This is a genomic window from Rhodoferax sp. ZS1R8 (assembly GCF_056521325.1).
In genome coordinates this window covers 1137162-1252504 of the sequence record NZ_JBWMBA010000001.1, presented here as the reverse complement: position 1 = coordinate 1252504, position 115343 = coordinate 1137162, and the positions used below count along the sequence as shown (strand labels likewise).

Sequence of the window (115343 nt, the reverse complement as noted above, 5' to 3'; positions counted from 1 at the left end):
GGCCACGCCCTTGCCACCCACCGCAAGGTTACCCCGTACTTCGCTGCCTTGGGGGATGCGCGCCAGACAAAACGGCACGGGCTTGCCGCCTATGACCAGCACGCGCTTGTCACCCTCGGTGATGGCGGGCAGAAATTTTTGCACCATGACGGTCTCGGCACCGTCCTTGTTCAGCGTCTCGATAATGCCGCCCAGGTTCAGCCCGTCTTCCTTGACGCGGAAGATCCCCATGCCGCCCATGCCGTCCAGGGGCTTGAGGATGATGTCCTTGTGCTCGGCGTGGAAGCGCTTGATGGCATCGGCCTCGCGCGTCACCAGCGTGGGGCCAATGAACTGCGGGAATTCCAGAATCGCCAGCTTCTCGGGGTGGTCGCGCAGCGCACGGGGCTTGTTGAAAACCTTGGCGCCCTCGCGCTCGGCCTGCTCCAGCAGGTGGGTTGCGTAGAAAAATTCACTGTCGAAGGGCGGATCCTTGCGCATGATGACGGCGCCAAAGTCCTTGATGGCGCGCACCGAGGATGCTGTCTCGGTGAACCAGTCCTTGGCATCACCGGTCAGCGTGATGGCGCGCACCTGGCCCTGCACCACACCACCGCGCTCCCACAGCAGTTGCTGTGGTTCGCAGGCATTGACTCGGTGGCCGCGGCGCTGGGCCTCGCGCATCATCGAAAACGTGGTGTCTTTGTAGATCTTGAAGGATTCAAGCGGGTCACTGACGAAGAGGATTTCCATGGGGTGCTACCTGCAAGGTGGATAAACGGTACGTACGCCACTCTACCGTGGCCGCGCTGACCCGTGCTGGGTGGGGGCAAGAAGCGGGTCCGTTAAACCCCGGACGGCGCCACAGGCCGGGCACGCCCCACATGCTGCACCAACAGCGCCAGCGCCCCTGCTACAACGCCCCAGAATGCCGAGCCCACGCCCGCCACGACGACACCGCTAAGTGTCACCAGAAAGGTGATGAGAGCGGCCTCGCGGTGCGCTTCTTCCCGCACAGCGGCGGCCAACGCCCCGCCAATCGTGCCGAGCAGGGCCAAGCCAGCAATGGCGGCTACCAGTTCCTTTGGAAATGCCGTCAGCACACCGGTGATGGCCGCACCAAACAAGCCAATAACGATGTAGATGGCGCCGCACGACACAGCCGCGGTGTAGCGCCTCTGGGGCTGCGCATGCGCCTCGGGCCCCATGCAGATGGCAGCCGTGATGGCACTCAGGTTCAGCGCAAAGGCGCCAAACGGCGCTAGCACCAGCGTGGCCAGGCCGGTCAGCGTGATGATTTTGGAGATAGGGATGCCCGCGTCGCCCCCGGTGCTGCGCTGGTCACCGTATCCACTGGCTTGAATAGCAGCCACGCCCGGCAGGTTTTGTGATGCCATGGTCACAATGAATAGCGGCAACGCCAGACTGACGAAGGCCGCCACACTGAAACTTGGGACCACAAACACCGGAGGCGTCAAGCCAAATACGATGCTAGCCCTCGTGAAGCCTGACGTTGCCGCTACAAATGCGATAGCGACCAACAGTGTGGCCGGCACGGCATAGCGTGGCCACCAACGCTTGCCCACCAAGTAGGCCAGCAACATAACCACCACCAGTGGCAACGCGGTCTGCGCCGCAGTAAAACCCGACAGCCCAAAGCGCGCCAGCACGCCAGCCAGCAGCGCGGATGCCAACGCCAGCGGAATGCGGTTCATGACCCGCTCAAACCATCCAGTCACCCCGGCCAGCGTAATCAACACTGCGCACAGCATGAAAGCGCCCACCGCCTCCTGCATCGAAAAACCACCCAACGCGCCGGCACTGGCCAGCACCGCAGCGCCCGGTGTGCTCCAGGCCACCATGACCGGCTTCTTCAACCACAGCGAGGGCACGAGCGAGCACAGCCCCATGCCTATGCCCAGAGCCCACATCCACGAGGCCGCCATCTCCGGCGTGGCATGGAAGGCCTGGGCGGCCTGGAACACGATAGCGACGGAACTGGTGAAGCCCACCAGAACGGCCACAAAGCCGGCGGTGAATGCAGAGAGGCTGAGGTCTTTGAAAAATTGCATGCGGACCATTGTGACAGCGGCTTGGTAGCGGTGGGGACGCCCTAGCCCTGTGGATAAAAGCTGGTACTACTCAGGCAGCAACCCTAAATTTCAATCTTGGAGCCCAGTTCAACCACCGCGTTATTCGGTAAATTCAAGAAGTCCGCCGCGCCACTGGCGTTGTGGTGCATCTGCGCAAACAGCTTTTCGCGCCACTGGGCCATGCCTTTGCCGATGGTGGGGACCACGGTGTCGCGCGACAAAAAGTAGCTGGTCGTCATGCTATTCATCTCGCAGCCGCGACCCTTGATCTGCTGCAGCGCCTTCGGCACGTCCGGGTCATTTTTGAAGCCGTAGTGGATGACGACCTGCCAGCAGTCGTGGCCCAGCGAGTCGATCTCCAGCCGCTTGCTCAGACCTATCCACGGCACCTCATGGTTGCGCACGGTGACGAAGAGGTTGTTGGCGTGCAGCACCTTGTTGTGCTTGAGGTTGTGCAGCAGTGCATTGGGAACCGTGCCAACCTCACCGGTCATGAACACGGCCGTGCCTTCCACACGGGCCGGCGGGCTGACAAATACGGCCTCCAGAAAGCTGGGCAGGTCCAGCGCATCGGCGCGAATTTTTTCATTCAGAAGGCGTCGACCATCCTTCCACGTGACCATTAGCGTGAAAATGGCTCCGCCAATCGCGAGCGGGAACCAGCCGCCGTCGAACAGCTTCAGCAAATTCGACGCCCAGAACGCAAAGTCCACAACGAAAAAGAAACCGGTGGCAGCGATGCACAACGCCAGCGGATATTTCCAGCTGTAGCGGATCACGTAGAAGGTCAAAATGGTGGTGATCAGCATATCGGTACACACCGCAATGCCATACGCCGCAGCCAGGTTGCTGGAAGACCGGAACATGACCACGGCCAGCACGATGGCGACGAACAGGCCCCAGTTGACAAAGGGCAGGTAGATTTGCCCGGTGTCCTTGACGCTGGTGTGTAGCACCTGCAGGCGTGGCAGGTAGCCCAGTTGTATGACCTGCTTGGTCACGGAAAACGCCCCGGATATCAGCGCCTGCGATGCAATCACCGTGGCCATCGTGGCCAGGCAGACCAGCGGCACCAGGGCCCAGTCAGGTGCCATCAGAAAGAAGGGATTCTTGACGGCCTCGGGATGCTCCAGCAGCAGCGCGCCCTGGCCAAAGTAGTTCAGCGTCAGCGACGGCATCACGATGGCAAACCACGCCAGGCGAATGGGCTTCTTGCCAAAGTGGCCCATGTCGGCATACAGCGCCTCGCCGCCGGTCACGCACAGCACCACTGCACCGAGGATGATGAACGTGGTGCCAGGCTGGTTCCACATGAACTCCAGTGCGTACATCGGATTGAGGGCCACCAAAATGCCCGGCCGGTCGGCGATGTGCACCAGGCCCAGCACTGAAATGCAGGCAAACCAGACCAGTGTGATAGGGCCGAAGAATTTGCCGATGCCGCTGGTGCCGCTCTTTTGCACCGAAAACAGGGCCAGCAGGATGACCAGCGTGATGGGGATGACCCAACGGTGCAGCGCGGGGGAGATGACTTCCATGCCCTCCACCGCCGATAACACCGAGATAGCCGGCGTGATGACGCCGTCACCATAGAACAGACAGGTGCCAAAAATGCCCACCAGCAGCAGCACGCGCCGCAGCTTGGGTTTGTCTTTGACCGATTGCGATGCCAGCGCCAGCATGGCCACCAGCCCGCCTTCGCCATGGTTGTCGGCTCGTAGCACCAAGCCCACATATTTGATGGAAACGATGACCGTCAGTGTCCAGAAAAAGATGGACAGGATGCCGTGGACGTTGTCTGCGGTAAAGGGCACGTGGCCGGAACCGAAGACCTCCTTCATAGCGTACAGAACGCTGGTTCCGATATCGCCGTACACAACGCCAATGGCGCCCAGGGTTAGCGCGGCTAAAGACGATTTGGATGCTGACACACATTCACCCGGCTTCTGTTTCGCGCGGGCTCCGTTCCGTTTGGGATCGCCATTGTGCGCCAGCCGCCACGGCTTGCAACTTCCAAGTTGCCGATTTCGAACGAAAAAACCAACGTGTTGCAGCGCAGCAACTGCGCACTACCCAAAGGTGTCGTTTGCTCTAGACAAGTCCGGTTTTATGGCCGGGCCGCCCAGGGTCAAACACGCCCCTTGGGGGCTACGTCCTCAGTCGTAATGCTCGGCGTGGGGGTCTGTGGCTTCGATCTCGTAGCTTGCGGCCAGCATGGCCAAGCGGCCGATGACACCGTACATATAGAAGCGGTTGGGTGCGCTGGCGCCTGGCTTGATACCGGGTTGAGGTAAGTGCATACTCTCGGCGAAAGCCAATGGCACGAAGCTGGAACCAGGTGCATTGAGGCTTTCGTCGACCTTGCGCTGCGGGTGCACGCGGTAAAATCCTCCCACTACGTAGCGGTCCATCATGTAGACCACAGGTTCGGCCACGGCATCGTTGACCCGCTCACAGGTCAACACCCCCTCCTGCAGTAGCACATCAAACACCGGCGCCGCATTGCCCTTGGCTGGTGCGCCGGTGGGGCTGCACAAGGCCTGGGTGCGCAGGCTTTCCAACTCCTTGGCATCCCGCACAGTCAGGATGGCCATGCGTGGGTCGCCGTTGTCGGGCTTAAGTACGACAAACGGCTTTTCCTTGATGCCATATTCCTTGTGCTTCTTGCGGATCTTGGCCAGCAGGCCCTCGGTCTTGGCGATCAGGCCCTGCACGCCCTCTTCGCTGGAAAAATCCACGTCCGCACACCTGTCGAACATTGGGTTGACCAGCCAATGATCAACGCCGATCAGCTTGCCAAAGCGCTTGGAAACCTCTTCAAATGCCTTGGCGTGCGCGCTCTTGCGCCGGCTGCTCCAGCCGGCATGCAGTGGCGGCAGCAAATACTGCTGGGTCAGGTCTTCCAGAATGCCGGGCACGCCCGCGCGCAGGTCGTTGTTCAACAAAATGGTGCAGGGGTCGAAATCCTTGACGCCGATGCGGCCCTTGGTGCGCACCACCGGCTCCACCGTGATGCTCTCGCCATGCGGCAGGTCCACCGTGAAGCTCTTCTTCACATCCGGACTGATGGAGCCCACACGCACGTTCAGCCCCGCCATCTGGAAGACGCGGCGCAGCTGCGCCAAGTTGGTCAGGTAGAAGGTGTTATGGATGTGGTTGTCGGGTATCACCAACAGGTTGCGCGCCTCGGGGCAGATCTTCTCGATCGCGGCCTGGGCGGCCTGCACGGCCAGCGGCAACATGGGCGGGGTCAGGATGCTCCAGCCATTGGGGAACAGGTTGGTGTCGACCGGTGCCAGCTTGAAGCCGGCATTGCGCACATCGACCGATGAATAGAAGGGCGGGGTGTGCTCCATCCACTCCAGCCGGAACCAGCGTTCGATGGCGGGCATGGAGTCCAGAATGCGCTGCTCCAGCTCGTTGATGGGGCCGTTCAGGGCAGTAACAAGATGGGGAACCATGCGGGCCTTTATGAATTGCGCGGAGCGCCGACGTTGTCGGAAGAGATTCTAGGATGTATGGGTAGGGTCTTTTGTTTTCAAGCCCCTGCCAGTGTTCGCTGGTCAGGTGCGCACTTCGCCGTCGCCCAGCACCACATACTTCAACGACGTCAAACCTTCGATGCCCACCGGGCCACGGGCGTGGAATTTGTCTGTACTGATGCCGATCTCGGCTCCCAGTCCAAACTCGAAGCCATCGGCAAAGCGGGTACTGGTGTTGACCATGACGCTGGCCGAGTCCACCTCGCGCAGGAAGCGCTGTGCATGCATATGGTCGCGGGTCAGGATGGCGTCGGTGTGGTGGCTGCTGTACTGGTTGATATGGGCGATGGCTTCGTCCAGGCCATCGACGACCTTGATGCTGATGATAGGGGCCAGGTACTCTTCGGACCAATCCTGTTCGGTGGCATCCTTGACGCAGGCGTCGGGCAGACCGTCACCGCGAAGAATCGCTGCGGCTTCGGCATCGCAACGCATTTCCACGCCCTTGGCAGCAAAAATTGCTCCCATCTGAATTAGGAATGGATGCGCTATCTCACGTGCCACCAACATGCTCTCCGCAGCATTGCACGGGCTGTATTTGTTGGTCTTGGCGTTATCGCAAACTGTCAGCGCCATGTCGATGTCGCAAGGGTCGTCCACATACACATGGCAGTTGCCATCCAGGTGCTTGATGACCGGCACCTTGGCATCGCGGCTGATGCGCTCGATCAGGCCCTTGCCGCCGCGCGGGATGATGACGTCCACATACTGCGGCATCGTAATCAACTGGCCCACGACATCGCGGTCCGTGGTCTGCACCAGTTGCACAGCGTCTGCGGGTAAGCCGCTCTCCACCAGCGCTTGCTGCACCAGCTTGGCCAGCGCCTTGTTGGACTCGATCGCCTCGGAGCCACCCCGCAGAATGCAGGCGTTGCCGCTCTTGATGGACAGGCTGGCAGCCTCAATCGTGACGTTGGGCCGGCTCTCGAAAATCATGCCAAACACGCCAATCGGCACCCGCATCTGCCCCACACGGATGCCGCTGGGCTGCTGCTTCATGCCGATGATTTCACCAATCACATCGGCCATGGACGCCAGTTGCTCGCAACCCTGTGCGCAGGTTTCCAGTACCTGGGGCGTCAGCTTGAGACGGTCCACCATGGGGGCGGACAGGCCGTTGGCGATGGCGCGTTCAATGTCCTTGGCGTTGTCGATTTGCAGTGCTGCGGTGTTCTCGCGCAACAGCCCGGCCAACTTGCGAAGCGCTATGTTTTTAGTAGCTGCTTGCGCACGTGCCATGAGGGCTGAGGCCACTTTTGCCTGTGAACCCAGCGCGTGGGTGTATTCGGTGGTGTTGAGCGCGTTCATGCAGAGATTTTGGCAGAGTTCCAGGCTCTGGCTCGTCGTTCCTGCCCGGACTCCTGTGCCGCCCCTGCCTCCAGGGCCCAAATGCCGTCAGCGAGAAAATCGAATCCCCATGAAAAACGGGAGCCTAAGCTCCCGTTACGGTCAGTGTTGCGCAGCGCGCAGATTACACGCTTTGCTTCTGCTTGCGGCGACGGGCGATGGCGCCAACCAAACCTAAACCAGCAAGCATCATTGCGTAAGTTTCTGGCTCTGGCACTGCAGATACAGAGGTGATGTCAACCTTCGTTCCGAATCCGGTCTCATTGGTCAATGTGTAAGTTCCATAACGGGTCTCGCCGTTCGAGAAGTGTGCCGAAACCTTCGCCCCGACAAAGCCATTACCGTTAATTCCAGGGCAATCGATGCAACTGAACAAATCGGTATCTACGCCGAATATGAACCGTTTACCAGACGCAAAGGAGTTCGCCGTAAACATGATCGTCAATGCCGACAACCCATCCTGGGATGCGTTGGTGGGAAAGAGGGCGCCCACGTTGTCGCTAAAACTGCTCTGTTGCAAACCTGAACCGGAAACACCGGGGGCCACGTTGGTGGTGTCAAAAAAGCCGCCGATGGGTGTCAGGTCCCATGTCAACGAGGTAATGAACTCCCCAGTCGTCGAATCGTTCGTAAATTGGAACGCATTGTCGGTGGCGAATGTCGTCCCTGAAATGATTTTGCCGCTAGCCGCTGTACCGGCATGAACAGCAGTTACAGACAATAAAGTGATGGCCGCAGCCGCCACGAGTTGCGTGATTTTCATAAAACTCCCTAAAAGTTGACGAAAGAAGGAGGCGCGACAGTTTTGCACGCCTGCATCCGGATTCCACAGCTAACGAAATACACAGACGCTGCCACGTTTTACAGCGTCTGAACTCGCCATTCAATAGTCCATTCGGATATTCGTATTCAGCCCGCCACTTCAGGCCTGGGAGCCACCGCCGACACTAAAGTCATTGGCCTTCGCACGTTCTATGGCGCGTAGCATCTGCTGCTCTGCCGCGCGGCGGTCTTCCGATTCCAGGGTGCACTGGTAATCACTGAGCGCAAGCGCCGTTTCTTCCAGCGCGTTGCGCAGGTCCAGTAGCCGCTGGACGAGGATGGCAAGCTCCGGGCGCAACGGTTTTGGCAAGCCTGCTGCAGCGGCAGGGTCGTTGTCGTTGTCTTCCATTTCAACCCCCTTCTTTTACGTTTGTGTTCTAGCTACATGCCCAGCGACTTCAGCAACTCGTCCTGGTCGGTGTTGTGCTCGGGTGCGGCGGCGCCGGCACCGGTCCCTGCGGAACTGGCTTGGGCCAGCACCTCATCCGGGTTGACGGTTTCGTGCACCTCGAAGTCATGCAGCTTGATGAACTCGGTGCGGTCGATGGCCAGCTCCAGGTAGAAGATATTGTTCTTGCCGGTATAGAAGGTCACGCGGCGCGACTCGGGCTTGTCCAGCTGCGTATCCACGCTCAGCACCACCTGCTTGTTCAGCACCAGCATCTTGGGTTGGTTTTGCGTGATGTTGGTCTGCAGCTCGCGGCGCACCTTGCCGGTGAAATCGCCAACGATCTGGTTCATCAACTCACCCATGATGTTGCTCACTTCGTCCGATGTGTGGGCGCTGGCCAGCTCACTCTTGGGCATGCCCATGTTCAGCATGTAGCTCTCGTACAGTTCCATCGCCGTGGCGGCAGAGAAATTGAGCACTACCAGCCCCGAGAAGCCACCGTCAAACAGCACGAAGCAGCCGATGTCGGGCTTGAGGCAGGTCTTGGTGATGCGCTGCACCATGCCGGAGTAATGGATCTCGGACGTGGTGGCGACTGTCAGCACACGGGTCACGGAATTACACAGGCTGGTCAGAATGTCTTCCGTGCCGTACACCACGGTCGATTCCTGCCACGTTTTGTTGCTGTCCATAACGTACCTCGGTAACCTAAAAGCCAAATGTACAACGGGTCAGGACCATGGGCTAGTAAAAAACAATGCCCATTCAGTCAGTCGGACCGCGCCAGCAGGAAGCCCACAAAGGCCCGCACCTTGGCCGACAGATGGCGGTTGTGCGGGTACAAAACGCAGAAGGGCCGCGAGCGTCCGCCATAGGCCTGCATGACCTCAACGAGCGCGCCGCTCTGTACATGGCGCTCGGCCACAAAGTGGTAGGCCTGCAGCAGGCCGCCGCCACCGATGGCGTAGGACAGGCAGCCCAGCACATCGCCCTGCATGCTGACCCGGCTGTGTATGGCGACATCCAGGTCCTGCCCCGCGCGGCGAAAGATCCACGGCAGGCCACGGCCGGTGCTGGGCATGACAAATTCGATGCAGTCGTGTTCCCGCAGTTGCTCCGGCGTCTGCGGGGTGCCGCGGCGCGTCAGATACGCTGGCGCGGCAAAGATGCCAAACGTGGCCTCTTCCAGCTGGCGCGCTACCAGGCGTGAATCGCCGGGCGTGCCGCCCCGTATGGCGAGGTCATAACCGTCCTCCACGAAATCGATATTGCGGTTGCTCAGATCCATCTCAACCCGCACCTTGGGATACTGGGCCATGAACTGCGGTAGCAACGGCAACACGCGGTAGTGGCCGTAGGTGGTGGGAACGGAGATTCGCAGCACACCCGACGGCTCGGTTTGGCCGCCTTGGATGGCGCGCTCGGCGCTCTCGATCTGCGCCAAGGCCTGGCGGCATTGCTCAAAATAGGCGCGGCCTTCGTCCGTCAGGCGCATCAGGCGCGTGGTGCGGGTAAACAACTTGGCACCCAGTCGCTCCTCGAGCCGTCCCACAGACCGGCTGACTGCCGCCGCCGTAACACCCAGCGCTTGGGCCGCCGTCGTAAAGCCCTGCAGTTCAGCAGCTTTGCAAAACATCTCAATACTGCCCAACTGCACGGGGTCAAAACTGCGGCTCATATTTACATCATGTAATTAGTGAATGCATCGTTTGGCAGTTTATCTACTTCTGGATCATCAATACAGTTCAACCTTGTTCACAACAAACCGAATTTTTTGCAAGGAAAGACCATGAGCACCACACCCAAACGCATTTTGATGATTGCCACCTCCAACACCGTGATGGGCGCCAGCGGCAAGCCCACCGGGATCTGGGCTGATGAGCTGGCGGTTCCCTACTACCAGTTGATGGACGCCGGAGCCGAGGTGGTTTTGGCTTCGCCGCTGGGTGGACCCATCACCCTGGACCCCGGCAGCCTGAAGCCCGTGGGCGAAAACGACCCCTTGGTAGACCGCTTCTTGGCGGACCCGGTGGCGCAGGCTAGCGCCAAGACCACGCGCGTGGCGGCAGACATGGATGCCCGCGAGTTTGACGCCGTGTTCTTTCCGGGTGGCCACGGCACGATGTGGGACCTGCCCAATGACGCTGGTGTGACCCGCGCCGTGGAGTCCGCGTTTGCCGCCGGCAAGCTGATTGCCTCGGTCTGCCACGGCGCAGCCGGTCTGGTAACGGCACGCCGCCCGGACGGTGAACCCGTCGTCAAGGGCAAGCGCATTAACTCGTTTACCGACGCCGAGGAAGAGGCCGTCGGCCTGGCCAGCATCGTGCCGTTCGCGCTGGAGTCACGCCTGCGCGCTCTGGGCGCCCACTTTGAAGGTACAGCCAACTGGACCCCGTTTGCGATACGCGATGGCCAGTTCATCACCGGGCAAAACCCGCAATCGTCCGCACTGGTGGCCCAGCAGGTGTTGCAGGCTTTGGATTTAAAGGCCGTAGCGGTGGCCGCGTAAACGGCAGGGTCTGCGCCTTAGACGCGCGGCCTGGATGGGGCGTGGCCACCAGGGGCCGCTGCGCACAGGCCGCACAGCTGAAGCGCCAATCGGTGCAGGGCCTGCCAGCCGGATGTAGGCCAGTCGGGCTGCTTCAGGCCTTTGACGATGCCGTCCACCACGTGCGCGCTTTGTAGCAGCTGCGAGATCGCCGCATCGCTCAGCCGTGGCAACACGCGCTCAAACAAGCGCTCCTTCGCGCCCCAGACGCGTTGCTCGCGCAGCGCCATGGGCAGAGGCCGACCCTGGCCCATCGCGTCCTTCACGCGCTTCAGGGCGCGTATGTCTTCACTCAGCGTGTAATGCACCAGCACCTCGGCCTCGCCTTCGGCCTGCAGCCCGTCCAGCATGCGCTGCACGCGCAAGGCCTGGCCGCCGAGCACGGCCTCGCTGAGCTTGAACACGTCGTAGCGCGCCACATTCATGACGGCACTTTCAACCTGGTCAAAGGTCAGTACACCGCCAGTGGCGCCGTCCGCGGGGAAGAGCAAACCCAGCTTTTGTATTTCCTGGTGCGCAGCCAGCAGATTGCCTTCTACGCGGTCGGCAAAAAACTGCAGCGTGCGCTGGCCTTCTTCGCCTGCCACCACCCGCTGGCCCTGGGCGGACAGCCGTTGCGCAATCCACTGCGGCAGCGCGGCGCGTTCGACCGGCTCCACCTGCAGCGTGATACCAAAACTTTCCAGCGCGGCAAACCAGGCGCCAGACTTGGTCATCTTGTCCAGCTTGGGCAGCATGACGATGGTCAGCGTGGAATCGTTGCCCTGGGATATTTCTGCGAGCTGCTGCAGGGCTGCACTGCCGTCCTTGCCGGGCTTGCCCGATGGGATGCGGATTTCTACAATTTGCTTGTCCGCAAACAGGCTCAGCGAGCCGCCGGCGGCCAGGACCTCGCTCCAGTCAAAGTGTGCCCCAGCTACGGTGTGCGATGTGCGCTCGGTAAAACCCTGCTGACGGGCCACCACGCGGATAGCATCCAATGCCTCCTGTTGCAGCAGGGGTTCGTCACCGTGCAGCGTGTACAGGCTCTTGAGCCCGCGCTGCAGGTGGTTGCTGAGTTGGTTGGGGGCGACTTGCATGGAGGGGGCAGTTTAGCGTGGCCTGCCGATCGGGCGCCAGCACTGCGCAGGCGAGCTGGATGGCGGCCTGCGCCGTGTGGCCTCCAAAGTCGCGCAGCGGGTTGTACTCGGCCAGCTCCATCGCGATGAATTCCGGATCGTGGCTGCAGCCGGCCAGCACCTGCACCGCATCGGCCAGGCGGATACCAGTCTCGACCGGCGTTCCGGTGCCCGGCGCATCCAGCGGGTCCAGGCCATCCAGGTCCAGCGTCAGGCCCCAGGCGGTTGTGTGTTGTTTGACCAGTGTGCGGGCCTCCTCAAAGCAGGTAGCAAAGCCGCGATCCAGCACCTCTTCCATCGTCATGACACGCACCTGGAGTTCGGCCAGCAACTCCGCTTCGGCCGGTTCGTAGCTGCGGGCACCAATGACGACCACGTTGTGTGGCAGCAGCTTGCGGCGCCAGCCATACAGCGCCGCCATGCCATCGGACCCGTGGCCCAGCAGCGCGGCCAGCGGCATGCCGTGGGGTGCCTGGCTGTCCGATGTGAGGGGCGTGTGCGCGTCCAGGTGTGCATCGATCCAGACCAGCCCCAAGGCACCGGCGGGCCGCAGAAACTGGGCCACGCCGCTCCAGGTGCCCGCCGCGCTGGAGTGGTCGCCGCCCAGCACCAGAGGCTGCTGGCCGCGGCGCAGCGACAGCTCCACCGAAGTCGCCAACTGCTCTGAAAACACTTCGATGGCGTCCAGCCGGCTACTGGCCTGCAAGGGCTGGGCAGTGAGGGTATCGCCCCAGGTGACCATGCGGCCGGTGGCCACCAGAGCCTGCTGGATGCCCCGCTCGCGCAGCGCCGCGGCGCCCCATTTGCAGCCGCCATCGCTGGCGCCCTCGCCCACTTCGGCGCCTATCAGTTGCAATACGCGTGTAGTCATCGCCACCTACTTCAGGCTGTTGGATAAAAAGGCACGCAGGCGCTCGCTGCGGGGGCGCGACAAGACCTCGGCCGGATCACCCTGCTCCTCAATCTGGCCTTTGTGCAAAAACACCAGTTGGTTGCTGACCTCGCGCGCAAAACCCATCTCATGAGTAACCACCACCATGGTGCGGCCCTCTTCAGCGACCGAGCGCATGACGCGCAGTACCTCGCCCACCAGTTCCGGATCCAGCGCCGATGTCGGCTCGTCAAACAGCATGACCTTGGGCTCCATCGCCAATGCGCGCGCAATCGCCACACGCTGCTGCTCGCCACCCGAGAGATGCGCAGGGAAGGCGTCCTTGCGGTGGTAGACGCCCACGCGCTGCAGGTACGCCTCGGCGCGCTCCGTGGCCTCGGCCTTGCTCAGGCCCAGCGCGTGGATGGGAGCCTCTATGACGTTCTCCAGCGCCGTCATGTGGGCCCACAGGTTGAAGTGCTGGAACACCATGGATACCTGTGCCCGCAGCTTCTGCAGCTGGGCCTGGTTGTCGGCCTTCAGCGCGCCATTCTTTTTGTCGGGCACCAGCTTCAGCTCTTCACCGTCCAGCACGATGCGCCCGGCGTTGGGCTGCTCCAGCAGATTGAGGCAGCGCAGAAACGTGCTTTTGCCCGAGCCGCTGGAGCCAATCATGGAAATAACGTCGCCCTTGTTGGCGGTGACGCTGACGCCCTTGAGCACTTCGTTGCTGCCAAAGCGTTTGCAAATGTCCAGTCCCTGCAGGATGGTGTGGTCGGCCATGGGAAATCTTTCAGTAGTCTGCGTTCAGGGGCTCAGCAGCTTGCCGGTGCGTGCCAGCGAGGTGCCAGCAATCTTGGCCAGGCGTTTGCCTGGCACTGCCCAGCGCGAACCGCAGCGGGCATACAGCAGGCCGTCAGACTTGCAGCGCAACTGGGTCACATTGCCGGTCAGTGCATCCACCACGTCGGCAATCACGTCGCCGGCCACGACACGCTCACCGGGGTTGCGGTGGAACACGACCACGCCCGCGTGCGGCGCGGTGATAGGCTCGGAACCCGACAGTGGCGTGGGGGCACACTGCGGGCCGCGCACCGACTGCGACACGCCGGTCAGCACGCCGCGTTGCGCCAGAAAGGCCATCACCCCCTGGGCGTCCTGCTCGGCCAGCACGTGGCTGGTATCCGTCTCGCCACGCAGCTCCACGGTGGCCCCAAAACAGGCCAGGTCAATCGGGAATTCGGGTAGCAGCTTTTGCAGTTCCAACCACGGGCGCGAGCAGGCCTCGTCAAACGGCGAGTCGCCAGACTCGGTGGCCAGCAGCACGGCGCGCGCACCCAGCGCCGCGCCCAGCTGCTCGGCGACGGCAGCCTGCGGTGTCAGCGCATACAGGTGCATCACGGCGTCGGTGTCGCAGTGCAGGTCCAGCACCACGTCGGCATCGATGGCCAGCGCCAGCAGCTGCTTCTTCAAATCCTGCGTTGGCGTGGTAACTCCCAATTCGCCAACGGCCTGCACCAGCGCAGCGCGGATGGTGCGCGTGTTGTGCGCCAAGTCCTGCGACAGCAGCGGCCGCACGCCGTCCGCCACCTTGGCGGTCAGCTCGGCATAACCCCGGTTGAAGTTACCGCCATCGCGCACATCAAAACGGCCATGGTGCTGGCCAAACAAGTACTGGCCCAGGCCTATGGGATTGGCAAACGGCACCAGCACGATTTCGCCGGCGATACGGCCCTGTGCTTCAGCTTGCGTCAGCAGGTGTACCAACTGGTGGGCCACCAAGATGGCCGGCACCTCGTCGGCGTGCAGCGCGCTTTGGATGTAAACCTTGGGCAGAGAGCCAGATGTGTCGCCGGTGGTTCCAAAGTGCAGCACCTGCAGGGTCTGGCGAATGCCGGGGGAGCCACTGAGGAGCTCTAGGGTTTGGGTATGCATGGGGTTGCTGTGTGAACAGTCAGAGGTTGTGATGCGGTGGTGGCCAGCGCCTGCTGGGGCCGTAGATGGCGCAGAAAGCGCCGCTCCAGCAGCTTGAAGATGCCGACCAGGCTAAAGGTGAGGCCAAAGTAGAGGGTCGCCGCCACGCCAAAAGATTCGCTGACCAAGAGCGTGTTGGCATACACATCGCGCGCCACGCGGGTGATGTCGACCAGCGTGACCGTGCTGGCGATGGCGGTGGCGTGCATCAGGCCCACCACCTCGTTGCTGTACTGCGGTAGCGCCCGGCGCAGCGCACTGGGCAGCAGGATACGCCGGTACAGCGTGAAGCCGCTCAGGCCATAGCTGCGGGCGGCTTCGATCTCGCCGTTGTTCGTAGCTTTCAGCGCGCCGGCAAAGATCTCGGTGGTGTAGGCGGTGGAGTTCAGCGTGAAGGCCAACCAGGCGCAAAACCAGGGGTTGCGCAACAGCACCCAGGCCGCACTCTCACGCACCGCCTCAAACTGCGCCAGCCCGTGGTACAGGATGAACAGCTGTACCAAGAGCGGTGTGCCGCGCAGCACGTAGGTGTAGAACCATACGGTCTTGGACAACCACGTGCTGGGGGAGACCCGTGCTACAGCCAGCGGCACGGCCAGCGTGAACGAGCTCATCAGGCTGATAGTCAGCAAGACCAGCGTGGTACGTATGCCTTCCCCGTAGAGCGGCAGGCTGTCGATGATGGTTTGCCACTGCACGTTAGAACTGCACTTTCTTGAGCCCCAGGCTGAAGCGCGCTTCCACGCGAGACAGCGCAAAGATGGAGACGCTGGTCAGCGTCAGGTAGATCAGCGCGATGGCCACATAAAACGTGAACGGCGCGCGCGTCGTGGCGGCGGCCAGACCGGCGCGGTGCACCATGTCGTCCAGCCCGATGATGGAGACCAGAGCCGAAGCCTTGATCATGATCAGCCAGTTGTTGGCAAAGCCGGGTATGGCGTGGCGCACCATCTGCGGCAGCACGATGCGCCGCCACACCGTGGTGCGCGACATCGCAAACGCGAGCCCGGCTTCCGCCTGGCCGCGCGGTACGGCCAAGATGGCGCCACGGAAGGTCTCGGTCAGGTAGGCCCCGAAGATGAAACCAATGGTCAGCACGCCGGCAAGAAAGGGAGGGACGTCGATGTAGTCCCATCCCTGCGACTCGGCCAGCCGGTTGATACCGATCTGGCCACCGTAGAAGATCAACAGCATCAGCACCAGTTCGGGCATGCCACGGATCAGCGTGGTGTAGACCTCGGCGCTCCAGCGTGCCGCCCACGAACCCGACAGCTTGGCGCTGGCGCCTACCAGTCCGAAGACGCAGGCGATGGCGAGTGACAGGGCCGAGACGCGCAGCGTCAGGCCCAGCCCCTCCAGAATGGCTGGCAGGTATCCGTACAACACAGTGGCTTCCTATTGCTATGAAATCAGTAGCTGGTTACGCTCATTCCACGAGGGCTGGCGGCCGATTTGGCATATGCCTATCGGCCGCGACAAGGTCCCCGGGCTACTTGAAGCTGTAGTTCACGCTGATAAATGCGCTGCGGCCACGTGGGTCGGTGTACGTTGGGTCGTAGCCCGCCAGGAAGTAGTAGGCCTGGTTGGAAAACGGTGGCGCGGTGTTCAACAGGTTCAACACACCGGCGCGCACTTTTAGCGCCTTAGTGATGGCGTAGCTACCGGTCAGGTCCCACAGAGAATAGGCATCCACATCCCGTGATGCCAACAACTTGTTGGTCGTTGGGTCGTAGGTGGTGTTCTGGTCGGAGTACCCAGAAGAATACTGGTTGGCCAGCGTCAGGCTATACGGACCCATGTCCCAGCCAAAGCTCAGGCGGTGGCGCCACTTCTGGATCACCTGGTCGTTCAGGAACACCCCCAGGTTGCTGCGGGTGGGCTCCTTGGGGCCAAACTGGCGGTCGTAGTTCAGCACGAGCGTGCCACTCATGCCGACGCTGAAGCGCCCCATGTCGGTCGCGGCACTGCGGTAGTCGGCACCGAAGTCCAGGCCGGCCGTGTCCAGCGCACCCTGGTTTTCCTTCTTCAGGATGATGTTGATGATGGTGCCGTCGGCATCGCGCTGAATGAAATTGCCGTTATAGGCTGCGGTGTTGCCGATGATGATTTGCTCACCCAGGGTACTGATGACATCGGTCTTGCGGATGTTCCAGTAATCGACGCTGAAGTTGAAGTTCTTGCTGGCTTCCAATACGAAGCCCAGCGAGAACTGGCGCGACTTTTCAGGCTTCAAGTTCGGGTTGGAGCGGCGCTCCACCGGCCACTGGTCTGTACAGTTGTCTATGCTGCCGCCACTCTTGACGCAATCCGGATCGGTCAGGAAGCTGGAGGCCGATCCATAGGTGGTGGGGCCCTTGAGGTCGTTCAACGACGGTGCACGGAAACCGGTGCCTGCCGATGCGCGCACCAGCAAGTCCTGCTGGGGCTGCCAGCGGATGCCAAACTTGGGATTGGTGCTGCTGCCGGCGTCGTTGTAGTTGTCGTAGCGCAGGGCCATCTGCAGCTCGACCTGTTTGCTCACCGGGGCGCTGACCTCGGCAAACACCGAGCCGATCTGGCGGCTGTCGTCGGTCGCTTTCAAAGCGGTGCTGGAACCCGCCAGTTGACCCGTGTCGCGGTCACCGCCGATGTTGTTAGACAGTAGCAGTGCCGATGGCGTAAAGATAGCATTTTCATTGCGCAGCTCGCCGCCGATGGCAAGCGCCAAGTCACCACCGCCCAAAGCCATCAACGCCTTGGAGATCTTGCCGTCCACACTGGTGGTCACGCCTTTGGAGCTGCGCGCCTCGTCATTAACCTTGATGCTGCGCTGCAGATCCAGGCCGGCTTGGCTGGAGGGGCCGAACGCATTGATCGTGCCATTCAGAATACCAGCTTGGTATTGGTCAAACAGCACGTAGCCGTCTACATATTTGTCGACCGCACGGTTTTCAGCGCGCGATACGGCCACGTCATAGTCCCATCCACCGAGGACACCGTTGGCGCCCACGACCAGGCGTTGGCCATTACTGGTGACCTCATTGGTTCGGTTACCAGCTTCTGTCGTGCGCAACTGGATACGGTTAACGGTCGCTGGCAGACCGGGGCCGGTCAGCGCCGTGCGGTAGGCGGCAGGCAAGTTCGCCACCGGGAAGGCGGAGATGTTCACCGGATTAGGGCTCAGGCGGTAGGTACTGTTGGCGTTGCTTTGCATCAGCTCGGCAAACACCTGGTGGTCGGGGTTGATCTGAAACGTCGCACGGCCCAGGAAGCTGTTCTTGGTGGACTCGGGGTAAATCTCAGTGTCGCGCATGTAGTCATAGCTACAACCGAACTTGCCCCCGTAGCTGTTGACCGCATAGACGCTGGCCGGTGGATTGCAGGTGGGCGCAGCCGGGTCTACCAGCGTGCTGCGCACGTAGGGTGCATCGGCCGGCAACAGGCCGGCTTTCTGCATCGCACTCCATTGGTCGGCAGAGCGAATGCGCATGTTGGCTGGGTACGGCTTGCTGGACATCAGCGCGGGCAACAGTGTGGCCAACGGACGGTCCTGGATGAACTGGCGCTGGCTGGAGCGCAAGGCGTCGAGCTTTTGCAGGTCCAGCACACCCATCAGGTTGAAGCCGTCGGTGCCCAAGTCGCCATAGCCACCGCTGAGGCTCAGCGTCTTCTTGCCAGCGCCGCCCTCTTGCGTATTGGCCGCCGAGGCGGCCAGGTCAAAGCCGGTGTAGTCCTTGCGGGTGATGAAGTTGATGACGCCACCAATGGCATCCGTGCCGTAGATGGCGGACGCGCCGTCCTTCAGCACTTCCACGCGCTGGATGGCGCCCGCTGGGATGTTGTTCAAGTCCACGCCGGCGTTGTCACCGGGGGTCGCAAAGTTGGCCAGGCGCCGGCCATTGAGCAGCACCAACGTAGACGACACGCCCAGGCCGCGCAGGTTGGCACCATTAAAGCCGCGTTGGCCCGAAGTGCCATCGGTGATGCTGGCGCCGTCGGTCAGCGCCGCGGTATTGGCGCTGATGCTCTTGAGAATTTCAGCGGCGGTGGATGCGCCGCTCTTGTCGATGTCTTCCCGCTTGATGACCTGCACCGGCAATGCGGTCTCTGCATCCACGCGCTTGATGGAGCTGCCAGTGACTTCTACGCGGTTCAGCTTTTCGGCAGCCGGCGTGGTCTGGGCCCACGCGGCTTGGCTGGCGCACAGTGCCAGCAAGACGGCGGTGGCCTGGGCAGATGGGCGCAGCGCAAACGGGCTGCGAGCGCGGCCGCGGGTGTAGGTGGAGTGGTTCATCGTGGATGCCTTGGAATAGGAGGAAGAGTGGTTGGGGCGGGGTGATAGCGGTAAGGGCGGGAGGATCGGTAGGGGCCGAGGCGACGCGTTATTCGCCGCGGATGTTGACGTCGAAATACTTGTCGTTGATGGCTTTGTAGACACCGTTGGCAGTGATCGTCTTCAAAGCCAGGTTGACCTTGCTGCGCAGCGACTCTTCGCCCTTGCGCATCGCGATGCCCGTGCCGCCGCCCTTGTTGCCGCTGGGGTTGATGGGCGGGCCGACCTTGCTGAAATTCTTGCCTTCGGGAGACTTCAGGAATGCCGTGGTGGCCGCCAGCGACGAGCCAAAGCCCACGTCACCGCGGCCGGCGGACAACTCCATCGTCACGTCGGCCTCTTTGGCCACCTGCAGCACCTGGCTGTCCTTGTAGTTTTCAGCGATGTACTTGGCGCGCGGGGTGTTGCGCGTCACGATGATGGTCTTGCCCTTCAGGGTGGCAGGGCTCACGTCCTTGTACACGCCGGTCTTGGCGATGAAGGTGGACGGTATGTCGTAGTACGAATCACTGAAATCGGCGACCTTGAGCCGCTCGTCCGAGATCGTCATCGACGCGACGATCATGTCGAACTTGCGCGCATTCAGGGCGGGCATCATGCCGTCCCACTCCTGCGACACCAGCGTGCACTCGGCCTTCATCGCGGCGCAGACCGCGTTGGCAATATCTATGTCGAAACCGGAGAACTTGCCGTCTGTCCCCATTTGTGAAAATGGTGGATAGTTGGCCTCTACACCGATGCGGATTTTGGCCCAGCCAGGGGCCTGGGCATGTACGCTGGTGGCGAGGCCAAAGACGGCTACGGCTGCTATCGCGAGGGGCAATGTGCGGGACATGAAGACTCCTGAAAGGGGCATACGAAAAGCGAGGGAAAGAAAACCGTTCCGAACTAGGAAACTGTAATGTACAGTTATTTTCATAAATTACATTCATGAAAATATAGGGACAAACCCTGAGCGCACCCGCCAACCCCTTCGCCAATAATGAATTAACCGCTGTGATGACGCCGATTTAGTTTTCAACCTTTCAATCGTTGAAAATTTCCGAACGCTTCCTTACCCCAAAAAACTGGACCCACGCATGCCCACGATCCCGCTCCATCGCCCACTTCAGCACAGCAGATTCCGCGCACTGTTTTTGGCAGGGTTGCTGGCGGCAGGAGCTTGCCAGGCCACCGGCGGGACCGCAGCGCCGGCCATTGCCAACGTGGTCATCGGTGGCGCGGAGCAGAGATGCTCCAGCTACACCGGCAGCGCCCAGGGCCGCGGCTGCACGGCTGACTGGGACACCATCCTGGCGCAAGACCCTGCATTCAAAGGCTTGACCAAGGACGACATCAGCTTCGACGCCGACTATGTGCTGCCCAGCTTCACGTACAGCCTGACAGAGGCCCACCTGGATGCCCTGCGCAAGGTGCCTGACAGGCTGTTCGATGCGGGGCGTAAATCGTTGCTGTTGGTCCAGCTGGCCGATGCCCTGCACGCCGGCGGACCGCGCCTGGGCCTGGCCTGGAACGCATTGGAAGAGCTGCTGCCCCAGCCGTCTGCTGGCAGCGCCCAGCGCCTGACGCTGGCCGAGTCCGCGATGCTGCGCACGGCCTTGGTAGACCCGTTGCGCAACTACCGGCGCAAGTGGCAAGCCCGCTCGACGCCCTTTACCGCGAATGCATCCACCGTGGCAATCACGAACGCGTTTGTGGCCGCTGCACGTGCGGCCAACCAGGGGCGCAAGCCACTGGTCGGTGTGGTCACCGCGTCTGCCGGGCCCCACCCCTTTGCGGACCGTGACATCAATGTGTTCATGCTGCATTCGGCAGGGGCTGATGTCGTGTACCTGCCGCTGGAAGGTGGCCTACGCCAGGCGCTGGATGCCGATGACTGCGCCAACCTGCGCTACTACTACGACAGCTACACCAACACGCGGCCCGAGCGCGTGGTCTACCACGCAGACCTGCTGTTCCCCGATCTGGCCGAGCAGCAGCGCGCGCTGTGTGCCAACAAGGGCCAGGCCCTGAACGCCGTACTGAACCGGCTCAACGGCATCTACTTTTCGGGCGGCAACCAGGCCCGCCATTTGGAGAGCCTGGTCAGCAAGGATGCGGCCGGCGACTACACGGTGCCTAGCGTGCAACTTGCCATACTGCAGCGGCGCCACGCGCAAGGCCAGTTGGTCGTGGCCGGCACCAGCGCGGGCGACCACATCCAGGGCGGCGGGGCCTGGAATGGCAAGCCAGTGCCCATGGTCGGCGGCGGCAGTTCGTACGACGCACTGAAGAGCGGCTTTGCCAAAGGGCGCGGCGCCAGCGGTGACACGGCCGAACTGGGCCAGACGGAACTGAACACCAACTTCCCGCCGGTGCTTTACCCGCTGGGCGGTCTGGGTGTGTTCCGCTTTGGTGTGCTGGATTCGCACTTCTCACGGCGTGCGCGCGAGGGGCGGCTGGTGCGCGCCACGGTGGACAGCGCGATGGACTACGGCTTTGGCGTCGATGAAAACACCGCGCTGCTGGTGGCCCAGCCCGACGCTGCGGGCAGCACCCATTTCTCGGTGCTGGGCGCAGGCGGCGTCTTCATTGCCGATGTACGCAAAGCCCATGCAGAGGCGGACCCACAACAAGGCGCGCGCATAGACGGCGTGCGGGCCCACTACCTGCTGCCTGGCGACACGGCCCGCATCGATGCGAACGGTGAGTTGCAAGTCACGCTGTCGACAGACCGGCCACCGCTGCCGGTGCCGCCAGTGCCGGGCGTTGTCACACAAGACCGCCTGCTGGATTCTGGCGCGTCCAACTTCCTGAACCTCGCCACGGCCATGGGCAGGGCCGGCGCGGCAGTGGGCTATGGCACCACGCAAAACAGCGCCACCACGCGCTTCAAGCAGGACGCACCCTTCTACAGCGCCACGCTGTCGCGGGATGCGCTCACCGTGTTCCGCGGTATGCCACTGCCAGAGGGCGCGGCGACGGCTCCGGTAGCCTACAGCGGGCTGCGTGTGCAGTTCGCACCCTGTAATGGCGTATGCCAAGCCCCCATCCAAACCCAGGCCGCACAGGCCTCACAGGCAGCGCCGCAATGACGCCGCAGTGCCAGCACTGATAATCCCCGACACCATGCCCAAGAAGACACCCACCCCCGACGTTTCTGCACCACCCACGTTCTCCAGCCCCCCAGTGGACACAGCGTTTGCGCAGTCGGCGTTGGGCTTCAAGCTGCGTGCCGTGCTGGCCGAAGGCAAGGGCACCAACGTGGCCATTGCCGATTTCCTGCTGCGCAACCCGGTGCGTGCCACGGCCTGGGGCATTGAAGAGCTGGCTGCCAATACGCAAACGTCCACTGCGACACTGAGCCGATTTGCGCGTGCGCTGGGCTTCAGCGGCTTTGGTGCGCTGCGCAGTGGCATGGCAGACGCACTGCAGACGGCGTTGCAACCGGTGTTTCAGCCGGTCGACAAGCTTCGCAATGTTCTGCAACGCAGGGAAGAGGCCGGCAGCAGCGGCAACCCCATCATTGCCGAAAGCCTGGACGCCAGTGTCAGCAATTTCCAGTCCGCCGCTGCCGGCCTGAACCCGGCGATGCTGATCGCCACTGCACACAAGATTCTGGCCGCCGAGACGGTCTACACGCTGGGCTTTGGCATCAGCGCCCACCTGTCCGCCATGCTCGCGCTGGACCTGCAACCCTTTTGCCACCAGGCCATCAACGTCGTCGAGTTCGGCGGCACCGAAGTGGCCGCCGGGCGGCTGATGAATATCGGCCCCAAGGATTTGCTGATCTCCATCTCCTTCCCGCGCTACGCGAGCGATGCCGTGATGCTGACCCGCTACGCGCGCGACCGTTGCGCCCATGTGATTGCGCTGACCGACTCCATGGCCTCACCGCTGGTCAACTGGTCGCACGACGTACTGGTGGCACCCGCCACGCACCCGGTGCTGTCGAGCAGTTATACCGCGGCGTTACTGGTCATTGAAGCCCTGGTCACCAGCCTGATGGTCAGCGGTGACAACCAGGTTGCACAGGCAGAGAAACTGACCGACGCGATTTCGGCTTATCTGTATACCGACAAGCCAGGCACCGACAGTGGCGTGGACCGCCCGGTCAGGCGCATCGTACGTGGCTGACTTCCTGCACGGGGAAGGGCCGGAAGTGTCCCCATATCCTGGTCCAGTATTGTGAAATCGGCTTGCCAACAGTCGCGATAGTTTGGATACGATAGTCCACAGGGTTTAAGGCACCAAAAACCCTTTGCACGGCGATCGCCGCTACAGCGGCTGCCCGGGCAAGACCATTTTGTCGTTCGGCACTCACTATCGGGTTTAACGAGGATTCAATGCACTACTTCAACAATTTGAAATTGGCAAAGCGGATGTTTCTAGCTTTCGCAGGGGTGATTGGAATATTTCTGCTGGTGACTGCGTTCGTCATGAGCAGCCAGTCGCAGCTGAAACAGGCAGAAGACTGGAACACGCACACCTACAAAGTCAAGAGTGCAGCGGACATGATGCTGCTGAGCATGGTCAATATGGAAACCGGTGCACGCGGCTTCTTCGTCGCCGGTGAAGACAAATTCCTGGAACCCTGGACCAACGGCTTGAAAGGGTTCGATGAGTCCTGGAAAGAGGCCAAAGAGTTGACATCGGACAACCCGGTCCAGCAAAAGCGCCTGGACGACATGCGTGCGCGCCATAATGAATTTGTCGCCGTGGTCAATGCGATGCAACAGGGGCGCCGCGCAGTGGTTGCCGGCTCCATGCCCATGCAGGATTTTGTTGCAGAGTTTCAGAAGAGCAAGGACAAGGCTGCCATGGATTCGTTCCGCGGTCTGCAGTCCGAATTTGTGGGTGTCGAAACCAAGTTGCTGGCCGAGCGCTCGACAGCTGCAGACAAGGCGCGCTCCACATTGACGATGGTGCAAGTGGGCGGCGCGCTGGTGGCCGTGCTGGCGGCCGCAGTATTAGGCATCTGGGTCAGCAACTCCATCACCGGCCCAGTGGCTCAGGCGGTGACTATCGCTCAGGCCGTCGCAGCGGGTGACCTCACATCCCGTATTGATGTGACGTCAACCGATGAGGTGGGAGTGCTCCTGGAGAGCCTGCGCAGCATGAATGACAACCTGACCCAGGTGGTCTCCGGGGTCCGCCAAGGTTCCGAAGCGGTGGCCACCGCCAGCGCCGAGATTGCACAGGGTAACCAGGATCTCAGTGGGCGTACCGAATCGCAGGCCAGCGCGCTTGAGGAAACGGCTGCGTCGATGGAAGAGCTCAGTTCCACCGTGCGACAGAATGCCGACAACGCCAAGCAGGCCAACCAGCTGGCGCAGAACGCATCGAGCGTGGCCAAGCAAGGCGGCCAGGTGGTCGCGCAAGTGGTCGACACGATGAAAGGCATCAGCGAATCCAGCAAGAAAATCGCTGACATCATCAGTGTCATTGACGGTATTGCGTTTCAAACCAATATCCTGGCGCTCAATGCTGCGGTGGAAGCGGCCCGAGCGGGTGAGCAGGGGCGCGGGTTTGCGGTGGTGGCCTCTGAAGTGCGTTCGCTGGCAGGGCGCAGCGCAGCGGCTGCCAAGGAAATCAAATCCTTGATCAACGCCAGTGTGGAACGCGTGGAACTGGGTACCACTTTGGTAGACCAAGCTGGCTCCACCATGGAAGAGGTGGTGACGTCGATCCGGCGAGTGACAGACATCATGGGCGAGATCAGCGCCGCAAGCCACGAACAAAGTGCAGGCGTCTCTCAAGTAGGCGAGGCCGTGACCCAAATGGACCAGGCAACCCAGCAAAACGCGGCGCTCGTGGAAGAAATGGCTGCCGCCGCCAGTAGCCTCAATAACCAGGCAGCCGGCCTGGTTCAGTCTGTGGCGTTATTTAAGCTCACCCACGATGGTGCACCGCGCGCCGTCGCTCGTCCAGTGAAAGCCTTGGTACGCACACCAGCGGCGATCGCACCGGTACGTAGCAAGCCCCAGAAGCCCAAGCTGGGACACCAAACATCCCCATCCACGGCCGCGCCTCAAAAGGCGGTCGATGATGGGGCGTGGGAGTCGTTCTGATCGCGTAGCTGCAGCCAACTCGGCTTCCAACTACAGCGCAGCCAGATCCGCGCCGCGCAGGCCAACCAGCAAGGCCCGGCCATCCGGGCCAACCCGGAACTCGCCGTATTTCGCCCGGGCCCAGCGGTCGGCCTCTCCCTCTTTAAAGAACCAGGCATCGGTGACCAGCACCCATCCGCCGTTCTTGGGCGTGAGTTCTATGCGCAGCTCACCGTCTGCTAGCGGCGTGCCCCCATCGGCACGCACCACGGTTGCAATGCCGCGCGCATCGCGCTGCGCCACCACGTGGGGCCGCTGCCCTGCAGCCAGAGGGCTGTCCAGCGCACGCACATCGTCCGAGAAGGCGAAGCGCAAGGCCATGTAGTCGCCCTGCATCAGCGAGCGCGGGTCCACCGGCGCCAGCGGTACAAACAGCGGCTGGCCGTGCGCAATCAGCGATTCTTTTTGCCAGATGGCGCCATTGACAACCAGCAGCATCAACAGCGTTCCAAGGGCCAGGCCCATCTGCGGCTTGCTGAACGCTGCCCCACCTGCTGCGCCCGCAGCTTGGGGTACATGGAAAGCCTGGGTGCTGTGCGCCGCCCACCACGCCAGCGCGCCCAACACGGCACCGGCACCGGCCAGCAGCAGCGCCTTGTCTGCCAGCGGCCAAGCGAGCTGGTAGTAGAAGGCGCCGATGATCCACGCAGCCGCCAGGCCCGCCGCACTGGCCACGCGCCAGCGCCCGGCTGATGCGCAGTAGGCCAGCACCAGCAGCACGGCGCCCAACGACGGCATAAAGGCCGCCAAGCATGCCAGCACGGCCACCACGACCGCGCACCAGGTGTTACGCACGCGGGGCCACACATGGGCCAGCCAGGCAGCCGCTGCTAAAACCAGTGCCACAGAGGCCAGGCGCAATGTCTGCATGCCCTCCAGTGCGGCGGCCTGCTTAGGGCCTAGCTCACGCGCGATCTCGCCTGCCCATGAGCCACTGCCACCCAGGCTGGCGCCCAGCAAGAACGTCATGCCGGCCCAAAACGCCAGGCCCGCCAGCGCGACCAACAACCAGCCCACCGACAGCGATTCCCACGCGGCCGCGATGCGCGCACTTTGACCGTCGTTGAGCAGCGCACGCTGCATCCACGCGCCGGCCAGCGCCACCGCCACCAATACATGCAGCGCGAACCACACGCTGGGCCACTCGGATGGACCACACAGATTCCAGCGTATGGGTGCGACGGCGAGCCCGACCAAGCCAGCAGCACCGGCCCCCAACAGCACCCGCAGCCACGGCTTGGGCACAGCCCACACCACCGCGGCCACCAGCGCTGCAGCCATGGCCGCGGCGGCCCGATCCGGCAGGTCGCGGAACAGCGCATAGCCCAACAGGCTGCCGCCCACCATCAATGCCGGCACGGCCAACTGCTCCACAAACAGCGGCAGCGTGCGCGCGCGCAACATGGCCACCGCGGCTACCAGCACCACACCGCCAACCAGGTAGGTGCCCACACCCCGCAGTGCCGCATCACCGACCAGCATGCCGACAACAATCAGCAGCGGCACGGCGGCCAGCCAGGCACCGAGAGCGGTGAGCAACACGACCGGCCATGGCCGGTTGTCCTGCTCCGGCCGGCAGGCAGCTGCGGGCAATACACCGGCGGCAATCGCTTCCTGCAGCGTGCGGTCCAGACGGTCGGCGCTCATACCGTGCTCCCCTGCACACCGTGGCGGCGCGACAGCCGTAGCAGCACGCTCACCGTGGCCGCCAGCAGGCCCGCAGCCGCCAGACCCAGCAGCAGCATGGCGCCTATCCAGTTGCCACCATGCGAGTCATGGAACAGCGCTTTACCCAAACCGAAGATCAGCAGCACGTTGAGCCCCAGGCATACGGCACTCAGGCCAAAAATCTCAAACAACTGTCGGCTAGCCATTACCAATCCGGCCCCGGCCAGCAGGCACAGACCCAGGCTATACAGCAACGACATTTCGCGGTCAAACAAGGCACCCAAAGATGTCGTGGTGATCATGAGGGTCGCCAGCGTAACCGCCGTGCGCATGGCCCAGGTGCCACTGCCGCTCCAGCGCCGCAGGACCGGGCTCAGCGCGAGCGCCAGTGCCAGTGCGGCCGTCCAGGCCATCGCGTAAATGCGCAGGTCTTGGGGCTCCACGCGCCAGCGGTGGGAGGTGTGGGCATAGACCCATAGCGAGATGCCCGTGGAGACGATCAGCGCCCATGGTGTCCACAGCACATCGCTGCGTACGCTCAAACACAGCGGCAAGGCCAGCACCGCCCACACGGCGAACAGCTGCCACGGGTCGGCACCGGTCTGGTAGGTCTGGCCAAAATAGGCGAAAAGGCCGCCGATGGTGAGCAGTGCCAGCAGGCCAAGCGGTGCGCGTGCCCCCGGCTTCGCCCGGGCGCCAACACACATCAACAGAAACAACACTTGCAACAACGCAAAGCGCCCGAAGCGACCCAGCGTCTCCCAGTTGGCGGCTATCCACAGCATGACGCCAAAGCCGCCCAAGGCCGCGGCCAGCACGGCCACGCCCCGCGGCAGCCAGTACGCCAGTTGTGCTGGCTCCCGGTGGAGCCCGGCTATCTGATCCAGCTTGCGGGAGCGGGCTGCGTCGAGTTGGTGTTGGGCCGCGAGTGCATACAGGGCCAGCCGAAGGTCCATTGGAAAGCCTTTCTGTGGGCAACGTAGTGCCGCCCGGTCTTGCAGAGGGGAGCGGGCGCGCTCAGGGTGCGTCCAACGACTTGACTGCCGCCAGGCGCCGCAGCAATTGCTGCAGGACGTCGTTTTGCATGTCGCGGAACAACAGTACCTCTTCGGCCTCTTTGGCCAACACGGCCGATTCGTTGAAGCTGATATCGCGCTGCTGCGATATCTCGGTCGGCGCAATGAGCTCGCGTCCATCCGGCAGGCGCACGCGGAACAGCAAGCGCTGCCGGAGCCGGAACTCGCGCACCTGGCCGGAGGCGTTGACCCCGACCCGGTCCTTGTCGCGCGCTTCCTGCAGGATGTCGACGATAACCTGCGGCGGCTCAGATCCGCGAACCGGGACTATGGGCACGATGGCCTTGCCGAAGTAACGGATCAGGTCCGCCGCCACGAGGCCATTGCGCTCGGGCGTTACAGCCAGGGTCTGGAAGGCAAAGGTCTGGCTGCTGCGCAGCTTGAAGCCGCAACCCGCCAGCGCCACCATTCCCAAGCCCAGGGCGGCAGCGATGGCGGTGCGGCGGCTCAGCATGGTTTGCGGCCTAGAGGACGACATTGACCAGGCGCCCCGGCACGATGATGACGCGCTTGATGGGCGCGCCGGCGGCGAAGTTCACAAACGTCTCGTTGGCCAGCGTCAGCGCTTCGATCTCTTCCTTGGAAGCGCCCGATGGCACCATGACCGAGCCACGCAGCTTGCCGTTGACCTGCAACATCAGTTCAATCTCATCCTGCTCTAGTGCGGCGGGGTCCACTTGCGGCCAGGGCGCATCCAGCAAGTCACCGTTGCCCTTGGCGTAACCCAGCTCGCTCCACAGCGCGTGGGCGATGTGGGGTGTGGCCGGGTACAGCACGCGCAGCAATAGTGAAAAGCCTTCCAGCACAGCCACCAAATCGCCCTCAGATTCCGAAGCCTTGAAGTCTTCCAATGCGTTGATCATCTTCATCGCACCGGAGACGACGGTGTTGTACTGCATGCGCTGGTAGTCGTAGTCCACCTGCTTGAGCACAGTGTGCATCTCGCGCCGCAAAACCTTGGCCTCTTTGCCAAAGCTTAAGCCTTTTAGGCCGCTAGCCCTCGCCAGGTGAGCGTGACCAGCTACCAAATTAATAGCAGACAATTTGAAGCCAAAGTTCCACACGCGGCGCAGGAAGCGGTAACTGCCCTCCACTGCGGCATCGTTCCACTCCAGCGTGGCTTCGGGCGGCGCGGTGAACATGGTGTAGATGCGGGCGGTGTCAGCGCCGTATTTCCCGATCAGCTCCTGCGGGTCCACACCGTTGTTCTTGGACTTGGACATGGTGCCCACGCCTTCGTAGTCAATGGCCGTGCCCACCGGCAGATTGCCCACCGCCTTGGTCAGTTTGGCGCCGACGATCTTGCCTGCGTCGTCGAATACATGTTCCACGTCTTGCGGCCAGAAGTATTCCTTGCCGCCCTTGTCGCCTTTACGCGAATAGATGTGGTTCAGCACCATGCCTTGGCACAGCAGCTTGGTAAACGGTTCGTCCACGGTGACTAGGCCCAGGTCGCGCATGACCTTGGTCCAGAAGCGCGCATACAGCAAGTGCAGGATGGCGTGTTCGATGCCGCCTATGTACTGGTCCATACCGCTGCCGCCTTTGGCAAGCTGCTGGTCACGCATCCAATAGGCTGCCCCGCCGCTCACCATCGACTCGATGTTCTGCGGGTCGCAGTAGCGCATGTAGTACCACGAGCTGTCGACAAAGGTATCCATGGTGTCGGTCTCGCGGCGCGCGGCCTTGCCGCACACCGGGCAGACCACACCAGCGTGGAAACCTTCGTGCTTGTGCAGCGGGTTGCCCGAGCCATCGGGCACGCAGTCTTGCGGCAACACAACTGGCAGGTCTTTCTCAGGCACCGGCACGGCGCCGTGCTCGCTGCAATGGATGATGGGAATGGGCGTGCCCCAGTAGCGCTGGCGGCTGACGCCCCAGTCGCGCAGGCGCCAGGTGGTTTTCTTTTCGCCCAGGCCCTTGTGCTGCAGCGCGCTGGCCACGGCGTTGACAGCGTCGGTGTAGTTTAGGCCGCTGAAGACGTCGGAATTGACGGTGACGCCGCGCTGCTTGTCGCCATACCACTCTTGCCAGTGGTCGTGGTCGTAGCTGAGGCCGTCGATGTGCACAACGTCGTCGATGCGCAAGCCGTATTTCTTGGCGAACGCGAAGTCGCGCTCATCGTGCGCGGGCACGCCCATGACGGCGCCGTCGCCATAGCCCATCAGCACGTAGTTGCCGACCCACACATCGATGGCGTCGCCGGTCAGCGGGTGGGTAACCTGCAAGCCGGTGGGCATGCCCAGCTTTTCCTTGACGGCCAATTCGGCTTCGGTGGTGCCACCGGCCTTGCACTCTTCGATGAACGTTGCCAACGCGGGGTTGGACGCGGCGGCATGCGCTGCCAGCGGATGCTCAGGGGCCACCGCGCAGAAAGTGACGCCCATGATGGTGTCGGCGCGGGTCGTGAACACATACATGCGTCCATCGCCAATGAGCGTGCCATCCGTGCGGGTGATGTTGTGCGTGAATGCAAAGCGCACACCGCTGGACTTGCCGATCCAGTTTTCCTGCATCAGCTTGACGCGCTCGGGCCATCCCGGCAAGCCGGTCTGCACGTGGTCTAGCAGCTCTTGCGCGTAGTCGGTGATCTTCAGGTAGTAGCCGGGGATCTCGCGCTTCTCGACGGTGGCACCCGTGCGCCAGCCCTTGCCGTCAATAACCTGTTCGTTGGCCAGCACGGTCTGGTCCACCGGGTCCCAGTTGACGACCTGGGTCTTGCGGTAGGCGATGCCTTTTTCGAGCATCTTCAGGAACAGCCACTGGTTCCACTTGTAGTAGCTGGGGTCGCAGGTGGTGACCTCGCGGCTCCAGTCGATCGCCAGGCCCATGGCCTGCATCTGGCCCTTCATGTAGGCGATGTTGTCGTAGGTCCATTGGGCCGGCGGCACCTTGTTCTTCAACGCGGCATTTTCGGCGGGCAAACCAAACGCGTCCCAGCCCATGGGCATCAACACGTTGTGGCCGTTCATGCGCAGATAGCGCGCCAGCATGTCGTTGATGGTGTAGTTGCGCACGTGGCCCATGTGCAGCTTGCCGCTGGGGTAGGGCAGCATCGAGCAGGCGTAGAACTTCTTCTTCAGATTGCCCTGCGCGTCGCGTGCGTCTTCGCTCACGCGGTAGGCGTTCTGCCCGTTCCACAGGGGTTGTGCCCAGTGTGCGTGCGCCGCTTTTTCGATGTCCAGGTGTTGGTATTTGTCTTGCATGGGTCTGAGGCCGCTAGAGTGCCGCCGAATGGAATGCCTAAAGTCATTTTAGGGGCAGTGGACGTGAGGCCCCGGGCTTCGCCGCTGCGCGGGTCTATGTTCCCCCTGGGGCTAATTCCCCTTGGGGTGGCCAGGCGGGAAATTTCGCCTCCGGAACCTTAGCGTTTGGTCGCGGCCGCGTCAGTCACGAAGCCGATGCGGTGCAGCCCCGCCAGGTGTGCCTGACCCATCAGCTCGACGACGCGGCCATAGGGGACGGCGCTGTCGGCGCGTAGGCGCACTTCGGTATCGGGGTTGCGTTCACCTGCCTGGCGCAGTGCTGCAGACACGGCGCGGGCGTCTAACGGCTTGTCGTCTACAAAGACCTGGCCAGACTTGTCCACCGTCAGCGCAATGAATTTCGGTGCATCGAGAGAAGCTGCACCGGCGGTCTTGGGCAGGTCTACCTTGACAGCGCTGACCAACAGCGGCGCGGTGATGATGAAAATGACCACCAGCACCAGCATGACATCCACCAGCGGCGTCATATTGATGTCGCTCATGGGCTGGGGAGTGGCGGTGCGCTCCAGACGGCCAAAACTCATGGGTTACATGGCCCCCACGCTCCACCGCTGCGCGGGTCGCTGCCCCCCGAGGGGGCTGAATCGCCCTGGGGCGGCCCGGCGGCGAATTGTGATGCTCATGATGATGAGGCGCTTTGCGTGATCAACAGCTCACGCAGATCCCGCGCAAAGCCTTCCAGGTCCGCCTCAATGCGGCCGATATAGCGGCCCAGCACGTTGTAGCCCAGCACGGCGGGAATGGCAACGGTCAGGCCGGCGGCGGTCATGATCAGCGCCTCCCCCACCGGGCCGGCAATCTTGTCTATGCTGACCTGACCCGCGCCCGAAATGCCGATCAGCGCGTGGTAGATGCCCCAGACCGTACCCAGCAAGCCCACGAAGGGCGCGGTAGATCCCACGGTGGCAAGCAATACCTGGCCGGACTGGAGTTTGAGCAGTACGGCATGCAGGGCGTCACGCAATAAACGGGTTAACTGCTGGGACTTGTCGCCAGCTCCGGCCAACGTGCCTGCCGTGTCCACCTGGCTGGCTTGGACCAGCGGCATCACCAAGACCTCGCGGTCAAACAGCTGCACGGAGCGCAGGCCATCCGCCAGCGTGGGCGCCTGCCAGAAGGCGGCCGTGCTGCGAGCCACATCACGGTGGGCGCGCAGCAGTAGCCAGGCTTTCCACAAAATTACTATCCAGCTGCCCACCGACATGGCCAACAGCACCAGCGCAACGCCGTTGCTGACCGCGTCGCCCTGGCGCAGCAGATCGACAGCGTTCACCGCAGACCCAACACGTCGTACATGTCGAACAACCCCGTCTTTTTATCCGCCAGGAAGCGTACGGACCGTAGGCTGCCCTGTGCATAGGTGGACCGGCTGGAGGATTTGTGGCTGATCTCGATGCGCTCGCCGGTGCCGGCAAACAGCACGGTGTGGTCGCCCACAATGTCGCCGCCGCGTATGGTGGCAAAACCGATGGAGGACGGGTCGCGCTCACCGGTAACGCCTTCGCGCGCGTAGACAGCGCAGTCTTTCAAATCTCGGCCCAGCGCATCGGCAATCACTTCGCCCATTTTCAGCGCCGTGCCCGACGGAGCATCCACTTTATGGCGGTGGTGGGCCTCCACGATCTCGATGTCGTAGCCAGTGGACAGCGCCCTGGCGGCCATCTCCAGCAATTTCAACGTGACATTGACCCCCACGCTCATATTTGGGGCCATGACAATGGCAATGTCCCGCACGATGGTGGCGATTTCCGTCTTTTGCGCGTCAGTAAAACCGGTGGTACCAATGACGGCAGCTACGCCCAGCTCGCGGCACACCCGCAGGTGTTCGAGGGTGCCCTCCGGTCGGGTGAAGTCGATCAGCACGTCACAGGGTTGAAGTCCAGCCTGCAAGTCGGAGGTGATCACCACGCCCACGGGTTTACCTGATTGCGCACCGGCATCGTGCCCCACAGACGCACTCCCCACCCTGCCCAGCGCACCAGCAAGGGTACAGTCGTCGGCGGCGCGGATCGCGTCAATCAGCATCTGACCCATGCGGCCTGAGGCGCCGGCCACACCAATCTTGTGGGTCATGTCGCGAATTCTTTCTTCTACTATGGGTGCAGGGCTAGGGGCGTGCTGCCTCCAGCGGTGGGTAATCACCGGGCGCGGTAGCCCCAGTGGCTGTGGCAACAATGGGCCTGCTCGGCGCCGGGAATTTCCTCAGGCTCTCTTCAGAAGCCTCCAGGCTGGGCGCGCCGCTAGGCAGGGATGGCGACTTCAGCGTAGCGACAAACTCGGCCTCGCTAGGCAACGCATCTGCCTCGGTACGTTCCACGACACCGTCCTTGAAGAAAACGGAGACCTTGCGCGATTGCGGTGCCACGCCCTGTTGTTTGAGCGTGAAGACATAGTCCCAGCGGTCGGCGTGGAAAACACTGACCAGCAGGGCCGTACCCAGGATGTCGCGGACCTGCGCGCGTTGCATGCCGGGCTTGAGCAGGGCCAGCTGTTCCCGGGTCACCACATTGCCTTGCACAATGTCCATCTTGTACGGGGAAATGATCCCGGCAATACGTGCGCTTGCGCCGTTAAAGCTGCCGCAGCCGGAAAGGCCCGCAAACACCAGGGCGACCAAGGTCAAATTGAGGCTACGGCGATGGATATCGGACATGGGTGGTTACGCGAGATATGATCAAAGGATTGTAGCGGTTGAGCGCCCTCGCCCCTGCTGCCGACACTCGGCGGAAAGATGCCCATGACCAATATCGATGAACTGAAAAACACTGGCCTGAAGGCTACGATTCCCCGGCTGAAAATACTGGAGGTGTTCCAACGCAGTTCGGAACGCCATTTAACGGCAGAAGATGTGTTCCGCGTCTTGTTGCAGGAGCGCTCGGATGTGGGCTTGGCTACTGTCTACCGTGTGCTGACGCAATTCGAACAGGCCAGCATCCTGAGCCGTAGCCATTTCGAGAGTGGTAAGGCGGTGTACGAGCTGAACGAAGGCCAGCACCACGACCATCTTGTCTGCCTGGACTGTGGCAAGGTGGAAGAGTTTTACGATGCTGAAATCGAAAAGCGCCAGCACGCGGTCGCCAAGGCCAAGGGCTTTGCCATTTCGGACCATGCGCTCAGCCTGTACGCAACCTGCACCAAAGAAAAATGTCCCAACCGTGTTGACCGGGAAAAGCAGCGCGGCTAGCAAGTCGCACACTGCTGGCTCTACCTGCTGCGCGGCGCCTGTTCGCGGAGGGCAGCCTTAGTCGCCCTGGGCCATCGCCTTGCGGTGGCGTTCGACAAACTCTTGGTAGGTGTCGATACCGCGCAGTTGCAGGATCGTGTTGCGCACGGCGGCCTCAACCAGCACCGCGATATTGCGGCCAGCCACCACCTGGATCACGACCTTGCGCACCGGAATCCCTAGGATGTCCTGGGTCAGTGGCTCGTAGGGAATACGCTCGTACTCCCGCTCCAGCGTTTCGCGGCGCACCAAGTGCACGATCAGTTTAAGCCGCATCTTGCGCCGCACCGCCGTTTCACCAAAGATGCCGCGGATGTCCAACAGGCCGATACCGCGTACTTCCAACAGGTTTTGCAGCAGTTCGGGGCAGCGCCCCTCGATCGTGGTCTGGTTGATGCGGTACAGATCCACGGCATCGTCCGCCACCAGTCCGTTGCCACGCGAAATCAGCTCCAGGCCCAATTCACTCTTACCCAGGCCCGACTCGCCAGTGATCAGCACCCCAAGGCCCAGAATGTCCATGAACACGCCGTGCATCGACGAGCGATCCGCAAAGTGCTTGGACAGGTAGGCCCGCAGCACGTCGATGACAAAGGCCGACGATTCCGTAGTGGCAAACATCGGAATCTGCGCACGCTCGCACATCGACAACAGGGCCTGTGGCGCCGCTTGCCCGTCGGCCAGCACCAGCACCGGCGGCTCCAGCGTCACGATGCGGGAAATACGGCGGGCGCAATCCTCTGGCGTGGCACTGGTGATGTAAGCGATCTCACGTTCGCCCAAAATTTGCACGCGGTAGGGGTGTATGTAGTTCAGGTACCCCACCAGATCCGCACCAGAACGCGCTGCACGGACGGCGACTTCGTCAAAACGGCGTTCAGAGGCACCCAGACCGGCGACCCACTCCCAATGCAGGCGACCACGGAACTCTTCAAAGAGTACGTCGGCGCTGACTACGGTGGGTTTCACAAAAAGTCAGCGTCCCGCGTGATGGTTGTAGTTCAGGCCACCTGGGCAGATTGCCAGCCCGCAATCAACGAATGCAGTTGCACCGCATCGGAACTTGCCAGCATGCGCTCGCGCAGGTCCGTATCGCTGAGCAGCTCGGCGATTTCGGACAAGATTTCCAGGTGTTTTTGGGTCGCGGCTTCGGGCACCAGCAGAAAGATCAGCAGACCGACCACCACATCATCGGGCGCATCAAAACCAATGGGGTCGGCCAGCTGGAACACGGCTGCCATAGGCGCCTTCAGCCCCTTGATGCGGCCATGCGGAATGGCGACACCATGGCCCAGCCCGGTGGAACCCAGACGCTCGCGCGAAAACAGACTATCGGTCACCAGCGCCCGGCTCAGGCCATGCAGGTTTTCGAACAACAGGCCGGCTTCTTCAAAAGCGCGCTTTTTGCTGGTCACTTCAACGTGCGCGAGCACTTGCTCAGGTGACAGGATGCTGGCTAGTCGGTTCATGGTGTGGGGCGATTATGCACAAAAAAACCGCCCCAGGAAGGGCGGTTGCTCTAGTATGCAACGCCTGAGAGGCGTTTACATCAGGCGCTTGGGCGCCTGGTGGTGGTGGTCTTGCAGACGGTCTTTGTGGCGCACCACTTGGCGGTCCAGCTTGTCTACCAACTCATCTACCGCCGCGTACAAATCCTCGTGCGAACTCTCGGCAAACATGTCATTGCCCTTGACGTGGATGTTGCACTCGGCACGCTGCCGTCGCTCCTTTTCCTTTTGCTTCTCAACGGTTAGAAGTACCTTGACGTCGACGACCTGGTCGAAGTGCCGCATGATGCGATCTAGCTTGGTCGTAACATAACTGCGCAGGGCGGGGGTAACTTCAAGATGGTGACCGCTGATCGTCAAATTCATAAATAGCCTCCAGTTGCTCTCGGGTTGAAAATCTCGCCGCTGTATTCCAAGAAATAGCGCGGTGGGAACAGCGACCCCAGCTGCTGATAGCGGGCCGCCGTGAATTCACTATGCGCCCGAAACCCGGGAAATGCAATGCCTTTTTTTCGTAACGCGGTGCAACCCCCGTCCCGGGTAAACGGCACCCCATCGTCTTCCACAGGCGCCTGTCGCAGTGCGATAATTTGCTCATCAGCACTTTTGGAGAACACTCCTTGGAAAACTACCCTTGTCGGTAGCTTTCACGCTTAATTGGGGTCAGATTCCAATTGCGTGAAAGCAGCAGCGACGCTCCATTGTTCGCGTTGAACAATGGAATCTGACCCCGATTGAATCGCCATGCTCAACATTTTCACGCTCGCCAATGGACGGCTGTTCCAGGAAGAAATCGAATCCCTGGAAGAACTCTCCAAATTCCAGCCCATCTGGGTAGACCTTGAATCCCCTACCGTTGAAGAAAAACGCTGGGTCAAGCAGTACTACGGCCTGTCCATCCCCGAAGACGCGATGGACGAGGACATCGAGGAATCCGCGCGCTTTTACGAAGAAGACAACGGCGAACTGCACATCCGCAGCGACTTTTTGATTGCCGATGACGACGAACCCCGCACCGTGCGGGTCGCTTTTATACTGAACCTGGTCAACGACGAGCTCAAGAGCAAGGGCGTGCTGTTCTCCATCCACGATGAAGACGTGCCCGTGTTCCGGCTGCTGCGCATGCGTGCGCGCCGCGCACCGGGGCTGATTGAAGACGCCAAGGAAGTGTTGCTCAAGCTGTTCGATGCCGATGCGGAATATTCGGCAGACACGCTGGAAGGCATTTACGACGAGCTGGAAAAGGTCAGCACGCAGGTGCTGTCCGGCGACGTGACCGACGCACTGGCCGGCGAAGTGCTGGGCGCCATTGCCCGCCACGAAGACATGAATGGCCGTATCCGCCGCAACGTGATGGATACGCGCCGCGCGGTCAGCTTCATGATGCGCAGCAAAATGCTCAACGGCGAGCAGTTTGAAGAGGCGCGCCAGATCCTGCGCGACATCGATTCACTGGACTCGCACACGGCCTTCCTGTTCGACAAAATCAACTTCTTGATGGACGCCACCGTTGGTTTCATCAACATCAACCAGAACAAGATCATCAAGATCTTCTCGGTGGCCAGCGTGGCCTTGCTGCCGCCTACGCTGATCGCCAGCATCTACGGCATGAACTTCAAAGTGATGCCTGAGCTGGACTGGTCTTGGGGCTACCCCTACGCATTGGCTTTGATGGTTGCGAGTGCGCTGGTGCCGATGTGGTATTTCCGCAAACGCGGCTGGCTGAAATAAGTTTTCGCTGAAGGTTCAGAGCCAAAATGGCCTGTAGCCCCCGTGCAACGTGCGTAAGCAGCTCTTGTTTTTATAGCAACTGCAATAAGTCCCCGATGATCTCGCGGGCGTAGACGCTGGCGACGTCTGCGACAAAGCGGGGAAAATCCACGTGCGCTGTGTCGTCTGCCCGATCGGAAATGGTCCGCACGGCAACAAACGGAATTGCGTAGTCGGCACAGACTTGGGCCACGGCTGCCCCCTCCATCTCCACCGCCAGCGGATGGTGGCCGGCGGCTTGTAGCGCGGCCAGTAAGCGCGACACCTCGGCCGCACTGCTGACGAAGCGGTCGCCACTGGCAATCAGCCCCGTGTGCACTGCGGGCTTGCCCGACACCAGCGCGTTGGGCTGCATGCGTGCCATGGCCGTCTGGCTGGCCTGCTGCAGCAAAGCCGTCAGCACAGCATCACCAGGAAAACAGGTCTGACCGTACAGGGGGATTTCAAAACGCGGAAACAGCGGCGAGGCATCCATGTCGTGCTGTAGAAACGCGTTCCCCAGCACCACATCGCCCACCTGCCCCCCAGCGCCCACCCCGCCGGCCACGCCAGTGAACACGACCCGGGCCACATCGAATTGCTCGATCAGCGCCGCAGCCGTAGTGGCTGCTGCAACCTTGCCAATGCGGGACAGTGCCAGCACCACAGGCTTGCCGTGCAGCAGGCCAGACCAAAAATCCCGACCCGCGTGGCACGTACACACCGGATGGTGGAGGCCGGCAGCTAAGCCCTGCTGCTCTTCAGCCAGCGCGCTCAGGATGGCGGTAGTGCCGCCGGCAACGGCCATAGCCGGCGCTTACTTGTCGCGCAACTCGCGGCGCAGAATTTTGCCGACCGGTGTCTTGGGCAGCTCGGTACGGAACTCCACGACCTTGGGCTGCTTGTAGCCAGTGAGGTTTTCCTTGCAGAAAGCGCGCACGTCGGCTTCGGTGATGTTGGGGTCTTTCTTGACGATGACCAGCTTGACGGCCTCACCCGACTTGGCATCTGCCACGCCGACGCAGGCGCATTCCATCACGCCGGGCATTTGCGCCAGCACATCTTCCAGTTCGGTCGGGAACACGTTGAAGCCGCTGACCAGGATCATGTCCTTCTTGCGGTCGACGATCTTGAAGAAGCCGCGCGCGTCGACTACGCCCACGTCGCCGGTCTTGAAGTACCCATCGGCCGTCATGACCTTCGCGGTCTCGTCGGGTCGCTGCCAGTAGCCGGCCATGACTTGGGGTCCCTTGATCGCGATCTCGCCCGGTTCGCCAGCGGCCACCTCGACGCCGTCGTCGTCCAGCAGCTTCATGTAGGTGTTGGGCAGAGGCACGCCAATCGAATTGGTGTATTCCTTGGCCGTAACCAGATTGCAGCTGGCCGAAGGCGAGGTTTCGCTCAGGCCGTAGCCTTCGCAAATTGGGCATCCGGTCTTGTCGAACCACAGCTTGGCGACCGCACCCTGCACGGCGGTGCCGCCACCGACGGAAACCTTGAGGTGGCTCCAGTCAACAGTGTTGAAATCCGGGTGATTGGCCAGGCCATTGAAAAGCGTATTGACGGCCGGGAAAGTGTGGATCACGTGCTTGCGCAATTCCTTCAATACGCCCGGGATGTCGCGCGGATTGGGGATCAGGATCAGCTTGCCGCCCTGGCGCATGGACAGCATCATGCCCACTGTAAATGCGAAGATGTGGTACAGCGGCAGCGCGCATACGCCAGTGGGCTGCTGACCCGCGGGAATGGTGCTCATCGCCGGGCTGTTCCAGACTTCCGACTGCAAGACGTTGGCGATGACGTTGCGGTGCAATAGCACCGCCCCCTTGGATACGCCGGTCGTGCCGCCGGTGTACTGCAATACGGCCACGTCATCGGCCTTGATGTCTGCCTTCTTGAACGTTGCTTTGCTGCCGATAGCGATCGCCGCATTGAAGCCGACGGCCTCGGGCAGGCTGAAGGCAGGCACCAGCTTTTTGACGTTGCGCACCATGTAGTTGACCAGCGCACCCTTGAGCAGACCCAACTGGTCCCCCATGGTGCACAACACCACGTGCTTGACAGGTGTGGAGGCCATGCACTTTTCCAGCGTGGTGGCAAAGTTCTCGATGATGACGATGGCCTTGGCGCCAGAATCTTTGAGCTGGTGCTGCAGTTCGCGCGGCGTGTACAAGGGGTTGACATTGACGACGACAAAACCGGCGCGCAGGATGCCGGCCACGACCACAGGGTATTGCGGCACATTGGGCATCATGATGGCGACGCGGTCACCTTTGCTCAGGCCCAGCGATTGCAAATAAGCCGCGAAGGCCTGGCTCAGGCGGTCGGTCTGCCCATAGCTCACATCCTTGCCCATGAAGTTATAGGCCACCCGATCGGCGTATTTCTGGAAGCTTTCTTCCATCAAAGCCACCAACGAGGTGTATGCCGCAACATTGATGTCTGCGGGCACGCTTTTTGGGTAACTACTGAGCCAAATGCGGTCTGTCATGCTTACCTGTCCCAACTGTAAAGTACAGCGGATATTCTGCCTGCGAATGCCTAGGGCAGGCACTCGCGATGCCCTTGGTGTTTTCCCTAGTGAAGATGTAGCCCCCACGCTCCGCCGCTGCGCGGGTCGCTGCCCCCCGAGGGGGCTAATTTCCCTTGGGGCGGCCCGGCGGGAAATTGTTGCCCTTCACTCCGCAGTACGCCTATCGCTGTCCTTACGCTTTCAGCGCGGTCAACACTTCATCCAGCATCTTCTTGGCGTCGCCAAACAGCATGCGGTTGTTGTCTTTGTAAAACAAAGGGTTGTCCACTCCGGCATAACCCGAGGCCATGCTGCGCTTCATGACGATGGAGGTCTTGGCCTTCCAGACTTCGAGCACCGGCATGCCGGCGATGGGGCTGGTCGGGTCGTCTTGGGCTGCGGGGTTGACGATGTCGTTGGCACCAATCACCATGGTCACGTCGGTGTTGGGGAAGTCGTCGTTCAACTCGTCCATTTCGAACACGATGTCGTACGGTACCTTGGCCTCGGCCAGCAGCACGTTCATGTGGCCGGGCATACGGCCCGCCACCGGGTGGATGCCAAAGCGTACGTTGACGCCTTTTTCGCGCAGGAACTTGGTGATTTCAAACACCGTGTGCTGGGCTTGCGCCACCGCCATGCCATATCCGGGAACGATGATGACGTTCTTGGCTTCGCGCAGCAGTTCGGCAGTTTCAGTTGCATTCACCGGAGTAACTTCACCCGTTGGTTGCGCTGCGTCGCCCGTGGGCTTGGGGGCAGCAGTCGTGGTGCCAAAACCGCCGGCAATCACACTGATAAAGCTGCGGTTCATCGCATTGCACATGATGTAGGACAGGATGGCACCGCTGGAGCCCACCAATGCGCCAATCACGATCAGCAAGTCGTTGGACAACATGAATCCGGTCGCTGCAGCGGCCCAGCCCGAGTAGCTGTTGAGCATGGACACCACGACCGGCATGTCGGCACCACCAATGGCCATCACCATGTGGATGCCAAACAGCAGCGCCACCACGGTCATCACGATGATGGGGACCATGGCTTCTTCAATGGAGTGGGCATTCAAGAAGGCGTGGCCAAACCAGATAACCACCAGCAGACCGGTCAGGTTCATCCAGTGGCGTCCGGGCAGCAGCAGCGGGCTGCCACCAATACGGCCGGACAGCTTGCCAAACGCGATGATGGAACCGGAGAACGTGACCGCGCCGATAAAGACGCCGATATAGATCTCCATCTCATGGATAGCCTTGGCTGCACCAGTGAAACCGGCAGATGCGGCTGGGTCGATGAAGGTGGCATAACCCACCAGCATCGCGGCCAGCCCGACCATGCTGTGCATCAACGCGACCAGCTCGGGCATCTGCGTCATCTGTACGGTGCGTGCCGCATACAGGCCAATGGCGCCGCCGATCAGCATGGCGCCAATGATCCAGGCGTAGCCTGCGCTGGTGACCTGTGGGCCAAACACGGTGGCGACCACGGCGATGGCCATGCCGATCATGCCGTAGAGGTTGCCGCGGCGGGCGGTTTCCTGGTTGGACAGCCCGCCCAGACTCAGGATGAAAAGGATGGTGGCTCCAATATAGGAGACGGTGGCCAGACTGGTAGACATGGGTGTTATTCCTTCTTCTTATTGCTTATTTGCGGAACATGGCCAGCATGCGCTGCGTCACGGCAAAGCCGCCAAACATGTTGATGGCGGTCAGCACAATGCCCACCGCGGCCAGGCCGCGTATCCAGCTTTCCGGGCGGTTCGCCACGTCGGCCAGCGGCGGCGCAATCTGCACCAGCGCACCAATAGCGATGATGCTGCTGATCGCATTGGTGACGCTCATCAGCGGCGTGTGCAGCGCCGGCTTGACGTTCCACACCACCATGTAGCCAACAAAACATGCCAGCACAAACACCGTGAAGTGGCCCAGGAAGGCGGCCGGCGCATTGGCGCCCACAAACCAGAACAGCGCGGCGGACACACCAAACATGATGGCCAGCTTGTTACCCGCCATGGGTTCGCTCGGTGCACCATGGCCATGGGCCTTCTTGGCTACCGGTGCGGCAGCGGGTTTGGCCGGCGCTGTGGCGGCGGCCGGCAACTTGGGTGCAGGCGCGGGCCAGGTGATGGCACCGTCCTTGACGACCGTCAGGCCGCGAAGCGCATCGTCTTCCATGTTGACGTTGATGACGCCGTCTTTGGTCTTGCACAACTCTTCGGTCAGGCGGAACAAATTGGTCGCGTACAGCGTGGACGACTGCTTGGACAGGCGCGAGGCCAGGTCGGTGTAACCCACAATGGTCACGCCGTGTTTGACGACGGACTGGCCGGGTTCGGTCAGCTCGCAGTTGCCACCCTGCTCGGCCGCCATGTCGACGATGACACTGCCGGGTTTCATCGAGCGCACCATCTCGGCGGTGATCAGCTTGGGAGCGGGCTTGCCGGGGATCAGCGCGGTGGTGATGATGATGTCCACCTCGCGCGCCTGCTTGGCGTACATCTCGCGCTGGGCCTGCTGGAAGCCCTCGGACATTACCTTGGCGTAGCCACCGCCACCCCCGCCTCCGCCCTCTTCCTCGTATTCAACCTTCACGAATTCCCCACCCAGTGACGTGACCTGGTCGGCCACTTCTGCACGGGTATCGTTGGCACGGACCTGGGCGCCCAGCCCCGCCGCAGTGCCGATGGCAGCCAGACCGGCCACGCCAGCACCGGCGATGAAGACCTTGGCGGGGGGCACTTTGCCCGCAGCCGTGATCTGGCCGTTGAAGAATCGGCCGAAGGCGTTGGCCGCCTCGATAACGGCGCGGTAACCGGTGACGCCCGCTTGGGAGGTCAGCGCGTCCATCTTCTGCGCGCGGCTCAGCATGCGGGGCAAGGCGTCGATGGCCAGCACCGTGACCTGTTTGGCGGCGAGTTGCTGCATCAGATCGGGGTTCTGGGCGGGCCAGATGAAGCTGATCAGCGTGCTGCCGGCACGCATCAACGCCACTTCGTCGGCACTGGGGCCGCGCACCTTGAACACGATATCGGACGCGGCCCACAACGCGGCGGCTCCATCTACGATCTGCGCACCGACTGCGCAGTAACTGTCGTCGCTGAAGTTGGCCTGTTCGCCTGCACCGGATTCGATGGAGACCGTGAAGCCCAGCTTGATGAGTTTTTCCACCACATCAGGCACGGTCGCCACACGTTTCTCACCGGGGAAAATCTCGCGCGGTACGCCAATGCGCTGTGCCGTCCCTGTAGTTACACCAGTTTGCATGCAGCAACTCCTCGCTTAAATATTTGCAACAGGCCAACACGGGCACCTGGCAAAAAGCGAGGCACGGCGGTCGGCGCCGGACAGCTTAACTGAATTTCCCACCCAATCGGCAAGGTAAAACCCGCTTGACGGCAATTGGGCCGACGACCCGCGCGCGACCCGGGTTTCCCCTTTGATTTACCTTTGATAATCGGGTATGGACACACGCTGGAAACCCAATGTCACTGTCGCCGCCGTGATAGAGAAGGACGGCCGCTTCCTGTTGGTGGAGGAGGAAACGGCTGGCGGACTGCGCCTGAACAACCCTGCGGGCCACCTGGACTGTGGCGAAACACCCGAACAGGCGTGCATCCGCGAAACATTAGAGGAAACTGCCTACGGCTTCATGCCCGAAGCTCTGGTGGGCATTTACTTGTCGCGCCAGATCAGTGCAGACGGCCGGGACACGACCTACCTACGCTTTGCGTTCTGCGGTGTGCTGGGCCAGTGCGACCCACATCGCACGTTGGACACCGGCATTGTGCGCACGCTGTGGATGACCGCCGACGAGATACGTGCCAGTGCCGCGCGCCACCGCAGTCCACTGCTGGTGCAGGGTATAGAGGACTATCTGCGCGGCATTCGGTATCCGCTGAACGTGGTGCAGGCGGACGCAAGCATCACATCGGCGGCACAAACGCTATAACATTTATAGCTACTTGTGCAGTATTCGCGAGAGGTACAGACGGGTTATCGAAGAGTTTTCTCCCCAACGCCCGTTGAGCCCAGAACATACATGTACGGTATTTTTTGGAGTTACGTGACCTAGCGAACGCAGGAACGGTGCCCAGCACGGTAACGTCCGGTGTGACACCAAACACCCTACATTTCAATTCAAGGACCTCCATGAAAACCACTCTAGTACTTGCCGCCGTTTTGACTACCCTGGGCCTGTGTGCCTGCAACCCTGCCAGCACCCCAGCGCCCGTGGTCATCTCCACACCAGGCCCTGCCGGTGCTACAGGCGCCACCGGTGCGACCGGTGCTACCGGCACCAATGTGGCAGTGCCCGGCCCGACAGGCGCCACTGGCGCTACAGGTAACGCCGGCGGAACTGGCGCCACAGGTGCGACCGGGGCTACCGGAAGCTCCGGCGCTACCGGCGCCACCGGCTATGACGGCGCCAAGGGTGATACCGGACGCACCGGCAAAACCGGTGACACCATCGTGGTCCTGCCAGTACAGAAATAAAGCAGGCTGATCCCAGCAGCGCCAGCGATGGTGCGCGGCCGCATGTCCCTCCAGGGCATGCGGCCGCTTTGCGTTGTGGAGTTTCACCAATGCCAGCGCCCCCGCTGGGGGCCGGAGCATGGCAGTAGGTGGGATGGCGCACAGAACAGGGCCGCGCCAGACGGTAACGTACCTTCCCTACAAACCCGACCAAAAGGATCACCATGAAAATCGCCTTGTTACTCGCTACTTTGCTGACTGCTTTGGGCCTCAGCGCCTGCAACCCCGCCAGTTCGCCACCCGCGGTGGTGGTTGCGCCGCCCGGACCGCAGGGAGCGCCTGGTCCCTCCGGAGCCCCGGGTGCCGTCGTACCGGTTCCCGTACCAGTTCCCGTGCCTGGCCCCGCTGGTGCACCTGGTGCCAAAGGCGACCCCGGCAAGCCAGGCGAGACCATCGTCGTCGTACCAGAGCAGAAGTAAGCCCCGCGCGCACCGCCCCTTGGGTGGTGCGCGTGACGGCCGTTGACTCGCTATTAAATTAATAGCTGCTTACGCTCTTCCGACGAGGGCTACAGCACTATTCTCCTTGTAGACAAGTCTAAAGAGCACCGCCCCGTAAAATGCTTGCATGAGCAGCAAGCAAAGAGTGGTGGTAGGCCTGAGTGGCGGCGTGGACTCGGCCGTCACGGCCCACCTGTTAAAGCAGCAGGGCCACGAAGTCATTGGCATCTTCATGAAAAATTGGGAAGACGATGACCGTGCGGCCGACTCCACCAACGACGATCCAGGTTACTGCACCTCCAACGTCGACTTCGTTGACGCGGCTGCGGTAGCTGATGTGCTGGGCATCGAAATCGAGCACGTCAACTTTGCTGCGGAGTACAAGGATCGCGTGTTCGCGGAGTTTCTGCGTGAGTACCAGGCTGGTCGCACACCCAACCCCGACATCCTGTGCAACGCAGAAATCAAGTTCAAGTCCTTCCTGGACCATGCGATGCGTCTGGGCGCCGAGAAGATTGCCACCGGTCACTACGCGCGGGTACGGCAGAACCCGCACACAGGCTTGCATGAACTGCTCAAAGGCCTGGACCCGTCCAAGGACCAAAGCTATTTTTTGCACCGGCTGAACCAGGCGCAACTGTCCAAGACCCTGTTCCCGGTCGGCGAGCTGCACAAGACGCAGGTGCGCCAGATTGCCGAAGAGATCGGCCTGCCCAATGCGAAAAAGAAGGACTCCACTGGCATCTGCTTCATCGGCGAGCGTCCCTTCCGTGATTTCTTGAACCGCTACATCGCCAAGGAGCCCGGGCCAATGCGCGATGCGCGCGGCCGCCTGCTGGGCGAGCACCAGGGCTTGAGCTTTTACACGCTGGGCCAGCGCCAGGGTCTGGGTATAGGTGGTGTCAAAGCCAAGGGGGCCCAAAGGGGCGGTGGCGAGCACGCACCCTGGTTTGTAGCGCGCAAGGATGTGCAGACCAACACGCTGTGGGTGGTACAGGGGCATGACCATCCCTGGCTGCAGTCCTCCACGTTGCAGGCGCTGGACGCCAGCTGGACCAGCGGCGTTGCACCAACCACCAACACGCTGGCAGCCAAAACCCGATACCGCCAGAGCGATTCGCCGTGCGCCATGCCCGAAGCTGGCTTGCAGGGTTTTTCGCTGCAGTTTGACCAGCCGCAATGGGCGGTAACGCCTGGGCAATCGGCCGTGCTGTACGACGGCGATGTATGCCTGGGTGGTGGCGTCATCGCCTCTGCGCTTACGCAGGCATAGCCCAGCGAAGTTTTCTTAACAAAGTCTCCGGCGGCATGCTGCTTGGGGCAGGTAAACCGAGGCGCATAGGGGCGGCTACATTTGTGGCAGTATGGAGCGCTTCGGGTGCGGTGACGCGCTAGATTGTTAACGCCAGGAACTCAATTGCATATGGACAAACATATTTTTGTAACGGGCGGCGCAGGGTATATCGGAAGCCACACCTGTGTGGAACTGCTGACCGCAGGGTATGACGTCACAGTTTTCGATAACTTTTCCAACAGCAAGTCCGAGGCACTGCTGCGCGTGCAGCGCATCACTGGCAAATCGGTGCGAATTGTGCAGGGTGATGTCCGTGATGGAGCTATGCTGCAGAAAGCATTGCGTAACAGTGGAGCATCGGCCGTCATCCATTTTGCCGGGCTGAAGTCGGTTGGTGAATCCGTCGCGGCCCCTCTGCTGTACTACGACAACAACGTCGTGGGTACCCTGCGACTACTGGAGGCCATGAGGGACTGTGGTGTCAAAAACCTGGTTTTCAGCTCTTCGGCCACCGTATACGGCAATCCGACTGCATTGCCCCTTACTGAAGACCACCCTTTGTCTGCCACCAATCCGTACGGTCGCTCCAAGCTCGTCGTTGAGGACATGCTACGAGAAGCTTTTGCGTCCGACCCGACATGGCGTTTTGGAATACTGCGCTACTTCAATCCTGTGGGCGCCCACCAGAGCGGACTGATAGGCGAAGACCCACAAGGTATACCGAACAACCTGCTGCCGTTCGTCGCGCAGGTTGCAGTGGGACGTCGTGAATACCTTAACGTATGGGGCAACGACTACGCCACGCCCGACGGTACCGGTGTACGCGACTACATTCACGTGGTTGACTTGGCACTGGGCCATTTGCGGGCACTTGAGACATTGGATAGCGGCAGTGGCGGTCAATGCCACGCTATCAACCTTGGCACAGGAACCGGCTACAGCGTCATGGACATGGTTCGGGCGTTTGGGGCCGCGAGTGGTAAACCCATTCCCTACCGAGTTCAAGCGCGTCGCCCGGGAGACGTTGCGGCCTGTTACGCCCACCCGGGCCATGCGGCAAACGTGCTGGGCTGGACGGCCAAGCGTGATCTGCAGACCATGTGTGCTGACGCGTGGCGCTGGCAGAATATGAATCCGCAAGGGTATGCTGTGTAGCCAGGCAGACCGCATGTACAACCTGCCTTCCATCGAGCGACGCTTGTTGCTTCTACAAAGCGGCTCCTTGTTGGTGGCGGGCTGCGGAGGAGGCGGTGGCAACACCCTGTCCACGCCGGTCCCCGCTCCTGCGCCAGTCTGCCTGAGTACGCTGGTGCCGGCTTATTTTTACAAAGCCGGTCCATGGTCGCAGCTGGCAGCTTCGGCGCAGCCCACAGTCCTTATTGCCAACGCCAATAACGGCCCCGGCAGCAAGTTGGACCCGCAATACAAGGCCTGGATTGATGCAGCGCGTGGCAAAGGCCACCGGGTCAAAGGCTATGTTTCCACCGGCTACGGGCAACGCGCCGCGCCTGCCGTGTTGGCCGATATCGAAGCATGGAGCCAGCTGTACGGCCTCGATGATTTCTTTCTGGATGAGGTTCCCGTCGGCAGCACCAATGTCCTCTATTACGATGCATTACTGACCACCGCCAGCGTCTCGAACCCTGGCCGTCGCTTCATGTTGAATCCTGGTGCCGCCCCGGATGCAGCCTACTTCAAGTTACTACCAGCGATCGAGCTACTGGTGTTTGAAAGCCCCTGGGCCAGCTACAACAGCACCACCAGTCTGCCGCCTGCGCTGGACGCGTATGCCTCACAGTGCTGGATCATGGGCCTATCCGCAAGCCAGGCGGACATGTTGGAGATCGCGGCGGTTGCCAGGCGTCGGCGCTTTGCAGGCTTTTTCGCCACCGACGTTGCGTTCACATCGGGCCTGCCGACCTACTGGGATGCAGAAAAAGCACTCGCCGTCTGCGCGTAGCCGTCTTATTGCAACATGAACGTCTGGTACTCCAAAGTATCCAGTACCTTCGTGAGTATCCATACCCCGACCAGCACCGTAACCAGCATTGCCAGGGTAAAGCCGTACCCAAACCATGCAGGACCGAGTTGGAGGGACACTGCTGTAAACACCACGTTGGCAAGCGGCAGCAAAATGGTAAGGCCCAAGACAATGCGCCGTTGGTCCAAGTAAAAAAGTACGTTCAATATCCCCAGTAACACCACCTGCAACGCAGCGCCCACGACATCCACGTACAACAAGGGCAGGTACAGTTTGGAGATACCCATGGACTCCAACAACACACCACCCAACGCGAAAGTTACAAGGACGGCAATAGACTGGATTTTGGCGATATCGAACAGTCCCCGCTGTATGTGGTAGACCATCTGATTGCGCATGCGTTCGATGTAGTCCAGTGTGGCGCCCTCTCGAACCGCATCGTAGAACTTGATGTAGTACTCCACAAAATCGGTCTCAATGCGCACAAGGAACACAGCCATGCCTGGGATGACCGAGAGGTAAGACAAAAATATGGGGAAGTCATAAATGACGGAGGCGTTCAGAGGCCCGATCACTTGCTGCCCGGTCCCCGGGTAGTACCAGAACATCAGCTTGTCCACCCATGCACCCAGGTTGAAGAAGAAGCCTGTGCCCATCAGGCTGAGGTACATGGCGCCCGGCTTCCATATATCGAAAGCGATGAAGCGGTCCGAATGATAATTTCGGTACACCAGCCAAACCATGCCCATCAGCAAGAGGTAGTGTCCGACGACAAAACCTAGCAATAGCCCATCCATACCGAAGACCGGGCGAAACAGCAGCGCAAACCCGAGTGTGGCGCTATACCCCATGAAAAAGATAGCCACAATTGTGCGGTAGTGCTTGAGGCCTGTCAGGAAAACGGTCGCAATCCATATTGCTGACATGATGGCCAGACCCATGACAAACAAAATTCTGTACAGCACCGTTTGCTCAGGGAAGAACATCGCAGCAAAAGGTACCGCGAGCGCAATGCTGGTGCCTATCGTGACCAATATCAGTCCATTGAAGTTGGGCAGTATCGATGCTTCGTCCTTTTCAAAAATGCGGTCTGCGACGAACCGCGTGAAAGACAACTGCATGAGGCCAGTTCCGATGAGCGATATCAGGAACAAGTAGGTGATAGTCACCTGGAACTGTGAAATGGCCTCCTTCGGCAAAATCAGTCCTAAGCTGAAAACGCCTATCAGCAGAATGCCAATGATGGACAGGACCCACGGCCCGGAGCTGATCAGGCCGGCAAACGCATACGCTTGCAACAGTCCGAAGTAGGTCTGCTTCTTCAGCAGTTTTCGAAGCTCGAACCCTATGCCTGCCATTGGAAGTTCTTATCGTATAGGGCTTGGTAGCGTGCAAACATAATGTCCTGGGAGTAGTATTTTTCTACCCTCTTTACCGCTGCCTCACTCGCTGCATGCCAGGCAACGGGATCCCCCAAAAGCTCCAGGGCTGCATGGGCCAAGGCTTGGGGGTCGGCAATTCGGACTACCCGACCCGACGCACCAATTTCTGCGTCTTCGCCGGGCAACCCGTAGACCAACTGCCTACAGGACCCAACGTCTGTCGACAGCGTTGGTACACCGGCGGCGTACCCTTCCAAGATCACCAAGGGCAGAGCCTCGCTGATGGAGCTCAGCACAACAACCCCAACTTTGGACAACAAATCGGTGAGCTTTTGAAATCCGAGGAATTTGATTTTGTTCGACAGTCCCAGCTGTTGTGCCAATTCGCGGCATTCCTGCGCATACGCTGGCGACTCGTCCTCAGGCCCAGCAATCCAGGCCTCGGCGTCCGGTAGGTGGTTGGTCACCGTGCGCATGGCCCTGATGAAGGTTTTGATGTCTTTGATGGGCACAACCCGCCCGATCAGGCAGAGCACCTGGGGAATTTTCTCTGGTCGTAACGTGCGAAGCGGCGCAAAGCGTGCGACATCAATCCCGTTAGGAACGTTGGTGGTTCTCTCCTCGGGCGCCCCGTCTTGTAACTGGCGTTGCCGATTGGCCTCGTAGAGGGCGATGATGTCGTCAGCCGCCTGGTAAGTCACATAGCCCAAGTGCTCAAAGAAACGAATCCAAAGTTGGCGAAAGTAACTGACCCGTGAAGGGTCTTTTTCGAAAACACTGCGATTGTCCTTAAGCCATTGCGCCTGGTATAGGTCGATCTTGCGTTCCTTGACGTAAATGCCGTGTTCACTCAGCATAAAAGGACGCTTGTAACGGTGTTTGAGCAATACCCCCAAAATGCCGGCGTAGCCGGTCGATATCGCGTGGTAGATGCGGGCACGTGGGCACCGCAGCGCCACCTCTCGCATCCGCCAAAAGGGGGTATGGATAGTCCGAATGGTCCAAAAATAGTCTACAAAAGAAGGGTCGGTGCTGCGACGCCTGTAGCTGTCCTTGATGTAGTTCCAGGACTCCTGGCTATACAAAAAAGATTCATGGCTCAGTTTGCCGTCCGGACCCGCTTCATCCATCAGATCGGCGAACAAACGGGCGCAATCGGGCGTTTGCTTGTCAGCCTCAAAACGCGCGTGCACATCCTTCATCAAGGTCATACCTTGAGGGTTCGCATAAGCAGCTGCAACCGGTGGGTTTAACCGATCCTCATACAAGTAGGCAACTTCCAGATGTACCAAGTTGTCAGGCAGCGCGTAACGCATTTCACCGTAGTCCTGAGGACGGCTACCCAGAAAGACGGCGCCAAATCGCAGGTCAGGAAACCCGCGGATGATCTGGTTGACCCAACTGGAGACACCTCCGGATACGAACGGGAAAGTGCCCTCCAATAGCAACAGCACGTCCACATCCTCTGCGTGACGGTAAGTTCTATCAGATGTGGGGGAGGAGCTTATGGTCACTGAAGTTGATCTCGCTGCTACGCCTCACCCAAAAATCCTCAACTGCTCGCGTGCGAGAAGCCAGGTTCAGCGTAGAAAGTTGTTGCATGTACCGCTGGACCTCTTGGAAGTCGCGGCGCCTGAAGGCTATTTCGGCCAGGTAGGGCCATGCAGAGGTACGGGGTTGCCCAAGCTCCACGGACCGTTCGAACGCTCGCTGTGCGGCCGCCATATCGCCTCGCTCCAACCATATCCGCCCCCGTAGAAATATGAGACCTGACCCCGCGTCGTCACGCAGAGCCAAGGCCTGATCCGCGAAGTCGGCGGCCTGGGTCAAAATGTGTTGTCGCAGCTCACCCTGGGCCAGACAGGCATACACCAACTCCCAGTTAAGTTCTGCCAGTTGCCGCAAGCAATCGTAGCGCTGTTCTTGCGTCAGCTGCTCCGATAGCCGCTCAGACTCATGGCGGATCTGGACTGAAATTTTCTTCTCTTCGGCATCAAGCATGCCAAAGGCGACCAACCGTACGTCGTCCGTTTCATCACCCAAAAGGTCTTCCAGAATCGGATTGGAAACCCTGCTAGGGACGGCTTGCAAGGTCAACAAGGACTGCATCCGCAATCCACTGGGTACCTGTCGCCCAAGTCGAGATCGGATTGCGCCCTGCCCGCCGCGATGCTGGTCGACCGCCTGAACGTCATACACGGGTAGTCCGACTGACACTGGAACAGAAAAACTGTCTTCCACCAGCGCCTTGCGCAGGTTGACCCGGGTTATCAAAAGCAGACCAATCGCACCAATAACCGGCGCAATGAACGCAAAGCTGAACATCAGTGCCGTGACAGCGAACCTGGGCGCCATATAGCGCTGTGGCAGCAGAAGATAGGTGGCGAGTGCCACCACACCACTGATCATAGAGTGGGCTGCCACGATTTGCCAAAATGCACCCTGCGAAACCGATGACATCAAAGGCGTCAGCAACAGCCCGAAGTCCGCAGCAGCTGCCAACCAAGCCCAATGCAAAGGGTTCATGGTGTAGCCATCGCTTCTTTAAGATGGCCCAAGGGATCCCGAACATCAAAGTCAATAACATGCAACAGTACTTCGAGTGACGCGAAATCCCCTTTGAAATGACTCTCAAGCCACGCCTCGACCCGCTCCAAGAAGCCATCCTTGGCAGACGATGAAGCGAATGGCAACAGGATGACAAGGACGGGCAAGTCGTTGGCAAATGTTTTCCAGTAAAGATCAAGGCCACGCTTGATCCGTAGGAAATTGTCCGCAATCTCGTGCCCACGACTGCCGTGAAAACGCATCACAACCAGATGACTTGCCATCCCGATCTTCTCATGCAGCCGCAGCGTACGCGCCAATTCCTGGGCAAACAAAAATGGCATCCCTGGCAACTGCTTCTGTATAGAAGCCACTCCTAGAGCGGAACCAATGTTGTCGGCGTAATACCCCAACAACACGAGCATCATCTGCAAGTTTTCAACATTCAATGAAAAGAAGGGCATGCGCGTTACCGACAACACGCCAATCAAATCACTGTCCCCAGCAACCAGCGGTGCAACCACCAGTTGCGACGTATGGCGGCGCATGCTGACGTCTTGTCCAGCGATGTGCGCCAGGCTACCGGTCTCCAGGGCCAGGGTCAGTAGTTCGTCGTCAGACGCCAGAGCATCCGGATCCCCCAGGCTCGCAGCCAGGGTACCCAATACATACGAGCCATCTTTTTCAACCAGGGTGTAAATCTGCGCCGCTTCAATATTTACATACTGCGACAACAACTGCAACAGTCCATCCGCACCGGGTAGCGGATCGTCTCGCTTGTCCAGATCCAGCGTTAGGCCACGCAGGCGCACCAATGCATCGCGCAACGAGCCAGGTCGTGCCAACATCTCCTGCTCCAGGCGGTCATGCGACAAATTTAGCAACAAATGCCGTTTGGTCAATCGCGACAAGCGCTCTGTGACATACAGGTAGGTTTCTTCCATGCGGCGGTTGCGATCTCGCCAGACATCGCTGAACTCGCCGCACAACAACACCAACAGACCACCACCGAACATGGGCGCTGCGGAAATCTCAACGGGTGCACGCCCGAGCTGCGTCGCCATCCATCCATTGACCAGCAAGACCGTACCGCTTATCAAGCCCGGCAATACCCCGTAACGCAGCGCTATCAATACAGGGGCCAGCCACAGCCATGGAAAACTCAATTGCGAAAGAGTGGGATCGTTGGGCCGGGCAAACCAGGCAACGGCAACCGCTCCAAACGAGACAACTATGATTTCGACCCATTGCTCCGCCGTCGCAATCCGCTCTGGCGCAAACCCTTCGCGACTGAACAGTGCCTTGAATCGCTGTACGACTTTCAAACCCATCGTCGACGGCTATTGTTTTTCAACGTTGCCGCTAGTCAGCGGCAATCGCGCGAACAAATCGGTTAGCAGCGCCTGAGCTACACCGGAGAGAGCCTGCCGACTCCAGCCGCTCTTCGCCCCAGAAGCACTCCAAACCACGCGATCAGTAGACAGATCCATCACCTGCAGTGTTACACCCACCGCAGGTTCGCCGTCAATGCCAACTTTGTAGCGCCACTCCTCCACGCTACCGAGTACACCGAACCGAATTCCCTGGTCCTTGGCCCACTTGATCGCTTCTTCTGTGACCTTACGTTCAGTCGGTTCAAAAAGACTGTCGCGCGACAGGGCTGAGGGATAACGCCGCAGGTTGGTAATACCCCGATTGCGCAGCTGGTGTTCTGCCATCGCCTCCGCCGACAGCCCTGCCTGCGGCGTATCGGTATTGTTGGCGATTGGCAAGATCGTCCACTGCGCATTGCGGTCCAGCGTCTCCTGACTGGCGGTAGACTGAACCATGGGGGCGCATCCAGTCAGGAGTAACAGAAAATAGCCCGAGACGAGCGCTTTTGAAAAGGTCATGATTCCGTTCCTAAAAATAATGTCTATAGCGTAGCGTCAAGGTATCTGCGCTACCTTTGCCCGGCGCCGCGGCTTGGGTGCTGTCCCATTGCACACGGACGTGGTCCACACCCGTGATGGATCCTGCCACGCCCGCCGTACCACTGATCCCAGTCCCAGCTACGCTATCCTGGCTCATGCAGATGTTTACAAATGGCCGCCAGGCCCTTGAATAGTTGTTTTGCATATTCTGCCCGCCAAGGTTTTCTCCCATGTCCACACACACGCCAACCCGGGTGCTGCCCTGGGGTATGAAGTAGCCAGGCAAGTCCAGGGCTCCTGTACCGACCGCCGCTTGGACGGGAGAAGGGAAGCTTTCTAACGCAGCGTCATCGATGGCATTGACGCGGGAATACTGCACCTGCTGTACGAATCCTCGCATCCGCCAGTCCGGATATTCAGTTCGAAATCGGTAGCCCGCCTCGATATCCAGACTCTGACCACTGCCCAGGGCAGTACCAAATTGCGTGTAATACCTTGCAAACTGAGGCGTGAACCGAACAAACTCCCGTTTGCCCAGGGTGTAACTTAACGTAGCGGACGCGCTATCCTCAAAGCCCGCCACTTGCATTGGCTGAGATATGGAGGATGGTGTATGGTAGCTCAGCACTGTCTCCAGATTCAGCCTTGATCCCCACTGGTATGAATTCCCCAATCGCAGCCCAGTACCACTCGCCACAGCGTCCCGCTGTAGCAGCGCCAACCGGGTCGTTCCGCGTGGCCCCAACCACTGAATTTCCGCGGTGCCCATTTGGTCATGACCCGGCGCCAAGGCAGCAAACAACGGTTCCTTCCCGTTTTGCTGCTGGGTCGCGCCCACGAGTACCAAAAACACTACGGGGCTGATAGCCATCCGCGCTTCAAAATGCAGTCGTTGGCTGTCCATTTCAGTGCCCCGCTCAGCCCGTATACCGGTTTGAAGATAATTGGCTAGCAGCGGGGCATGCTGGCGGTAGCGGTCGTGAAGTGGCTCGTCGTCTTGCGCCCCCATGCCTTTGAACGCAATATCCAGAGCTTGCTGCTTGTGACCCAAAGAATAGGCAATATCGTATCGGTTGTAGATGGGCAAAGCTTCGCCATTGCGCAACAACAACGCATCCATTGACCGTCTGTCATCAAGATTGCTTGCAACTTGGGCCTGTCCCCAAAGCGGTGCCTGAGAAAGACTTTGGCGTGCATAGCGTCGCCACATCCACGACCGAGCGTTGGGAAACTGCTCCTTCAAAATTGCCCAGCCCAGTACCAACGTCAGCGTTTGGCTATCCTGCTTCTCAGGCGCCAGGCTGCGCGACTCGCGGACCAGCTGGCGCACCAATGCCAGACCGGGATCTCCTGGCTGATCCAGCAGACTGAGTCGCGCAAAGGTCAACATTTCCGAACTTTGCGCCGCCGAGCGTGCCGCTGCAAGGTCGGGGTAGCGAGACTTCAACTGAAGCCACGCGTGGCGACGCAGGCGATCAGCGACTCCGTGTTGGCCAATACGCTCACGCGCATCGGCGTAGTTGAGCAACATCAAAGGATCATCTGACTTGGTCTGCGCAACCCGGTCGTACCAGCGAACAGCCTCACGGTGGCGTTCCAACAATTGGTTTGCAGCCGCGTATCCGGCCCACAGTGCAGACTGGCCTTGGGCCATACGCATGTGGCTTTCCAAGAACGCAGCGAGCTCTGTCGTGCGCTGGGTGTCAATCAGGAACCAAAGACTGGACAAGGCAACGTCTACATCGCCTGGGGCCAGCCCCATGGCTCGTCGCAAATCTTTCCACGCGGCATCGGTGTCCCTTTGCTTTTGGTAAAACTGGGCGCGTTGCAACAGAAACCGCGTGTCGGAAGACGCCAAAATCGCGGCATTCTCACCCAGCATTGCGAAAACGCGCGCCTGAGACGCAACGTCACCAAGCTCGGCATAAATTCCCAAACCCTGCAACAACTGGTCGGTAGCACCAAATCGTTTGTAGGCTTCTATAGCCAGGTCAGCGGCCTGCCCAGGATGGTCACGGCGGACCAAAAAAATCAGGCGCGACCAATCCGCCGACACAGCTTGCGGCAGCCGGGCGTACCGCTCATAACCTTGGCGGGACAGGTCGTAGTCGCGTAGTTCCCACGCCACCTGACTGAACAGCCGCCAAAACTCAAGAGCGTCCGCGGGTATGCGGCTTTCATGGGCCTTCATTAGCGTTAGAGCTTCCCGCATGCGCCCGCGTCGAACTTGGTTCACCACCGCGCGTAAAACGCTGTCCAGCGAGAACGGTTCAAGCTCGGCTCGTTGCGCGTAAAGCATCTCCGCTTTGGCATCGTTACCCGCATTTGCCGCCAATTGGGCGGCATATTCCAACAGCAGTGGGTGCTGGGTCTTCTTGAATTGCGCGACGAAGAAATCCGTTCCCCGTTCAGGTTGTGCGACGCTTTCGTATAGCTCTAGCACGTCTCGCCACTGGGTATCTGACAAGCTTCGGCTACGCGCGTACACAGCCCAGGCGTCCAGTGCTACCAGTGGGCGGTCGACAAGGGATGCGACCTCTATCACTTTGGCGGCTGTAGCGGGGGAATGGTCGCCCTGCTCGAACAAGGCTATCCATTGCTCGGCCATGACTTGCGGGCGCTCTGTCCATTGGCTGACTGTTGCAAGACGCATGCGCCACGCCCGATCCTGGGGCACGGAGCGAACCGCCTTTTGGGCTACCTCAAAGGCGCGTTGCAGGTCACCCGCAGCAACGAACGCATCGAAGGCAAGTGCATAGTCTTGGGGATCAAACGGGCGCATACCCGGCAGGGGTCGTACATCGGGTTGAAAAGGGCGTCCTTTGCGATCGGGCTCCACCATTGCAGACGACAAACCTGGTGGAGGGAATTCAACTTCTTTTAAAGTTTCGCTACCATCTTTGGATTCGGATTCGTTCCAATTTTTGCGTGCGATTGCAGTTGGACGGTATGTCGCCACACGCAGCAACTTGTCTCCAGATGCAGACTGCGACACGGCAGCGCGCGCGGCAGACAGATCCGGCCAAAAACCGGCACGCAACACGAACATCGCCCCCCGTTGCTCGATGCGCACAAAAGGCATTGTGGCGTGTTGTGCAAACGCATTGTCCAAAGCCCGAGCATCAGGAGCGCTTGCGATCTGCCAAGAGTAATAGTCTTGCCCGGCCAAAGGCCCAGAGTGTGCAACCCCCGTCAAAGCGGCAGTCAGTACAGCCCCAAACAACGCCCCTTGGTGTTTCATGGTTGTGCGCCGGTGTCGCTTGCCGTGAACACCAGCCTCTGGGCAAAGTTGGCAGCACGCACCGGATCTCCCGCGGCGATGGCGGTACGCGACAAAAACCGCAAGGTGGGCAAATCGGACGCCAAATCGCCAAGTTCTCTGGACGCAGCCTCCATGGCTATTTTGAACAGGCTTGCGGCCATATAGGTTTCAACGCCTTTGCGAAAAAGCCGGCGGGCTTCGGTGATCGCCGAGGCACGGTTCCGTGCAAGCAGGAAGTAGACCGCTGCGCCTTCATATTCACCCCGCGCCAAGGCCTGGTTGCCCAACTCCTCGAGTTCTAGCGCGGGCTGTTGCAGTTTGAGTTTGTCCATAAACACCAAACCCGTTTGAGACATACCCAATTCAAACGCTTTAACGGCAAAAGTGTGCACCACCAGACCAGGTAGCTCGTCCTCGCTGGCGCTTTGCAACAAGCCAGACAGCTTGCGCGTCAGGCGGTTTCGGTCGGCTTTGGTAAGGGGCAAGGACAATTCCCGGGTGTATGACTCGAAAAGAATCGTATATGCCTCTTGCCGCTGGCGGATGGTCCCACTCTGCGTAACGCGCAACAACACAGGCTCAAGAGACTGGACGCTACGCGTGTTACCTTGCGACCGGGCCAACAGCAGCGCGACGTCGACGTTAGATGTCTCGGCGCGGTACAAGTTTTGAATATACGAAAGCGTCAAGGGGTCAAGATCATGTTGGGCATATAGCGTGTCTACCAATGCTTTGCGTGGAAATATCGTAACCAGCAACGCCAACACCAGCAGCCCGATCAGTGCCAGTTGCCAGGGCTTGGTAAGCACCAGACGGGGTATCTCCCCGTCAGTGAATGCATATCGCTTCGAGCGGACTGGCAACATGGTCTTTGATCTTAAACTCGCTAATACCTTCTGCAACACGCAGCGGTGTCAAGTCGTGCCCCCCCACACGCACGCGACAATCGCGTACGTTAGCCATCGAAAACTGCAGGGGCACGTGCGCCGACAACTCCCATCGAAAGCCGTTTGCCGTTTTGTCAAAACCCGCAATGCGACCATTGCTCGAGACCAATCTGAGGCTTTTCGTGTCGTCCGTATTCAGCGCCAATTCGGCCGAATCCGCACCAAGGTGCACCAACACGTCGTCCCGTAGTCGGGTAAAGCCTGCCACTGCCTGACTGGCATCCAGATCAGGCAATCCCATGGTTGAGGGGAACCGCAATGTCCGCAACTGTGCAGCACCCCTGACGCGCCACCCGGATTGCGTCTTGGCAATGGCAAGGGTTTGGAAATTAATGACTTTGCGTGCGTAGTCCGCGACAAAGACGGGAGCAGTCTCCTGCGTCAACGCATATGCGAACACTTTGTCCAAAGACTTCATGCCGGCTGCTTTCGTCGTGATGTAGGTGTGAAAATATATGTTGATCGGCTTGAGCCGGCGTGGAGCCTCAGTGAACTCGAAGGTTTCAATGACCCGTTCATACCCATAGAAGGGACCGGTCCAATTGTTGGTGTAAACGTTTTCGTTCTGGTTGGGTGCATACACCTGGAAGTCATTTTTACGGGGGACACCCAACCCTTCTACGCGCGTCACCGTAGGCTGTGAGCGTGTGGCAACCGTGTCACCGCCATTCATGTTCAGGACGCCCACTTTGCGGGTCAACTCCAGCACATCGCTGCCTGGAACACAGTCCCCTGTCCACAAAAACATTTCAACTTTCTTACCGACGGGCGCCAGGCGACTCTCTATGTAGCGAACAGACCCTTCAATCTCACGCCTGGCGTTGAAGCGATAGCCGGGAATACGCAAGTTGTAGCCATCGCTGGCGTCTACGCCAGCCGCCTTCCTCCATATGGAGGGATGGGAATAGCTGTGTGATGCCATCGCCACATGGGGGCGTTTAAAGATTTCTTGGGCAATAGCTTCTGCCGAGCGCGACAGCTCGGGGTACAGGCCTGATGGCGACAACTCGCCCTCGATCACCGATACCGTCATGGGCAGCGCATATTTCTTTACCACCCGGTTCAGGACCACTTCCCCAGCCAAAGGGTTGCCAGGCAACTCGGAGCGGCTGATGAAACCATCGCCATCCATGTGCACCATTAACATACGGCGACCGGACTCGGTCGTCGTATCAGGGATCGGCATCATGGGTAAGCGCAATGATCCTTGGAAAAAGGCAAATGGATTGATGACCCAGCGGTCACCGTTGTCACCTGGGAGCGTGACGACCGAAAACTCGTCGATCGCGTAACCGCCCCATGGGGTCAACGCAACAGCCTTTTGCACATACTTGCCCTGGCGCAGGGTCAGCAACGGTTCGGCCCCAACAGCGTCGATAGGCCTGAACGCTGCGGCTCCTGGGCTGGGTGGAATTTCGAAACCCACCTGAGTGCTTTGCTGAACAATTTCAACCGGGGCTGTAGACGGCGTAAACGCGTCGGTGGTGAAGCCCAGCACTTTTGCCATGCTCCCGCCGAACAGGAAATCTGGTGGATTTAACAGTGATAGCGGCAACTTGGCTTCTACCTGTGCCGTAAGCCAACGAATCATCCGCGTCTTGGCATCGTTGTCGGGAGTCTGCGTGAGCCACACCACAACACCCGCATAACGCCCCACCAAATTGCCGTCGGGTAGGTGGTTGGCATCCACAAACTCGGGCACGTAGCCCAGATAGTTGAGTGGCATCGAACCCAGCCGCACGCCAGGTTCGGCGCGTAGCTGGTATTCGTCAGCCAAGTTGCTGTGCAGCACTAACACCTTGCGGGGCATAACCTCTACGCTTCCTACGCCCAAACTGGCTAAATCCGGGGTAGACACCCAAGGCACGAAACCCAACTCCAGAATTTTCTTTGCTGTTTGCCGCGCCTGCTCGCGTTGCGAAGCAGGAACATAGTCGATCACAGCCACCGTGAGTTTGAATTCATCCCTGGCGCGAAGCAACTGGGCTAACAACCACTGACGGTCTGACTCAGCAACATCCACATATTGTTTTTTCCCTGCGTCGTAGCCTCTGAACAATGATTCCGCAACGACCATCTCTACGTTTTTGTGCGTCCTCGGCAAAATTTCAAAGCCGCGGTTAAATACCAGCTTGATGTCGGGGAAGCGTAATGCAACAGAATGGATGACAGCTACCATGCCATCTTCCTGCTGAGCTCTCTGCTCGGGCGTAGTTGAAAACAGGTGGTACGAGTCGAGTGTGTCCAGAAAGAAAGTGCGAAACCCTCTTTCCCAAAGAGGAGCGATGACCTGCTCCGTAAAAAATTGATGCCATCCCGGTTGGGACTGGTCAATCAAAAGACTTCCCCAATTTTTGTTTTCTCCGACCAACCAACTTTTCGGGATGGCCTTTGCGTAGTTACGCGAGGCCTGTACCTCACCCAAGGCTACATACGCCGCAATGCGGGTGTGGGGTCGTGCAGCATTTTTGGGCTCTGCCACATGGTCTGGATCAACGACCACCAGATCGAATGCCTGCAATTCATCCCAAGGAGGGTTGCTGCCGTAATAAAACGCGACGGCGGGGGACTCCGCCAAGGCAACGCCGGAGAAAAGCATACCAACTACCACCCAGCCGACAACCTGGACAAATCTTGCAATACAACTCACCTTGACCCCACGTTTCACCCGCAACGGACAGAATATTGCTTGCAATAAACCCCGAAAAATTGTTCGCAAATGTAACCTTTTGTTGGGAAATGCGCACAATCGCCCGATTTGCCCGTGCAGCACTCCGGGGCTATGTCATCTTCGGAGGTACCCAACCAGGGTCAGTACCCCTATCAGCACCGGCTGGTGCAGCATGTACCAGCTCAGGCTCCACCGCCCCAGCCATGACAGCGGAGCGACTGGCGCTGCATGGGCTACCGGGTCGAACCGACCCAGCCAGCCCCGCGCCAGCGCCCACTGGCCCGCAGCCAAGCCCCACCACATGACGCCCAACCACGGCAGCAGGGGCACGTAGTCTTCGGTAATCGGCTTGCGGCTGATCAGCCCCAGCCAGTTCAATGTCTTGTGGTCCCACGCGTCCGCGAACGGCAGCATGGCATGCAGCTCGCGCGCGTACACACCCAGCAACACCAAACCCAACCCGGCAGGCCACAACCAACGGCCCCAGGATGCGGTGGCCCTGCAGACCAGCAGCATCACTGCCATACCGTGCAACACACCGAAATAGATCCAGCTATTGGGGAACATCAGCGCCGAGCCCAGGCTGACGGCGGCGGCGCACGCGGCAATTTGCAACCAGCGCCGCCAGAAACGTCCCCAGGTCTGGCCAGCATGTACCGCAATGGCTTGGCCGCACCCGGCACACAACAAAAACAAACTCAGGATGCAGGTGCGCTGCACCGTCCACAGCGGGTCGCGGTAAAAGTCTTCGTGGATAAAGCCGAAGTGGTTGAGATCGAACGCGAAGTGGAAGCACGTCATCCACAAGACGGCAGTGCCGCGCAGTGCATCCACTGCGGCATGCCGGGCAGGTACGGCGGGCAGCCCTACACGCACTTTCACTTGCTGAGCGGCGGCAATTCCAGCGTCATCTGCGCCGGGCCGTCCATGCTGGCGGCCAGCACCGCGCGCCGTGCCACAACTGATTGCAATACCAAATTGGCATCCACCGTGGCGCCCACGCGGTAAGGCTTGGCGGGCTTGCCATCAATGGCGATCAGCGCCGCGCCGCCGTGTTGGCGATCAGCCAGCACACCGACGAGTACGTAGGCCGTGCTCGGCGCAGCGGCCGGGCCGGCTGGTGCGACAACACCCCCCCCACCCAAAGCCCGCGCCAGCGCCAATGGATCCAACCCGGCAAAACCCGCTGCGGGTGTTGCGGCCGATACACTGTTGGCATGCGTACTTTTGAGCGCCCAATAGGTGCCACTGAGCGCCGCCAATCCGGCCAGCACCAGGGTTGCCAGCCGAGTCCCCCATACCTGAAAAGCGTTTGTTTGCATTGCGCGATTATGATGGAGCCGACCATGAACCAACAAGCCAACACCCACTCCCCATCGGGGCCGTTTTCACAGCGGCCCAACCTGCACGCAACCGGATTTACCCTCATCGAACTCATGGTGGTACTGGTGATCATCGGCGTGCTGGCCGCACTGATCGTGCCGAATGTGCTGGATCGTGCGGACGATGCCCGCGCCACGGCCGCCAAAACCGACGTCAACAACCTGATGGGTGCGCTCAAGCTCTACAAGCTGGACAACCAGCGCTACCCCACTGCCGCACAGGGTCTGCAGGCGCTGCTGACCAAGCCCACGGAAGGCCCTATCCCCACCAACTGGAAACATTACCTGGACAAGCTACCCAATGACCCCTGGGGCCGTCCCTACCAGTACTTGAACCCCGGCGTACGGGCTGAGGTGGATGTGCTTTCCTTCGGCGCGGATGGCCAACCGGGCGGCGAGGGCAAGAATGCCGACGTGGGTAGCTGGGACTAGATGCTGCTCGAATGACAGCGCAATACGCAAAGTGTTGCGCGTGAGAGCACACGCCGCACCGACAGGCGTGGGGCCCATCGCCCGGGGCTTCACACTGCTGGAGCTGATGGTTGTCGTGGCGATCATGGCGCTGGCAACCGCCGGTGTCAGCTTCGCCATGCGGGACTCGTCCGAATCACAACTGGAGCGGGACGCGCAGCGCCTGGCTGCACTACTGGAGTCAGCGCGCGCCCAGTCACGCATGACGGCCAACACCGTAGTCTGGCGGCCTACCCCCAACGGTTTCGTATTTGAGGGCCTGCCTAACACCGCTGTGCCGACGAACTGGTTGGGTAACGATGTGGTGGTGGGCGCCGGCACCCATGCAGTGGTGCTGGGCCCGGAACCAATCATTGGCCCACAGCGGATACGCCTGGCCTCGGTATCACAACCGGCACGCAGCCTCAGCATCACCACCGACGGCGTACGTCCATTCAGGGTCGTCGCCGATGCTGAGGCCGCAAACCCATGAACCTGAGCAGCACCGCGCGGCCGGCCCGCCGAGGCTTTACATTGATAGAGGTCCTGGTCGCGCTGGGCATCGTGGCCATTGCACTGGCCGCCGGGGTGCGCTCCACTGGCGCGCTGACACGCAATGCCGAACGCCAGTCGGATCTGTTGTTGGCACAGCTGTGTGCGGAAAACGCGTTGGTGGCGATACGGCTGTCTAAACAAATGCCTGCCGTGGGTGACAACACGGCCGGCTGCGAGCAGGCCGGGCACAATCTGAACGTCACGCTCGCCGTACGACCCACTCCCAACCCCAATTTCCTGCGGGTAGAGGCACGTGTAACCGAACGCGAAACGCCGCTCCTGACCCTGTCCACCGTGGTGGGACGATACTAAAAATGGCAACTGCGCTGCCCACCCCACGCCAACACGGCTTCACGCTGATCGAGCTGCTGGTCGCCATCGGCATCCTGGCGCTGATGGCGGGCCTGAGTTGGCGCGGGCTGGATGGCATGTCGCGCGCGCAGACCCAATTGCAGCAGCGCGCCGACACGGTGCTTACCCTGCAGGCGGGCCTGTCCCAATGGGCGGCAGACCTGGATGCCATGGTGCAGTTGCCCAATACACCGGCGCTGGACTGGGACGGCCGTACGCTGCGCATCACGCGGCGCAGCACGGCCAGCGCGACCGATGGCTTGTTGGTCGTCGCCTGGGCGCGACGCGATATCGATGGCATCGGCCAGTGGCTGCGTTGGCAATCGCCTCCGGTGCAGACCCGCGGAGACTTGCAAACCATGTGGGCCCGGGCTGCCCAGTGGGCGCAAAACGCCGGCGAAGAAGACAAGAAACTCGAAGTACGCGTGGCGGCTCTCGTCGAATGGAAGGTGTTCTATTTCCGCGCCGACGCATGGACCAACCCGCTGTCCAGCGACAGCAATGCGCCACCCCCCCCTGCGCCTCCGCTACCTTTGCTACCTTCGCAAAACCCCGGCGGCAATCCTGTTGCCCCTATCCCTACAGAGCAGACCCTACCCGACGGCGTGCGCCTGGTGTTGACCCTGCCCGCCAGCGATGCCTTCGTCGGCACACTGACCCGCGACTGGGCACGCATCACGTTGGGCGGTGGCAAACCATGAAGGAGAACAAGACCCACCAAACCGGTGCAGCGCTGCTGGCCGCGATGCTGACGGTGGCCCTGGTAGCCAGTCTGGCCGCCGCCGCGCTGTGGCAACAGTGGCGGAGTGTTGAGGTGGAATCAGCCGAACGTGCGCGCGTGCAATCGCTGTGGGTGCTGACCGGCGCGCTGGATTGGGCCCGGTTGATCCTGCGCGAGGACGCCCGCTCCGGCGGCGCCGACCACCTGGGAGAACCTTGGGCCATTCCACTGGAAGAAGCCCGCCTGACCACCTTTTTGGCGGCCGAAAAGGGCGTAGCCAACAACGCCGACGATGCCGCCAACCAGGCCTTTCTGTCCGGCTACATCAGTGACTTGCAAGGCCGTATGAATGTGCTCAACCTAGTGGAGAACGGCAAACCGTCCGAACCCACCGTACGGGCATTTGCCAAACTGTTCGAGAAGCTGGGCCTGCCCCGCTCCGAACTCGGCGCCCTGGTTGAAAACCTGCGTTTTGCGCAAGATACCAGCCCCAACAATGGCTCTGCCCGGCTCGCTCCGCTGATGCCGCAGCGCGTAGGGCAACTGGCGTGGCTGGGCCTCTCGCCGCGCAGCCTGACGATACTGCGCCCCTTTGTCACCGTGCTGCCCGTACGAACCCCCGTCAACCTGAACACCGCCAGTGCTCCGGTACTGTTCGCGACAATACCCGGGCTGGACATGGCGCAGGCCGAGCGCCTGGTCACCGCCCGCCAGTTTGCGCACTTTCGCACCCTTAGCGACGCGGGCAAGGTGGTGCCTGATGCGGCCGGAGATTTGAACGACGCTTTGCACAGTGTGAGCTCGCGGTTTTTCGAGATCCATGGCCGCCTGCGCCTGGACCAGACCACCGTCGATGAACGCTCGGTCGTCCAGCGCGATGGCATTAGCGTGAAAACCCTGTGGCGCGACCGGGGTGCAGCCTCGTAAACCCTAGCGGCAAACCCCTTAGGCTGGACACAAGGCACACCTACAATGGCGCAGCACAAAAAACCTGCATGTCTTCACTGATCGTCACACTCCCTGCCTCCATGCCCACGGCCAACACGCCGTGCGGCACCGTATGGACCGAAGACGGCAGCACCGCCAAGCGCCACCTGGATGCTCCGCTGAACCTGCTGCCGCAAACTCCCGACGCCGAAACGGTCGTCGTCGTGCCCGCGGCCCAGCTGTCGTGGCACCGTGTGGACTTTCCCAAAGGCACACTGGAACGCGGCTTCTTCCAGGAAGGCAATGCGCCGCGGCTGCGTGCCGTGATCGATGGCCTGCTTGAAGACCGCCTGCTCGATGAACCGGCCCAACTGCACTTTGCAATCCAGCCCCAGGCCCGCGCCGATGCGCCCAACTGGGTGGCCGCCTGCGACCGCACGTGGCTGCACGCATGGCTGGCGGCGTTGGAGCACACTGGCCGCCCCGTGGCGCGCATCGTGCCCGAACTGGCACCGCCACCAGACGATGCATCAGACACCCCCACGACGACCTTGACCGCGATGGGCACGGCCGAGCAGGCCCAGCTGGTCTGCGCCAGCCCGGGCGGCGTGGTCGTACTGCCGCTGACCCACAGCGGCGTAGCGCTGCTGGCGCAGAGTACAGACAGCGCCCCGGTGCTGGCCGAGCCCGCCGTCATTACCGTGGCCGAGCAATATTTCAGCGGCCGTGTCAGCCTGCAGACCGCTGCGCAGCGCGCCATGGCCGCCGCCCAATCGAAATGGGACCTGGCCCAGTTTGACCTGCTGCGCACCCGCGGTACCCGCACCCGCAAGCAGGTCGCGCAGTGGACCAACGAGCTGCTGCACGCCCCGCGCTGGAAGCCGGCGCGCTGGGCCACCGTGGCCATCGTGCTGGTCAACTTGGTGGGTTTGCAGGTCTGGGCCTGGAAGGAACAGGCGGCGCTGGCCGCCAAACGCACCGCAGTGCGCGAAATCCTGACCATGACCTTCCCCGATGTGCGCGTCGTCGTGGACCCTCCCTTGCAAATGGCGCGCTCGCTGGCCGACCTGCAGCGCCAAAGCGGTGCCGCGGCCAGCGGTGATTTGGAGACCATGTTGGGGCTATTCCAGGCGCTCGCCCCCGAGACTGGTGCGCCTACAGCTATCGAATTCGTAGCAGGTGAATTGCGCCTGAAGCTGGCAGAACCCGCGGCCCCCACGCTCGCTGCAGCCATCCCGCGCCTGCAGGCGCAAGGCTACAGTGCTGCCATCGATGGCGACCGTCTGGTAATGAAACAACAACAGCAACAGGAACGCCGGCCATGAGCAAGCCATCTAACGCGTCTTTGCTCGGCCCGTTGCAAGCCCGCTGGCGTCAACTGGCAGCGCGTGAGCGAAACTTCCTGGCCGCCGCCGTAGCACTGGTCGTGCTGGCCTTGCTGTGGCAACTGGTGCTGTCGCCCGCACTTATGACCCTGCGTACGTCGACTGCGCAGGCCACGGCGCTGGACGCCCAGATACAGCACATGCAGTCGCTGCAAAACCAGGCCAGCGCGCTGCAGCGCCAGGCACCACTGTCCTATGACGACGCCCTGCGTGCACTGAACATGGCCACCAAGCAAACCCTGGCGGCCACCGCCCAGGTGAATGCCGTGGCCGATCGCGCCAACGTCACACTACAGGCCACCGGTGCCGACGCGCTGGCCCTGTGGCTCGCCCAAGTGCGGCTCAATGCACGCTCTGTGCCCTTAGAGGCGCGCCTGACCCGCGGCACCGCGCCCGCAGGCGCCACCTGGACCGGCACGCTGGTCATGAGCCTCCCCCCACGCTAGCGTCCCATGGCCTCGTCCCGCACCCCCGGTTTCCCGCCGCACCAGAGCGCACCCTGGCGCTGGGCTATCGCCGGTGTGCTGCTGGGCGGCGCTATTGCCACCACGGTCTTTGCACCCGCGCGCTGGCTGGCCGCAGCCCTTAACCAGGCCAGTGGCCAACAATTTCAGCTGGTCGGTGCCCAGGGCAGCGTCTGGAACGGTTCTTCTCAACTGGTGTTGTCCGGCGGCCAAGGCAGCGTCAACGCAGTCGCCCTGCCGGGCCGGGTCACTTGGCGGATTCGCCCGGTGTGGGCGGGTCTGGCGGTACAGTTCAACGCCGACTGCTGCACGCCCCAGCCGTTGCAACTGCGCGTTACGGCCCTTGGCCTCAACAGCGCGCGCTTGGTGCTGCAAGACGGCCAGTCGCAATGGCCGGCCAGCTTGCTGGCTGGGCTGGGCACACCGTGGAATACCCTTCAGGCCCAGGGCCAGCTGAGCGCGGCCACGCAGGGCCTGACCGTGGAATTCGGCCCTACCGGCGTGCACCAGACCGGGCGGGTGCAACTGGATGCGCTGAAAATTTCGTCGCGCCTGTCCACGCTGTCGCCCATGGGCAGTTACCGCATCACGCTGCAAGGCGGGCCTACGCCCAGCCTGGAACTATCGACACTCGAAGGCAGTCTACAACTCAGCGGCCAAGGCCAATGGGTCAACCATCGCCTACGCTTTACTGGCGTGGCAAGCGCAGCGCCCGAACGGGTCGAGGCCTTGTCCAATCTTCTGAACATTCTTGGCCGGCGCGATGGCGCCCGCTCCATCATCACCGTGGGCTAACGCGAGACCCCAGCACATGAATACAGTCAATTTCAAACGCCACAAAACCGCTACTTATTTGATAGCTGCTTACGCTCTATTGGCGGGGGCTAGCGCCGGATTTTCCATAAACTCCCTGGCCCAGACCGCTTCGGCGACAGCCCCGGCAAAACGCGGCGACCCGATCACGCTGAATTTCACCAACGCCGAGATCGACGCCGTGGCCCGCACCATGGCCACGCTGACCGGGCGCAATGTGGTCGTAGACCCGCGCGTCAAGGGAACGATCACGCTGACTACCGACAAACCGGTGACTCCATCCCAGGCCTACGCCCAATTCCTGGCCATGCTGCGCTTGCAGGGCTTTACCGTTGTGGACGCGGCAGGGCTTGACAAGATCGTGCCCGAGGCCGATGCCAAGCTGCAGGGCGGCGCGGTGTTTGACAGCACCATGGTCGCCGGCAACCAGATCAGCACGCAGATTTTCAAGCTCAATTTTGAGAACGCCAACAACCTGTTGCCGATACTGCGCCCGCTGATCAGCCCCAACAACACAATCAACGTCAACCCCGGCAACAACTCGCTGGTCATCACCGACTACGGCGACAACCTGCGCCGCATGGCCCAGATCATTGCCGCGATGGACGTGTCCAATGCCACCGATGTCGAGATCATCAGCCTGAAACACGCGATCGCAGTGGACCTGGCGCCGCTGGTGCAGCGCCTGCTCGAATCCAGCGGTAGTGTTTCGGCGGTACCCGGTGCCGCTCCCGACGGCAGCTTCAAGACCACACTGATTGCCGAGCCCCGCTCCAACACGCTGATACTGCGCGCCGCCAACCCGGCGCGCATGGCGCTGGCCCGCTCGCTGATCGACAAGCTGGACCAGCCCGGCTCGCAGAACGCCGCCGGCAACATCTATGTGGTCTACCTGAAAAACGCCGAGGCCACCAAGCTGGCGGCCACCTTGCGTGCTGCCATGTCCGTCGAGGCACGTGGTGCCAGCACGACTGGCGGCACTAGCACCCCCGCCACAGCCACGGTTACCAGCGGCGGTGCGGCTGGTGCCACGGGCGGCAGCGGCTCCACAGCCACCAGCCAGTCCACCACCGGCGGCCAGATCCAGGCCGATGCCGCAACCAACTCTCTGGTTATCACTGCGCCTGAACCGCAGTACCGCCAGTTGCGCGCCGTCATCGACAAGCTCGACGCGCGCCGTGCCCAGGTCTACGTGGAGAGCCTGATCGTCGAGGTCAACGCCACCAAGGCGGCCGAATTTGGCATCCAGTGGCAAAGCCCTTTGGGCAAGGCCGGGGACGGCACCGTCGGTATTTTGGGCACCAACTTCAAAAATGGTGGTACCAATATCATCGAACTGGCCACTAAGGCCCTGAGCGGCGGCGCCACGCTGGCCACGGGCGGCAACCTGGCTGCAGCTAGCCAAGTCAATGGCGTTTATGTGCTGGGCTTTCTCGCGCGTTACCTACAGGAAAATGGCGATGGCAACGTCCTGTCTACACCCAATTTGCTGACACTAGACAATGAGGAAGCCAAGATTGTTATCGCAGAAAATGTGCCTTTTGTGACCGGCCAGTTCACTAATACTGGGGCGGGTGGCAATTCGGGTTCGGTCAACCCGTTTCAGACCATTGAGCGCAAGGACGTGGGCATTACGCTGAAGGTCAAGCCCCAAATCAGCGAAAACGGCACCGTCAGAATGACCATCTACCAGGAGGTCTCGACCATCCAGCCCGATACCAGACGAGCGACCAACGGTCCCACCACGAACAAGCGCACCATCGAATCCAACGTGCTGGTCGATGATGGTTCCATCGTGGTACTGGGCGGCCTCTTGTCGGATGAATACTCCGGCAACCAGGAAAAGGTGCCCGGCCTTGGCGACTTACCGGTGTTTGGCAATCTGTTCAAGTCCGAAACCCGCAGCCGCAGAAAAACCAACCTGATGGTGTTCCTGCGTCCCGTGGTGGTGCGTGATGCTTCCGCCACCGACGCACTGTCGCTGGATCGCTATGAGTTGATGCGTAGCGTACAACAGCAGGTCCAGCCGACCCGCAGCATGGCCGTGCCGGTCAACCAATCCGTCATCATGCCCCCGGTCCCCGGGCCCACAACACCGACGGCCCCGCTGATCGCGCCAACCGTCAAGCCCTGACCATGGCCGGCGCCGTGCAATACCCCCTGCCCTACGCCTTCGCACGCAGCTACCAGTTGCTGCTGGAAGAGCAGGAGGGCACCCTGACGCTGTGGCTGCATGACCTGGCCACAGACGCCGCACAAAGTGCCGTGGCTGAAGTGATGCGCAAGTTTGGCGCGGCCCAGGTCGAAACCGAGGCTGCCGAGCTGCTGCGCCAGCGTATCAGCGCAGCGTATGCCCAAAGTGAGTCAAGTGCCGCCACCGTCATCAGCGAGGTCGAGGCCGATGTGGACCTGTCGCGCATGATGCAGGCTCTGCCGGCGATTGAAGACTTGCTGGAAACGTCCGACGACGCGCCCATCATCCGTATGCTCAACGCGCTCTTGACTCAGGCCGCACGCGATGGCGCCAGCGACATCCACATCGAGCCCTATGAGCGCCACTCCAGCGTACGTTTTCGCGTAGACGGGTCGCTGCGCGACGTGGTGCAGCCCAACCGCGCGCTGCACGCGGCACTGATCTCGCGCCTGAAGATCATGGCCGACCTGGACATTGCCGAGAAACGCCTGCCGCAGGATGGCCGCATATCCTTGCGCATCGGTACCCGCGGCGTTGACGTACGCGTCAGCACGCTGCCCAGTGCGCATGGCGAACGTGCAGTGCTACGCCTCTTGGACAAGAGCGGGGGCAAGCTGAGCCTGGAATCCGTGGGCATGCAGGGCGACGTGCTGGGGCGCTTTGACCACCTGGTGGCCCAGCCCCATGGCATTATTTTGGTGACTGGCCCCACCGGTTCGGGCAAGACCACCACGCTGTACGCCGCACTGCAAAAACTCGACACGCGCCGCCAGAACATCATGACGGTGGAAGACCCGATCGAATACGAGCTGCCCGGCGTGGGCCAGACCCAGGTCAATGCCAAGATCGACCTGGACTTTGCCAAGGCCCTGCGCGCCATCTTGCGCCAGGACCCGGACGTCATCATGATCGGCGAGATCCGCGACTTCGAGACCGCGCAGATCGCCATACAGGCCTCGCTGACCGGCCACTTGGTGCTGGCCACGCTACACACCAACGACGCGGCGAGCGCCGTGACGCGCCTCACCGACATGGGCATAGAGCCCTTCCTGCTCAGCTCATCGCTGTTGGGCGTGCTGGCGCAACGCCTCGTGCGCAAGCTATGCACGACCTGCAAGGGCGTGGGTTGCGCGGAATGCGGCCACACGGGTTACCTGGGGCGCACCGGCGTGTTTGAGTTGCTGGTGACCGACGACGCCATCCGCGCACAAATCCACCACCAGGCATCCGAAGCGGACATCCGCACGGCGGCCCAGGCCGGCGGCATGGCGTTGATGCGCGAGGACGGCGAACGCCTGGTCAAACTGGGCATCACGTCGCGCGAAGAGCTGGTGCGTGTCACCCGTGATTAGCAACCGGATTCAACGCCTTCTTTCCCTTTAGTTCCGCGACCCGCGAACCACAATTGGCCTCAGAGGAAACCGCGCATGTCACTTCAATACGAGCTCAAGCAAGGCAACTACCACCTGTACGACCTGAGCACGCCGCAGAGCAAGGCCACGGGCGAGCACAAGCTGCGGCTGATGACGGAAACGGTGGCCATTGCGTTTGATGTACGGACTGGCAAGTTGCATGAACACGGCCATCCGTCCCGTATCCACTCCTGGGCCAGCAATACCCGCCGCCGCCTGCGCGCAGCCGGCGACATCGACCGCGCCAATGACATCGTCGTCGTATCGGGCCCGCTGCCAGTGGATGAAATCAACAAGTGTTTGCGCATCACCGGCTACTGCCGGCAACTATTTGAGCGCTTGCCCAGCCTACCGCATGGCAAGCATTTGGCCCCGGCCCACTGATCTATTCGTAAGCCCGTAACCGCGGCCGTTCCGCCTCGCTGAACGCACTTTGCTGTAGCTGCGCCAGACTGGCCTGGCGTTCTGACTCGCTGGCGTTGGATTGGGACTGCAGCAGTTTGCTGCGCTCTTCCAGATACCGCGCAATGCGGCCTTTCCAAGCGGTCTCTTCACGGTCCACCTCGGCCAGACGCGCCGCCGCTTGCGGGTCCAGTTCTTTGGCACGCATGCGGTAGACATCATCCTCGCTGCCGCCCCTGGCGCGCAGCGCCTGGGCCTGCTGCTCGATGCGCACGACCAGGCTGGTGGCTTCGCGCTCTTTACGCAACTGCTCGGGCAACGCGGCGTCCAGCGCGGCCAGTTGCTGCTTCTTCTGCTCGGCGGTCAATGCGGGGTCCTGGCTCACCTCAAGCCGTGCAATGGCGTCCATGTCGTAAGCATCTTCAAAGCCGAACATGCCCTGCGTTTCTTCGGCACTGAAGTAGCGTGCCCGCACATCCTGCATGGCCAGAAAGCGCGCCCGTATGGCCTGCAGGCCGTTGCCTGCGTGCTGCGGTTGGCTTTCCACGCGAATCAGTTCGCGTTTGAACTCGATGTACAAGCCCAGCAGGCGCTGTGCTTTCTTGGCTTGCGCGGGAGGCAGCCTGCGGTCCAGCTCGCCACGGATCTGCTGGGTGATGGTCTCTATGCTTTGCTCACCAACTGCGCTGAGGTAGTAGTCGAACAGACGCTTGAGTTCGCCGTAGGCCAGCGTGCCGGTGGAACCAGGTGCAGCACCGGTTGCTGCCGCCTGCAGATCACCATCGGGTAGCGTGTCTTGCATGGAGCGCACAAAGGGCGTGGCCCGGTTAACCGGACCAATCGCCGCAGTGGCCGTTGTAGCGACAGGCTCGGCGGCCGGCCACCAGGCCAACAGGCTACCCGCCACAACCACCGCGCCCAGCAATCCAAGGCCGACCTTTTGTTGGGTACGGCTCAGGTGCATGCTGCTCTACTCTACTGCTTACAGGCCCATGCCTTGCAGGCGGTTGGCGTGCTGGCGGTAGATGGTGACCGGGTTGGTCTCGAACAAATTGGTCAGGCCAATGGTCTGGTTCACTTCGTCCAGGTGGTTCATTGCATAGTCGTCGCGGATGACGCGGCCCAAGTGGGTGGAGCAGCTGGCAACCAGGCCGTCATTCTTGGCGCCGCCAAAGGCCAGCGAGGTCAAAGCCAACGCAGGGTCGATCGGATCAAACACATTGGTGTACGCCTTGGCACCGCTCCACGAGAAGTAGGCCACGCCGCGCGCCGTGTAGGCACCTTCGCCGCACGCCGTGGTGGGCACGCCTTCTGGGTGGGCCTGGTTGAAGCGGTTGGAGCCGGCGGTGCTCAGCGACTGCGCGGCGGCCAGTGAATTCTGGTTTAGGCCACTGCCGCCGGACAGGAAGTTGATGATAGTGGCCAGGCCGTTGGTTATGGAGACCACCACCACGTTGGACAGCGATCCCGGAGGGGCTACCTTCAGCAAAACATCGGCCACGGCCGAGCCTTTGTTGACACCACCAACCGAGGTGGCCGACGCTATCAGGTCCGGGCGCACAGAGGCCACGTAACGGATGGTCGGGCCGCCATGGCTGTGGCCAATCAGGTTGACCTTGGCAGCGCCGGTCGCTGCCAGGATCTGCTTCACTTGGGTCAGCAACTGCTCGCCACGCACCTCGGTACTGTTGGCGGCGGACACCTGGGTCACGTAAACCTTGGCACCGTCGGCCCGCAGCGCGGAGGGAATGCCGTACCAGTATTCCACTGGTCCGATGTTGTCAAAGCCAAACAGCCCGTGCACCAGCACAATGGGATATTTGGTCTGCGTGTAGCCAGCTGCAAACGAAGAAGCGGGCAATAGGGACAGGGCCATCAAGCAGGCACCCAACCAGGTCATCAAGGTCTTTTTCAAAATATTCTCCAGTAGGGCCGAAGCCCAAAAGGTTGAAAGAATTCGTCTCTGAAAAGCAGTGCGACCTCTTGGGTGGGGGCGCTGTCGCTGGCTGACCCGGTGCCCGCTGCTTGTGTCAGCAGGCCCAAATCAAAAAGCACGATCGTGCGATTTGTGAATCGTAGTTCACGTGTTTTTGTTTGTCATGCTGGTAATCCCGGATGACGCACCAAATCCGGATCGGGGTTTACACCAGTACCGCCACCCGCGCAGCGGCGGAGCGTGGGGGGCCACAGTGTCCCGCCGGGCCGCCCCAAGGGAAACAAGCCCCCTTGGGGGGCAGCGACCCGCGCAGCGGCGGAGCGTGGGGGCCCACACACTAGCGCGCTAACATCACCCCCATGCCCGCCTATTCCTTTGAAGCCCTCGATGCCAATGGCAGTTCCCGCAAGGGCGTGATTGAAGCCGACACGGCCAAGGCCGCACGCGGCCTATTGCGCGCCCAATTATTGGTGCCGATGGTGGTGGAAGCGGTGGGGCCGGGTGCCATGGGTGACGACGACACCCACAGCAGGCGGGGCACGACGCTATGGTCTTCGCGCGTGTTCAACGCCACGGCGCTGGCGATCTGGACACGCCAGATCGCCGGACTGGTGGCATCGGGCCTGCCACTGGAGCGCGCGCTGACCGCACTGTCGGAAGAGGCGGACGACGAGCGCCAGCGCCACCTGGTGGCCGCCATCCGGGCCGAGGTGAACGGCGGCACGGCCTTCGCCACGGCACTGGCGCAACACCCCCGCGAATTTGCTCCCACCTACTGTGCCGTGGTCGGCGCCGGTGAACACAGCGGCAACCTGGGCTTGGTGCTGGAGCGCTTGGCCGACGACCTGGAGCAAAGTCAGGCCCTGAAGTCTCAATTGATCGGCGCAGCGCTGTACCCGGCCATCGTGACCCTGGTGGCCATCACCATCGTGATGTTTTTGCTAGGCTACGTGGTGCCGCAGGTGGCGGAGGTGTTTGCCGGCAGCAAGCGCGCGCTGCCGATGCTGACAGTGATCATGCTGGGCATCGGCAACTTCGTGCGCAACCAGGGTTGGCTGATGTTGGTCGCTATTGTTTTTATAGCTGGTTGCGCCCGCCTGGCGTGGGCTAGCGCCGGATTTCGCGAACGGTTTGATGCCATGTGGCTGACGCTGCCGATTTTGGGCAAGCTCTCCCGCGGCTACAACGCAGCGCGTTTTGCCGGCACGCTGTCCATGCTGGCGGCCGCCGGTGTGCCGATTTTGAAGGCCTTGCAGGCGGCTGCCGACACGCTTTCCAACCGGGCGATGCGCACCGATGCGCTGGACGCGCTGGTGCTGGTGCGCGAAGGTGCGCCGCTGGCGTCCGCGTTGGCGCAGAAGAAACGTTTTCCCGGCCTCTTGGGCATGTTCGCCCGGCTGGGCGAGCAGACCGGCCAGTTGCCTGTGATGCTGGAGCGCGCTGCCAAGCAGCTCAGCACCGAAGTCCAGCGCCGCGCGATGCAGCTGGCCACGTTGCTGGAACCGCTGCTGATCGTGGCCATGGGCCTGGTGGTCATGCTGATCGTGCTGGCAGTCTTGTTGCCCATCATCCAGCTCAACCAGCTGGTGAAGTAGTGTGACCGGCTGCCGCGCCGCCTGGGTCTCGCAGACTACATCGGCTGGCTAATCGGCGCTCTCGACCCGGCGAGCATAGGTTAGCGCGACAGGTGCTGACACATTCAGCAGCTTGGCAATATCGTCGACATCATCGGGCACACCCGGGTTGTCCCACCCCAGTGCGGTATGGCGGGCCAGGCGCACGGCCAGCACAACGTTGCGCACGATGGCAGTATCGGCGTGGCGGTCGTCGCTGATGCGCACCAGCAATTCCGGCAAATGCCACAGCTTCATCAAAGCCTGGCGCAGATCGTCCAGCTCTATGTTTAGCGTGACACGTTGCACCGTGGCGCTGCGCAGTGTGGGATCGGCCCGCTGGGCCTGCGCAATGCGCAGCTGCAGGGTGGGTGCGTGGCACCACATCAGCATCTCGGCAAAGTCATGCAAAAACGCGGCCAGACGAATCACGTCGGCATCGGTGTCGCCGCGGTGTATCGCAAAGCCAGCGGCGAACTGAGCGGCGCGGTCGGCACGGCGCAGCAGTGCGCGCAGGCCCTCCAGTGCCTGTGGCTGGTCGTGCAGGTGGTCTTCCACTGTGGGCTGCAGGCCAAAGGCGTTGAAGAACGGAGAAATGCCGGTCATCACCAGCGACGTGGTGATGCTTTCGGTTTCGGTAGCCGTGTCGACCCGGCGTTTCGATGCGACATGGGCCAGCAGCTTCAGCGCCATCAACGGATCACACTCGATCGTGGTGCCCAGCGTGCTGGCGTCTACGTTGTCTTCGTCTGCACGCAGGGCTTCCAGCGCCGCCGAAGTCTTGGCCAGCACCGGTATCTGTGCATCGCGGAAGTAGCGCGTCCAGGCCTCCAGATCCCGCAGCGGTGCCGTCAGGTAGCGTGTAGGGGTAACCATATGGACGCCAGTATGGGCGCCCGCCCGGATGTGGTCAAGGCGCAATAACGCACATACCGTCAGCGCGAGTGTTCAGCTCCGCGGCGGTGCTGGGTCTGGCGCAGCGCCAACTGCTTGGCGTGGATGCTGCGCTGTGGCTCCTGCGGACGGGGCAGCACATTGCGCAGACACTCTGGGCGCGCATGGGCGCCGCTGCGCTGGTAGTCGGCCAGCAGCATCTGGCGCGCCGCGTCCGCAGACAGTCCACGCTGCGTGCTCAGATAGTCAAACAGGGCGTCCACCAGAGCCTCTGGCGTCAGTCCATGGGTCTTGTGCGTGGTCTGCCACAGCCAGTCGCTCCACGCGGCAAATGCTGCAAACGCGGAGTCACCCTGCAGCAGCACGTCCAGCGTCTGCTGGAAGCGCCCGGAGTTGGCGACCAGATCCCAATAGCGCGCCAGGCGAATAAACCGTTGGATAGATGCCGCATCCAGCACCGCAGTCTGCAGCACGGCATAGGGCGGCTCTGTGGCGTAAACCATGCCATGCTCCAGCGTGTGGCGCGCAATGGGCGTGCCGCGCAGGCGCTTGAGCAAGCCAAGCTGGATCTCGTGCGGACGCAGCGCGTGCAGGCGGTCGAAACCCTCTGCAAAGCTCTCCCAGGTCTCGCCGGGCAGGCCAAAGATCAGGTCGGTGTGCAGGTGGGCGGGAGACTGCTGCACCAGCCACCGCAGATTGGCCTCGGTCTTGGCATTGTCTTGCCGGCGCGATATGCGCTTTTGCACCTCGGTGTTGAAGCTTTGAATGCCGACCTCCAGTTGCAACACGCCCGGCGGGAACTGTGCCATCAACACTTTCAGGCGGTCTGGCAAATGGTCGGGGATGACCTCGAAATGCACAAACAAGTCGTCGCACATGCGGTCCAGAAAAAATTGCAGGATGCGCGCCGAGGCGTCGATCTTCAAATTGAAAGTGCGGTCCACAAACTTGAAGTTGCGCGCTCCGCGTTGGAACAGCACGTCCATCTCGGCCAAAAATACATCCAGGTCAAAGGCGATGGCGGTCTTGTCCAGCGAACTCAAACAAAACTCGCACTTGAACGGGCAACCGCGCGAAGCCTCTACGTACAGCAGCCGATGCGCAAGGTCGGCATCGGTGTAATGTGCGTACGGTAGCGCAATGGCGTCCAGCTCCGGTTGCTCGCCGGCAATGATCTTCATCAGCGGTTGCGGGCCGTGCAAGAGGGCGCGGCACAGTTTGGGAAAGCTGGTGTCGCCCCAACCAGTGATGACGTGGTCGGACAGCTGCACGATTTCTTGCTCGGCCCACTCATGGCTGACCTCGGGGCCGCCCAGCACGATCTTGACGTCGGGCCGCGCAGCCTTCAGCAAACGCACCAGTGCCGTGGTTTCGGTCACGTTCCAGATATACACGCCAAAACCGATGACGCGGGGGTGCAGGGCCAATAGCGCGTCCACCAGTTCCTGGGGCTTGCGTGCGATCGTGAATTCGCGCAGTGCGGTCGACCCGGTCAGATCGCCCATATTCGCCAATAGATACCGCAGGCCCAAAGAGGCGTGGATGTACTTGGCGTTCAGCGTGCAAAGCACGATGGCAGCAGAGGTGCCCATACGTCAATTATCCAACGAAGGGCCACCATGCACGCTGCTGCATCCGCATAGCGTTCCAGGTCGCAGTGGGGATTGCCTTCACCGGTCCAGCAGCGTGGTTTCCAGAAACCGCACGGTGGCGTAAAACTCGAAGTCTGCATTGGCTTTGCGTCTGAAACCATGGCCCTCGTTGTCGGCCAGCAGGTACCAGACTGGTACACCGTTCTTGCGCACCGCGGCCACCATTTGCTGCGCCTCGGTATACGGCACGCGGGGGTCGTTCTTCCCCTGCACCACGAACAAAGGTACGGTAATAGAGGCAGCATTGTTCAATGGAGCAATCTTCTCGTGGAATTCGCGCATGGCCGGGTCACGCTCGTCGCCATACTCAACACGGCGCAGATCCCGCCGGTAGCTTTCGGTATTGTTTAGAAAGGTCACGAAGTGGCTGATACCCACAACGTCTATCGCGCTGCGTATCAACGGACTGTAGTCCACTGCGGTGGCCAGGCTCATGTAGCCACCGTAGCTGCCACCCGTGACAGCAATGCGCTTGCCGTCCAAACGCGGGTGCTGGCCGGCCCACGCCAAGAATGCACCTCCGTCCTTGACGGAGTCCTTGCGTTTGAAGCCGTTGTCCATATCCAGGTAAGTCTTGCCGTACCCCATCGAACCACGCACATTGGGCAGCAACACGGCGATGCCAAGCTCATTCAGGTAGTAGTTGTAGCGCCCCATAAAGCGCACCGTAGACTGCCCTTCGGGGCCACCGTGGAAGCTGACCAGCACGGGCCGCTTGCCGGGGAATTTGGTTGCATCGGGCAGGAACAACCACCCGCTAACCGCCAAGCCGTCAAAGCTCTTGATCTGGACCAGCTCAGGGCTGACAAAGGTTTCGGGCTTGACGCCAGGCGCCGCACCGGCCACGGTCCAGCGTTCGGTCTTGCCCGTGGCTACATCCAGCGTGTAGACATCGCCTGGGCTTTGCGGCGAATTCAAAGAATACGCCAGTGTGGTGCGCTGTACATCGTGCCACTCACCGCCACCAATCGCTCCAGCGTCGACCTTGGGGCGCGCCAGTTCCTTCCCGGTGGTCGCATCGAACAGATGCATCTCGTCCCGCCCATTGTTGTTGGCCACGGCCACCAAGCGCTTGCCATCGGCGGACAGCGTAAAGCTTTCAATGTCCCACGGGATATGGCGCGACAGCACGGTCAAAGATTTGTCGCGCAGGTCAAAGACTGCCAACTCAGAGAACTCGGCGCCCTGGTTGGTCGTGAGGAATAGGCGTTGTTTGTCCGGGCTCCATTCAAAGCCGGTGTAGCCGGCAGCGGGTGCTCCGTCCTTGGGCAAGATTTTTTCGCGCGCGCCGGTCTTGGCGTCGATCAGATACACATCAGAATCGTTGGGCGTGCGGTACTGCTGCGCTGCGATGGTGTGGTCGTCCGGACTGAAGCGAAAGCTGCCCCAGCCCCCGCCTGGCAACTCCGCGAGCCGCGTCTTGGTCTCGGGCTTTAACGGATTGACCAAGGTTAAAACCGTGGCAACTTGGGTGCGCGAGCCACCTTGCGCCGTTTTATCCAGCGGGACGGCTGCAATCAACAGCTGATCGCCAGAATGCGTCCAGGTGTAGCCGCTGCGCTCGTCGGGGTTGGATAGCAGTGTCGACTGGCGCGTAGCCAAGTCCATATGAAACACCTGGGTGGCTTCGTTGCCCCCGGTGTCGCGGGTGTAGACGAGGTACTTGCCGTGTCGCGGCGCAAAGGCGGCGGCAGACACGCTATCGGGAAAATCGGTCAGCTTCTCCAGCTTGCCGCCGGGCGCCTTCAACCAATAGACCTGGGCAATGTTGGCGCCAGCTTCACGGTGGCGAACCAGCATAGAACGCTCCACCGGATGCCAGCCGACAAAACTGTTGCCACGAAACTCGGTGTACTGCGCGACCTTGTCGGCAATGGCTTGCGGAATGGCGGGTATGCCGTCGACTAAAAGGTTGGAATTGGGGGTGACCACATCCTGCGCACAGGCTGTGCCAAGGCTGAGCGCGATGCATGCGCCCACAAATATTTGTTTCACGCTGACGGTCCTTATGGTTACTTGGGTGGCGTAAAACCTAGGAACCACTCGACGCCTTGTGGGCGTTCGGGGGTGCCAAGGAGGGGTCTTGAACCGCCTATTAAACCAAACTTCCACGCGCCCGCGCCACCGCCCGCACCGCCAAAACGTCTGATCATCACAGTTTGCGACCACTGGTCACAAAGCTGGTGCGCGGCGCAGCAGGCATCTTTACAGTTCGCTTCAACGCAACAAGGAGCCCAACATGACCACACGTACCGTATCCAAAATCCTCGGCCTGACACTGGGCACCGCCCTGTCCGTCACCTGGCTGAGCACTATCCTCGTGAGCATGCAAAGCGCCTCCGCGCCAGCCATACGCACCATCGAATTGCCTACCGTCGTGGTGGTTGGGCACAAGTCCGCCGCCGTGAACGCCACCGCGCTGCTGGGCCAGGCGCTGGTGCGCAAGTCCTGAGCATTGTTTCGTCAGAACCTGCGCTACTGTGCACCCCAGCGCGCACCGTTGACGCCATAATCGCGAGCTTGCGCACCCAAACTCTGCAGCCTGCAGGTGCCGCGCCACCCCCAAAATTTTCGTCAGTTTTTCCCACACGGAGAGTTCTCTATGCTGCGTCCCCTTCTCATCGTCACCGCGCTGGCCATAAGCCTGACGGCATGCGACAAGTTCCCTGGCAAAGGCGACAAGAAAGACGCCGCGGCTGCGCCCGCCAAACTGGCGATCGCGCCGGAAGACATACTCACCATCCGGCTAAACGCGCTGGCGTCCGGCCCTGTGGTGACCGGCTCCATACAGCCCGAGCGCAAAGCCGATTTGCGGGCCGAAGTATCCGCTGTGGTCATGCAGGTGCTGAAGGAGAACGGCGACGTGGTGCGCAAGGGCGATGTGCTGGCGCGGCTGGACCAGACCTCCATACAAGACAACCTGCGCTCTGCGGAAGACAACACGCGCAACGCCGTGCAGTCGCTGGACCAGGCCGAGCGCAATCTGCAACGCCTAAAGACCTTGCGTGCATCGGGCATGACATCCCTGCAGGCACTGGACGATGCCGAGGTGCGCCGCAACGGCGCGCAAAGTGAGCTGTCAGCATCCAAGGCCCGCGCCGTGCTGGCCCACCAGCAACTGGAGCGCACCATCGTGCGGGCACCGTTTGACGGGGTGGTCAGCGACCGCAAAGTGTCAGCGGGCGACACCGCGTCCATCGGCAAGGAATTGCTCAAGGTGATCGACCCCACCAGCATGCGCTTTGCCGGCCGCGTGTCGGCTGACAAGATCAGCCAGGTCAGCGTAGGCCAGGCAGTGAGCTTTCGCATCAATGGCTATGCCGGCCAGGAGTTTCGCGGCAAGGTAACACGCTTAGACCCCAGCGCCAATGACGTCACCCGCCAAGTCGAAGTGTTGGTCAGCTTCAGCGATGCCACGCAGCCCAAGGTGGCTGGCCTGTATGCCGAAGGCACGATAGAGTCCAGCACGGTGCAAGCCTTGACATTGCCTGAATCGGTACTGGTCAAAGCCGGCGACAAGGCCTCGGTCTGGCGGGTCAAGAACAACACGTTGAGCCAGGTGCCCTTGCAAATTGGCGCCCGCGATCCCCGCACCGGCAATGTTGAAATCCGCAGCGGCCTGGCGGAAGGCGACACCATTCTGCGCAATCCCAGCTCCAGCTTCAAGGATGGCCAGACCGCCGAACTGGTGACCGTCAAGCCACCCACGGCGGCTGCCTCGGCCCCATCTTCGACCGCCAAAGGAACATAAATGTTTCTCTCCGACTTCAGTATCAAGCGCCCCACGGCGACCATCGTATTGATCATCGCGCTGATGGCCCTGGGGCTACTGGCGCTGAGCAAGCTGCGGGTCAACCAGAACCCGGATGTAGAGGTGCCCGGCATCCAGGTCTTCATCGCCTACCCCGGCGCGTCGCCGGATTCCGTAGAGCGCGAAATCGTCAACCGCATCGAAAAATCGCTGCAGAGCGTGCCCGGCGCGACCGACGTTTACTCCACCAGCAGCGAAGGCAATGCGAGCTTCTGGATCGAGTTCTCGTTTAAGAAGAACATGATCGAAGCGGCCGACGATGTACGCACCGTGATATCGAGCGTGCGCTACAAGCTGCCCACCGAGATGCGCGAACCTATCGTCCGCCATTTTGACCCTTCCGCCCAGCCCATCATGAACATGGCGCTGTCCAGCAGCAAGCAAACCCACGCCGAGATTTCGCGCCTGGCTGAAGATGTGCTGGCTGACAAGCTGCGCGCCATTCCCGGGGTAGCCACCGTATCCGTCAACGGCTCGCTGAAACGCGAGCTGTCGGTGCTATTACGTGCCGAGAAGCTGCGCGAGTACAACGTGTCGGTGGGGGACGTGGTGTCGGCCCTGCGCGCCCAGAACACCAATGCGCCGGTGGGCAAGGTACGCGGTACGCTGGACGAGGAAAGCATCCGTTTGGTGGGCCGCATTGAATCGCCCGAAGAGTTCCAGAACATCGTGGTCAAGCGCATGGGCGGCCAGGTCGTGCGCCTGGCGCAGGTGGCCACAATCAAGGACAGCTTTGCCGACATCGATTCCCTGAGCATCCGCAGCGCCAAGCCCAATGTCGGCGTTTTGGTGACCCGATCACGCGATGCCAGTACGGTCAGTGTGGCCGGCGCCATCCGCAAGCTGGTGAAGGAAATCAACACCGATCTGGACAAGGATCTGCCCGGCACCAAGCTGGAAATCACACGCGACGGCGGCGTGGACGCGCAGCGCAGCCTGAACAACGTCATCGAATCGCTGATGCTGGGCGCGGTACTGACCATTTTTGTCGTGTACGCCTTCCTGAACTCGTGGCGCTCCACGCTGATCACCGCGTTGAGCTTGCCCACTTCTGTCATAGCCGCGTTCATTGCTGTCTGGCTGTGCGGCTTTACGCTGAACTTCATGACGCTGCTGGGGCTGTCGCTGGCCATCGGCGTGCTGATTGACGATGCCATCGTGGTGCGGGAAAACATCGTGCGCCACATGCAAATGGGCTCAGACCGGCGCACGGCGTCGCTGGAAGGCACGGCCGAAATCGGCTTGGCGGTGGCGGCCACCACCTTCTCCATCATTGCGGTGTTTATACCGGTGGCCTTCATGCCCGGTGTGTCCGGCGAATGGTTTCGCCCGTTTGCACTGACGGTGACCTGCTCGGTGTTGGTCAGCCTGGCGATCTCATTTACGCTGGACCCCATGCTGTCCGCCTACTGGGGCGACCCGGCAGACCACCACACGGCGCCCAAGAAGGGCTTGAGCGCGGTGCTGGCCCGCTTCAACGACTGGTTTGACCACCAGGCCGACCGCTACGGCAACGTTATCGCCTGGGCGCTGCACCACCGCCGCTGGATGACCGCGATCGCGGTGCTGAGCTTGGTCGGTGCGGTCGCATTGCAGGTGACCGTTGGCGGCAGCAGCTTCCTACCCACGTCAGACTCGGGCAACCTGATGATCGAGGTGCGCACACCGGCGTCATCGTCGGTGGAGTATGCGCGGCTGAAGATGGAACGTGCCGCCGAAGTGGCCCGCACCATTGCCGAGACCAAGGACACGAACAGCAACATCACGGCCAGCGGTGGTCGTATCTATGTGGACATTGGCAAACGCAATACCCGCAAGCGTGGTGCAAAGGAAATCGCTGTCGAGCTGCGCGAGAAAATCCGCACACTGGTTGGTGCCGAATACACGGTGATGGACGACCTGAACAACGGTGCCCGCAAGCCGGTGCAGATCGACTTCACAGGCCCCGACTCGCGCAAGCTGCTGGAGATCACCAGCGCCTACATGGACAAGTTGCGCCTGGTACCTGGCGCGGTCGATGTGGGCTTGTCGCAGCAAGACCCGAAGAAAGAGTTGAAGATTGAACTGAACCGTGGGCTGGCCAACTCTATGGGTATCTCGGCCAACGATGCGGCCCAGGCCCTGCGCGTGGCGTTTGCCGGCATCGAGGTTGGCGACTGGGTCGACCCCACCGGCGAGACCCGCGACGTGGCGGTGCGCCTGCACCCGGACGACCGTGTCAGCAAGGAAAACATCGAACGCCTGCCGATCGCGGTGTCTGGCACCAACATGATGGTGCCGCTGGACCAGATCGCCACCGTCAGCATGGGCAAGGGCCCGTCCGGTATCGAGCATGCGAATGGCAAGCGCAATATCACCGTGTCGGCCAACGTGCAGGGCCGCTCCAACGGCGAGGTGACCGACGACGCGCTGAAGCTGGCCAAATCTTTTGACTACCCGCCGGGCTATGGCCTTTCGCTGGGCGGCGCAGGTCAAAGCCAGAAGGAGCTGTTCACCGAGATGCTGATTGCGCTGCTGTCGGGCATCGGCTTGATGTACCTGATCCTGGTGATGCAGTTTGGCTCGTTCACCGCGCCGCTGGCCGTGATGCTGTCGCTGCCGCTGTCGCTGATCGGCGTGGTGCTGGCGCTGCTGATCACCCGTAGCACGCTGAATCTGATGAGCTTTATCGGCATCATCATGCTGATGGGCCTCGTGGCCAAGAACGCCATCTTGCTGCTGGACGCCGCCCGCAAACGCGAGGCTGAGGGTATTGACCGCGAGCAGGCGTTGATGGACGCTGGACGCGTGCGCCTGCGCCCGATCCTGATGACGACCTTCGCATTGATCGCCGGCATGCTGCCGGTTGCCATTGGTCTGGGTGAAGGCGGCGAGTTTTACCAACCGCTGGCGGTGGCCATCATCGGGGGCACCATCACCTCCACGCTGTTGACGCTGCTGGTCGTGCCCACGTTCTACGACAGCATCGAGATCAAGCGGGACCACATGGTGGCCAAGTTCAACGCCCGGGCGGCACGCTGGAATGGCTTCTGGGCTTTTGTGCTGACGTTTGGCGAGGCCATTGCCTTTGTAACGATGCTGCGCTTTACGTACCGCATGCTGCGCCTGGCCTATACCCGCTTCACCGGCGGCAAACGAGGCACTATCGGCCCCGCGGCCCAGGCCTTGTAGGGCAAAAGCAGAACAGGGTGCACGCGATGTGCACCCTGTTCCGTCGAAAATTCATAAGCTCAATCGGCCGCTAGCCCTCGTGGGACAAGCGTAAGCAGCTACTAAATTTGTAGCACTCTCCAGGTCTTAGGCCCGCGCGTCGCTCCAGCGCAGCTTGCAGTTGTCGTCTCCACGGTAGACGGTGCCGCCCTTGTTGTCCACGCAGTAGTCCGGCGACACTATCATTTCCGCGAACGCCATGCCCTGGCCGATGCGGGTGTAGTCGAACAGCGCACAGCGTGTGACTGAGGCGCCAGCGCGGATGTGGCTGCCATGGCCGATCCATGCGGGGCCGACGATGCGCGCGCCGGGTTCGATCTTGACGCTGGAGCCAATATAAACCGGGCCTTCAATCTCGACGTGGTCCCAGTCGATGCGGGTATTGAGCCCCACCCACACGCCAGGGCGTACCTCGCGGCCGGGCATGTTCATGTGGGCTACCTCGCCGCGCAGGACACGTTGCAGAACGGACCAGTAGTCACTGACCCGGCCGATGTCGATCCAGTTGAAAAACCGGTTCTGCACGAAGAAGGGAAATTGCTGCTCCACCAGCATGGGGAAGAGCTGCGAGCCAATGTCAAAATTCTGTGCCTCGGGGATCAGATCCACGACGCAGGGCTCAAACAGATAGATGCCGGTGCTGGCCAGCGTGGACTTGGCCTCTTCAGGACGCGGTTTTTCTTGGAACGATTGCACCCGTCCGTTGGCGTCAGACACCACCATTCCGTAATAGGGAACTTGGTCGCGCGGCACCTCGAGTGCCACCACACTGGCCATGGCGCCCTTCTCCTTGTGCTCGCGCACGGCAGCGCCAATGTCCAGGTCAATCAGCGCGTCGCCGCACAACACCAATGTAGTCTCGTCAAAGAAGCCCGAGAAGTCCTGGATATGGCGCATACCGCCAGCGGAGCCGCGGGGGCGCGGCAGGATGTCACCGTGGTCCAGCACGCCTTCGTATGAATAGCCGATCTCCACACCCCAGCGGCTACCGTCGCCAAAATAGTGTTCGATCTTGCGGTGGTGGTAGGCCACATTAACCATGATCTCGCGCACGCCGTGGCGCGCCATGTGTTCGATCAGGTACTCCATCACCGGCTTGCCCAGGATGGGCACCATCGGTTTGGGTAGGTCTTTGGTCAGAGGGCGCACCCGGGTGCCCTGCCCTGCGGCCAGAATCATGCCTTTTGTCAAACTTCGCTCCCTGCAATTGAAGAGGGCTCTTGCGCAGCCCCCTGAGGGCAGCGAGTTTACCGCTGGCACATGACCGTTTGCCCTTTAAGTTGTGACACTATGTTGCAGTGCACAACCGTTGCGCGGCTCAGTGCGCGTCGGGATAACCTTGGGGGTTGTTGCTCTGCCAGTGCCAGGTGTCCGCACACATGGTCTGCAGATCGCGGCTCACCTGCCAGCCCAGCAGCTGCTTGGCGGCATCTGCACTTGCATGAAAGCCCGCCAGGTCGCCAGCCCTGCGCGGCTTCACTTGGTAGGGCACTGCCCTGCCGCTGGCGGCTTCAAAGGCGCGCACCAGTTCCAGCACACTGTAGCCAATGCCGGCACCGAGGTTGAAAGCACGGCACAGGCCGCCTTTGCTGCCCGCCATCCACTGCAGGGCTTTCACATGACCTTCGGCCAAATCGGTTACGTGGATGTAATCGCGCACACCAGTGCCGTCTGGCGTGTCGTAGTCGTCACCAAAGACGCTGAGAAACTCGCGTCGGCCTACGGCAACCTGGGCCACAAAGGGCATCAAGTTATTCGGTACACCCTGCGGGTCTTCGCCGATCATGCCGCTGGCGTGGGCTCCGACCGGGTTGAAGTAGCGCAGTATCGAAAACTGCCAGCTGGCATCGCTGGCATAGGCGTCGCGCAGTATGTCTTCCACCATCAGCTTGGTGCGGCCGTAGGGATTGGTCGGAGCAAAAGGGTGTTCTTCGGTGTACGGCAGGAACTGCGGGGCACCATACACCGTGGCGGACGAACTGAAGACCAGGGTCTTGACGCCACAGGCCTGCATGGCCTCCAGCAAACGCAGGGTGCCCACGACGTTGTTGTCGTAGTAGGCCAGCGGCTTTTCGCCAGACTCGCCAACCGCCTTCAGGCCGGCAAAGTGGATGACGGCTTCGGCGCCGCTGCTGCGCAGTGCAGCCTCCAGTACCGCGCGGTCCCGCACGTCGCCCTGTACGCGGGCAACCGTTTTGCCAGTGATGCGCTCCACCCGGTTCAATGCTTCGGGCTTGCTGTTGCAGTAGTTGTCCACGACGGTGACCGTGTAGCCAGCGTTGAGCAGCTCCACGCAGGTGTGACTGCCGATGTATCCGGCGCCGCCGGTGACCAAGATGCTTTTCTTCATATTCTTACTGCGCCGCGCCGCCCCTATTCAACCACTACGTCCTTGACCAAAATATCTGCCGCGCCACTGGGCGATTCCAGGCGCAACACGGACAGACCAGCAGGCAGGCTCACTGCCACTTTCGAACCTGGTGCCCCGCTGTCACTGCCGTTGACACCGATGCCGATGGTGCCACGGTTGATGCCGTTGACATGCACAGCCACAGACCCTGAGACCTTCCCTTCTGTGTTGAGCGAAATACGGTAAATGCCCGCCGTGGCGACCCGCAGAGGCAGCAAAATATACTGGTTGCTGCCCGGCCGCATACGGTACACGGTGCCACTCAATATGCCGGCAGCCGTATCAGCACCAATAGCCTGGGATGTGGGATCCTTCAGATATATCGTTGCAGGCACCAGCTTGCCCAGCGTAGGAGCGGGTTTGGCTTTTGCATTGATGGCGTCGATCACCTGCATTTTGATCGAATTGGTGTCCGACGCGGTTTGCTGCGACAACTCGTTGGTAAAACTCCAGGGGGCAGAACTGCTGTACACGTAGTACACCATTTCGTCGCCGCCGACCTGGTCCCAGATGTCCTGCGCGGACAACATACGAGTCTTCATGCGCGGGTCGTTGTTAAAGACCGGAGCTACTCCGCCCGCAGTCGTCCCACCAACGGAGGTGCCCCCTGGGCCAGGCCCGCCCTCATAGGCTACATACTTAATACCGTAGCCGTGGGTCCAAGTGGAGTCGATGGCAGAGACGCTCCCGAACGTCGGTGTGGGCAGAGTTGTGAAGTAGGAATCCAGCGTAGCCACAGACGCGTCCCCGGGATGGACGGCAGCGTCGTAATAGGCCGCACCTCCACCGCCATACCAGATGTCGCTTGGCTTGCGGACTTCAGCGTTCAACGCCCCGGCGGTGCGGATTTCACCATAGAACGCCTGCGCCCATGCCAAGCCGGTGGACAGATAGCTATTGGCATTACCAGACTGGCTTGCCAATATAGGGCGCACGGTGGCCATCATGGCGCCATCGCCAAACACGTCGCGGAATGTGAGGCTGATGGCCGATGACCGGTAGGCGACCCAACGTCGCAGCGCCAGGTATTGGTCGGTCTGGAGACCGTCGAAAGCAATGGGATGGTTCGCATCAAGCCTGTTCGCGTTTGTCAGCGCCAGGGCCCAGCCAAAGCCCTTGAAACCCGGTCCAGAGTTCCACACTTCGTTGCCGTATTCAACATAGACCCGCAGCCCGGGCTTAAGTGGTGCATAGGTTGGATTGGCATGCGCACTGGCGTAAGGCATATTGCCGTCACTGCCATATTTGACCAGCTGCGCAAGTTTGCGGATGTAGTCATCGTCCGCGCGTGCCGGTACATTCAGCCATACATCCCGGTTGGTTGCATTGGCCAATGCAATCAGCAGCTCCCAGCTTTGCCCGTTGTCACCGGTGTAGCCAAAGAAGTTGGGCCGGGTACGCTCGGACCAGCTTCTTTGTGGATTGGTGTTGGCGCTGACAAAGTCCATGCCGCGGATCAGCTTGAACTTGCGCATCGCGGTCACAAATTCTGTTGTGAACACTGCCGACCCATCCGTCGCGTACCCTGGACGCCACAGCCGGATGCGGCCAACCCCGTCCCCCTTGGGAGATGTTGCGTTTCGGAAAGTATCCCTGAACACCAGCCAGACATTGCCGGTAGCATCACTACCCAGAACAATGTCCGCCCTGGTGGTATTGGTTGCGGCATCGTAGGCCGCGTTGTTCACAGTGCCAGCGCCCCCTCCGACAGTCACCGTGGCCCGTCCAGAGAACACCAGCTTGTAAGTACCGGACGCGATTTTGGTGGACGAGAAAATCAGTTGAAAGTCTTTACCCGGGTCCCCATTTGCGTCGGCTGACACGTCATACGACCAATCCAGACCGCGCAATTGCGATTGCCGGCCCACATCCGCCATCGCAAAGCTGCGGTCGTAATAACTCAGTGCTCCAATGCCTATGCCGACACGTTGCACCGACGGTGCGGTCAATGGCGAGAGATCGGTTTGCTCGGGCATGTTGGTCGGCTCGGACCCGATCGCCTGTGGGGGTACGGGGGATTGCGCGGGCCCTGCGCCGCCCCCGCCACCACAGGCAGCCATCCATACGCTCAACAGCGCGCTCAATCCAAACAGCCTGACTCTGTGTGTATCCATAGGTCTTCTCATCGCTGTCACGGTCATTACTTCGTTCTCCATCTAGTGTTGTGTGCCACGCATGAACAGCCAATTTGTCTGTAGTGTGTTGTCCAGCGGTATGGTGTAAATGCCATCGCGGTAGGCCATGGCGACATCCTTGAATTGCTGCTGCATATCCCGTTTGCTCAATGTGAGGCCCTTGGGGGCACGGATTCGGATTTCGCCCTCCAGCGGCTCCACGCTGAAAGGCAGTTGGTTTTTGCCACGCGGCACTGCACGGCTGCCCAGCGAAATCAAAAGGTTTTTCGACTGCGCGATGCCAACACCGTCCAGGCTCTGTACAGCCACCGTGGCATTGCGTGTACGGGTCTTGATGGTGACGTCCTTGAGTGTGATGACCTCGCCACCCAGCCAGCCCATGGCGGCTTGGGTGCGCGGCGTGTTGATCACATACGTGCCCTTGCCCCAGTTGTGGGTGATCTCACCGGTATCGGTGGTTGCCTCGGTAGCACCCGGCTGCAAAACCGACGCAGCCGGATCGCGCAGTACCGTGGCGCCAGGCACGGGCGCGGCTTTGACGAGCCATGGCAGTGCCGGGCTTTGCGGCATGGCTACTTGCAATTTTCCTAGCTGCGTTGCCGTTCGCAGCACAGCGGCATTGGTCGGCGACAGGGCTTGGTTGAACAGCATTTCAGCACCCGGCTCGAAAACATAGGTGGTGGTCGCCTCGTGCACATGGCCCTGCCGGTACATCAGCGCTGCGGCTGGCAATGTGGCCAATAGAGACGGGTCGTTGTGCGCATGCCAGTTGGACGCGCTACCCGGTCCGGTAGAGGCCTCCTGGGTGTAGGCGTATTGCAGCATCGCGTCCCAACCCTGATGGCTTGCGGCGCCGGCCACAAACAATGGCAGGGTGTGCCGGTCGGGCGTGGGGAACGGCTCCGCATTCCACTCGCTGACGGTCAGGGGCTTGCCCACCACATGACCGGCGGCCATCCAATGCACGAGGTTGGGTGTGGTCAACGGGTTCTTGTCCAACTGCCCTTGTCCCCCATAGGCGTGCACATCGATAACATCCCCCACGGTTAAAGCAGGCAGTGAGCTGAGGGGATTGCCGCCCCAGGTGCTGGTGCTGGCGACGGGCACCTGCACACCCAGGCTGCGCAAGTGGGCTATGGCCTCGGCATTCACACTGCGTTCAAGGTCGTTCAAAAAAAGTTTGGACGGCCCGTATTCCCACGAGCGCCAAACCTTGTCCTTCGGTAAATCGCGGCTGCGGGCAAAGTTGTCGGCCTCCGCCGTATAGAGCCGGTTATGACCAGGAACCTGCTTGTCGGGCAGCAACGCATTCCCGAAGTGGTTCGTGATGTCGTTTTCATTTGTGACCATCATCGCGGCGATGGCTGGCTCGTCCTTGTGGGCTTTACCGGTGTAGGGATTGACATGCGTGACATAGGCTTCGTTGAACCGCTGCATCGCACTTTGAATACTCGAATTCACGTAGCTGTAGCCCTTCAGATCGGCCACTTCTTTGCCCTTGCGTATTTCGTCAAATCCGTAGATGTTGTCGGCCGGTTTAAATACCCGCTGCACGTGCAAGTCCATCCATGTGTAGATGCCCTCCTCCTTCAGACACTTGATCCACCAGTCCAAGCGGTCCAGCGCGTCGGCGCTCAGGCGCTGCGTGGTCGACGGTGATTTGGAGTCACCAAAGATATTCGGACTGACCCAGGGAGAATCGTGGTGGTGCAAACGCACCAAGTTGAAGCCCAGTGCCGACAAACGCTTGGCTTGCAGACGCACAGCATCTTTCGGAGTGGTGTACAGCGCGTAGGCTGATATGTTGGTACCCCAAAAGCGGGCGGTAGTGCCGTCGGCGAACTGTAGCCTCTCACCTGAGGCTTTCAAGAAGCCGCGCTTGCCGGCAGGCGCCTCGGGCGTGTTCATAAAAGCCAGGTCAACGGGCGCCGTTTTCCAGTCCACGTTATCCACCGGCCACGTCGATGGGTCTGCTAAGCCAAAACGCTCACCGGTGGTGGCGCCCAGGCTGATATCGCCGGAGACTGTGAGCGTCGCAGTGTGGCGGAGTTTTCCGAGCGCAATGGCATCCTTGTAAAAGAAGGCACGCAGCTCGGTTTTCTTGCCCTGCTCAAAGTAGACATTTGCCAAAGGGGGATCAAAGCGCAATTCCATCCGTGCTTTGCCGTCACGACCCCAAGTCCAGCCGCGGTTCTCTGGCAGTAGCGCAGGCTCGCCCATTTCGGCGCCGAAGTTGGTCAGGTCAAATTTGAAAACCATGCCACCACCAACAACGTCTGTCCGCGCAGTATGGGCATCCAGGTTCAGCGTCCAGACCAGCTGCCGTTCTGATTTCCTTTGAATATCGACACTGAGATCTATGTCCAGGGCCTTGGACTTGCCTGCCAGTGCGTACTGAAACGGCGCGGCCGTTTGGAGTCCGCCCCCCGTTTCCAGGCCTGCCCAAGACCATTTGGCGCCCCAAAATGCGAACGAGGGGGTCATTGCAGCCGCCCCTCCCTTGACCAGCTGCGGCAGGCCGGTTTTCTCGTCTACGCTGGCGGTGAACGACGCAGCTGCTTGCGCCCGAACCTGCGTCAACGCCAACAACATAACCACGAGTAGAGATACTGAGAAAAGACGAAGAACAAAGACTTTGCTTTTTATCTGCGCTCGCGTGTTGCGAACATTTGCTGCGATGCTTGTCATGTGGGTACTGGTGGCTTTCTAACTGGGGAACTCGTTCACATCGCTCCCCGTGCTTTAACTTCGGGTGCAGCAAAGGCCGATCAACATTTTTTTAACGTGCGAAATCTCGGCTCTTGACTTGGGTGGGTCTCTACCCAACCTGCTAACTGCGATCGCAAAACGCGCTGCAACGGGCTCTCTCTGGACAGCATCCTCGTAATTTCCATTTACAGACTTCGGACAGAACTAAAAAAATATTGCACGCTCGCTTCCGCGAGCGAGCATGCGCCATTCACGTTGGTGTCTTCCTGGCTGAGGATGTATTTCGTATGCTGCTATCAGTAGGTCACTTGATGCCCGTCATTGACGTTGAGGCCTGGCGCATCAAAATCTTCCTCTCATACTGCCATATCTTCATGGCACTTTATCGACACACCCAGACTTTGGTTGAGGAAGTAACTACCCGCAGAGCACTGTTGATTCTGGCTTAATTAAGTGGTTGACGTTGCCAGAAGAGTGCAACAGAGGTAACGATATGCATAAATTCGGGGGCCGGCTAATGATTGCGCATCCACAGGCCGTAGCAAATGCCCACCGCCACCATGGCGTAGGCACTTACAGTCACTGCCTGGGCTCGCTGCGGCGAGAACCAGCCACCGCGTTGGCGTAACAGACGTCTATCAACCCACCAGTACAGCGCCATGGCGATCACTATATTTGCGACCGCTGAAAGCGCCTGTCGGATGGGCGCATCCCGCATGCCGGGCATCAGGAAGTTGAACGCGAATGCACCAATCCAGTGATTCAGATACAGGGGGTAGGACATGCCTCCGAACAATGCGCCCATACGATGTTGCGGCGCAGGTATTGCCAACAAAAGGACGATTGCAAGGCCAGCAAACGGCGCGATGGCAACGTAGTGCATGCCCCCTACAAAACCTACGACGGAGAGCAGCAGGACGGCACCACCCACCAATCGACCCAGTACCGACAGGTGCACATCGCCGTGCCTGGAGACAACCACGGCAGCCAAAACGCCAAACACGATGGCCGCGTAGGTGTTAGTCAGCCAGGCCAGCACCGCAAGCGCGAACCATAGCACCACCGTACGGCCGAAGTAACGTACCCCAAGCACCAACAGCAGCGGAGCTACAAGATAAAACTGCTCCTCCGCATTGACGCTCCAGAAGTGGCTCAACGTACCTTTTTGGGGCATGGCCTCTCTAAACTGTGCGAGCTGCGGCGTCCCAAACAGGTTGTACACAAATGTCAGCTTGTAGACTACGATTTCGACCCACTTAGCAGTCATGGGTTCGCGCAGCACGCTCAGGCCGAGAAGCAGGGCAGCGGCTAGGTAGTAGGGCACCCATATTCGAATGGCGCGGTTAAAGAAAAACCGCGGCAGATCACTGCGCTCGAGTTTCAACAGCATGCCGCCAATGAGCCAGCCACTCAGTGCAAAGAACACCTGCACCGCAAAATCACCTGCATGCTCCCAAGGCAGCACGCGGTCATGGTGCAGCATGACCGCACACGCGCACGCCGCACGCAACCAGTCAAACCATGGAAAGTAGAGAGCTGACTTCGATCCATGGGCGTTCTGTCCGCCCTCCGCGTTAGAGTGAATATTCATGAGACCAACTTTGCAGGAACGCCCACCGCGGTACACCCTTCGGGTACGTTGCACAAAACTACCGAATTGGCGCCGATGGCCGCATGGTCCCCGATGCTGATACGGCCGAGGAGCTTCGCGCCCGCACCTACGTCAACATGTCCACCAAGCTTGGGGACACCGTCGCCTCTATGCCCGATCGTCACTTGTTGGAATATCAAGCAATTTGGGCCTATGACCGCTGCCGGATGGATGACGATGCCATTGGGGTGCGGCATCAACAGTCCGCCACCGATGGTGCAGTTCAAAGGCACATCAGCTCCCGTCACCACACTCCAAAACCGGTGGCGGAGCACGGCGACCATTTTGATCACCTTGCGCAAGGGGTTGCGCGACCTGCGGTGCCGCTGGTAACTGCGCAGGCTGGCCAGCAAAGAGCGTGCGGGGTCCCACGCATACCAGCGCTTGTACTCACGGGATAGATCAGGAACGGTTGACGATACAGAATCCCGGTTCTCAGGCATTGCGCATCCACAGCACACGTACCCGGCGTGCAATAGCAGACAGCTCCTTGAACCCTGCCAGTTTGTCAAACCAGCGGAAACCCGCGATGTCACTGGGTGAAGGCCGCTGGAACCCGAGATTCGGCATGGCAACTTGGGTGACGATATCCGGGTTTTGTGCCCGGAACGTGGAATAGGCGCCATCGACGTGCATGGGGCCACCGTCGGGGTGCCCGGCGGGCCGCTGCAGCATGGTTTCAAAAAATGCCACCAGGCGGGCAATCGCTTGGCCCCGGAACGCAATGAAGTGCGATTGCATCAGGGGCTGGTCGTATTTTTCGAACACCATAGTGCCCGTGTTCCGGGATTCGACCATATGCCCCAGGTAGGCGATGTCATAGCTGTTACCAGCCATATGCTGCGACACTGATTGTTGGTACTTCTTCAAGGCGTTGTTGAACATCAGATCATCTTCAACAATCAAAACCCGCTGCATGCCGCGGTCGCGTGCCAAACGCAAAATTTCCAGATGGCTCATAAAACAACCCCGAGCACCGATGCTGGGAAAGCCACCACAATCCGTGGGCTTGACTGCCGGAAAGATTTCGATCTTGCTCCGGTCGGATGCGCCTATCCAATCTAACTCACTCTGGATCGCCTTGCGTCTGTCCGTCCGCTCTGGCAAATTGATGACAAAGACTTTGTCGAAGCTGTTAAGGAAGGTCTGGGCTTGTGTCATGCGGCTTGCTCCGTATGCATGGTCAGTTTGTCGAATCTGCCCTTCAAGGAGAAGTTGTAGATGGACATATTCTTCCCGTACGAGTTGTCATAGAAGTGCACTTCTTTGCCTAACAACAGCGAGGCTATACATACGTGCAGGCGGTTTGTATTGACCACGTCGTGCCGCTGGATGAATGCAAAGAACGCACTCGCAGTCTCGTGCGCGTGGAAGGGGGACATGTCCAGGCCGCACAGCGTCTGCGAAAGGTCGACATTGGAAAACGGTATAGCCACGTCTGTTCGCTCGACATCCTCACGGAAGACATGGAGCGTTTTCGGGTGCTGGATATTGCGCACACTGTGGAATACGCTACGCAGCAGCCGTTTGACACGTCGGGAGAGCAAAACCTTGTCCTGGTACTCCTGCTCATGCGCCGAGCGGTACCGTATTGTCAATTCCACATTGGTATGCAGAGCCACATCGTGCGACAGGTAAACATTCGCTTGCGTTTTGACGCCCGACATGAATTCATAGGAAGGCAGATCGCGGCAAAACAGGTCGACATTGCCAGACATCTTTTCGAACAGTTCGGGATACGAGCGTATCGTATGCGGCAGCACGACAAACCGTGATGCGCCCTGGTGATGCCGTGCGATAAAGTCTCGCGCGTTCGGATAGGGGTGCACGAGATTTCCTCCACCGCCATATACGACTACCCTGCCGGCGGTGCGCTGCGGATCCACGTCTGTCGGAACGTATTCGTATCGGATATTCAGTTTGTCGAAGACTTGATAGGTCGCGTTCGCAATGATGCCGTCACCCGCATTGCCGGGGTTAGGGCAGTACACGATGGTCTGCCCAGAGAACTGGGCAAGGTACTGTTCCAAATCTTGTATGGTGTGCATGGGAGGTACTATGAGAAATGCAGTCAGACGGTGCTGCCAGCGGCAACCCGTGGCAAGCCCAACTCTGTGCAAATATGCAGACAGTGTTTGCTGGCACTCGGTGTGGAAACCAGTTGTATAGGGCGGTCATCCTGTCGTCCATGGGCGTGGAGCATCAACAGTGTGGCCAGGAAAGCATGGTCGATGTAGGTGACATGGGTGACATCTACCGTGAATTGCTGCCCCGTAGCAAGCCATCGCTGGCACGCAGACCGGAATGCGGGGAGACTTTCCAGCGTGCAACGCCCGAACAATTGAATGTTCGTCCCGTCAGCGGATTCCACCCATTGGAAGGTCGATTGCTGGTCTTTGCTGGCTCGGGTTTTGTACCGCCACTGGTAGGCAAGGCCCAAGGGGATTTTGGTCAGAAGGAGCTTGAGCAATGCTCGGCCATCGTTGAAATAACGCCGCCACAACTCGGGCTCTTCCTTCACCCGCCATAACCATTCCAGCCCGGTTTTTTGCATCCATCGGGGTGCACGCCTTACATTACCCACGACAAAATTCACAACGGCACCAAGATGGCTGACAACGGGGACGTTCAAAACCGACAGGTTGTGCTGTATCCAGGCTTGCCCTTTGGCTGCGCCCAAGGACACGACCAAAAAATCCGCCCCCGACCGGTTGATTTTGTCCAGGGCATCGGCTCCACTCATGTCTTGAACTGAGCCATAGCCGGGTGACGCAAAGCCCACGCATTCCATGCCCTTGCCTTCCGCGTTGATCTGTTGCGCCGCCTGCTCTGCGATGCCCGGTGGACCGCCAAAAAAGTAAACCTTGATGGGCTTTCCTTTGGTATTGCCATTGCGCAGCGCCTCAAAGACATCTGACCCAGCCACGCGCTCGGGTATGGGTATTCCCATCAGCTTGGCAAGCCAGACTACAGGCATGCCGTCGGCCAGACTCAGGTCGCTGTGGATGACAGATTCACGGAATGCTGCATTCGTCTGCGCCGCCATCAAAAAGTTTAGATTGGGCGTAGAAACGAAACACGGGCTGCGCGTATCGATCGCCTTGCGTATCTTTGCAACCGCCTCTTCCAGGGTCGCTGCATCGAAAGGCAGGCCCAGTAGGCAGTGGATATTGCGATGGAAATCAGGCGCTGCGCTCTTCATAGTTCACCATCGCGTTTGCTGCGCACCCAGGCGCTCTGCCGCTTGACCAGAAAGTAGAAATACAACGGCAACTTAGCCAGAACATAAAGGGGCACATGGCACAACTGCTTGAGGCTGATGACCCTACGTCCGAAGCGCCACCAAGCAAGCATGACTGCCGTTGCAAGCATGGCAGTTGCCAAGCCTGCCACCAGTGCAGGCCACACGCTGGCGCCATCCAGCGCAAGAGCGACGCCCGCCGCAAAACTGCCCACCGTCAACAATGTCAGCAAAGCCAACGGGGGCACACACAAATCCAGCGCCATCGCGAGCAGCGCCCCATTGGCACGGGTCAACGCCTGCCAGAAAAGCCGCGGAACCTGGGTCAAGATAACGCCCAGATGTCCGTGCTCCCAACGCGTGCGCTGGGTTTGCAGCCCCTCAGCAGCGCTAGGGAACACGCTAGTCACCAGCGCCTGGGGGCAAAACAGCGGTGGTGTGCCACTGCGGGCCAGGTCAATGCCCAGTTGCATATCCTCGACAATCTGGCCGGTGTTAAGTTGGGCCTTGCTGATGTGCGCCCACGTGAAGGCCATGCCGGTCCCCATCAACTGGCAAGGCAATCCCAATTGGAAATACCCCATCGCACGCACCTGATTTTTAACCAGCCACGCAAACTCCGCGAGACGCGTTTTGATGGATCCCCCTACAGGGGCCTGCATCAAATCCAGCGCCTGCACCGGCCGCCCAGTGGTCATGCACAGCATTGCCAGTGTTTCGATCGAACCGGATCTCAGTGTGCAATCGGCATCCAGGATCAGAACAACCGCTGGCGGGCGTGCCTCCAGATGCCGCACACCATGGTCGAGTGCATAGCCCTTGCCCCGCAACTCGGGATTGTTTCGCACTACCACCTCGACGAAAGGGGAGTCTGCCACGACGCGGCGGGCCAGATCCGCAGTAGCGTCAGTGCAGTTATCCGCGACCAGCAACAAACGCTTATGGGCACCCAATTGCGGCAGGAGCGCCCGCAATATCTCTGCAATACCAGCGGCCTCGTTGTGCGCTGGCATCAACACGCAGACCTCGGGCAACGGCGAAATGGACAGTTCTACCGGGCGGCCCCGTCTGGGAGCCGGTAGCGCGGCTAGAACCTGCACCAATAGCACGGTGCAAGGCAACAAGAGCACCGCAGCGCCCCCGAGCAACAGGCCCGACAGAGCGCTCATGCCATGGCCTTGCGAAAAAGGGTGGCCAGTTTGGCCGCCTCGGTGTCGACCGAATGCCTTTGCAATACACGTTGGTGTGCAGCAGCGCCCATGGTCGCCAACCGGGATGCTGGGGTGGCGAGACACTGCGCCATGGCGTCAGTCAATTCGTCAACAGCCCCTGCCGAAAACAACCAACCGACTTCGCCATGGCTCACCAATTCCGGGATGCCGGCCACCGCTGTTGTCAGCACAGGCCGGCGCAAGGCCATGGCCTCCATGATGACCACCGGCAGGCCTTCGGCAAAGCTGGGCAGCACCATGGCGCGCGCAGCTAACAGTTCCTCACGCACCTGCGCGCCACTGATCCAGCCGGTGATGCGCACGTGCTGCTCCAGCTTGTGCTGCACAATGAATGCTTCGATCTCCGGCCGCATCTCCCCGTCTCCTGCCAAGACAAGTTCACACGCAACCCCGCGCTGTCGCAAGGCTGCGAGCGCCTGCAACAACAATAATTGACCTTTCTGTTCGCACAGGCGTCCCACACACACCAGGCTTGGCACATCTGGTGGGTCCAAAGGACCGCCACTGTGAAACGCCGCCTCCAAACCGCAGTGGACGACCTGCACCTTCTGCCAGTACGTGTGCTCGACCCACCGGTACAGTTGGCTGCGACCAAAGGAACTGATGGCGACCACAAACCGGGACCGGCGAATTTTTTCACCCAGATGTATGAACTGGGGTTTGTCGAATTCTTCCGGACCGTGCACGGTAAAGCTGTACCCAGGGCCACCGAGTGCATTGACCAGCATCACGACTTCTGCACTATTGGTCCCGAAGTGCGCGTGGACGTGGCGTGCGCCACGGGATCGCAGCCAAGGCAACATGCGGCAGGCCTCCGCAAGATAAATCAGGTGGTACGGCAGCGACCGGTCAGCATGGCGCGACATGTTCGAAGCTAACAGCAGAGCCGACCAAAATCGTAAGGGCGTTTGTAGCGCCGTGCGCAGCATGGCCCACGCCAGCGGCAGCATGCCACCCTGCAACACATACTGAGTGCGGCTTTTTTCTGCCTGGTCTTCGACGTCGGCCACGTTGTCGCTCCAGCCGCGCAACGCGATCCGCTGCACATCAAAACCCTGACGCTCCAGCGCCAGAATCTCACGCCGAATAAAACTGTGGCTAACTTTGGGGTACTGATTGATGAAGTAAGCGATGGGAGTGGTCATGGCGTGGGACGGCGCATTATTTGTATTCGATCAAGACGGCGCGCTTGTCCAGCATGCGGTTCAACAAAAACTTGAACTGGCCCCATGCTTCCGGCAGCTTGCCAACGACCAGTAGGGTGGCATACCAACCAGCGGCAGGCAGCGTGTGGCGCACCCGCCCGTAAATACGGAGCACCTGCAGTGGATACACCAGCAGCAGTAACAAGGCCCATGGGCTCAGCGCAACTGCCAGGACCGCTATCAGTGCCGGTATGGCCGCTCCCCACATCCTTGCACTGCGGGATTCCCGCACCCAATGCCGTTCAGGCGGTTGCCCATGCAGGGACGCGCCCTCCGCAAACGCGTAGCCAGCGCGCTGGGACCGCTTCCACCACTGGCGGAAACGCAGCATGGCTGCGTCGTGCAGGGCCATATCTTCGTCGATGCGCAAAATCTTCCATCCAGCGGCTCGCAACCGTACACAGAGCTCCGGCTCCTCTCCGGCGATCAGTGTCTCCAGGAAGCCTGCGCAGGCAGCAAAGGCACTTGCGCGAAACAGTGCGATGCCGCCGCAGGCCTTCACCTCTCCGACAGCAGTGTTCCATTCGATGTCACACAGCTGGTTGTAAATACTTTTCTCGGGAAAACGCTCACGCAACCGTCCACAAACTGCAGCAAGCTGTGGTTGCCCCTGCAGCGTGCTTCGCGCGAGCGGCAACCAATCGGGCAGCAACTCACAATCCCCGTCGATGAACTGCACGTAAGCAAGGCCTGGCAGGCAGGCCACCGCATGCGCAAAGCCTGCATTGCGCGCCCGCGCTGCCGTGAAGGGCAGCGACATGTCTAAGTCCACGACCTCACAACCCAGACCGCGGGCATAGTGAGCGGAGCCATCGCTGGAGCCTGAATCGACATACACCACGGTTTGGGCAGCCCCAGCCTTCAACACCGACGCGAGGCAAACCTTCAACCGATCTCCCTCGTTGCGACCGATTACGACCACGGCTATGGCGCTTGGGCTTAGCATGGCGTGCATCAACGGGTGGAGTGGGTCGCCCAGCGGGTACGGACCATCGTAGTACAAACCAGAGCCACATGCCGCCACGTTCCAGCAAAGCCTAATGCCACCCCAGGTTTGAGCGCACGTTTGATCAGATTGATGCCATCGGCCACCACTGTCAGTGCAACACTGCCCAGCATTGCACCCAAACCCAGGTTCTTACGAAAGTACAAGAGTTCACTCTCCACCTGCAGGGCATCCAATTGCCGACCGCTTTGGGTAATGGCACCATCTGATTTGGCACTTTCGCCACCCAGGTGCACGACCGTCGTATGAGGATAGAACACCACATCCCAACCCGCCTTCTTGGCTGCGAAACAATGGTCAACTTCTTCGCAATACAGAAAATACCGTGGGTCGAACAACCCGACCTGGTCTATAACTTCTTTGCGGACCAGGTAGTAGCAACCCACCACCCAATCACATGAGCGAACGCTGTCATGGCCCCAGCCCATGTCATCCACCATGCGAACGCCAGAAAACAGCCGGTTGAGCCCAGTGCGGTGCAGGAAGGCATTCCATGGTGTTGGAAAATACCGGCAGCAAGGCTGCAGCTCGCCATCGCGCCCCTCCAGGCGCACACCCAGGATGCCGCACCGGGGATGGGCATCCATGTAGGCTACCGTTTTAGTAAGCGTGTCTGGCGCGACAAAGGCATCGGTATTGAGCAGTAAGACATAGCGGCCACTGGCAGATGGCAGGGCCTGGTTGTTGGCCCTCCCGAAACCCACGTTGTGCGCATTCACAATCAGGGGACAATCTGCAAACTCGTTCGTAATCAACTCGACCGATCCGTCTTTCGAAGCGTTGTCGACGAAAGTGATGTCAACCTTCAAATTTTCAGATGCAGCGCGCAGCTTCCCTATGCACTCGTGTAACAGGTGTTCGGTGTTGTAGCTAACGATGATGGTGGAGACGTCGATCATGCCAATGAGTGTTGCGCGAGGTCGCGGCGTAGAGAGCAAGAATTATCATCGACCACAACGCGCTTACGCCGCTTAGAGCCACCAAACGGCATCACTTTTTCAATTCGATACAAGTTAGAGGCAGAAATACCCATGAACCAACGCTTACCCTCCCTCAAACGGGCTGTCTTAGCAGGATCCTCCTGGACTTTGCTGAGCGTGGGAGCAGGGCAATTGATTCGACTCGGCAAGAGCCTCATCCTCACGCGCATGCTATTTCCGGAAGCCTATGGTGTGATGGCCATTGTGTGGTCCGTCCTGTACACACTGGGCATGTTGTCCGACGCAGGGCTTGCTGCAGCTGCTATCCGTCACGAAAGAGCCAACGAATCAGACTTTATAAACACCCTGTGGACAGCAAAAGTTGTCCGCGGTTTCATGATTTTCGTCGTGACCGGTTTGATCGCGTATCCCATATCGCTCATTTACCGCATGCCCGACTTGGTCTGGCTGGTTCCGCTGGCGGGGTTGACGATGGCGATCAGCGGATTCAACTCCACAAACGTTTACAGCCAACAGCGCCAGATGGTGTACGGACGGTTGACTTTCATTGAACTGAGCAACGAGATAGTGGGATTGATCGTCATGGTGGTGTGGGCATACTTTTACCCCGGTGTGGGGGCCATGATTGGTGCCTCCGTTGTCTGCGCCGGATATTTTCTGGCCAGTTCGCACCTGGTCTTGCCGGGGATCAGGAATCAGTTTGCTTGGGACCGTGCAGCGCTTCGCGACATCTTTAATTTCGGGAAGTGGGTATTTCTTAGCAGTGCCATATTTTTGGTGTACACGCAGGGCGATCGGATGCTGTTGGGGCATTACCTCGACGCCAAGATGCTGGGTATCTACAGCATTGCCATCATGATCAGCGAAATTGTTAGCGGCGTTATCGGCAAGCTGAACAACGCTGTGCTGTACCCGGCGCTGAGCAGGGTCATCAACCAGGACCGCCACCGACTCAAGGAAGTGTTTTACAAGACCAGGCTCGGGTTTGATTTCGTTATTGTGTTGCCCATTGCCACACTGATGGTCATTGCAGGTGATGCAATAGCACTGATGTATGACGCGCGTTACCAGGCAGCGGGATGGATGCTGCAAATTCTATGCGTCAGACTTTTGATGATTGCAGTATTGAGCACCAGTGAAGCCTGTCTCTTCGCGCTGGGAAAGCCCAAATTTTCTGTTGTACAAAACGTATGCCGGGCAAGCTGGATTTTGGCTGGCATACCGTTGGCATGGCACTCCTATGGCATCACCGGTGTCGTTTGGGTAGTGGCAACTACCGAGTTGCCGGTTTTCGCAGTGCTTTGGTACGGAATGGCAAGGGAGAAGCTTCTGTCGCCAATGCGTGAAGCGAGGTCATTGATCGCCGTTATTCTCGGACTATTGGTAGGCGCTGCGCTCAAGCACACCGTCTTCTAGCCCGGCCACCGGATGGTGGAATATGCCAAGCACAGGGCCGCAGCAGACCATAGCAACAAGGGAACGTGATAGATAGGGCTGACGGTGGCGATGATAGCCAGCGCTCCGATCATCACAGACAGCAATGTTTGCCCCAAGACATGTGATTCCGAGCCGAACGAGGTTTTCGACATATGTTTGTACGCAGCCAACAGAACCATGCCAAAAAACAGCGTGTAGAGCCCTAGCCCGACAAAGCCGGTGTTCAACCCGACAATCAGATAGGTATTGACCAAATCAATGATGCCTTGTCCTTGGCGCAGTTCCTCCATGTGAAGCAAATAGTCTGTAGACCCAAAAAACGGGTTGTCCAGAATAATTTGAAAAGACGTATCAAACAGATTCTGACGGTAAGTCACGTTTTCTTTGTCCACCGTTCCGACAAAGGGAAGATAGTCGATGGCCTTCTGACCAAAGTCGGTGAACATCAGTGCACCCCCAACAGGAAGCGCTGCAAAACCAAACTTGGCAAGACGCTGCATCGGCTTGTCGCCTAACAGAGTGAACACCACTAACATGAGCGCCAGCCCCACCCAAGGTCCACGCGAAAGGGGCGACACAATGCCGGCCAGCAATAAAAGCATGCCACCGGCATACATCAACTTTCTGGGCACGGACCGCGGCAGGGCCATAAAAAATCCGATGGCAATCGCCACGACAAAACCCAACACGATGGATTGACCACTGGTGGCCGATGCGCGCAAAAAGTCACCGCGCGCCAAATACCCAGGTTCCCAAACGACGCCCAATGCAGTACCTGCCGACGCGTAGAGTATCCAATGCCGCAGGAACTCAAAAACTCCAACCAGAGACGAAACCATCGCCGCGACTACAAAACTCATCAGCACATCGCGAAAGCCCTTCACATCTTTCACCGACCGACTGATGGCGTAGTAGGGAACCACCACGTCAATACCCCACGCCAATGCGGAGCGCGCGATGTTTGTGCCAACGTCATACTGCGTCTGCAACGCCAAGTTGAGCAAGATGTAAGCAGCAAGAATCTTGTCAGGCCAGTAACCCTTGGACCGGTTGGTTACCGCCAAGCGTCTGGCCTTCATGCACACCGGAACCAACACAATAGCGGTCAGCACCCGAACATAGTCGACGGCAAAGAAATAGCGTATGCCCGCGAAGCCGGGTATTTCTTCCTTGATTTGCGGAAGTGCCAACGAAAGAAAGAAAAACAGCGCAATCGGATTTGCGTCCTTCTTGGCAGCGCGGTGGATCACCAACGCAGCGATCGCTACAAATATCCAATAATTCTGCGACAGGAACCCCGCTAGGGTGATGCAAAACCAGGCATTGCGTCGCCGTACAAAGTCTTCTGACAGTATTGCTTCCGCGGTAGCTGGGGCTTTGGAAAAGGCGAAGACCACTGACGAGAGCACAAGAATAACTATAAGTGCCCTTACGTACTCTGGCATTCCAGCCTCCCCAGGTAACGCCTAAGGCTACGACGCGACATCTATCAGCGGCGGTGCATTCAAAACCGATCCCACAACATGGATATTGGACCGCTTCAACTCCGCCAGGAGGCCCTTGAAGGCGCTGGTTTTTGTTGCGTGGGCGCGGGCAACCGCCAGTGCAGTCCCGGCCTTGCTGGCAACCATAATGGCATCAGCGCCGCTGGCGGTTGCCGAGGTGTCGATCAGCACGATGTCGTAGGTTCGGCCAGCCCAGTCAAACAATTCCGTCAAGTTGGGGCGATTCAGCAACTCCTGAGGATTGGGCGGAATTGGCCCAGCAGGCAACACGTCGAGATTCTGGATGTACGGAATCTTGTGCACGGCACTCGCCACGTCCGCACGGCCAGCAAGCAGGCTCGAGAATCCCACCTGGTTGTTCACTTGAAAAAGCGCATGCTGACGCGGCGCGCGCATGTCGGCATCGATCAACAGCGTACGCTCTCCCATTTGCGCAAAAACAATCGACAAGTTGGCAGCCAAATAGCTGCCCCCCTCTCCACGACCAGCCCCCACTACGGCCAACATTGCGTGGCCCTTGTGCTGGTCAAACCATCGCAACATTAGTTGTGCCCGTATCGTACGCAACTGATCGACCTCATGGCTGAAAGGTTGGTAGGCGGCCACTAGCTCGGCATCGGTGTGCTGACCACTGGTGCGTGGTAGATAACTGTATTCGTACTGGTGTGCCAGTGCGTAGTGGATATCGCCTTCGCTCATCAGACCCAGTTGTATAGCGGCTTCGCCAAAGCGAATGCCCTTCTCGCGCTGAAGTTCGCTGATGCGCTGTGCATTTTCGGGGGTCAGTACCTTGGCATCGACCAGAATTTGGCCAAGCGAACGCTTGGACCCTGTTTTGCGTCCTATACCTTCGAGGTCTGCCTCCAGGTCGCTCGGAAACAAGGAAGACGGAGAATGCAAATTACTCATGTCAACCCTGCCGTACGGTTTGCGGCGTACATCGCCTTGCGCCTCTTGCGCAGAGTGAAGAATTTTCCGAAGAGCACGAATCGCTGCCCCCACGAGTAGTGGGAGCCGTGCCGCTCAATCGTACCGAGTACAGGTACGTCGTCTACCATGATGTCCTCCAGTACGCGGACCTTGGGGTTCAGAAACTCGATACCCAACGCGGCTGCCAACGCCGCCGCCATAGCACCAAGGAACGTAGCCGCGAGGTACTTCAAGCGATTAGGTTTAAACGGGATATCCGGCTCAATGGCTGGACTCAAAACCGAGACATTGGCCTGGTCAGACTGCTTTTCGAGATTGAGCTGATTGCTTCGCTTGAGCACCGAGTCGTACATTGCTTTGGCGGCTTCCACGTCTTGCGCCAGTACGGATATCTGGTCGCGCTCTTGTCGGAGCGCCAACACGCGGGCCTTCTGTGCTGCGACCATGCCCCGTAATTCCGCCTCTCGCATGCTGGCCGTGCTACGCAAAACAGTGGTGCCGCCGGTCACCCGGCGCATTTCTTGTCCAAGTTGTTCCTTGAGTTCTGCGATCTGCCCCTCAAGCTGAATACGCATTGGATGGTTGGGGCCTAAGCTGATCCGCATTTCACTCAACTTAGCCTCAGCCTGGCTGAGCTGCCCCTTGATACTTGCAACCGAGTTGCTCGCAAGAATGTCTGGCGACAGCTCGCCACCAGAATTTTTCTCACGGCTACCGATCGCCAAATTTTCACCTTGTACCGCGACCAACTGGGCCGTGAGTGCGTCCAGTCGTTGGGTCTCCTGGTCAGTACGCTGGTCTATGCCAATGATGCCTTTTTCATTTTGGTAGGCGGACAGCTTTGCCTGCGCAGATTCCACATTCGCCCTCAAACTCTTAAGGCGCTCGTCAAACCAGTCCGCGTACTGGCGAACAGGTTCCACACGCAAATCAACGGTCAGATCCAGGTATGCCTGTGCGAACGTATTGACCGCAGCGGTAGCAAACTTGGGGTCGGTGCCCTCAAAAGTTAGGCGAATAACATTGCTGGAACGCAACGGCTCGACCAGCAGGCCTTTGCGCAATAGGTTCGCGTAGTAGTTTTCCAGGGGAATTTTTTCCCGAGTGGCTGCTTTCCATTGCTCGATCAACGCCGGGGTTTGCGCCACGCGCAATCTTTTGACAACGCCTATTGCGACACGCTCGCTTTGGATGATCGCAATTTGCGTTGCAAGATAGTTAGTTCCTCCAACAACTGCACCCGCAATCGGGTCTGTTCGACCATCGACGAGAAGGTCGGTTGTAGCTTGGTAGGTCTTGGGAGTCAGCCAAGTCAACGTGCCCCCACCCAGGGACACCAGCACAAATGCGAGCAACGCGACATAACGGTGCGCAAACAATATCAGCAGAAGCTGTTTAGGAGTCATATGGGCGATTCCTTAAAACAGGCTTTCGCGTACATAGATCACGTCTTCGGGCTGAACGAGGTCCGTTAGTTCAGGCCTGGATTCTTTGATACTGCCATCAGCCTGTCTGCGGTTCAGGCGGAGGTTGCGCTCAGTTCCGCGTTGCGTCGGCCCACCTGCCGTGACGAGTGCCTGCATCACCGTCATATTGCGTTCCAATCGGTAAGGGCCAGGTTTGCCAGCTTCGCCGTAGACATAGAAGGTTGGAGCCCGGTGCACGTAAATGGTGTCACCACTGGCCAGCACAACGTCATTGCCAAGCTTATTGTCAAGGTACGTGGCTGCCACGTCTATTTCCTGGCGCATGGGTTTACCGTCGCGCTTCCCGGTGAGAATCACCGTATCTGAACCGCCCTGTGCGATACCCCCCGCTGCGGCAAGAATATTCGACAAACGGGTATTTAGCGCATCCAGCGGGTACAGACCTGCGCGACTCACCGCACCCAACACCGTCACAGTTTTTTTGCGAATCTGCAACTGAGCAATGGTGACCTGCGGTTGCTGAATGAAGCCGCCAGCCTTGAGGGCTTTGGCTATCACGGCTTCTGCTTCTGGGATCGTGAGGCCCGCCACTTTAGTCGCACCGATCAGTGGGTAGCTGATTTGACCCGATTCCAGAATCCTGGTTTCTTGGGTCAGGTCAGGGCTCTGGTACACCTGGATCCGAATGATGTCACCCGGACCGAGTCGATCCTCAAACAAACTTTCTTGCGCAAACGCTGACGAAGTGCTTGCGTACAAAGAAAGTATGGCCAATGCTAAGGTTGCAAACCACCGTGCGAAGTTTTTCATTTGAGTCCCTGGATACCTTTTTCGAGGTTTATGTTGGCTGGATTGACGCCGGGCTCTGAGGCCTTGCCACCGCTGGTTCGCGCATCCGCACGTGCCTTGGATCGTGCTTCAGCTTCGGTCTGTGCGCGGACTTGGTCGTCAGCCTTCTGTTTTGCGAGCGATTCAGCGTCCGCCTTCGCCTTGGCTTCCGACGCCTGTTTGGCCTCTGCTGCGGCCTTGGCTTTAGCCTCCGCTTCTGCCTTGAACGCTGCTTCACCCCCGGCAAACTCCCCCAAGTATTCCACCTTGGCTTTTGCCTTCATCACGTCTTTTTCACGCTTGATGGCTTCTGCACCCCGTTGATTGGCCAGGAATACTTTAATCCTTGGCTGCGCCTGGGCTTCGGTGATGGGCATGGATTTGGAAGCTACCAAGCGAACGACGAAATGGGCCTCATTACCCTCGATTAGACCTATCTGACCATCCTTGAACTGGTGCAGCTTCGGTAGCACCTCCAATGGAATTTGCTCCGCCGCCCGCGCTCCTGCACTGGGCTTGAAGGCAATGCCTTGCTGCGTTAGCCACTCGGCGATTTCCTCCATGGTCTTGGCCGAGGCAACCCTGTTGCGCACATCAGTCAAATTGGGCGTAGATTTGTCCAGCGCAATTTCCTGTAGGTTGAAAATGCGCCGCTGAGTGAATAACTCCGGGTGTTCTGTGAAGTAGGCTTTTACCTCTTCGTCCGTCGGCTTGGGCTGCGCGTTGCGAATGTGCTCCAGCGCGGCACGGGCGATAATTTCCCGCTTCGCGTTTTCGATTGCAGAAACAACCTCAGGACTGCGATCAAGTTTCGTTTTGGTCGCCAGATTGATGGCAAGTTGCTGCTCTACCAGCCCGTCCAATATTTCCCGTTTGACCTTGGGCAAGCTGTCAGGCGAAACGCCACTGACTTTTGACAGCACCGAGTTGATTTGGTGCACCGAGATCTCTTCCCCATCAACGATGGCGACCGTCTGCGTCGCAGCTTTGTCCTTCTTTGAGCAGCTTACAAGAAGCAAGGGCAGCACGATAGCCAGGGCGATCGAGCGAAGAATTGGGGAGCGGGTGAAGCGTATAGGCATAGTCTGAGAAACAAGTGTCAAAAAATGAATTGGGCGCCAACCGTCACAACCTGAGTGCTGTAGTCCTGGTCCACCACGTTCGAAGTACGGTTGGCCTGTGTCATCGAGCCACGCAAATTTACATACTTGCGCGGTTGCCACAACATAGTCAGTCCGCTTTCGGACGTACGGTCACGACGCATGCTGATTTTGCCGTTCGGGTTGCCAAGGGCGTCCCGTACGCTCTGCTTGAACTGCAGACCGAAAGACAACGTGGGACGAGCCTGCCAAGTTGGCGCAAGGCTGTACGCATCCGTCTGGGCATAAGTAGATTCCAGCGTCTGGAAACTGTTGAGATCGCGCTGCCAACCCGCTATGACACTGGTCTTGCCGGTGATGTGCCAGGTCACATCTACTCCGCCAGTGATACCGCTGAAGTCAAACTTGGGATCGATGGAAAACCGTTGCTCCAGATACGCCAGCCTTGCCTTGACAGACGTATTCGTGTTCAGCGCGTAGGCAGCCATGACTATATGGCCGTTGTAGGTGTATCCGCTTGCTCCGGCGATGGCACTGGTGTTGGTACCAGCGTCCACGCGGCGTGCATAACTTATGGTGTTGTTATTGGTTGGGGCATAGCTAATGCCCGCTGTGTACGACTCGTAACGGACATCGGAGATGCCCAGCAACGCACGTTCGTTAGTCGAATTGGCTTTGGAATACTCGCCCAACAAATGCCATGGGCCGCCCACCAGGTAACCCAGCGTCAGGTTATCGAGGTCGGTCGTATTTTTATTGCGCAAACTAGGATCAACGCTGTCCGCCGCCGAATTCAGCGACTCTGCGTGTTTGGTGCTGAGCACACCCAATAGCGTAGGTGAAAGACTCCAATGCCATGCCGCGAGATAGTTTTTCCCGAAAAAGTTAAATTGGGTCAGCGTTTGGTGTCGGTTATTGATAAGGCTGGCTTCCAGGTCTACGCGCTGCTGACCCAACGGCAATGCCACGTTGAGGTCGAGCGTTTGCGTATCGATTTGATCCGCAACCGCCTTCTCTCGGGGCAGTCGCAAATAATTGTCGTCGGCGCTGTGCGCCACACCTGCCCGCAACTTCAGCCTTTCAGGGTCTTTCTCCTCCGCGTGGGAACAGCCTACCGCGGCGCCAATGAGGAGCGCTACGACAGTTTGGTGGCGGATTGGAAACTGGGTCATGTGTAGTTTCATTCGGCAAGGGCGGGGGCAACATGCAGCGCCTGACGCAGGCGTGCAGCAGTCAAGCCCAACAACATCAGCAAAAACTTATTTCCCAGACGTGGGTGATCCGCCAGCATATCGTTGAGTTTTTGGTGTGTCAGAAAAGCAAAATCGCTAGGCTCTTTGGTTATGCAATTGGCAACACGGCGCTCGCCATCAATCATCGACATTTCACCAAATAACTCTCCGGGTTTCAGCTCGCGAACGACCGTTTCGCGTCCCTCATTTGTCTTTACGATTTGGGCGGAGCCGGTCATCAAAATGGCCAGGAAGTGGCCCTCATCACCTTCATGTATCACTGTAGACTTGCGTCCCACGCCGAAACAGTCCATGTACTCTGCCAACAACGTCAACTCTTGCCGGCTGAAGTGCTGCATCGCCCTTTGCTTCTTGAGCACACCAACGAACTCGTCAGCAAAGCCGCGCGCAGTACCCAACGCTTGCGCGTCTGGCGACAGCTGATCAAAATTCGAATTCATATGTGTTGTCTCCAAAACCCAGAATATTCCAGTTAGCGAGCTCGCAAGGATTCGCCCTCGCTATGCGAAGTGCATGCATCAATATGCCTTTTGATCACCCATCACAACGCGGACCGTCCTGTAGATGATGAACAAGTCCAGGCGCAACGACCAGTGGCGCAAATAGTCCAGGTCATAGTCAATACGCCCCTGCATCTTGTCCAGTGTTTCTGTCTCACCTCGGAACCCATTCACTTGTGCCCAGCCAGTGATCCCTGGCTTGACCTTGTGGCGCACCATGTAACCTTTGATCAACTTGCGATACATCTCGTTGTGGGCCACGGCGTGAGGCCGGGGACCCACAATACTCATGCGGCCCTGCAACACATTGATAAACTGGGGCAGCTCATCCAAGGAAGTCTTTCGCAAAAATCTCCCTAGCGGCGTGATGCGAGCGTCATTTTTTTGCGCCTGTGCGACAACGGACCCGTCTTCGGTAACAGTCATGGAGCGAAACTTATAGACCAGGATTTCCTCTCCATCAAGGCCGTAGCGGCGCTGGCGGAAGATCACAGGGCCCGGTGAACTGAATTTGACGGCCAGCGCGATACCCAGTAAGACCGGCGACGCCAATAACAGGATCAGCAGCGACAACAGAATGTCACTGACACGCTTGATGGTGCCATTGGTGCCACGAAATGGGGTTTCACAGACCGAGATTACGGGCATGCCACATACAGAACCCGTACGCCCTTGAATCAGGTCTGTGATGAACATGTCCGGGACAAAGAAGATCGATGCAGTGGTGTCCTTCAGCTCATCCAGCACCTGCAATATGCGAGGTTGCGAGGCCATAGGCAATGACAGATAAATCAGCTTGACGCCCGTGTCTCGCACGTAGGCCGGTATGTCGGGCAGGCCGCCGATGATCCGCAGCTCGCCCGACACATCGAGCCGTGCGAGGTCGCGGTCGTCAAAGAAACCGGCCAACTCGATATGCGAATAGGGTGTGTCACCAACACGGCGCGCCAGCGCGACGCCCTGCTCGTTCATACCCACGATGATGGCCCGCTGTGGTGGACCTTGCACCTGCACCAGGACGGGCGCGAAAGCCCGGAATGCAAACTGCGCCCCGACCAACGCAAACGGAGAAATAACAAGCCAGGCCAGCAGCGCTTGCTGGTCAAACTCTCGGTAATAGCCAGTAGCAAAACCGGCGAACGCAAGCAGCGCTCCGGTCCACACGGCACTGGTAAGAACGTCGGCCACCATATGCCAACCAGGGGTGTTCAGGCGCGGCGTGCCGGGAAACGAGACGGAAAAAACAATGACGGACAGTATCAGGTAGGAGCCTGAGAGAGCGCCTTCGAAGTAGAAAGCAATAGCCCACAGCACAAATACGAGCACAAAGGGCTCAAGCCCGGCCTCGACCGCGCTAAGCAGGCTGTCCTTACCCACAGGGCCGGGATCGTTGCGCGCAGCCAGGACGGCCGCGCTCGCGCTGTGCTGGTTCTCAGGCATCTTGCTTGTGGCTATTACTGAAAGCAGACACGGCTTGGGCGCGGTTGAGTACGTCCAGCTTCTTGAAGATCCGCTGCATATGGTTTTTTACGGTGAAGGTACTCACGTCCAAAATGCTGCCGATTTCACCATTGGTTTTCCCCATGGCTACCCACTTCATGATTCCAGCTTCCCGCTCACTCAGGACGGAAACCTCTGCATCGGAACTCACACCCACACTTTCTGCTGCCACAGCGTTCTCAACCGAGTATTGGTTGGGCAATAGCTCCACTTGCCGCAACGCGTTGTCGATATACGGCAACATAAACTTAAGGGCCATCCGCTCATTTCGGTGGCGCTGAGCATGGGTGCTAAACAACACATACAGGCAATCGTGCCGTCCCCGCTGGTCATTGATGCCGTGTATGAGGCTCGAACGCATGGTGCGCATGGCGTCTCCAATGGGCCCCGGCGTCGCCACGTTGTCCCATGTAAAACCGCGTTCACAGACTTTCAATGAAAACGGTCTTCTGTCTTGCGCAATCCAGCGATCGAACAATCCTGTTAACAGTGGCGTGATTGCTTCCGTTACCGCATTCTCAGAGCGAACGCCTGGAATCGCAGAAACGATGTCGTAATGGATCAATCCCAGGTGAAAATCCCCCCAAGCGGCGACCAAGATGTCGTGCGGAAGAAAGTGCTGCACGTCACCCTGCAACCAGTGCATCAGATCAATGTGGCGGCGCACATCAAATACTTGAGAGATGAGCGCGTAATAGCGCACCAAATCCTCTGTCTTAGGGCCGACTTGAGCGAGAGTTGCCATAGTGAGGGTCATGTGGCCGCGAACAAATGGGCGCTAGCGCAATCCTTGAAGACGGGTTTGGTGGAGCCATTAACAAAAATAGCTTGCCGATGGCAAGCTATTTTTTAGTTTGGCCGGAGGGATTAAGCAGTTTTGCTCTTTCGACGGCGAACCATTGTACCCATCAGGCCCAGGCCGGCGAGCATCATGGCATAGGATTCTGGCTCAGGAACTGCCGCGGTAACGGTAACATTGTCCAAAGAACCACCGAGACCGTCAGACTTGCCGACTGCATAAAACAGCAGCGAAGTGGGTCCATTCAAATTGACCAAGCCGGTGTATTGCTGCCATACATTACCAGACGGCGCTCCTGCCACACTCGTCAGCACCTGACCCGAAAGGTCACCAAAATTGAAGCCGATGCCATTGGAGCCTGCCGCAACGCGCTCACGTGCGGAGAACCAGAAGCTCAACGTGTACCAGCCGTTACCGTCGATAACCTGGAACATACCGCTGTTGTTACGGGTGTCCAGTTCGACGAAGTTAGAGCCCTCTTTCGCAACGCCAGCAACGTTGTCGCGAACTTCGATATTAGGAATACCCGACCAGCCCACGATGCTGTTGTAGATATTCCAGGTACCAGCGGCTTGGCTGTTGCCAGCAGCGACTTGCTCAAAGCTGCCATTGACCACGAGGTTGCTGGCGTGAGCAGTGAACGCAGATGCGGCAACCGCGACACATGCAAGGGATTTTTTGATAAACATACAGGTAACTCTTATAAATTGCGCTAAAACAAGATGTGCAAAACACATCGACAACGTTCTAATTTTCGCTGCGGTGCAGCAACGCCGCAATAGTCCGTTCGGACTAATGGCCGGCAACGCGGTGTGTGCCAAGCACTCTGTCACGCGCAGATTCGGGCAAGGCTTGCGCCATTTGTGCCAGGAATTTAGCCTGAACCCGGTGTCCACGCGCCATATCCTCGTCAATACTGGACACGCGCACCAGCATTCCATCGGGAATCAGGCCTTTTAAGCCCAAACGAAACTGTGCGAGCTTCTGATCGGTTCTGGAGACAGTGACCTGATCACCGACCACCAGCCAGTAGGTGATCGGCTCGTTGCGCAGACCCAACTTGGACATTAACAGACGCGTACTGACGGTACGGTCTGCCAGCACGATTTCGCTTTGGGTATTGGACGTGATCTGAAAACCCTGAGCCGGATAGCACACCTCTGGCAGGTGTGCGCGGGTAGCATCTGATTGGTCACCGCCATAGGCTACCGACAACATGATGCGTTCGCCGGCCGCGTTGATGTACGTACGCGTCAGCGTCTGGTTGTAAATACTGTCCAGAACGGCCTGGGTTTGCGGCGAAGGCAGGATCATCGCGGCACGCGCATCCACACGCCAGTCAGCAAAGTCACCGGGGAAAATTTTTTCCAGGTCCGGTTTGCCAAGCACATCGCTCAAATGCGTCGTCGGCGTGGCCCAGTGGGCCAGCGCAGCGGTTGCCAGCATCGCCGCAAAAACCAGCAAAGCCCGAAAGCGTGCAGCAGTCATGGCTTCACTCCGCGCAGGGGTGGCTCTTTGAACACCCAGCCCAGCATATGGTCCGTTCCCAACACAAACACCAGCCCGACCAGAAATAAGACCATGCCGGCAAAGCCATGGACAAAACCCTGGCCCGCCGCATCACCATAGTGGTAGGTCACCAGCACCAGGATCATCACCCGCACGACGTTAGCAAAAAATGCGATGGGTACGACCAGGATGCTAAGCGTGATGTTGCGTGCTGCCGATGTGTACTGCATGAGGTTCATGTACAGCAGGCCCAACGCCTCCAGCGTGAACATGGAATTCAGACCGGCGCAGGCATCGGCAACCAGCAACTGGTATTGGCCCACGTTCAGAATGACGCCGGCACGGCTGACGGGGTAGCCAAACGCATACAGCAGATTGGCCGACACCGTGGATACCGCAGACTTCAAAGGTGCCGTCACCTGCGCCACCAGCACCTCGGGCAGCGGCGTCATAAAAGCCAGGAAGAACAGCGGGAACCAGATCATGCGCAGGGCACGCTTGCCCAGGAAGCACAATGTCAGCGCACACAGCAACAGGATCTGCGAACCCATCTCCATCATCATGAAAGACTGCGAGCGACCAACGGCATACGCAACAAGGCCCAGCACCAGCAACGGCAATCCATAGGCCAGGGCAGGATGCGGCGGCAGCGCTGCCAGTGGGTGGCGGGCCTTGTACAGCAGCCACAAGCTGACAGCCACGATGATGGGCCCGTGGCCCTGCTCGTCCGTGGTCCACACTGTGCGAGCAACGTCCAGGTAGCTGGGCAAATACAGGATTACAAAGCCCACCAACAGCAGGC

Annotated in this window: 99 protein-coding genes (2 of these 99 cut by a window edge); 28 read left to right on the top strand and 71 right to left on the bottom strand. The window is 60.1% G+C overall.

What is annotated here, in order from left to right; genetic code table 11:
• From gshB to AC097P_RS05720, 9 genes are all read right to left on the bottom strand, one after another.
• Positions 1–732, bottom strand: the 5' portion of a protein-coding gene (gene gshB, locus AC097P_RS05760; RefSeq protein ID WP_479609400.1) for a glutathione synthase. Its footprint begins 210 nt before the window's first position; 732 of the gene's 942 nt are visible here — the first part of the coding sequence; the start codon lies at positions 730–732; its stop codon lies beyond the left edge, outside the window.
• Positions 733–824: 92 nt separating this feature from the next.
• The gene (locus AC097P_RS05755) at positions 825–2051 is read right to left on the bottom strand and encodes a benzoate/H(+) symporter BenE family transporter (RefSeq protein WP_479609399.1); all 1227 of its coding nucleotides are present in this window, start codon (positions 2049–2051) and stop codon (positions 825–827) included.
• Between the two features lie 83 nt (positions 2052–2134).
• Complete coding sequence (locus tag AC097P_RS05750) at positions 2135–4003, bottom strand: potassium transporter Kup (protein ID WP_479609398.1); 1869 nt, start codon at positions 4001–4003, stop codon at positions 2135–2137.
• 225 nt (positions 4004–4228) lie between these two features.
• Positions 4229–5533: a glutamate--cysteine ligase gene (gshA, locus tag AC097P_RS05745; protein WP_479609397.1), complete on the bottom strand. Its 1305-nt coding sequence runs from the start codon at positions 5531–5533 to the stop codon at positions 4229–4231.
• Positions 5534–5635: 102 nt separating this feature from the next.
• Positions 5636–6922, bottom strand: coding sequence for a glutamate-5-semialdehyde dehydrogenase (locus tag AC097P_RS05740; RefSeq protein ID WP_479609396.1), 1287 nt, complete (start codon positions 6920–6922; stop codon positions 5636–5638).
• A 163-nt stretch (positions 6923–7085) separates the two neighbouring features.
• Positions 7086–7724 carry an FxDxF family PEP-CTERM protein gene (locus AC097P_RS05735; RefSeq protein WP_479609395.1) on the bottom strand — a complete coding sequence of 213 codons (639 nt, stop codon included), beginning with the start codon at positions 7722–7724 and terminating at the stop codon, positions 7086–7088.
• A gap of 159 nt (positions 7725–7883) precedes the next feature.
• On the bottom strand, positions 7884–8132 hold the full coding sequence (locus AC097P_RS05730) for a hypothetical protein (protein WP_479609394.1): 249 nt from the start codon (positions 8130–8132) through the stop codon (positions 7884–7886).
• A 32-nt stretch (positions 8133–8164) separates the two neighbouring features.
• Positions 8165–8866 carry a DUF3334 family protein gene (locus AC097P_RS05725; protein ID WP_479609393.1) on the bottom strand — a complete coding sequence of 234 codons (702 nt, stop codon included), beginning with the start codon at positions 8864–8866 and terminating at the stop codon, positions 8165–8167.
• A gap of 77 nt (positions 8867–8943) precedes the next feature.
• Positions 8944–9852 (bottom strand): LysR substrate-binding domain-containing protein, encoded by a 909-nt coding sequence (locus AC097P_RS05720; protein WP_479609392.1) that lies wholly within the window; start codon positions 9850–9852, stop codon positions 8944–8946.
• 111 nt (positions 9853–9963) lie between these two features.
• Between AC097P_RS05720 and AC097P_RS05715 the strand changes: the two genes are divergently transcribed.
• Complete coding sequence (locus AC097P_RS05715) at positions 9964–10683, top strand: type 1 glutamine amidotransferase domain-containing protein (protein ID WP_479609391.1); 720 nt, start codon at positions 9964–9966, stop codon at positions 10681–10683.
• A gap of 17 nt (positions 10684–10700) precedes the next feature.
• Here the strand turns inward: AC097P_RS05715 and holA are convergent, their stop codons facing one another.
• From holA to AC097P_RS05675, 8 genes are all read right to left on the bottom strand, one after another.
• A complete protein-coding gene (holA, locus tag AC097P_RS05710) occupies positions 10701–11801 on the bottom strand; it encodes a DNA polymerase III subunit delta (RefSeq protein WP_479609390.1) in 1101 nt (366 codons plus the stop codon).
• Positions 11728–12711, bottom strand: a complete 984-nt coding sequence (locus tag AC097P_RS05705; RefSeq protein WP_479609389.1) for an arginase — start codon at positions 12709–12711, stop codon at positions 11728–11730. Before AC097P_RS05705 ends, holA begins: the two co-directional genes overlap by 74 nt.
• Before the next feature lie 6 nt (positions 12712–12717).
• Entirely contained in the window at positions 12718–13494 is a 777-nt protein-coding gene (locus AC097P_RS05700; RefSeq protein WP_479609388.1) for an ABC transporter ATP-binding protein, read from the bottom strand.
• Between the two features lie 24 nt (positions 13495–13518).
• Entirely contained in the window at positions 13519–14646 is a 1128-nt protein-coding gene (locus tag AC097P_RS05695; RefSeq protein WP_479609387.1) for a succinylglutamate desuccinylase/aspartoacylase family protein, read from the bottom strand.
• The gene (locus AC097P_RS05690) at positions 14628–15383 is read right to left on the bottom strand and encodes an ABC transporter permease (RefSeq protein WP_479609386.1); all 756 of its coding nucleotides are present in this window, start codon (positions 15381–15383) and stop codon (positions 14628–14630) included. Before AC097P_RS05690 ends, AC097P_RS05695 begins: the two co-directional genes overlap by 19 nt.
• Position 15384: 1 nt before the next feature.
• Positions 15385–16071 (bottom strand): ABC transporter permease, encoded by a 687-nt coding sequence (locus AC097P_RS05685; protein ID WP_479609385.1) that lies wholly within the window; start codon positions 16069–16071, stop codon positions 15385–15387.
• Between the two features lie 103 nt (positions 16072–16174).
• Positions 16175–18958 carry a TonB-dependent receptor gene (locus tag AC097P_RS05680; RefSeq protein WP_479609384.1) on the bottom strand — a complete coding sequence of 928 codons (2784 nt, stop codon included), beginning with the start codon at positions 18956–18958 and terminating at the stop codon, positions 16175–16177.
• An 88-nt stretch (positions 18959–19046) separates the two neighbouring features.
• Positions 19047–19832 carry a transporter substrate-binding domain-containing protein gene (locus AC097P_RS05675; RefSeq protein ID WP_479609383.1) on the bottom strand — a complete coding sequence of 262 codons (786 nt, stop codon included), beginning with the start codon at positions 19830–19832 and terminating at the stop codon, positions 19047–19049.
• A 244-nt stretch (positions 19833–20076) separates the two neighbouring features.
• Here AC097P_RS05675 and AC097P_RS05670 point away from each other — a divergent pair, with 244 nt between their 5' ends.
• From AC097P_RS05670 to AC097P_RS05660, 3 genes are all read left to right on the top strand, one after another.
• The gene (locus AC097P_RS05670) at positions 20077–22071 is read left to right on the top strand and encodes a hypothetical protein (RefSeq protein ID WP_479609382.1); all 1995 of its coding nucleotides are present in this window, start codon (positions 20077–20079) and stop codon (positions 22069–22071) included.
• 34 nt (positions 22072–22105) lie between these two features.
• A complete protein-coding gene (locus AC097P_RS05665) occupies positions 22106–23113 on the top strand; it encodes a MurR/RpiR family transcriptional regulator (protein WP_479609381.1) in 1008 nt (335 codons plus the stop codon).
• Between the two features lie 245 nt (positions 23114–23358).
• Positions 23359–25047 carry a methyl-accepting chemotaxis protein gene (locus tag AC097P_RS05660; protein WP_479609380.1) on the top strand — a complete coding sequence of 563 codons (1689 nt, stop codon included), beginning with the start codon at positions 23359–23361 and terminating at the stop codon, positions 25045–25047.
• A 30-nt stretch (positions 25048–25077) separates the two neighbouring features.
• Here the strand turns inward: AC097P_RS05660 and AC097P_RS05655 are convergent, their stop codons facing one another.
• The 8 genes from AC097P_RS05655 to AC097P_RS05620 all read right to left on the bottom strand — a co-directional run bounded on the left by AC097P_RS05655 (position 25078) and on the right by AC097P_RS05620 (position 33749).
• Positions 25078–26733, bottom strand: coding sequence for a GDYXXLXY domain-containing protein (locus tag AC097P_RS05655; RefSeq protein ID WP_479609379.1), 1656 nt, complete (start codon positions 26731–26733; stop codon positions 25078–25080).
• On the bottom strand, positions 26730–27710 hold the full coding sequence (locus AC097P_RS05650; protein ID WP_479609378.1) for a DUF2157 domain-containing protein: 981 nt from the start codon (positions 27708–27710) through the stop codon (positions 26730–26732). The genes AC097P_RS05655 and AC097P_RS05650 overlap by 4 nt, the downstream gene beginning before the upstream one ends.
• 61 nt (positions 27711–27771) lie before the next feature.
• Positions 27772–28284, bottom strand: a complete 513-nt coding sequence (locus AC097P_RS05645) for an LPS-assembly lipoprotein LptE (RefSeq protein WP_479609377.1) — start codon at positions 28282–28284, stop codon at positions 27772–27774.
• A 10-nt stretch (positions 28285–28294) separates the two neighbouring features.
• Entirely contained in the window at positions 28295–31036 is a 2742-nt protein-coding gene (gene leuS / locus AC097P_RS05640; protein ID WP_479609376.1) for a leucine--tRNA ligase, read from the bottom strand.
• 158 nt (positions 31037–31194) lie between these two features.
• The gene (locus AC097P_RS05635; protein WP_479609375.1) at positions 31195–31620 is read right to left on the bottom strand and encodes an ExbD/TolR family protein; all 426 of its coding nucleotides are present in this window, start codon (positions 31618–31620) and stop codon (positions 31195–31197) included.
• A 95-nt stretch (positions 31621–31715) separates the two neighbouring features.
• A complete protein-coding gene (locus AC097P_RS05630; RefSeq protein ID WP_479609374.1) occupies positions 31716–32369 on the bottom strand; it encodes a MotA/TolQ/ExbB proton channel family protein in 654 nt (217 codons plus the stop codon).
• A complete protein-coding gene (gene dapB, locus AC097P_RS05625) occupies positions 32366–33169 on the bottom strand; it encodes a 4-hydroxy-tetrahydrodipicolinate reductase (protein WP_479609373.1) in 804 nt (267 codons plus the stop codon). Before dapB ends, AC097P_RS05630 begins: the two co-directional genes overlap by 4 nt.
• Before the next feature lie 34 nt (positions 33170–33203).
• Positions 33204–33749: an outer membrane protein assembly factor BamE gene (locus AC097P_RS05620; protein ID WP_479609372.1), complete on the bottom strand. Its 546-nt coding sequence runs from the start codon at positions 33747–33749 to the stop codon at positions 33204–33206.
• A gap of 84 nt (positions 33750–33833) precedes the next feature.
• Between AC097P_RS05620 and fur the strand changes: the two genes are divergently transcribed.
• Positions 33834–34280 carry a ferric iron uptake transcriptional regulator gene (gene fur, locus AC097P_RS05615; RefSeq protein ID WP_479609371.1) on the top strand — a complete coding sequence of 149 codons (447 nt, stop codon included), beginning with the start codon at positions 33834–33836 and terminating at the stop codon, positions 34278–34280.
• 57 nt (positions 34281–34337) lie between these two features.
• On the opposite strand, the gene hprK is transcribed toward fur, so the two are convergent.
• The 3 genes from hprK to hpf all read right to left on the bottom strand — a co-directional run bounded on the left by hprK (position 34338) and on the right by hpf (position 36193).
• On the bottom strand, positions 34338–35288 hold the full coding sequence (hprK, locus tag AC097P_RS05610) for an HPr(Ser) kinase/phosphatase (protein ID WP_479609370.1): 951 nt from the start codon (positions 35286–35288) through the stop codon (positions 34338–34340).
• A gap of 32 nt (positions 35289–35320) precedes the next feature.
• Positions 35321–35788, bottom strand: coding sequence for a PTS sugar transporter subunit IIA (locus AC097P_RS05605; RefSeq protein WP_479609369.1), 468 nt, complete (start codon positions 35786–35788; stop codon positions 35321–35323).
• Between the two features lie 75 nt (positions 35789–35863).
• The gene (hpf, locus tag AC097P_RS05600; RefSeq protein ID WP_479609368.1) at positions 35864–36193 is read right to left on the bottom strand and encodes a ribosome hibernation-promoting factor, HPF/YfiA family; all 330 of its coding nucleotides are present in this window, start codon (positions 36191–36193) and stop codon (positions 35864–35866) included.
• Between the two features lie 378 nt (positions 36194–36571).
• On the opposite strand from hpf, the gene corA reads away from it, so the two are divergent.
• The gene (gene corA, locus AC097P_RS05595; protein ID WP_479609367.1) at positions 36572–37558 is read left to right on the top strand and encodes a magnesium/cobalt transporter CorA; all 987 of its coding nucleotides are present in this window, start codon (positions 36572–36574) and stop codon (positions 37556–37558) included.
• 70 nt (positions 37559–37628) lie between these two features.
• Here the strand turns inward: corA and AC097P_RS05590 are convergent, their stop codons facing one another.
• The 4 genes from AC097P_RS05590 to AC097P_RS05575 form a co-directional block, all read right to left on the bottom strand.
• Positions 37629–38384 carry a 5'-methylthioadenosine/adenosylhomocysteine nucleosidase gene (locus AC097P_RS05590; RefSeq protein ID WP_479609366.1) on the bottom strand — a complete coding sequence of 252 codons (756 nt, stop codon included), beginning with the start codon at positions 38382–38384 and terminating at the stop codon, positions 37629–37631.
• A gap of 9 nt (positions 38385–38393) precedes the next feature.
• A complete protein-coding gene (locus tag AC097P_RS05585) occupies positions 38394–40067 on the bottom strand; it encodes a long-chain-fatty-acid--CoA ligase (RefSeq protein ID WP_479609365.1) in 1674 nt (557 codons plus the stop codon).
• A 214-nt stretch (positions 40068–40281) separates the two neighbouring features.
• A complete protein-coding gene (pntB, locus tag AC097P_RS05580) occupies positions 40282–41700 on the bottom strand; it encodes a Re/Si-specific NAD(P)(+) transhydrogenase subunit beta (protein ID WP_479609364.1) in 1419 nt (472 codons plus the stop codon).
• A gap of 25 nt (positions 41701–41725) precedes the next feature.
• A complete protein-coding gene (locus AC097P_RS05575; protein WP_479609363.1) occupies positions 41726–43345 on the bottom strand; it encodes a Re/Si-specific NAD(P)(+) transhydrogenase subunit alpha in 1620 nt (539 codons plus the stop codon).
• A 196-nt stretch (positions 43346–43541) separates the two neighbouring features.
• On the opposite strand from AC097P_RS05575, the gene AC097P_RS05570 reads away from it, so the two are divergent.
• The 6 genes from AC097P_RS05570 to AC097P_RS05545 all read left to right on the top strand — a co-directional run bounded on the left by AC097P_RS05570 (position 43542) and on the right by AC097P_RS05545 (position 48308).
• On the top strand, positions 43542–44030 hold the full coding sequence (locus AC097P_RS05570) for an NUDIX hydrolase (protein WP_479609362.1): 489 nt from the start codon (positions 43542–43544) through the stop codon (positions 44028–44030).
• Between the two features lie 200 nt (positions 44031–44230).
• Positions 44231–44575, top strand: a complete 345-nt coding sequence (locus AC097P_RS05565; protein WP_479609361.1) for a hypothetical protein — start codon at positions 44231–44233, stop codon at positions 44573–44575.
• Between the two features lie 203 nt (positions 44576–44778).
• Complete coding sequence (locus tag AC097P_RS05560; protein ID WP_479609360.1) at positions 44779–45033, top strand: hypothetical protein; 255 nt, start codon at positions 44779–44781, stop codon at positions 45031–45033.
• Positions 45034–45181: 148 nt separating this feature from the next.
• Positions 45182–46327, top strand: a complete 1146-nt coding sequence (gene mnmA / locus AC097P_RS05555; RefSeq protein ID WP_479609359.1) for a tRNA 2-thiouridine(34) synthase MnmA — start codon at positions 45182–45184, stop codon at positions 46325–46327.
• A 150-nt stretch (positions 46328–46477) separates the two neighbouring features.
• Positions 46478–47503, top strand: a complete 1026-nt coding sequence (galE, locus tag AC097P_RS05550; RefSeq protein WP_479609358.1) for a UDP-glucose 4-epimerase GalE — start codon at positions 46478–46480, stop codon at positions 47501–47503.
• A gap of 13 nt (positions 47504–47516) precedes the next feature.
• A complete protein-coding gene (locus AC097P_RS05545; protein ID WP_479609357.1) occupies positions 47517–48308 on the top strand; it encodes a spherulation-specific family 4 protein in 792 nt (263 codons plus the stop codon).
• Between the two features lie 5 nt (positions 48309–48313).
• On the opposite strand, the gene pelG is transcribed toward AC097P_RS05545, so the two are convergent.
• The 10 genes from pelG to AC097P_RS05495 form a co-directional block, all read right to left on the bottom strand.
• On the bottom strand, positions 48314–49687 hold the full coding sequence (gene pelG, locus AC097P_RS05540; RefSeq protein WP_479609356.1) for an exopolysaccharide Pel transporter PelG: 1374 nt from the start codon (positions 49685–49687) through the stop codon (positions 48314–48316).
• The gene (gene pelF / locus AC097P_RS05535) at positions 49675–51165 is read right to left on the bottom strand and encodes a GT4 family glycosyltransferase PelF (protein ID WP_479609355.1); all 1491 of its coding nucleotides are present in this window, start codon (positions 51163–51165) and stop codon (positions 49675–49677) included. The genes pelG and pelF overlap by 13 nt, the downstream gene beginning before the upstream one ends.
• Positions 51166–51196: 31 nt before the next feature.
• Positions 51197–52237, bottom strand: a complete 1041-nt coding sequence (locus tag AC097P_RS05530) for a hypothetical protein (protein ID WP_479609354.1) — start codon at positions 52235–52237, stop codon at positions 51197–51199.
• Positions 52234–53589 carry a PelD GGDEF domain-containing protein gene (locus tag AC097P_RS05525; RefSeq protein WP_479609353.1) on the bottom strand — a complete coding sequence of 452 codons (1356 nt, stop codon included), beginning with the start codon at positions 53587–53589 and terminating at the stop codon, positions 52234–52236. Before AC097P_RS05525 ends, AC097P_RS05530 begins: the two co-directional genes overlap by 4 nt.
• A gap of 9 nt (positions 53590–53598) precedes the next feature.
• Positions 53599–54150, bottom strand: a complete 552-nt coding sequence (locus AC097P_RS05520) for a penicillin-binding protein activator LpoB (protein ID WP_479609352.1) — start codon at positions 54148–54150, stop codon at positions 53599–53601.
• Between the two features lie 10 nt (positions 54151–54160).
• Positions 54161–57412, bottom strand: a complete 3252-nt coding sequence (locus tag AC097P_RS05515) for a tetratricopeptide repeat protein (RefSeq protein WP_479609351.1) — start codon at positions 57410–57412, stop codon at positions 54161–54163.
• On the bottom strand, positions 57409–58338 hold the full coding sequence (locus AC097P_RS05510; RefSeq protein ID WP_479609350.1) for a hypothetical protein: 930 nt from the start codon (positions 58336–58338) through the stop codon (positions 57409–57411). Before AC097P_RS05510 ends, AC097P_RS05515 begins: the two co-directional genes overlap by 4 nt.
• Positions 58262–60979, bottom strand: a complete 2718-nt coding sequence (locus AC097P_RS05505) for a bifunctional glycoside hydrolase/polysaccharide deacetylase family protein (protein WP_479609349.1) — start codon at positions 60977–60979, stop codon at positions 58262–58264. Before AC097P_RS05505 ends, AC097P_RS05510 begins: the two co-directional genes overlap by 77 nt.
• Before the next feature lie 186 nt (positions 60980–61165).
• A complete protein-coding gene (locus AC097P_RS05500) occupies positions 61166–61933 on the bottom strand; it encodes an acetyltransferase domain-containing protein (protein ID WP_479609348.1) in 768 nt (255 codons plus the stop codon).
• Positions 61930–62373 carry a type II secretion system protein N gene (locus tag AC097P_RS05495; protein ID WP_479609347.1) on the bottom strand — a complete coding sequence of 148 codons (444 nt, stop codon included), beginning with the start codon at positions 62371–62373 and terminating at the stop codon, positions 61930–61932. Before AC097P_RS05495 ends, AC097P_RS05500 begins: the two co-directional genes overlap by 4 nt.
• A gap of 24 nt (positions 62374–62397) precedes the next feature.
• Here AC097P_RS05495 and gspG point away from each other — a divergent pair, with 24 nt between their 5' ends.
• From gspG to AC097P_RS05440, 11 genes are all read left to right on the top strand, one after another.
• Positions 62398–62865, top strand: a complete 468-nt coding sequence (gspG, locus tag AC097P_RS05490) for a type II secretion system major pseudopilin GspG (protein WP_479609346.1) — start codon at positions 62398–62400, stop codon at positions 62863–62865.
• Between the two features lie 40 nt (positions 62866–62905).
• Complete coding sequence (locus tag AC097P_RS05485; RefSeq protein WP_479609345.1) at positions 62906–63376, top strand: prepilin-type N-terminal cleavage/methylation domain-containing protein; 471 nt, start codon at positions 62906–62908, stop codon at positions 63374–63376.
• Positions 63373–63750: a type II secretion system minor pseudopilin GspI gene (gene gspI / locus AC097P_RS05480; RefSeq protein WP_479609344.1), complete on the top strand. Its 378-nt coding sequence runs from the start codon at positions 63373–63375 to the stop codon at positions 63748–63750. The genes AC097P_RS05485 and gspI overlap by 4 nt, the downstream gene beginning before the upstream one ends.
• A gap of 2 nt (positions 63751–63752) precedes the next feature.
• The gene (locus AC097P_RS05475) at positions 63753–64490 is read left to right on the top strand and encodes a PulJ/GspJ family protein (RefSeq protein WP_479609343.1); all 738 of its coding nucleotides are present in this window, start codon (positions 63753–63755) and stop codon (positions 64488–64490) included.
• On the top strand, positions 64487–65437 hold the full coding sequence (gene gspK / locus AC097P_RS05470; RefSeq protein ID WP_479609342.1) for a type II secretion system minor pseudopilin GspK: 951 nt from the start codon (positions 64487–64489) through the stop codon (positions 65435–65437). Before AC097P_RS05475 ends, gspK begins: the two co-directional genes overlap by 4 nt.
• A 68-nt stretch (positions 65438–65505) precedes the next feature.
• On the top strand, positions 65506–66762 hold the full coding sequence (gene gspL / locus AC097P_RS05465) for a type II secretion system protein GspL (protein ID WP_479609341.1): 1257 nt from the start codon (positions 65506–65508) through the stop codon (positions 66760–66762).
• Positions 66759–67268 (top strand): type II secretion system protein GspM, encoded by a 510-nt coding sequence (gene gspM, locus AC097P_RS05460; RefSeq protein ID WP_479609340.1) that lies wholly within the window; start codon positions 66759–66761, stop codon positions 67266–67268. The genes gspL and gspM overlap by 4 nt, the downstream gene beginning before the upstream one ends.
• A gap of 6 nt (positions 67269–67274) precedes the next feature.
• Positions 67275–68081 carry a type II secretion system protein N gene (gene gspN, locus AC097P_RS05455; RefSeq protein WP_479609339.1) on the top strand — a complete coding sequence of 269 codons (807 nt, stop codon included), beginning with the start codon at positions 67275–67277 and terminating at the stop codon, positions 68079–68081.
• Positions 68082–68097: 16 nt separating this feature from the next.
• A complete protein-coding gene (gene gspD, locus AC097P_RS05450) occupies positions 68098–70233 on the top strand; it encodes a type II secretion system secretin GspD (protein ID WP_479609338.1) in 2136 nt (711 codons plus the stop codon).
• Positions 70234–70247: 14 nt separating this feature from the next.
• Positions 70248–71645 carry a GspE/PulE family protein gene (locus AC097P_RS05445; RefSeq protein WP_479609473.1) on the top strand — a complete coding sequence of 466 codons (1398 nt, stop codon included), beginning with the start codon at positions 70248–70250 and terminating at the stop codon, positions 71643–71645.
• A gap of 75 nt (positions 71646–71720) precedes the next feature.
• A complete protein-coding gene (locus tag AC097P_RS05440; RefSeq protein WP_479609337.1) occupies positions 71721–72089 on the top strand; it encodes a hypothetical protein in 369 nt (122 codons plus the stop codon).
• A gap of 1 nt (position 72090) precedes the next feature.
• On the opposite strand, the gene AC097P_RS05435 is transcribed toward AC097P_RS05440, so the two are convergent.
• Both AC097P_RS05435 and AC097P_RS05430 read right to left on the bottom strand, forming a co-directional pair.
• Positions 72091–73071, bottom strand: coding sequence for a lipase secretion chaperone (locus tag AC097P_RS05435; protein WP_479609336.1), 981 nt, complete (start codon positions 73069–73071; stop codon positions 72091–72093).
• Between the two features lie 18 nt (positions 73072–73089).
• Complete coding sequence (locus AC097P_RS05430; RefSeq protein WP_479609472.1) at positions 73090–74007, bottom strand: lipase family alpha/beta hydrolase; 918 nt, start codon at positions 74005–74007, stop codon at positions 73090–73092.
• A 395-nt stretch (positions 74008–74402) separates the two neighbouring features.
• On the opposite strand from AC097P_RS05430, the gene gspF reads away from it, so the two are divergent.
• Positions 74403–75638, top strand: coding sequence for a type II secretion system inner membrane protein GspF (gene gspF / locus AC097P_RS05425; RefSeq protein ID WP_479609335.1), 1236 nt, complete (start codon positions 74403–74405; stop codon positions 75636–75638).
• Positions 75639–75686: 48 nt separating this feature from the next.
• Here the strand turns inward: gspF and AC097P_RS05420 are convergent, their stop codons facing one another.
• The 3 genes from AC097P_RS05420 to AC097P_RS05410 all read right to left on the bottom strand — a co-directional run bounded on the left by AC097P_RS05420 (position 75687) and on the right by AC097P_RS05410 (position 80197).
• A complete protein-coding gene (locus tag AC097P_RS05420) occupies positions 75687–76532 on the bottom strand; it encodes an HDOD domain-containing protein (RefSeq protein WP_479609334.1) in 846 nt (281 codons plus the stop codon).
• Between the two features lie 59 nt (positions 76533–76591).
• Positions 76592–78142, bottom strand: a complete 1551-nt coding sequence (locus AC097P_RS05415) for a B12-binding domain-containing radical SAM protein (protein WP_479609333.1) — start codon at positions 78140–78142, stop codon at positions 76592–76594.
• Positions 78143–78220: 78 nt separating this feature from the next.
• Complete coding sequence (locus AC097P_RS05410) at positions 78221–80197, bottom strand: S9 family peptidase (RefSeq protein WP_479609332.1); 1977 nt, start codon at positions 80195–80197, stop codon at positions 78221–78223.
• Positions 80198–80441: 244 nt separating this feature from the next.
• On the opposite strand from AC097P_RS05410, the gene AC097P_RS05405 reads away from it, so the two are divergent.
• The 3 genes from AC097P_RS05405 (at position 80442) to AC097P_RS05395 (ending at position 85184) form a co-directional block, all read left to right on the top strand.
• Positions 80442–80654, top strand: a complete 213-nt coding sequence (locus AC097P_RS05405; protein WP_479609331.1) for a hypothetical protein — start codon at positions 80442–80444, stop codon at positions 80652–80654.
• A gap of 150 nt (positions 80655–80804) precedes the next feature.
• Complete coding sequence (locus tag AC097P_RS05400; protein ID WP_479609330.1) at positions 80805–81953, top strand: efflux RND transporter periplasmic adaptor subunit; 1149 nt, start codon at positions 80805–80807, stop codon at positions 81951–81953.
• Positions 81954–85184 carry an efflux RND transporter permease subunit gene (locus AC097P_RS05395; protein WP_479609329.1) on the top strand — a complete coding sequence of 1077 codons (3231 nt, stop codon included), beginning with the start codon at positions 81954–81956 and terminating at the stop codon, positions 85182–85184.
• Between the two features lie 126 nt (positions 85185–85310).
• Here AC097P_RS05395 and AC097P_RS05390 read toward each other — a convergent pair whose 3' ends face one another.
• From AC097P_RS05390 to AC097P_RS05335, 12 genes are all read right to left on the bottom strand, one after another.
• On the bottom strand, positions 85311–86402 hold the full coding sequence (locus tag AC097P_RS05390) for a nucleotidyltransferase family protein (RefSeq protein WP_479609471.1): 1092 nt from the start codon (positions 86400–86402) through the stop codon (positions 85311–85313).
• 139 nt (positions 86403–86541) lie between these two features.
• Complete coding sequence (gene galE, locus AC097P_RS05385) at positions 86542–87573, bottom strand: UDP-glucose 4-epimerase GalE (protein WP_479609328.1); 1032 nt, start codon at positions 87571–87573, stop codon at positions 86542–86544.
• 23 nt (positions 87574–87596) lie between these two features.
• Positions 87597–89747, bottom strand: coding sequence for a hypothetical protein (locus tag AC097P_RS05380; RefSeq protein WP_479609327.1), 2151 nt, complete (start codon positions 89745–89747; stop codon positions 87597–87599).
• Between the two features lie 42 nt (positions 89748–89789).
• Complete coding sequence (locus AC097P_RS05375; RefSeq protein ID WP_479609326.1) at positions 89790–92360, bottom strand: glycoside hydrolase 5 family protein; 2571 nt, start codon at positions 92358–92360, stop codon at positions 89790–89792.
• Between the two features lie 631 nt (positions 92361–92991).
• Entirely contained in the window at positions 92992–94068 is a 1077-nt protein-coding gene (locus AC097P_RS05370; protein ID WP_479609325.1) for an acyltransferase family protein, read from the bottom strand.
• Positions 94069–94563: 495 nt separating this feature from the next.
• Positions 94564–95289, bottom strand: coding sequence for a glycosyltransferase family 25 protein (locus AC097P_RS05365; RefSeq protein ID WP_479609324.1), 726 nt, complete (start codon positions 95287–95289; stop codon positions 94564–94566).
• Positions 95286–96176 (bottom strand): polysaccharide pyruvyl transferase family protein, encoded by an 891-nt coding sequence (locus AC097P_RS05360; RefSeq protein ID WP_479609323.1) that lies wholly within the window; start codon positions 96174–96176, stop codon positions 95286–95288. The genes AC097P_RS05365 and AC097P_RS05360 overlap by 4 nt, the downstream gene beginning before the upstream one ends.
• 23 nt (positions 96177–96199) lie before the next feature.
• The gene (locus AC097P_RS05355; protein WP_479609322.1) at positions 96200–97330 is read right to left on the bottom strand and encodes a WecB/TagA/CpsF family glycosyltransferase; all 1131 of its coding nucleotides are present in this window, start codon (positions 97328–97330) and stop codon (positions 96200–96202) included.
• Positions 97327–98538, bottom strand: a complete 1212-nt coding sequence (locus AC097P_RS05350; RefSeq protein WP_479609321.1) for a glycosyltransferase family 2 protein — start codon at positions 98536–98538, stop codon at positions 97327–97329. The genes AC097P_RS05355 and AC097P_RS05350 overlap by 4 nt, the downstream gene beginning before the upstream one ends.
• Complete coding sequence (locus AC097P_RS05345; RefSeq protein WP_479609320.1) at positions 98535–99746, bottom strand: glycosyltransferase family 4 protein; 1212 nt, start codon at positions 99744–99746, stop codon at positions 98535–98537. Before AC097P_RS05345 ends, AC097P_RS05350 begins: the two co-directional genes overlap by 4 nt.
• Positions 99747–99762: 16 nt before the next feature.
• Positions 99763–100752: a glycosyltransferase family 2 protein gene (locus AC097P_RS05340; RefSeq protein WP_479609319.1), complete on the bottom strand. Its 990-nt coding sequence runs from the start codon at positions 100750–100752 to the stop codon at positions 99763–99765.
• 8 nt (positions 100753–100760) lie between these two features.
• Complete coding sequence (locus tag AC097P_RS05335; RefSeq protein ID WP_479609318.1) at positions 100761–101711, bottom strand: glycosyltransferase family 2 protein; 951 nt, start codon at positions 101709–101711, stop codon at positions 100761–100763.
• Positions 101712–101843: 132 nt separating this feature from the next.
• On the opposite strand from AC097P_RS05335, the gene AC097P_RS05330 reads away from it, so the two are divergent.
• Complete coding sequence (locus AC097P_RS05330; protein ID WP_479609317.1) at positions 101844–103169, top strand: oligosaccharide flippase family protein; 1326 nt, start codon at positions 101844–101846, stop codon at positions 103167–103169.
• On the opposite strand, the gene AC097P_RS05325 is transcribed toward AC097P_RS05330, so the two are convergent.
• From AC097P_RS05325 to xrtB, 12 genes are all read right to left on the bottom strand, one after another.
• Entirely contained in the window at positions 103166–104194 is a 1029-nt protein-coding gene (locus tag AC097P_RS05325) for an O-antigen ligase family protein (protein WP_479609316.1), read from the bottom strand. The two genes, AC097P_RS05330 and AC097P_RS05325, sit on opposite strands and share 4 nt — an antisense overlap.
• Before the next feature lie 468 nt (positions 104195–104662).
• On the bottom strand, positions 104663–105604 hold the full coding sequence (epsG, locus tag AC097P_RS05320; protein ID WP_479609315.1) for a chain length determinant protein tyrosine kinase EpsG: 942 nt from the start codon (positions 105602–105604) through the stop codon (positions 104663–104665).
• Positions 105601–107031, bottom strand: coding sequence for a GNVR domain-containing protein (locus tag AC097P_RS05315; protein WP_479609314.1), 1431 nt, complete (start codon positions 107029–107031; stop codon positions 105601–105603). The genes epsG and AC097P_RS05315 overlap by 4 nt, the downstream gene beginning before the upstream one ends.
• Before the next feature lie 12 nt (positions 107032–107043).
• The gene (gene epsE / locus AC097P_RS05310) at positions 107044–107862 is read right to left on the bottom strand and encodes a polysaccharide export protein EpsE (RefSeq protein WP_479609313.1); all 819 of its coding nucleotides are present in this window, start codon (positions 107860–107862) and stop codon (positions 107044–107046) included.
• Positions 107859–108962: an EpsD family peptidyl-prolyl cis-trans isomerase gene (locus tag AC097P_RS05305; RefSeq protein ID WP_479609312.1), complete on the bottom strand. Its 1104-nt coding sequence runs from the start codon at positions 108960–108962 to the stop codon at positions 107859–107861. The genes epsE and AC097P_RS05305 overlap by 4 nt, the downstream gene beginning before the upstream one ends.
• Before the next feature lie 17 nt (positions 108963–108979).
• On the bottom strand, positions 108980–110152 hold the full coding sequence (locus tag AC097P_RS05300) for a porin family protein (RefSeq protein ID WP_479609311.1): 1173 nt from the start codon (positions 110150–110152) through the stop codon (positions 108980–108982).
• Between the two features lie 8 nt (positions 110153–110160).
• Entirely contained in the window at positions 110161–110673 is a 513-nt protein-coding gene (locus AC097P_RS05295) for a cyclic nucleotide-binding domain-containing protein (protein WP_479609310.1), read from the bottom strand.
• A gap of 78 nt (positions 110674–110751) precedes the next feature.
• A complete protein-coding gene (locus tag AC097P_RS05290) occupies positions 110752–112173 on the bottom strand; it encodes an undecaprenyl-phosphate glucose phosphotransferase (RefSeq protein ID WP_479609309.1) in 1422 nt (473 codons plus the stop codon).
• On the bottom strand, positions 112166–112978 hold the full coding sequence (gene epsA, locus AC097P_RS05285) for an XrtB/PEP-CTERM-associated transcriptional regulator EpsA (RefSeq protein ID WP_479609308.1): 813 nt from the start codon (positions 112976–112978) through the stop codon (positions 112166–112168). Before epsA ends, AC097P_RS05290 begins: the two co-directional genes overlap by 8 nt.
• A gap of 122 nt (positions 112979–113100) precedes the next feature.
• Positions 113101–113721: a PEP-CTERM sorting domain-containing protein gene (locus AC097P_RS05280; RefSeq protein WP_479609307.1), complete on the bottom strand. Its 621-nt coding sequence runs from the start codon at positions 113719–113721 to the stop codon at positions 113101–113103.
• 103 nt (positions 113722–113824) lie between these two features.
• A complete protein-coding gene (gene epsI / locus AC097P_RS05275) occupies positions 113825–114520 on the bottom strand; it encodes an exosortase-associated protein EpsI, B-type (RefSeq protein WP_479609306.1) in 696 nt (231 codons plus the stop codon).
• Positions 114517–115343: the 3' portion of an exosortase B gene (gene xrtB, locus AC097P_RS05270; RefSeq protein WP_479609305.1), read on the bottom strand. 73 nt of this gene lie beyond the right edge of the window; 827 of the gene's 900 nt are visible here — the last part of the coding sequence; the start codon falls outside the window, past its right edge; its stop codon occupies positions 114517–114519. Before xrtB ends, epsI begins: the two co-directional genes overlap by 4 nt.

Bases quoted from the DNA above. Each gene is read 5' to 3' on its own strand.
- AC097P_RS05755 (WP_479609399.1), bottom strand. From the start codon at position 2,051: ATGCAATTTTTCAAAGACCTCAGCCTCTCTGCATTCACCGCCGGCTTT.
- gshA (WP_479609397.1), bottom strand. From the start codon at position 5,533: ATGGTTCCCCATCTTGTTACTGCCCTGAACGGCCCCATCAACGAGCTG.
- AC097P_RS05740 (WP_479609396.1), bottom strand. From the start codon at position 6,922: ATGAACGCGCTCAACACCACCGAATACACCCACGCGCTGGGTTCACAG.
- AC097P_RS05735 (WP_479609395.1), bottom strand. From the start codon at position 7,724: ATGAAAATCACGCAACTCGTGGCGGCTGCGGCCATCACTTTATTGTCT.
- AC097P_RS05730 (WP_479609394.1), bottom strand. From the start codon at position 8,132: ATGGAAGACAACGACAACGACCCTGCCGCTGCAGCAGGCTTGCCAAAA.
- AC097P_RS05725 (WP_479609393.1), bottom strand. From the start codon at position 8,866: ATGGACAGCAACAAAACGTGGCAGGAATCGACCGTGGTGTACGGCACG.
- AC097P_RS05720 (WP_479609392.1), bottom strand. From the start codon at position 9,852: ATGAGCCGCAGTTTTGACCCCGTGCAGTTGGGCAGTATTGAGATGTTT.
- AC097P_RS05715 (WP_479609391.1), top strand. From the start codon at position 9,964: ATGAGCACCACACCCAAACGCATTTTGATGATTGCCACCTCCAACACC.
- holA (WP_479609390.1), bottom strand. From the start codon at position 11,801: ATGCAAGTCGCCCCCAACCAACTCAGCAACCACCTGCAGCGCGGGCTC.
- AC097P_RS05705 (WP_479609389.1), bottom strand. From the start codon at position 12,711: ATGACTACACGCGTATTGCAACTGATAGGCGCCGAAGTGGGCGAGGGC.
- AC097P_RS05700 (WP_479609388.1), bottom strand. From the start codon at position 13,494: ATGGCCGACCACACCATCCTGCAGGGACTGGACATTTGCAAACGCTTT.
- AC097P_RS05695 (WP_479609387.1), bottom strand. From the start codon at position 14,646: ATGCATACCCAAACCCTAGAGCTCCTCAGTGGCTCCCCCGGCATTCGC.
- AC097P_RS05680 (WP_479609384.1), bottom strand. From the start codon at position 18,958: ATGAACCACTCCACCTACACCCGCGGCCGCGCTCGCAGCCCGTTTGCG.
- AC097P_RS05675 (WP_479609383.1), bottom strand. From the start codon at position 19,832: ATGTCCCGCACATTGCCCCTCGCGATAGCAGCCGTAGCCGTCTTTGGC.
- AC097P_RS05670 (WP_479609382.1), top strand. From the start codon at position 20,077: ATGCCCACGATCCCGCTCCATCGCCCACTTCAGCACAGCAGATTCCGC.
- AC097P_RS05665 (WP_479609381.1), top strand. From the start codon at position 22,106: ATGCCCAAGAAGACACCCACCCCCGACGTTTCTGCACCACCCACGTTC.
- AC097P_RS05660 (WP_479609380.1), top strand. From the start codon at position 23,359: ATGTTTCTAGCTTTCGCAGGGGTGATTGGAATATTTCTGCTGGTGACT.
- AC097P_RS05655 (WP_479609379.1), bottom strand. From the start codon at position 26,733: ATGAGCGCCGACCGTCTGGACCGCACGCTGCAGGAAGCGATTGCCGCC.
- AC097P_RS05650 (WP_479609378.1), bottom strand. From the start codon at position 27,710: ATGGACCTTCGGCTGGCCCTGTATGCACTCGCGGCCCAACACCAACTC.
- AC097P_RS05645 (WP_479609377.1), bottom strand. From the start codon at position 28,284: ATGCTGAGCCGCCGCACCGCCATCGCTGCCGCCCTGGGCTTGGGAATG.
- leuS (WP_479609376.1), bottom strand. From the start codon at position 31,036: ATGCAAGACAAATACCAACACCTGGACATCGAAAAAGCGGCGCACGCA.
- AC097P_RS05635 (WP_479609375.1), bottom strand. From the start codon at position 31,620: ATGAGTTTTGGCCGTCTGGAGCGCACCGCCACTCCCCAGCCCATGAGC.
- dapB (WP_479609373.1), bottom strand. From the start codon at position 33,169: ATGACCCACAAGATTGGTGTGGCCGGCGCCTCAGGCCGCATGGGTCAG.
- AC097P_RS05620 (WP_479609372.1), bottom strand. From the start codon at position 33,749: ATGTCCGATATCCATCGCCGTAGCCTCAATTTGACCTTGGTCGCCCTG.
- fur (WP_479609371.1), top strand. From the start codon at position 33,834: ATGACCAATATCGATGAACTGAAAAACACTGGCCTGAAGGCTACGATT.
- AC097P_RS05605 (WP_479609369.1), bottom strand. From the start codon at position 35,788: ATGAACCGACTAGCCAGCATCCTGTCACCTGAGCAAGTGCTCGCGCAC.
- hpf (WP_479609368.1), bottom strand. From the start codon at position 36,193: ATGAATTTGACGATCAGCGGTCACCATCTTGAAGTTACCCCCGCCCTG.
- corA (WP_479609367.1), top strand. From the start codon at position 36,572: ATGCTCAACATTTTCACGCTCGCCAATGGACGGCTGTTCCAGGAAGAA.
- AC097P_RS05590 (WP_479609366.1), bottom strand. From the start codon at position 38,384: ATGGCCGTTGCCGGCGGCACTACCGCCATCCTGAGCGCGCTGGCTGAA.
- AC097P_RS05585 (WP_479609365.1), bottom strand. From the start codon at position 40,067: ATGACAGACCGCATTTGGCTCAGTAGTTACCCAAAAAGCGTGCCCGCA.
- pntB (WP_479609364.1), bottom strand. From the start codon at position 41,700: ATGTCTACCAGTCTGGCCACCGTCTCCTATATTGGAGCCACCATCCTT.
- AC097P_RS05575 (WP_479609363.1), bottom strand. From the start codon at position 43,345: ATGCAAACTGGTGTAACTACAGGGACGGCACAGCGCATTGGCGTACCG.
- AC097P_RS05570 (WP_479609362.1), top strand. From the start codon at position 43,542: ATGGACACACGCTGGAAACCCAATGTCACTGTCGCCGCCGTGATAGAG.
- AC097P_RS05565 (WP_479609361.1), top strand. From the start codon at position 44,231: ATGAAAACCACTCTAGTACTTGCCGCCGTTTTGACTACCCTGGGCCTG.
- AC097P_RS05560 (WP_479609360.1), top strand. From the start codon at position 44,779: ATGAAAATCGCCTTGTTACTCGCTACTTTGCTGACTGCTTTGGGCCTC.
- mnmA (WP_479609359.1), top strand. From the start codon at position 45,182: ATGAGCAGCAAGCAAAGAGTGGTGGTAGGCCTGAGTGGCGGCGTGGAC.
- galE (WP_479609358.1), top strand. From the start codon at position 46,478: ATGGACAAACATATTTTTGTAACGGGCGGCGCAGGGTATATCGGAAGC.
- AC097P_RS05545 (WP_479609357.1), top strand. From the start codon at position 47,517: ATGTACAACCTGCCTTCCATCGAGCGACGCTTGTTGCTTCTACAAAGC.
- pelG (WP_479609356.1), bottom strand. From the start codon at position 49,687: ATGGCAGGCATAGGGTTCGAGCTTCGAAAACTGCTGAAGAAGCAGACC.
- AC097P_RS05530 (WP_479609354.1), bottom strand. From the start codon at position 52,237: ATGAACCCTTTGCATTGGGCTTGGTTGGCAGCTGCTGCGGACTTCGGG.
- AC097P_RS05525 (WP_479609353.1), bottom strand. From the start codon at position 53,589: ATGGGTTTGAAAGTCGTACAGCGATTCAAGGCACTGTTCAGTCGCGAA.
- AC097P_RS05520 (WP_479609352.1), bottom strand. From the start codon at position 54,150: ATGACCTTTTCAAAAGCGCTCGTCTCGGGCTATTTTCTGTTACTCCTG.
- AC097P_RS05515 (WP_479609351.1), bottom strand. From the start codon at position 57,412: ATGAAACACCAAGGGGCGTTGTTTGGGGCTGTACTGACTGCCGCTTTG.
- AC097P_RS05505 (WP_479609349.1), bottom strand. From the start codon at position 60,979: ATGCTTTTCTCCGGCGTTGCCTTGGCGGAGTCCCCCGCCGTCGCGTTT.
- AC097P_RS05495 (WP_479609347.1), bottom strand. From the start codon at position 62,373: ATGCAAACAAACGCTTTTCAGGTATGGGGGACTCGGCTGGCAACCCTG.
- gspG (WP_479609346.1), top strand. From the start codon at position 62,398: ATGAACCAACAAGCCAACACCCACTCCCCATCGGGGCCGTTTTCACAG.
- gspI (WP_479609344.1), top strand. From the start codon at position 63,373: ATGAACCTGAGCAGCACCGCGCGGCCGGCCCGCCGAGGCTTTACATTG.
- AC097P_RS05475 (WP_479609343.1), top strand. From the start codon at position 63,753: ATGGCAACTGCGCTGCCCACCCCACGCCAACACGGCTTCACGCTGATC.
- gspK (WP_479609342.1), top strand. From the start codon at position 64,487: ATGAAGGAGAACAAGACCCACCAAACCGGTGCAGCGCTGCTGGCCGCG.
- gspL (WP_479609341.1), top strand. From the start codon at position 65,506: ATGTCTTCACTGATCGTCACACTCCCTGCCTCCATGCCCACGGCCAAC.
- gspM (WP_479609340.1), top strand. From the start codon at position 66,759: ATGAGCAAGCCATCTAACGCGTCTTTGCTCGGCCCGTTGCAAGCCCGC.
- gspN (WP_479609339.1), top strand. From the start codon at position 67,275: ATGGCCTCGTCCCGCACCCCCGGTTTCCCGCCGCACCAGAGCGCACCC.
- gspD (WP_479609338.1), top strand. From the start codon at position 68,098: ATGAATACAGTCAATTTCAAACGCCACAAAACCGCTACTTATTTGATA.
- AC097P_RS05440 (WP_479609337.1), top strand. From the start codon at position 71,721: ATGTCACTTCAATACGAGCTCAAGCAAGGCAACTACCACCTGTACGAC.
- AC097P_RS05435 (WP_479609336.1), bottom strand. From the start codon at position 73,071: ATGCACCTGAGCCGTACCCAACAAAAGGTCGGCCTTGGATTGCTGGGC.
- AC097P_RS05430 (WP_479609472.1), bottom strand. From the start codon at position 74,007: ATGACCTGGTTGGGTGCCTGCTTGATGGCCCTGTCCCTATTGCCCGCT.
- gspF (WP_479609335.1), top strand. From the start codon at position 74,403: ATGCCCGCCTATTCCTTTGAAGCCCTCGATGCCAATGGCAGTTCCCGC.
- AC097P_RS05420 (WP_479609334.1), bottom strand. From the start codon at position 76,532: ATGGTTACCCCTACACGCTACCTGACGGCACCGCTGCGGGATCTGGAG.
- AC097P_RS05415 (WP_479609333.1), bottom strand. From the start codon at position 78,142: ATGGGCACCTCTGCTGCCATCGTGCTTTGCACGCTGAACGCCAAGTAC.
- AC097P_RS05405 (WP_479609331.1), top strand. From the start codon at position 80,442: ATGACCACACGTACCGTATCCAAAATCCTCGGCCTGACACTGGGCACC.
- AC097P_RS05400 (WP_479609330.1), top strand. From the start codon at position 80,805: ATGCTGCGTCCCCTTCTCATCGTCACCGCGCTGGCCATAAGCCTGACG.
- AC097P_RS05395 (WP_479609329.1), top strand. From the start codon at position 81,954: ATGTTTCTCTCCGACTTCAGTATCAAGCGCCCCACGGCGACCATCGTA.
- AC097P_RS05390 (WP_479609471.1), bottom strand. From the start codon at position 86,402: ATGATTCTGGCCGCAGGGCAGGGCACCCGGGTGCGCCCTCTGACCAAA.
- galE (WP_479609328.1), bottom strand. From the start codon at position 87,573: ATGAAGAAAAGCATCTTGGTCACCGGCGGCGCCGGATACATCGGCAGT.
- AC097P_RS05380 (WP_479609327.1), bottom strand. From the start codon at position 89,747: ATGGATACACACAGAGTCAGGCTGTTTGGATTGAGCGCGCTGTTGAGC.
- AC097P_RS05375 (WP_479609326.1), bottom strand. From the start codon at position 92,360: ATGTTGTTGGCGTTGACGCAGGTTCGGGCGCAAGCAGCTGCGTCGTTC.
- AC097P_RS05370 (WP_479609325.1), bottom strand. From the start codon at position 94,068: ATGAATATTCACTCTAACGCGGAGGGCGGACAGAACGCCCATGGATCG.
- AC097P_RS05365 (WP_479609324.1), bottom strand. From the start codon at position 95,289: ATGACACAAGCCCAGACCTTCCTTAACAGCTTCGACAAAGTCTTTGTC.
- AC097P_RS05360 (WP_479609323.1), bottom strand. From the start codon at position 96,176: ATGCACACCATACAAGATTTGGAACAGTACCTTGCCCAGTTCTCTGGG.
- AC097P_RS05355 (WP_479609322.1), bottom strand. From the start codon at position 97,330: ATGAAGAGCGCAGCGCCTGATTTCCATCGCAATATCCACTGCCTACTG.
- AC097P_RS05350 (WP_479609321.1), bottom strand. From the start codon at position 98,538: ATGAGCGCTCTGTCGGGCCTGTTGCTCGGGGGCGCTGCGGTGCTCTTG.
- AC097P_RS05345 (WP_479609320.1), bottom strand. From the start codon at position 99,746: ATGACCACTCCCATCGCTTACTTCATCAATCAGTACCCCAAAGTTAGC.
- AC097P_RS05340 (WP_479609319.1), bottom strand. From the start codon at position 100,752: ATGCTAAGCCCAAGCGCCATAGCCGTGGTCGTAATCGGTCGCAACGAG.
- AC097P_RS05335 (WP_479609318.1), bottom strand. From the start codon at position 101,711: ATGATCGACGTCTCCACCATCATCGTTAGCTACAACACCGAACACCTG.
- AC097P_RS05330 (WP_479609317.1), top strand. From the start codon at position 101,844: ATGAACCAACGCTTACCCTCCCTCAAACGGGCTGTCTTAGCAGGATCC.
- epsG (WP_479609315.1), bottom strand. From the start codon at position 105,604: ATGAGTAATTTGCATTCTCCGTCTTCCTTGTTTCCGAGCGACCTGGAG.
- AC097P_RS05315 (WP_479609314.1), bottom strand. From the start codon at position 107,031: ATGACTCCTAAACAGCTTCTGCTGATATTGTTTGCGCACCGTTATGTC.
- epsE (WP_479609313.1), bottom strand. From the start codon at position 107,862: ATGAAAAACTTCGCACGGTGGTTTGCAACCTTAGCATTGGCCATACTT.
- AC097P_RS05305 (WP_479609312.1), bottom strand. From the start codon at position 108,962: ATGCCTATACGCTTCACCCGCTCCCCAATTCTTCGCTCGATCGCCCTG.
- AC097P_RS05300 (WP_479609311.1), bottom strand. From the start codon at position 110,152: ATGACCCAGTTTCCAATCCGCCACCAAACTGTCGTAGCGCTCCTCATT.
- AC097P_RS05295 (WP_479609310.1), bottom strand. From the start codon at position 110,673: ATGAATTCGAATTTTGATCAGCTGTCGCCAGACGCGCAAGCGTTGGGT.
- AC097P_RS05290 (WP_479609309.1), bottom strand. From the start codon at position 112,173: ATGCCTGAGAACCAGCACAGCGCGAGCGCGGCCGTCCTGGCTGCGCGC.
- epsA (WP_479609308.1), bottom strand. From the start codon at position 112,978: ATGGCAACTCTCGCTCAAGTCGGCCCTAAGACAGAGGATTTGGTGCGC.
- AC097P_RS05280 (WP_479609307.1), bottom strand. From the start codon at position 113,721: ATGTTTATCAAAAAATCCCTTGCATGTGTCGCGGTTGCCGCATCTGCG.
- epsI (WP_479609306.1), bottom strand. From the start codon at position 114,520: ATGACTGCTGCACGCTTTCGGGCTTTGCTGGTTTTTGCGGCGATGCTG.